The following is a 105,050-nucleotide window of genomic DNA, read 5'->3' as shown; positions in this document are numbered from 1 at the left end:
GAAGCGGGAGAGCTGGACGGCCGGGAGCGGCGCGCCCTGTTGCGCCGCGCCCTGGCCCCCCCGGCCGTGATGGACGGCGCCGTGGCGGGGGGGCGCGGGCGGCGGGGCTGGTGCGTGGCGGGCCCGGCCCCCCCCCGTGGGGGCGGGCGGGCGCCCCGGGGCGTGGTCTCGGTGCCCCTCTCCGAGACCATGCTCTGCGCGGTGGAGCGCCTCATCGACGTGATGGACAAGCCGCTGCACGCCCGGGTGCTGGGGCCCCAGATAGTGCGCGAGATCCTGTTCCACGCCCTGCACGAGGGGGGAGCCCCTGCCCTGCTGGCCATGGCCAGCCGTCACAGCCAGGTGAGCCAGATCGCCCGGGTGCTGCGTATCATGGAGCAGCGCTTTACCGAGAACCTGACGGTGGAGGAGCTGGCCCGGGAGGCGAACATGAGCGTCTCGGCCTTCCACCACCACTTCAAGGCAGCCACCGCCACCTCGCCCCTGCAGTACATCAAGACCCTGCGCCTGCACCGGGCGCGGCTGATGATGCTGCACGACGGCCTCAAGGCCGGGGTGGCGGCGGACAAGGTAGGCTACGAGAGCGGCTCCCAGTTCAGCCGCGAATACAAACGCTTCTTCGGCAACACCCCGAGCGAACACGCGGCACGCTTCCGCTTGGGACAACTGCGTATCGTGGAGGGATGACATGCGCACACTGATCCTGCTCGCCCTGACCCTGCTGGCCACCGCCTGCACCGGCATTCCACCGGGGCACCAGGTGGTCAAGCCCTTCCAGCTCGACCGCTATCTCGGCACCTGGTACGAGGTGGCCCGCCTCGATCACGGCTTCGAGCGCGGCCTGAGCCGGGTCACCGCCAACTACAGCCTGCGGGATGACGGCGGTGTCAGGGTGATCAACCGGGGGCAGGATGAAGAGGGGGAGTGGCGCGAGGCCGAGGGGAGCGCCTACTTCGTGGGCAACAGCGATGAGGGGCGCCTCAAGGTGAGCTTCTTCGGCCCCTTCTACGGCAGCTACAACGTGCTGGCGACGGACTATGACCTCTCCCTGGTGAGCAGCTACAACCTCCAGTACCTCTGGATCCTCTCCCGCACGCCCCATCCGCCCAAGGAGAAGGTAGAGGCCCTGGTCGAGCGGGCCAGGGGGCTCGGCTTTGCCACCGACCAGCTTATCTGGGTCAGCCAGATCCCCTGAGCCGGCAACACAAAAGGGCAGCCCGCGGGCTGCCCTTTCTCTTGGCTGAATGGCGGAAGGATCAGAGTCGGAAGCGGCCTATCTCCTGCTCCAGCCGCTCGGTCAGGGACTTGAGCTCGGCGGCCTGGGCGGCCTCCTCCTTCGCCTGCGCCGCCAGCGTCTGGGAGACGTGGCGGATGTTCTCGGTGTTGCGGCTGATCTCGCCGGTCACCGAGGTCTGCTCCTCGGCGGCCGCCGCTATCTGGGTCGCCATGTCGCTGATGGCACCTATGGCCTCGTTGATCCGCGCCAGGCTCTGGTTGGCGGCCTCCGCATCCTCCACGCTGGTGCCCGCCAGCTGACGGCTGGTCTCCATGCCCCCCACGGCGCGGCGGGTGGTCTGTTGCAGGGCCTCGATCATCTGCTGGATCTCGGCGGTGGAGTCGTGGGTACGGCGCGACAACACCCGCACCTCGTCCGCCACCACGGCGAAGCCACGGCCCTGCTCACCGGCCCGGGCCGCCTCGATGGCGGCGTTGAGCGCCAGCAGGTTGGTCTGCTCGGCAATGCCGCTGATGGTAGCCAGGATGCCGCTGATCTTCTGGGCATGGCCATCCAGCTCGTGAATGGTCTGGCTGGCGTCGGCCACCTCCCCCGCCAGGCCGCTGATGCTGCGCTGGCTCTGGCCGACCTGGGACTGGCCGGCCACGGCCAGTCTGACCGCATCGCCGGAGGTGGTGGCGGCGAACTCGGCATTGCCGGCGATCTCCTGGGTGGCGGAGGCCATCTCGGTCACCGCGGTGGCCACCATGACGATCTCGTCCTGCTGCTCGCGCACCCGCTGGCTGCGCGCCTCTGCCCCCGCCGCCTGGGTCCGCGACTGGGCAGCCAGTTCGATGGTGACGTCCCGCAACCGGCTGACGATGCCGTGCAGCCGGGCCACGAACAGGTTGAAGTTCTGGGCCAGCAGCCCCACCTCATCCTTGCTGTGGGCCGCGATCTGCACGGTGAGATCCCCCTCGCCGTGGGCGATGTCGGCCAGCGCCTTTGACACCCGGCCGAGATCGGCAAAGAGGTAGTTGAACATGGCGATGAGCAGGGCGCTGAACACCAGCAGCAGCACCAGGGTCAGCCCCACCAGCTGCCACAGCAGGCTGGCAAAGGGCGCCTCCAGCACATCCTTGTACATCACCATGGCGAGCAGCCAGTCGGTGCCTGGCACCCCCTGCACCGACAGCAGCACCTCACGCCCCGCTATGGTGGCGACGTGCAGCTCGCCGTCCCGGCTCCAGCCCTCCAGGGTCGCCCCGGTGAGACCGGGGGCCAGCTCGGCCACCTGTTTCAGGGCCAGCTCCTTCTGCGGGTGGCCGACGATGAGGCCGGAGCTGTCCAGCAGCATGGCGTAGCCCTCCCCCTGCACCTTCATGGCCAGCACCTCGTCGATCAGGGCATCCAGGGAGAGATCCGCCCCCGCCACCCCGATCACCTGACCCTGATGACTCACCGGCTCCGCCAGGGTCACCACCATCTGCTGCATGGTCACGCTGACGTAGGGAGGCGTGACGATCAGCTTGCCCGCCTTGCTGGCGCTCTGATACCAGGGGCGCACCCTGGGGTCATAGTTGGCGGTGTTGAGGGAGGGATCGTGGCGGGTCATGGCCCCCTGCGCCGAACCGAAATAGGTGAGGCCGAAGCCGCCGGAGGTGCGGGTCTGCAGCAGGTGCGGCACCAGGGTCGCCTGGGGATTGTCGGCAATGACGGCGGCCAGGGCATCCACCGCGTGCTTGCGATCCGCCATCCAGTTGCCGATGGCCACCGAGTGGGCGTGACCATAGTTGACCGCCTCGCTCTGGATGGCGTCAAGGGTCCGTGTTTTGAGGGTATGGAAGGCGACGATACCGAGCAGGGCAGCCATCAGCAGCACTACCCCCAGGCTGGTCGCGAGCAGCTTGCCGCGCAACGAGAGTGTCATGACTACAAATCCTTGTGGTGACAGGAGGCCAGGAACACCCCCATCTTGGTAGAGACTATCGGCGCCACCAGGGTCTTACTTTAGTGAATCTGTTCGATTTCTCCTTTGTCGGCGACAGACTGTGCTGCGGTTCACGAAACTGGTGGCATGCCTGGCCGCCGGCATGTGCTATCTGTGATAGGTTGGGCACTGTAGTTCCCAAGGAGCCCCTCATACCATGCCCCGAAATATCGAGATCAAAGCCCAGATCACACGGATCGACGCCCTCCTCCCCAAGGCGGCCGCCATCGCCGATCGGGGCCCCATCGAGATTGCGCAGGATGATACTTTCTTTCGCTGCGAGTCAGGCCGACTCAAGCTGCGCACCCTCTCCCACAGTAGCGGTGAGCTCATCTTCTACCGCCGAGCCGATCGGCAGGGGCCCAAGGAGAGCTTCTATCAGGTCACTCCAACGAGCGAGCCGGACAGCCTGCGAGAGACCCTCAGCCTGGCCTGTGGCCAGATAGGTCGGGTGCAGAAGACACGCACCCTGTTTCTGGTCGGCAGAACCCGGATCCATCTCGATCGGGTCGAGGGGCTAGGCCACTTTCTCGAGCTGGAGGTAGTGCTGGAAGATGAGGAACCGCTCGAAGCGGGGATACAGGAGGCCCATGAGATCATGGCGCGTCTCGGGGTGGCGCCATCCCAGTTGATCGAAGGCGCCTATCTTGACCTGCTGGCCCAACAACAGAGCGCGCGGTGAAGCGAAGAGGCAGCCCTTGGGCGGCCTCTTCGCTATGCCTGGCGCGCTCTCTACTTCACCCTGGCAATGGCGGTGTTGACCCTCAGGTTGGTGGCCTCCAGGCTCGGGGTCTGGCCATGGAAGTCGAACGCCAGCTCGACCCCGGGGCGAAACACCAGGCAGTGGGTGGAGCCGCCGAAGTGGAACATGCCAAGCTGATCTCCCTTCTTCACCCTGTCCCCCTCCTTCACCGTGATGTCGCAGCTCGACACCTCTGCCATCCCCACCGGCACCACGCACATCAGGCCTATCCTGGGGTTGTCGGCCTCGATGAAGATCAGCGCCCGGGTCGCCACCGAGGTGAGGAAGGGCTGGGAGTTGTTGGGAGCGCTGGGATCGGCGCCGTCGGCGTCGAGGAAGCCCTCATACTGGTTCTCCAGGTAGTAGGTGCCATTGACCACGCGCACCTTGCGGATGGTGCCGCTCACCGGGCTGTGCCAGCGGTGATAGCTCAGGGCGCTGAGGAAGGCCTGATAGACGGTGCCGCCGTCGAACAGCGGCGCCGTGTCATCGAAGTCGAGCATGTTGTCGAGGGAATAGGGCTGACCCTTTAGCCAGAAGCGATCGCTGCGGCTCACCCCGCTCTTCACCTGCAGCGGGGCCGACTCGCAGGCGCTGACGATGACGCTGTCGTCCTCCGGCGCCGACACCGGCCGCACGCCGGGACGGAAGGTGCGGGTGAAGAAGTCATCCCAGCAGCCGAAGCCATAGTGGGGGTCCGCAGGATTGCACTGGAAGATTTGCTCGAAGCTGGCGGGCGTGGGGTTGGCGCCCTCCCCCAGGGCGGAGCGGGCCACCTGCACCATCTCGGCCTGAGCCAGCTGGCCGAGCCAGGGTACTATCAGAGTCTCCCGATCCAGCCGGCTGACCGGCTCGGTCAGCACATAGCGGGAGGCCGGGCTTTGCAGAAACTGCGCCCAGTAGCCGAGGATCTTCTTGAATTGCTGGTTGATCAAGGTGTTGGCAAAGAACAGATAGCCGGAGCGGGTCGCCATGGGCCAGTCGAGCAGGGCGTTGATGGGGAAGCCGATGAGCCCGGAGGGGGACTGGCTCGGGATATCCTGATAGGCCTCGGGCGCCGTGGTCATGATGCCGTTGAGCAGGATCAGGAAGTCGTCGAAGCTCTTCAGCTCGATCTGCCCGAGTGGCGTCAGGTGCTCATGACGCCAGGCCTCCTTGAACATGGCATCGGCCTGGGCGTGCAGCAGGGGATCCGACCTGACCAGATCCTGCAGCTGGGCGATGGGGGCCACCAGCGGCCGCGGTTGCTGCGCCACATACAGCTGGAGCCGCTTGATCCAGCGTGTGATGTGGGCCTGATCCTGTGGCACCCAGCCACCGGGGCGGGACTTGTTCAGTCGGGTTTCAACGGCCTTGTTCATGACTCATCTCCTCGCATTGTCTTCACGCCCAGAATCCACGGCTTGAGCATCCATGCTGACGAACCGCCACGTGCCCCTCAGGCAGCGCGCGGCGCAGCTCATGTGGTGTAGCACAGGGACGCGGACGGCACGACTGCCAGAAACGACAGGGCAGAAGGCGGCAATAGCGACTAGCGAAGAGCAACTGGGCCAAGCCCTTGAAAGGCAGGGGAAGCCAAGGTGTCAGGAGGAGAAGTGGAGCGGGGTCGCCGCAGAAAACGGGAAAGGCAGAAATGCGAAAGGCCAGCTCAATGAGCTGGCCTTTCTGAAAATGGCAGGGGCGGCAGGACTCGAACCCGCAACCATCGGTTTTGGAGACCGCTGTTCTACCAATTGGAACTACGCCCCTGCAACAAACGAGGCGAATTATACAAAGCCGGGATCAAAGGTAAAGGCTTTTTTTCTCACTTTCGATGCGATCGAACAATTCACGAGCAAATCGCGGCAATTCCCGCAACCAGCCGGGGTAACTTGCTGTATTTGCAGTCCCGCCGGGGTAGGAATGGGGCATAAATGGGGGTAGGGTGAAACCAGCTACAGGGAGGTCGTTCATGCTCAATTACCGCCTGCTTCAACAACTTGCGCCCCTCAACTTCCGGGATGAGCGCAAAACCGAGTCCCTGCCAGACTATCTCGAGCGGGTCTCTCCCCTGGTGCCCTTCATTCCCCAAAATGTGCTGACCCAATGGATTTACCGCCATTGGCGCGGTTTTGAGTCCAACTGGAGCTTTATCGACCTCGCCCGCCACCACTTCGAGTGCGAAGCCTGGGACACGGCCCAGGTCGTGAGCCAGATAGGCTCCCGCCACATGGAGGTGATCGAGCGCTGGGGGGAGATGCTGCGCAGCAACCGCTATGTGCGCCGCTCCTGGCTCGGCGAGGACATGCTGAGCCGGGGCACCTGGTCCGAGCCCATCATAGTGCTCGCCCCCGAGCCCGGTGCCTGCTACCCAGATGGCCAACCCCTGCCGCAGCCATATTGCCTGCTGGAGGGGCACCACAGGCTCGGTTATCTGCGCAGCATGGCCGAAGACGGCCTGCCGCTGCAGCCCGAGCACCAGGTCTGGATTTGTCGACCCGTTCGCGACACTCAAACGTTTTTACCGACAAATCCTGCCTCTGAAATAAATTTTTGACAATTCAAAAACCAGCCATATAATCTGTCCGGTTTTGAAAAAGGTCGGGACAGGACGATGCCGTTTTTGATGAAAAAAGCAGCCTTGCAAACGGGTGGAGCGCACCAGAGCGGCCCCGTTGTTTCCGGTTTCCGACCCACAGATCCCCAGTTGTTTTTAAAAAGAGCCCCTGTTTCAGGGGCTTTTTTTTGTGCCAGAAAAACCTTCATTGATGTCAAAGGGAATGCAGACGATGACCAATCCACTCTATAACAAACACGTCATCTCCATCTCGGACCTGACCCGGTCCGACATGGAACTGGTGGTCGCCACCGCACAGCGGTTGAAGGCCGAACCCGACACCCGCCTGCTGAAAGACAAGCTGGTCGCCAGCTGCTTCTTCGAGGCCTCCACCCGCACCCGTCTCTCCTTCGAGACCGCGGTACAGCGCCTCGGCGGCAACATCATCGGCTTCGCCGACGGCGGCAACACCAGCGCCAAGAAGGGCGAGACCCTGGCCGACTCCATCAAGATCATCGGCTCCTATGCCGATGCCGTGGTGATGCGCCACCCCAAGGAGGGCGCCGCCCGTCTGGCCTCCGAGTTCTCCCGGGTGCCTGTCATCAACGGCGGTGACGGCTCCAACCAGCATCCGACCCAGACCCTGCTCGATCTCTTCTCCATCCACGAGACCCAAGGCAAGCTGGACGGCCTCAACGTGGCCTTCGTCGGTGACCTGAAATACGGCCGCACCGTCCACTCCCTGGCCCAGGCCCTGAGCCTGTTCAACTGCCGCTTCTTCTTCATCTCCCCGGAAGCCCTGGCGATGCCGGACTACCTCTGTGAAGAGCTGGAGGAGAAGGGCATTCAGTTCAGCGTCCACGAGACCATGGAAGAGGTGATGCCGGAGCTCGACATCCTCTACATGACCCGGGTCCAGAAAGAGCGCTTCGACGAGACAGAGTACAAGCACATGGCCGCCAAGTTCGTGCTGGAGCTGGCGACCCTGGAAGGGGCCAAGCCCACCATGAAGATCCTGCATCCCCTGCCCCGGGTCGACGAGATCGAGGTCGCCGTCGACAAGACCCCCCACGCCTACTACTTCCAGCAGGCGGAAAACGGGGTCTATGCACGCCAGGCGCTGCTGGCACTGGTACTGAACGAAACCGTCTAAGGGAAAAGGGGAACATCATGTCCGAGAAGAACCAACTGCAAGTCGAAGCCATCCGTCACGGCTCCGTCATCGACCACGTCCCCGCCGGCCAGGGCATCAAGATCCTCAAGCTGTTCCAGCTGATCGAGACCCAGGAGCGGATCACCGTCGGCTTCAACCTGAAATCCGGCGCCCTGGGAAAGAAGGATCTCATCAAGATAGAAAACACCCGGCTGACCGAGCAGCAGGCCAACCAGCTGGCGCTGTTTGCCCCGACCGCGACCGTCAACATCATCGAAGACTTCGCCGTGGTGAAGAAGCACCAGCTGAAGCTGCCGGAGTTCATCGCCGGGGTGTTCCACTGCCCCAACTCCAACTGCATCTCCCACAACGAGCCGGTGGACAGCTACTTCCGGGTGCGCGAAGTGAAGGGCGCGGTGCGCATGAAGTGCAAATACTGCGAGAAATCCTTCACCCAGGACATCGTCAGCGAACGCTACTGATTTTCCGCCTGAAATTGATATCCATGTGGGCCCTACCGGGCCCATTTTTGACCCCTGTCACATCACTTATTCCCTCTTTGGTTATAATTTGCCATCTCGCAACGGCTAGACATCGCTCATCACCTACCGAAATGCTCGTCATCAGTGTTTTTCGCTATGAAAAACAGGCGTGACAGACTGAGCGCCATAGCCATCTGTCATCGTCAAAGGAAGTCGCCATGGTCAAGACCCTCAGTCGTCCCCCGGAACAGGAGTCCGACCTGGCCCAGCTCGATGCCTGCCGCCAGATCATCGGCCAGCACTGCTACAGCACCCAGGAAGAGATCCGCCGCGAGCTGGCGGAGCGCGGCTTCGCCGACATCAGCCAGTCCACCATCTCCCGCCTGCTGCGCCGCCTCGGCGTCGCCAAGGCCCAGAATGCCAACGGCAAGAAGGTCTACACGCTAGTTGACGAGCAATTGGAACCCGCAGGCAGCACCCGCTCCGTGCACGACATGGTGCGCGCCGTGGTGCACAACCAGCAGATGGTGCTGGTGCACACCACCCCGGGGGCCGCGACCGTGGTGGCCCGTTTGCTGGATCGCCACGCCGATCCCGAGATCCTGGGGGCCGTGGCCGGCAACGATGTGGTGCTGATAGCCCCGCGCCACATCAGCCGCACCCGCCAGGCCCATGCCGCCGTGGTGCGCACCCTGGAGCAGGCGCGCTAAGCCAAGCCCTCATGCAGCAAGGCGACCCCTGGGTCGCCTTTTTGTTGCCTGTCATCCTGACCATAAAAAAACGGGAGCCCGCAGGCTCCCGTTGCATCTTGCTTGTCATCCCTCAGGAGAGCACGGCTCCCAGGCTCAGGCAGACTACGATCAGCACGGTCAGGATACCGAGCAGGGGCGCCACCCACTTCAGCCAGCGCACATAGGGCACCTTGGCGATGGCCAGGCCTCCCATGACCACGGCGGAGGTCGGGGTCACCAGGTTCACCAGACCGGAGGCGGACTGGTAAGCGGTCACCACCAACTCGCGACCCACGTTGGCGAAGTCGGCAAGGGGCGCCATGATCGGCATGGTCAGCACCGCCAGACCGGAGGAGGACGGCACCAGGAAGGAGAGCACCACCTCCAGCACGAACATCACGTTGATGAACACCACTGTGGAGAGGCCGGTCACTATGCCTTCCGCACTGTTCAAGATGGTGTGGGTGATCATGCCGTTGTCCATCACCACTACGATACCGCGGGCGATACCTATGATGAGGGCCACGCCGAGCAGGTCACGGGCACCGTCGATGAAGTTGGAGGTCAGCTCCTCCTCGCTCATGCGGGAGATGAGGCCGACTATGATGGCGGCGGCCAGGAAGACGCCGGAGATCTGCGCCATCCACCAGCCGAGCACGGCCACCCCGTAGATCATCACGGCGAAGGCGGCGACGAAGATACCCAGTACTATCTTGCGAGTCAGAGTGAACTCCAGCATCTGATCGCTCTTGTTGCCGAGGAAGTGGGCACGGTTCTCCTCCCACTTGTCGGCCACCAGGGACTTGCTGGGGTCGTTGCGCACCATCTTGGCGTAACGCATCACGTAGGCCACGCACAGCAGCCAGCCGGCCACCAGCATGGCGACCCGCAGCCAGATGCCATCGGTGAAGGAGATGCCGGCCGCGTTGGCGGCAATCACGGTGGCGAACGGGTTGATGGTGGAGCCGAGCGTCCCTATACCGGCGCCGAGCAGCACGGTCGCGGCGGCGACCACAGGGTCGAAGCGGGCGGCCATCATCACCGGCACCAGCAGGGTGTAGAAGGGCAGCGACTCTTCCGCCATGCCGTAGATGGTGCCCCCTGCGGCGAACAACGCCATCAGGATGGGGATCATCCACTCCTCGCGGCCACGCAGACGGTCGGTGACGCGCTCGATACCGGCATCGATGGCACCTGTCTTGGTCACTATGCCAAGGAAGCCGCCGATGATCAGGATGAAGAGGGAGACGTCGATGGCGCCTGCCTCATAGGTGTCGTGGTTGTAGAGGCCGTCGATGGGTGCCAGCAGCACGTCGACGATTCCCTGGGGATTGGCATCCACCAGCTTGTAGGTGCCTGCCACCGGCACTTCCTTGCCGAGGGCTTCATTCATTACCATGTCGTATTTGCCGGCCGGCACTATCCAGCTCAGGGCGGCCACCAGGGCGATCAGCACAAACAATATGGTGTAGGCTGACGGGAACTTGAATTTGGTCATGGTCCAGCTTCCTTCTGTGGGTGTGGTATCCATGTATCTGCGGGTCGTAGGGTTAGAGGTATTATGCCGCCGTCACATGGTCGAAAAGCCGGGGGTCACCCCCCGGCACCACTACTGCGACTTCAGTCGCCCAGCGTAGCAACCATCACTGCCTTGATGGTGTGCATCCGGTTTTCGGCCTCGTCGAAGACTATGCTGTGCTCGGATTCGAACACGTCCTCGGTCACTTCCAGACCCTTCATGCCATATTTATCGGCCACTTCCTTGCCCATGGTGGTCTCGTCGTTGTGGAACGCCGGCAGGCAGTGCATGAACTTCACATCCGGGTTCTTGGTGGCGTTGATGACGTCCATGTTGACCTGATAGGGGGTCATCAGCTTGACCCGTTGGTCCCAGGCTTCCTTCGCTTCACCCATGGAGACCCAGACGTCGGTATAGAGGAAGTCGGCACCCAGCACGCCCTCCTTCACGTCTTCGGTCAGGTGAATGCGCGCACCTGTCTCTTCGGCGATCTGGCGGCACTTGGCAACCAGCTCCTCTTCCGGCCAGAAGGCCTTGGGGGCAACCAGGCGGATGTCCATGCCCATCTTGGCGGCACCGACCATCAGGGAGTTGCCCATGTTGTTGCGGGCGTCGCCCAGGTAGGCGAACTTGATCTGATCCAGGCGCTTGCCCTTGCCGTGCTCCAGCATGGTCATGAAGTCGGCCAGGATCTGGGTCGGGTGGAATTCGTTGGTCAGACCGTTCCAGACCGGCACGCCGGCATGGGCGCCCAGCTCTTCGACGATCTCCTGACCGAAGCCACGGTATTCGATGCCGTCATACATGCGACCCAGCACACGGGCGGTGTCCTTCATGGACTCCTTGTGACCAATCTGGGAACCGCTTGGGCCTAGGTAGGAGACCTGGGCGCCCTGGTCGAAGGCCGCCACTTCAAAGGCGCAGCGGGTGCGGGTGGAGGTCTTCTCGAAGATCAGGGCAATGTTCTTGCCGGTGAGGTGCTTGCGCTCGTAGCCACCGTATTTGGCTTTTTTCAGGTCGATGGCCAGATCGATCATGTATTGGATTTCGCGCGGGGTGAAGTCCAGCAGTTTCAGGAAGTTACGGTTACGCAGATTAAAAGCCATGATGAGTTCTCTCTATATTTGTGTCAGACCAATTCGGGCAGTGTTGTTAACTACGCAGTGATTCAACGACTCAAGCATTCACGGTATGGGTGGCGACTATATTGGTGCCGGCTTCCCCCTTGAGGATGGCGAGGCCATCTTCCAGGGAACCTATGCCGACCATGCCGCCGGTTGCCTTGACGAATTCGCAGGACGCTTCGACCTTGGGCCCCATGGAGCCTGCGTCGAACTTGACCCCAGCCAGCTCGGCCGGGCTGGTGACCCGCAGCGGGTGCTGGGTCGGCTTGCCCCAATCCAGGTAGACGGCATCGGCATCGGTCAGGATCAGCAGGGCATCGGCCTTGATCTGCTTGGCCAGGTAGGCGGCAGACATGTCCTTGTCGATGACGGCTTCGATGCCGGTCAGGCAGTGGCCATCCCAGGTCACCGGAATGCCGCCACCACCGGTACAGATGATGAGGTGGCCCTGGGCGATCAGGGTTTCGATGGCGTCGCCTTCGACGATGCGCTGGGGCAGCGGGGACGGCACCACACGGCGGAAGAACTTACCGTCTGCCTTGACGCTCCACTGCTTCTCGGCAGCCAGAGCGCGGGCTTCGGCTTCCTCATAGACGGGGCCGATGAACTTGGTCGGATTGGCAAACGCCGGATCCTTGGGATCGACCTGCACCTGGGTCAGCAGCGCGGTGACGTTGCGGCTCGGCATCAGGTTCTTGAGCTCCTGGATCAGCATGTAGCCGATCATGCCCTGGGACTCGGCGCCCAGCACATCCAGGGGATAGGGGGAGACCTTGGTGTAGGCGCTGTTCTGCAGGGCCAGCAGGCCGACTTGCGGGCCGTTGCCGTGCACCAGCACCACGTTGTAATCCTCGGCGATCCGGGCGATGGTCTTGGCGGCGGTCGCTATGTTCTTGCGCTGGATGTCAGCTTCGAGGGGCTCGCCACGACGGAGCAGGGCATTGCCACCCAGGGCGACGACGACAGTTGGTTTTTTCATGAGTGTTACTCTCGAGTCTTGGTGTGTGTGGCGCCAGCCTCTGCCAGCGCCACGCCGTCTTGTCAGATGCCGTCACGTTCCATCGGGCAGCTCATGCAGCGGGCGCCGCCGCGGCCACGTCCCAGCTCTTCACCCGGGATGGGCAGCACTGTGATGCCGGCCTTGTCGTACTTCTCGTTGGTGTAGGTGTTGCGCTCGTAACCCACCACCACGCCGGGGCGTACTGTCAGCACGTTGTTGGCGTCATTCCACTGCTCGCGCTCGGCCTCGAAGCTGTCACCGCCTGTGGTGATGAGCTTGAGCTGATCCACGCCCAGCGCCTTCTCAATGGCGGTGACGAAGTAGCCCTCTTCCTTGATGTTCATGCCGGTGGCGCCGCCCGGGGTCAGGCTCCAGCAGTTCACGTCCTTGCGGATGACCTCCGGATAGACGGAGAAGGTGTCTATGTCCATGTGGGTCATGACGGTGTCCAGGTGCATGCAGCTGCGGTGTTTCGGCAGTTGCATGGCGATGACCTGCTTGGCCTGACCGTGCTTGAACAGGCCGCGGGCCAGGTGCTCCACCCCTTGCGGTGTGGTGCGCTCGGACATGCCGATCAGCACGGCGCCACGGCCGATGACCAGAACGTCGCCCCCTTCGATGGTGGAGTTGTCGTAGTCGCGATCCTCGTCACCGAAGTACTTGATGAAGTCCTGACCGGCAAACTGCGGGTGCCAGCGGTAGATGGCCTTCACATGGTTGGTCTCGCGGCGACGGGCGGCCTTGGCCATGGGGTTGATGGAGACGCCGCCATAGACCCAGCAGGAGGTGTCACGGGTGAAGAGGTGGTTGGGCAGCGGCTCTATGATGAAGTCGGTCGGGGCGTGCATGCCGACCACCATGTTGACGCCGCTGTAGGGCATCTCTGAGTAGGTCAGGCCACCGGAGAGGATGCGGGCCAGCTCGCGGTGCGGCATGTCCGCCAGGAAGCAGCGCACGTCATTGGCCAGGGCGGTGCCGAGGCGATAATCGGAGACCTGATGTTGCAGCAGCCAGGCTTTGGCTTCCGGCACATCCAGGGTTTCGGCCAGCAGGTTGGTCAGCAGGAAGACTTCGACATTCTGATCGCGCAGTACCTGAGCGAATTTGTCGTGCTCCTGACCGGCACGTTCAACGGACAGGACATCGTCGAACAGCAGATCCTGGCAGTTGGAAGGGGTCAGACGCTTCAGACTGAGGTTGGGGCGGTGCAGCATGACGCGGCGCAATTGGCCAACTTCAGAACCTACATAAAATTTGCTCATGATTATATTCCGTCTAGCAGTGGTCCCTGCGAGTGATTGAATAGATTCCTTCTATTCTGGCTCGTGGCTAAGGCGGGATATTCTTTATGTAGGGTATTCAGCTTGTGTTCTATCCTGCCCTTGCCTTTCGTGACAGAGGTTAGGACTAGCAATCACTGCAAACTTAGACATTGATCACATTCACTCGAGACTGAATAAAATCAGGAGTTAATTTATGATGGAGTTTACATAAATGACATTTACCCATTAATGCTGACCGCATTTTTACGCAATAAAGACCGTTTTTATTTCGCCAAGATAGCGTTTTCATTCATGCAAGATATCTACAAATGGATATTAGATATTAAAAATAATCAATAAAATCAAATTCATGGCTTTATATTATTTTTTGTTTGAATTTTATGCGTTCATCCATGCATTTATCCTCATAAATACTCCCTCCCCTCGTCACATAAATAGTCATCTGCATCCCTTCGTCTGAATAATCCATCTCTTGTCCCAGATCATGGCATCGGCGCCAACCCGCACGGACAGCCCTCCGTGCTGTGGTACTCATCGCATCTCCTTTATATGGATATGCATTCTGAGCGCATCCTGGCGATGCTTTTCTCACCAGTGCCATTGCATCCGGGTTTTAAAGTTTTTTCATTAGTTGAATTTATTGCGCCGCCTTGCGCCGCTCCCTGGTTCGCCTTAACTCAGAAAGTGATCAAGATCACGCTATTTTCTATCACCAAGGAGATAACCATGAAGATCAAGTCGCTGTTTCTGCTGGTCGCCCTGGTTCTGCCCATGACACCGGCCCTGGTTCAGGCCCAGGGCGCCCCCGCCATGCCGCTGGTGGTGTGCCATGTTGACCAGGCCCCCCAGATGCTGATCCCCGCCTATCTGTGCCAATGGTATGGCGGTCAGCAGCACCACTGATACTGCCCCCAGGGGGAGGATCCCTCCTCCTGGCTTGTCAACGTCCCACTCCGGCATACCCCTCCCCCTATAGCCAGATCCTGTTAGCCGCTTCCGGCCAGCAACCCCATGCAACCCTCCATGTTCCCCCTCAACCCGACCTGACACAGGCGCCTCCGACCTGGATGCTGTCGGCCCTGGCTCGCCTATCCGCGATCGACTCTGACCCTGGTGACTTTTCTGAACCTCAGTTAAACGGAGTGTGAGACATTCGCCATGGCAGATGTAAGCAAAGCGCCTCAAAAATTCTCGCCATAGTCGGAAGATAGGAGCAAAAAAACCGCACTCAAAAAGCACAAGATATTGATCTTAAAAGAAATAATATCATTATCATTTCTCGAGAAACGAGTTTGGGAAAAACGTTTTTCAACATGCCGTTGTCGTCCCCCGGGAAATCCTTATAGTTACTCCTGCACGGACGCAATGAAGTCGGTCAGGAAGACTGGCTGCCAGGGTTGGGCAAATGGACTCACCACAGGATGTGGTAAAGGACACCTCCCAGGACGGAGAAAGTGCGACGGGAACGGATGACTCGTCAGGCCATGATGGCTAAAGGACACCCCAAAGGATTGGGAAGGGGAAACCTAAAGGAAGAGGTATAGTCAGGGATTGCAGGGAGCAACTTCGTTCAAGGATATGAGCGATAAGACTATCGGGGGCGACGCAAGTCGCCCCCATCTTTTTTGCGCGTTTTTCACGCTTTCCCGGTGCGCTGTCACCCTGACCACGGCGGCCAGGGTGCCCACCACCAGTCCAACCGACCTTATTCCAGCCGGAAGTGCCCCACTATCTCCCGCAGCCTGTCATAGGTGTGCTGCATCGAGGTCGAACTCTCCACCGTCCGCTCGCCATTGCCCTTGAGCTGGGTGATCACCTCGGCGATGGCGCTCATGTTGCGGTTGATCTCTTCGGCGACCGCACTCTGCTGCTCCGCCGCCGTGGCGATATGGCTGATGAGATCGTTGATCTCCACCACTTCCCCCGCCATCAGATCCAGCGACGCATTCACCTTGCTGGTGTTCTCTGCCGCATCCTGACAGCTCTGCCGGGTGTTGCCCATGGCCGCCACCACTGTCTGGGTGCCCCGCTGCAACCGGGTCAGCATGGTCTGGATCTCGGCCGTGCTCTTCTGGGTACGCCCCGCCAGGGAGCGTACCTCGTCGGCCACCACCGCAAACCCGCGCCCCTGCTCACCGGCCCGGGCTGCCTCGATGGCAGCGTTGAGGGCCAGCAGGTTGGTCTGCTCGGCGATGCCACCGATGACCCCCAGGATGGAACCTATCTGCTGCACATCCTGCTGCATGGCGGCGATGGAGTGGGCCGTGGTCTCCACCTCGGTCACCAGGGCGGTCACGCTGGCCATGGCCTGATCCACCACCCGGCGCGACTGGCTCGCGAGCTGCTGGCTCTGGCCGGTGAGCTGGGCCGTGCTGGCGGCACTCTCCGATACCGAGACCGCGGTGCGGCTCATCTCGTTGATGGCGGTGACCACCTGCTCGGTTTCCCGCACATGATCCGCCAGCAGCCCCTGGGCGGAGCCCGTCTGACTGGCCAGCCCCTCGATGCCGCTGTTGAGCTGGCCGCTGGCTTCCCGTACTTCTCCCATCATCTCCTGCAGCCGCTCGATGAAGCGGTTGATGCCCGCCGAGATCTGGCCGAGATCATCCGTGCTGGTCACCGTCAGCCGGCGGGTCAGATCGCCGCTGCCGCGAGAGAGCTCCAGCACCAGATCCCGCAGGGAGAGGATGGGCCTATAGGCCACATTGAGCGCCAGCATCGCCAGCACCATCACCACTATCGCCACGCCGAACAGCGCCATGATGATCTGGCCGTTGAGGGACCGGGTCATGGACCGGATGTAATCGAGGTCCACGTAACCGGTCAGGGTCCACTGACTGCCACGGATATCCAGCTGGTTGGGGCGAGACTCGCTCTCTCCCTGTGGCTTGCTGCTGTAGAGCACCTGGCCCTGACTGTCGCTCAGGGAGAAGTAGCGCCCCTCCCCGCTCACCTTCTCCAGCAGCGCCTTGAACTCGCTCATGTCGAGGTAGTAGAGGTAGGCTGAATCGGCACCGCGCGGCACCAGGATGGAGATGACCGGCTTGCCGTCCAGCTGCTCCAGCGGGCTGACGGTGATCTGGTTGTTGGCGGCGGGGATCAGCTTGCGCAGAGTCTCGACCCTGGCCTTGTCGTCGATGACCCCGTTCACGTCGAATGCCATGTCGCCGATCAGCTTGACGATGTTGTGAAAGCCGGTCTCCTGCAGCGCCTTCTTGACACTGGTCACCCCGAGATTGAGGTTCGCCGCCAGCAGCACTTTCTGGTTGATGTCACCGGCCAGCTTCTCCTTGACCAGGGTGATCTGCTCGTTGATGTTCTGGGTGGCCTGGGTGCGGATGTAGCCGCTGATGAAGTGGTTGACGCTAAACCAGGCGGTACCAATGGTGACCAGGATGGCGAGCAGCAGCAGCACGTTGATCTTGACTTTGAATGCCATGGATTGGATCCCTCCAAAGAGAAAGGGCCGGGATAACCCGGCCCCTCTGCCAATGCTTACTTCTTCTTGGCGTACTTCATGGAGTCCAGGGCTACCGCCAGGATGATGATGCCGCCCTTGATGATGAACTGCCAGTAGGGACTGACACCTATGTAGGTCAAACCATAGTTGATCAGCGTGAAGATAAGCACGCCGGTGATCACACCCGCGACAGTTCCCACACCGCCGGCGAAGGAAACCCCGCCCACCACGCAGGCCGCGATGGCATCGAGTTCATACATGAAGCCGAGGTTGTTGGTGGCGCTGCCGATCCGGCCCGCTTCCAGCATGCCGCCGAAGGCGTAGAAGACGCCAGCCAGGGCATAGATGATCACCAGGTTGACCGCCACGTTGACGCCGGAGACCTTGGCCGCTTCCGGGTTGCCGCCGATGGCGAAGATGTTCTTGCCAAAACGGGTCTTGTTCCACAGCACCCAGACGAAGACGCTGGCGATGGCCGCATAGAAGGTGAGATACGAGAGCTTGAATCCCCCTATCCGGATAAAGCCCTGGGCGAAGCTGGAGAAGCGGGGGTCGAAGCCGGCCACCGGGGAGGCACCTACCGAGTCGAAGTAGAGGGAGTTGATGCCGTAGACGATGATCATGGTGCCCAGGGTAGTGATGAAGGGCGTCACGTTCAGGTAGGCCACGATCAGGCCGTTGACCAGACCGATCAGGGCCCCCACAGCACACACCAGCAGGATCACCGCCGGGATGGGCACTTCACCCAGACTGGGGAACACCTTGTTGACGTTGGTCAGGGCCTGCAACATGGTGGCCGCGATCAGCGCCGCCAGACCGACCTGACGACCGGCCGAGAGATCCGTCCCCTGGGTGATGATGATGCCCGCCACCCCCAGCGCTATGATGACCCGCACCGAGGACTGGGTCAGGATGTTGCTGAGGTTGGTGAGGCTCAGGAAGGATGGCTCCTGGATCACGATAACCATGAGCAGCACCAGTAGCACCAGGTAGATGGCGTTTTCCTTGAGCGCCTGCATCAGATTGAAATTTTTAGCCGACTCCATAAATGTCTTCCTGTCTCTAGAGGTACAGAGATGCCAGGCGCAGTATCTCGCTCTGGTCAGTTTCTTTGGTATTGACGATCCCGGCGACCCGGCCATTGCTCATCACCATGATGCGGTCGGTGATCCCCAGCAGTTCGGGCATTTCGGACGAGATGATGATGATCCCCTTGTCCTTCTTCGCCAGCTCCAGGATGAGCTGGTAGATCTCGAACTTGGCCCCGACGTCTATGCCGCGGGTCGGTTCATCCAGCATCAGGATCTCCGGCTGGGTCAGCAGCCAGCGGCCTATGATCACCTTCTGCTGGTTGCCCCCGGAGAGGGAGCCAATCTGTGTCTGCTGGGTCGGTGTCTTGACTCGCATGGAGTCGATGACCCACTGGGTATCGCTCTTCATCTTGTTGTCGCTGAGCAGCCCCATGGATCCCTTGTAGTTGTCCATGTTGGCGATCAGGGAGTTGAAGGCGATGTCGAGACGGGAGTAGATCCCGGTGGAGCGGCGCTCCTCGGTCACCAGGGCGAAGCCGTTCTGGATCGCCTCATGGGCGTTGCGATTGGCGACCTCCTTGCCGTGCAGCTTGATGATACCGTCGCTGTGATCGCGGATGCCGAACAGGGTCTCGACTATATCGGTGCGCTTGGCCCCCACCAGACCGGCGATACCGAGGATCTCCCCCTTGTGCAGGTTGAAGCTCACGTCCTTGATGGAAGGCTGATTCTTGGCCGTCAGGTGCTCGACTTCGAGGATCACCTCTTTGGGCTGGTTGGTTTTCTCCGGGAAGCGCTGGGTCAACTCGCGACCGACCATCATGCCGATGATCTGATCCATGGTCATGCCCTCGAGCGGCTGGGTCGCCACCCACTGGCCATCCCGCAATATGGTGATCTCGTCACAGAGCTGGAAGATCTCTTCCATCTTGTGGGAGATGTAGACGATGCCGCACCCCTTGTCCTTCAACTTGTTGATGATCTTGAAGAGGTGGTTGACCTCTTTTTCGGTCAGGGAGGAGGTGGGTTCGTCCATGATGACGATCTTGGCGTCATAGGAGAATGCCTTGGCGATCTCGATCATCTGCATCTGGGAGACGGAGAGGGTGCCGACCTTGACCCGCGGGTCTATGTCGATGTCCAGTTCGTCGAAGATGCGCTTGGTGTCGTCATACATCTTGCCGTGGTCGATGAACCACCCCTTGGTGGGGTAGCGACCGAGCCACATGTTGTCCATCACGGTGCGTTGCAGTACCAGGTTCAGCTCCTGGTGCACCATGGAAACGCCATTTTCCAGGGCTTCCTTGGAAGAGGTGAAGTTGATCTCCTCGCCCTTGAAGAAGATCTTGCCCTGATCCTTCTCGTAGATGCCGAACAGGCACTTGAGCAGCGTGGACTTCCCTGCGCCATTCTCGCCCATCAACGCATGCACAGAATGAGGACGGACCCGTAAATTGACATTATCGAGTGCCTTGACGCCAGGAAAGCTCTTACTGACGTCAATCATCTCCAACAGCCATTCTGATTGTTGCCGTGTTGTCATATCAGCCATCACATCTGGTTGAAAAAAGGGCAAGGGGATCTCCCTTGCCCTGAGGGGAGGAATTACTCGAATTGGGACAGGTTGTCTTTGTCTACGCCCACGTAGGCAACGCGCACGACCTTGTTGTCGATCTTCCAGTTGGTGCCTTCACCGGCCGGCTTGCCTTCAGCCAGGTTCTTGGTCAGCTCGAAGGTGGCCTTGGCCTGGTTGGCCGCATCGTTCAGCACTGTACCCGCCATGGCACCGCTCTTGACCATGGCCAGGGCTTCCGGCAGAGCATCGACGCCGAACACCGGGATGGCAGTCTTGCCCTGGGCTTTCAGGGATTCAACAGCGCCCATTGCCATGCCGTCGTTGTTGGCGATGACCACTTCGATCTTGTTGGCGTTGGGGCCGGAGATCCAAGCGTCCATCTTGTCTTTCGCCATGGCGGTATCCCACATACCAGTATCCATGTGCAGCTGTTCTGTCTTGACGCCGCCGTCATTCAGGGTCTTGACGACGTAGGTGGTGCGGGCTTCCGCATCCGGGTGGCCCGGTTCGCCCTTCAGCAGCACGAACTGGATGACGCCATCCTTGTTCAAATCCCACTCGGGGTGTGCCTTCCAGTGCTTGGCGATCAGCTGGCCCTGGATGATGCCTGACTCCTTGGAGTCGGTACCCACGTAGTAGGCCTTGTCATAGCTGGCCAGATCGGCCGCGCTCGGTTCCTTGTTGTAGAACACCACGGGGATCTCGTCCGCACGGGCCTTCTCGATCACGACAGGGGCCGCCGCCGGGTCAACCAGGTTGATGGCCAGCGCCTTCACGCCCTTGGCCAGCAGCACGTCGATCTGGTCGTTCTGCTTGGACTGGTCGTTCTGGGAGTCATTCATCAGCAGCTCCACGCCGGGATTGGCTGCCGCTTCCTTCTCGATGGCCTTGCGCACCACGGCCATGAAGTTGTCGTCATACTTGTAGACGGTGACACCGATACGGGTATCGGCCTGGGCTTGGGCTCCCGCCATCAGTCCCATCAGCAAGGTGGCAACTGTCGTGAGTTTTTTCATTGTTATGCTCCGATCTCTAATATCTGTTTTTGTAGGGAATGCTGTACACCATTTGAACTGGCGCCAGCCTAATGTAATCAGTTTGTTGTATGGCGGTCTGTGATCATGGCAACAAAATGAAAACGTTTACACTCTGTTACATAGAAGCAATATTGTTAAAAATTAAATAGTTATGTAAGTTAAGGCCTCTTTCGAAGCCTCACCATGCAAGACTAGTCCATCTAGCGAAAAATGCAGTTCCAGCTGTAACTTCCAGGCGGCAACCAGAATTCGGGCCGCACGCTCTGGCTCCAGGAGTCATCGCCCCCTACACCCATGTGGAAGCCATCCAGACAGAGGTGCACTCCCCCCCGGGCCACCAGATCGGTCTGATGTCGGGCCTGGGCAAGCTGCTGCTGGTTGTAGCGGCTGACGCTGAAGTGAAACTGGCCCTCGACGGCAATCTCGCCAAGCTGCAGTTCACGGGTATCGCAGCGCAGTCCGTTGTCGGTCGGGAACACATAGGGGGTGTGCAGGGCCGCGAGCGGCAACTGCCAGCGATGGAGGTCGGCGGCAAGCAGCCTGTCCGGGTAGTTCTCGTGGGGACCGCGCCCCAGCCAGCTCACTTCGTCTACCTCGTCGGCCAGCCAGAGCCTGGCGCCGATCCGGGGCAACGACGGCATGTCGGCGGCAACCTCCACCTCGATGCGCAGCGCCATGGCGCCGTCGGCATCAAAGCTGTGATGCCAGCGGGTCAGCAGCCGCAGCGACTCCCCGACGAAGTAACCGTGGGATACGACCAGCGTCCCCCCATCGGGGTTAGCCTCCAGGCCGAGGCAGCGGTGCTGCAGATCATTGAGCCCGGCCTCCTGCCAGCGGGCAATCCAGGCGTTGGGATCCGCGTGATCCGCCTCGCTGGTGCCGATGTCGTTGTCGAGCGGTGCCCGGTAGAAGTGATCGGCGATGGCCTCACGCAGCCGCTCACGGCCCCGTTTCTGCCAGCTGCTGATGCGGCCGCTGGCCTTGTCCAGCCGCCACTCGCTGCCCGCGGCACGCACCAGCCAGTGGTCCGGCTGCTCGCTCAATGGGGCGGGCGCCCGGGTCACCGGCATGGCCAGAGGGGTCGGCAGCATGCATTGCTGGCGAGCCACCTCGTGATCCGCCCCGGCCCAGGCCGTGGCGGTGGGCTGCACTATGGCCAGATCCAGCCAGGCCTGGGAGCCAGCGGCAAAGCCCGGCAGCCGCTCCAGCAGGGTCAGCGTCACGCTGCCTCTGGGCGCCAGCGCGAGCGGGCATTCCCCCTGGCTCAGCACCACACCGTCCTCCAGCAGCTGCCAGCGCAGCACTTCGTTGTCCGTGGGGCGGAACAGGTATTCGCTGGTGATCTCCACCGTCAGCGGCTTCTGGCTTTGCAGTGTCAGCACGAAGGGCTGCTGGGCCCGTTTCGCCTCGAACAGGGCGGGATGCGGCGTGCGATCCGGGAACAGCAGGCCGTTGCAGCAGAACTGGCGATCGTTGGGAGAATCGCCGAAGTCACCGCCATAGGCCCAGAAATGGCGGCCATCGTCGGTCTGCTTGTCGAGCCCCTGATCCACCCAATCCCACACGAAACCGCCCTGCAGGCGCGGATGATCGCGAAACGCCTGCCAGTAGTGGGCGTAGCCCCCCAGGCTGTTGCCCATGGCGTGGGCATATTCACAGAGGATCAGCGGCCGGGTCTCTTCCGGCAGGCCTATCCATTTGGCCAGCGCCCACTTGGGCACCGCCGGGAAGGGTTGATCCTGGTGGGTACGGGCATACATGGGGCAGATGATGTCGGTGGCCGGGGTATCGGCCCCGCCCCCTTCGTACTGGACCGGGCGACTCGGATCCGCCCGTTTGACCCACTGGTACATGGCGTCGTGGGCCGGGCCATAGCCGGACTCGTTGCCCAGCGACCAGATGATGATGCTGGGGTGGTTGAAGTCCCGCGCCACCATGCGGGTGACCCGCTCGAGGAAGGCGCTGCTCCAGGCGGGATCCTGCGCCAGCCGCCCCATGGGGGTCATGCCGTGGGTCTCAAGGTTCGCCTCGTCCACCACGTAGAGGCCGAGCCGGTCACACAACCGGTAGAACTCGGGATGGTTGGGGTAGTGGGAGCAGCGCACCGCGTTGAAGTTGTGCTGCTTCATCAGCCGCAGATCCTGCTCCATGGCGGCCGGGGTCACCACATGGCCCAGGGCGGGATCGTGTTCGTGGCGATTGGCGCCACGGATCAGCAGGGGCTGGCCGTTGACCCTCAGCAGGCCGCCACGGATCTCCACCGCCCGAAAGCCCACATCATAAGCCTCGCTCTCGATGGGCGCGCCCTGCTCATCCAGCAGGGTCAGGGTCAGTCGATAGAGGTGCGGCGTCTCGGCGTTCCACTTGTGCGGCGCCGCTACCTCCAGCCACAGTTCGGCCCTGTCTGTGTAGGCGCCCTTCTCGTCGATGGCACCAGAGCCCAGCGGCTGGCGCCGATCGGCGATCAGGGTCTCACCGAAATAGAGCCTGGCCTCCACCGCCAGCCCTGCGCCCTCATTGACCTGCAGCGCCACCTTGAGACGGGCATCCCGGTAACAGGCGTCCAGCACCGGGGTCAGCCGCACATCCAGCAGCCGGCGCTCGGGTTTGTGCAGCAGGCTGACGGAGCGGAAGATGCCGCTCATGCGCCACATGTCCTGATCCTCCAGATAGGAGCCATCGGACCAGCGCAGCACCAGCACGGCCAGCCGGTTCGGACCTGCCTGCAGGAAGTCGCCGAGATCGAATTCGGCGGGCAGCCTGCTGTCCTGGGAGTAACCGACCCAGCGGCCGTTGCAGAACAGATGGAAGGCGCTGTCCACCCCATCGAAAATGATGCGGGTCTGGCCGCTGGCCAGCCAGTCGACGGGCAGTTCAAACTCGCGGGAATAGCAGCCGGTGGGATTCTCGGCCGGCACCCGGGGCGGATCGCAGGGGAAGGGGTACTTGATGTTGGTATAGATGGGGCGATCAAACCCCTGCAGTTGCCAGTTTCCAGGCACCCTGATGGGAGTCGCACCGGGCAGATCCCCACTCAGCCACGCCTCTGGCACCAGCTCGGGGGCCTTGAAGAAGGAGAAACGCCAGTCGCCATCGAGCAGCATGCGGGACGGCGAAGGGAGCCCGGCACGGGCATCGGCCTCGCTGCGCCAGCTGAACAAGGGGGTATGGGCAGGCAGACGATTCACCGAGGTAATCGCCTGGGTCTGCCAGTCCTGACGGGCCACTATCTCCCTGAGCATTCTTCTCTCTCCCTGCATGAAACAGATAACGCATGCAGTGTAGGGGAGTTTTGCCCGGTGATCGGCGATCTCGCTCACACAGATGTAAACGATTACACTGATTTTGTTAAGTAAAACAGAGTAAAAATCAGATAAATGAAAGTAAAAGGTCACCCCGCCGAACAGGCAGGCTGAAACCGGGCGATCCGGACCGGGGAAGCGGGGAAAAAGAGAGATTCTGGCTTCGAACGGGGCGTTTCAGGGCCCATCATCAGAGCCGCGGCTTGCAGCGGCGCTTCTGCGTCCCACTCCACCGTCATGACGGCGGCAAGGAGGCGCAGCTCTAAGAACCTGACAGGCGCAGCCGAGTGGCGGTTGAGCAGAGAGTTGCTGGCACCATCAGGCGGCTGTTGAACAAAGACATGACCACGCAAAGGCGCCTCTGCGCCCGGCTCCAGCGCCATGACGGCGGCAGGGGACGCAACGCGCAGAGTCCGACGGGCTGTTGATTAGAGACTGGGGCGCTTAGCAGAGGCCTGAAGCCGGTAGACGCGCCTCTGCAGCCTTCACCCCACCGCCATGACGGCGGCGGGAAGATGAAGCGATCAGAGCCTGACGGGCGCGACCGAGTGGCGATTGATCAGGGTCGGGGTGTAGATCCGGCTCTGCACCGTCTCGCTCTCCCCGGCGGCGAGTTGCAACGCCAGCTTGGCGGCCTGGGCGGCCATGAGTTCGATGGGATAGCGCATGGTGGAGAGCTTGGGCCTCAGGTATCTGGCATAGATGATGTCATCGAAGCCCACCACAGAGACCTCTTCCGGCACCTTGAGGCCGTTGTCTGCCAGTACGGAGATGGCCCCTGCCGCCATGGCGTCGTTGTAGGCCACCACGGCCGTGATGGGCAGCCCCTTGGCCAGCAGGTTGAGCATGGCGCGCTCCCCCCCTTCCTCATTGGGCATGCCGCTCTCCACCAGCTCGGGATCGGCGCTCAGGTCCGCCTCGGCCAGGGCATCCTGATAGCCCTGATGGCGCAGCAGGGCATCCTCGATGGCGTGATCCGAACTGAGGAAGGCGATGTGGCGGTGCCCCAGCTCCAGCAGATGGCGGGTCGCGGTGGCGGCCCCCTGCCGGTTGTTGAGGGCGATGCAGCGCCCCCTCAGGCTCGGGATGTCGCGGTTGATCAGCACCATACCGGGGGCCCGCAGGGCGTAGTCGATGAGCTCCTCGTCGCTGAGCGCCTTGCTGTGCACCACCAGCGCCTCGCAGCGCTTGCCGATCAGCAGTTCGATCGCTTCCCGCTCCTGCTGGGCGCGGTGAAAACCATTACCCATCAGCAGGTGCAACCCCTGCTCCACCGCCACTGCGGCGACCCCCTTGACCAGGGCACCGAAGAAGGGATCCGCCACGTCACCGACCACCACACCCATGGTGTCGCAGGTCTGGCTGACCAGGGCCCGGGCGTTGGCGTTGGGGGTGTAGCCCAGCTCGGCCATGGCCTTCTGCACCACCTCGCGGGAGGCGGCACTGGCCTTGGGTGAGTTGTTCATCACCCGTGAAACCGTTGCCACCGATACATTGGCCAAACGGGCGACATCCTTGATGGTGCTCATGCTGTTTTCACTTATTTCACGGTTCGATATGGCGCCATTATACCGGGCAATGTCACTGATAACAGGGGGAAAAGCCATGTCGATGCATTTATAACCACACAAACAAGTGTAATCGTTTCCACAATTTTGTTAACCAGTTCACAGTTTGTCCGCCAGCCCCTCGGCTAGACTCCTGCTCAGGCTTTCCTTGCGTGAGGCACGAACGGTGGAGAAGAGGATGAGAGTACTGGTGACCGGCGGTTGCGGCTATATCGGCAGCCACACCTGCCTGGCCTTGCAGGCGGCAGGCATGGAGCCTGTGGTGGTGGACAACCTCTGCAACAGCAAGGCCGCCGTGCTGACACGGGTTGCCGCCATCAGCGGACAGATGCCCCGCTTCTATCAGGGAGACATTCGTGATCCCGCCCTGCTGGACAGCATCTTCGCCGAGCAGCAGATAGACGCCGTGATCCACTTCGCCGCCCTGAAAGCGGTCGGCGAATCGACCCGGCTCCCCCTCGAATATTATGAGAACAACCTGAGCGGCACCCTGGTGCTGCTGCAGGCGATGAAGCGGGCCGGGGTTCACAACCTGGTGTTCAGCTCCTCGGCCACCGTCTACGGCGACCCGGCCAGCACCCCCATCCGGGAGGACTTCCCCCGCAGCGCCACCAATCCCTATGGCCGATCCAAGTTGATCATCGAAGAGATCCTCGAGGATCTGCAGGCCGCCGAACCCCACTGGAGCATGACGCTGCTGCGCTACTTCAACCCGGTCGGCGCCCACGAGTCCGGCACGCTGGGGGAGGATCCCCAGGGCATGCCCAACAATCTCATGCCCTATATCACTCAGGTGGCCATAGGTCGTCGTGACTGCCTCTCGGTCTTTGGAAACGATTACAACACCGTGGACGGCACAGGGGTGCGCGACTATATCCATGTGATGGATCTCGCCGAGGGGCACGTCAAGGCGCTGCACCACTGCGCGGGGCGAGGCGGCGTCCACCCTTACAACCTGGGCACCGGCCAGGGCCAGAGCGTGTTGCAGATGGTGGCGGCGTTCGAGGCGGCATGCGGCCGCCCCCTGCCCTGTCGCATCGAGCCGAGGCGCCCGGGCGACATCGCCGAATGCTGGGCAGACCCCGCCAAGGCCGAGCGCGAGCTGGGCTGGCACGCCAGCCGGGATCTCGCGGCCATGTGCACCGACAGCTGGCGCTGGCAGCTCGCCAACCCGAACGGTTACGAGGAGTAGGCCTGCCGGCCTGCCCGTTACGATTTTCTCAACACATTGATTGGAGTGATGATGTTCAACCCTGTTGATCACCCCCACCGCCGTTTCAACCCGCTGACCGGCCAGTATGTGCTGGTCTCCCCCCACAGGGCCAAGCGCCCCTGGCAGGGTCAGGTCGAAAAAATAAGCCAGGCACCGAGCCAGTCCCACGATCCGGACTGCTTCCTCTGCGCCGGCAACAAGCGCGTCACCGGCGACCAGAACCCCGACTATCGGGACACCTTCGTCTTCACCAACGACTTCGCCGCCCTGATGCAGGACACCCCGGCCGCCGACGGCGAGCAGGATCCCCTGCTCAAGCTGGAGGCCGCCCGCGGCACCAGCCGGGTCATCTGCTTCTCGCCGGATCACGGCAAGACACTGCCCGAGCTGCCCCTGCCCGCCATAGAGGCGGTGATCCGCACCTGGATGAGCCAGGTCGCCGAGCTGTCGAGCCAGTGGGAATGGGTGCAGGTCTTTGAAAACAAGGGCGCCGTCATGGGCTGCTCCAACCCCCACCCCCATGGCCAGCTGTGGGGCAGCGACTTCCTGCCCAACGAGATAGCCCGCGAAGAGCAGCACCAACGCGACTGGCTGGCCGAGCACGGCCGCCCGCTGCTGCTGGACTACGTGGAGCGCGAGCTGCAAGACAGATCCCGCATCGTGGTGGAGACGGCACACTGGCTGGCAGTGGTGCCCTTCTGGGCGTCCTGGCCATTCGAGACCCTGTTGCTGCCCAAGGCCCATGTGCCCTCAATGCTGGATCTCACCCAGGAGCAGCAAGAGGATCTGGCTGTGGCGCTCAAGGAGCTCACCAGCCGCTACGACAACCTGTTCGAGTGCAGCTTCCCCTACTCCATGGGCTGGCACTTCGCGCCGCCGAACTCGGACTGCCCCGAGGCCTGGCAGTTGCATGCCCACTTCTATCCGCCCCTGCTGCGCTCCGCCACGGTGCGCAAGTTCATGGTGGGCTTCGAGATGCTGGCAGAAACCCAGCGAGACCTGACGCCGGAGCAAGCCGCCGAGCGCCTGCGTTCCCTCTCCCCCGTTCATTACAAAGCCAATGAGGTGACCCCATGACCCCCAGCCAACGCGTCGGCGCCGTGTTTGCCGAGCAGTTTGAGCAACAACCCGACCTGCTGGTGCGCGCCCCCGGTCGCGTCAACCTCATCGGCGAGCACACCGACTACAACGACGGCTTCGTGCTGCCCTGTGCCATCGACTACGAGACCTGCGTCGCCATCGGCCTGCGCAGCGACAACCTGGTGCACGTGGTCGCCGCCGACTACGGCAACCAGCGGGATCTGTTCAGCCTGGACAAGCCCATCACCCATCACCCGGACCAGCGCTGGAGCGACTACATCCGCGGCGTGGTCAAGCATCTGCAGGCCCGTGGCCATGCCCTGCGCGGCCTCAACCTGGTGGTCTCGGGCAACGTGCCCCAGGGCACCGGCCTGTCGTCGTCCGCCTCCCTGGAGGTGGCCATAGGCCAGGCCTTCAAGGAAGCCCTGGGGCTTTCCATCAGCCAGGCCGACATCGCCCTGAACGGCCAGCAGGCGGAGAACCAGTTTGTCGGCTGCAACTGCGGCATCATGGACCAGATGATCTCGGCGAGCGGCGAGGCGGACCACGCCCTGCTGCTGGACTGCCGCTCTCTGGAGACCCGCCTCATCCCCATGCCCACTGATCTGGCGGTGCTCATCATCAACTCCAACGTGCGCCGCGGCCTGGTGGACAGCGAATACAACACCCGCCGCCAGCAGTGCGAGACCGCCGCCCGTCACTACGGGGTCAAGGCGCTGCGCGACCTGGATCTGGCCGCGCTGGAAGCGGGCAAGGCCGGACTGGACGAGGCCTGCTACCGCCGTGCCCGCCACGTGGTGGGGGAAAACGCCCGCACCCTGGCCGCCGCCGACGCCCTGGTGAGCGGCGATCTGGTACGCCTCGGCGAACTGATGGGGCAGTCTCATGCCGCCATGCGGGACGACTTCGAGATCACCGTACCCCCCATCGACGGCCTGGTGGAGATCATCAAGGCCCAGATCGGCAGCGAAGGCGGTGTGCGCATGACCGGCGGCGGCTTTGGCGGCTGCGTGGTGGCCCTGCTGCGCCCGGCGCAGGTGGACGAGGTGATCGCCGTGGTCGAGGCCGAGTATCCGGCCAGGTTTGGCCTCAAGGCGGACTGCTACGTCTGCCGCGCCAGCGCCGGGGCCGGCAGGCTATGACCACATTCAACACAGGCACCATCATCAGGGCAGGCCGCAACGTCTGCTCCAGCAACGACACCGAAGCAGGAGTCATCTGATGCAAGAGTTCCATCTGCAAAACGAGGCTGGCCTTCGGGCCAGCGTGCTCGATTTCGGCGCCACCCTCACCGAACTGGGGCTGACCGTCGACGGCCAGCACCGCAACGTGGTGCTGGCCTGCGAGCCCGCCGACTACGCCAACCAGAGCGCCTATCTCGGCGCCATGGTCGGCCGCTTCGCCAACCGCATCGGCGGCTCCCGGCTGGTGCGGGATGGTCGGGAATGGCTCCTCAGCGCCAACGAGGGCACCACCTGCCTGCACGGGGGCCACGACTCGGTGCACAACCGGGCGTGGCAGCTGGTCGAGCAGGCCGCCGACCGCCTTCGCCTGCGCACCCGACTGGTCGACGGTGAGCAGGGCTTCCCCGGCAATCTGGAGGTCGAGCTGGAGTACCGGCTGGAGCAGCTGGATCTGGTGATAGAGCTGACCGCCACCACGGATGCGCCGACCCCGGTCAACCTCACCAGCCACGCCTACTTCAACCTGGATGGCGGTGACGTGCGCGACCACCTCATCTGCATCGCCGCCGATCGCTACCTGCCGACCGACGAACGTTCGATCCCGTTTGGCAAGGCCGAAGTGGAAGGCCCCTTCGATCTGCGCCAGACCCGCCGCATCGGCGCCGACTGGCAGGACCATCCACAGCTGGTGCGGTGCCGTGGCTACGATCACTGCTTCCTGCTGGACGGGCCGCAGGACGAGCCCGCCGTGACCCTGATCTCGGGTGACCAGCGCCTTTGCCTGGAGATGTACACGGATCAGCCCGGCGTGCAGCTCTACACCGGCAACTGGCTGGCCGGCACCCCGGCCCGTGGCGGCGGCGAGTGGCAGAACTATCAGGGGCTCTGCCTCGAGGCGCAGCAACTGCCGGACAGCCCGAACCGCCCCGAGCTCGGCGATCCCTGGCTGCTGCCCGGTCAGACCTATCGGCATCAGACCCGGTATCGCTTGATCCCGACAGACAAATAGCCCCCCCTCAACAGGCTGCCATCTCCCATAGGCGTTGGCAGCCTGCCGCCAGCTAATATTATTAGTTTGTTCTTTCTCACCAATCATGACCCGCAAGATCAGGGGCTCCCGCCGCGTTATCACCCTCATGCTCTACTTCTGTGGCCTATCACCACGGGCTCTATGCGAGCCGGCGCCTCAAAGCGATAGTGCAACCGGGGAGCTCATTTTGTGACTGACCACCAAATTCTGCCCTTCCTCCTTTGCCATCGCAAAAACCAGCTAATAAAATTAGCTAATCAAGATAAACTTTAGCGAGAGGTTCCGATGGCGGTACAACAATGGACGATCGAGCAGGCCAACGCCTGGTATGACGAGCAGCCCTGGCTGCTGGGCTTCAACTATCTGCCCCGCACAGCGGTCAACTGGACCGAGATGTGGCAGGCCGAGACCTTCGATCCCAACACCATCGATCAGGAGCTGGGCTGGGCCAGTGCGCTGGGCTACAACACCCTGCGCACCAACCTGCCGTTTATCGTCTGGCAGCACGATCGCGACGGCCTGATCGCCCGCATCGAGCAGTTCCTCGGCCTGTGCGCCCAGCACGGCATCCGCGTGATGATGACCCTGATGGATGACTGCGGCTTCTCCGGCGATCACCCCTATCTGGGCAGCCAGAAACCGCCGCGGGACGACGTGCACAACAGCCAGGCGGCGGCGAGCCCCGGCCGCAACGTCGTCATCGACCCGACCCAATGGCGCGATCTGGAGTGTTACATCCGCGATCTGGTGCGTACCTTCGCCAATGACGAACGGATCTTCATCTGGGATCTCTACAATGAGCCGACCAACCGCGGCATCTTCGCGGAAGGCGATGTCGAGGTGCGCTTCGACGAGGCGCTGGAGACCTACGCCCACTATCTGATGGAGCTGGCGTTCGTCTGGGCGCGGGAGGAGAACCCCACCCAGCCGCTCACCGTCGGCGCCTGGCACGCCCCCTACAGCATCGGTCAGGGTGACTCGGAATTTACCCCGGAAAACACCTTCACCCACCCCACCGACCGGCGGGCCATGGAGCTGTCTGACGTCATCAGCTTCCACTCCTATCAGCGCATGGAGGGGTTGAGGATCTCCCTGGAGGTGGTCAGCCAGTATCGCCGCCCGATCTTCTGCACCGAGTGGCTGGCACGCCATGTCGGCAGCGTGGTGGAGCAGCAGTTGCCCCTGTTCAAGGAGCTGAAGATTGGCGCCTATCAGTGGGGCCTGGTGAAAGGCAAGACCCAGACTCACCTGCCCTGGCCCTTCGTCCGCAATATCGACCCCGATTTTCGCCGGGTCTGGTTCCATGATCTGCTGGAAGAGGACGGCACCCCCTACTCCGCCAGCGAGACGGCGCTTATCCGCACATTGACCCGCTCATAACACAAGCAGGACGCCACAGAGGTGGCGCCCTTCGCAACCCATTCATGTAGTAGAGGTTGGCAGATGACAGACCAGAAGATACAAAATAGAGAGCTGGCGGGATATTTCAGCTACGCCGTCGGGCAATGCCTCAGCTTCGGCCTGGTGGGGTCCTTCATCCTCTATTTTTACACCGATATTCTTGGAATATCGCCCGCTGCGGCCGGGGCTATTTTCCTCGTCGCCCGTATTTGGGATGCCATCAACGATCCCCTGATTGCCGGCTACATGGACACGCTGAATTTCAAGCGCGGCAAATTCACTCCCTATATGCTGTTCGTGCCCTTCCTGATCGCGGGCGTCACCTCTCTCAGCTTCATCGGCCTGGATCTGCCGATGACGACCAAGGTGGCCTATGCGGCGGTAACCTATATCGCCTGGGGCATGATCTACACCCTCTCCGATGTGCCGTTCTGGACCATGTCGTCTGTCATGAGTCAGGAGCCGCAAGAGCGCGCCAAGGCCGTGACCGTGGCCATGCTGGGGGTCAACATCGGCATCGGCGGGGCCTCCATCATCTTTCCCAAGCTCACCGAGCTGTTTGCCGCGACCAGCAGCACCAAGGGCTACATGGAAGGCGCCATCTGCCTGATGCTGATCGCCCTGCCGCTGATGGTGATCGGCGCCAGCCAGATGAAGGAGCGCGTCAAACCCAACCCGGATGACAAGATCACCATCCGGGACTCCTTCCGCGTCCTGCGATCCAACAAGCCGCTGGCATATGTGCTGGGATCCTTCTTCTGCAACGTCTTCTTCAATCTGGCAACCGGGCTCTACATCTTCTTCTTCACCTACAACATGGGTGATGCCGGGCTGCTCTCTGTGATGGGGACCATAGGCGTGGTCACCTCCATGGCCTGCATGCTGGTGCCGGTGTTGACCAAGCGCTTCAGGAAGCGCGATCTCTTCCTGATGCTCACCATGCTGGAGATCGCCCTGCGCCTGGGCTTCTACACGACGGGTTACGACAACCTGATGCTGGTGTTCGGCTTCCTCGCCCTGATCCACGCCGCCAACGTCATCACCAACCCGCTGATCTCCGCCATGCTGAGCGAGACCATCGAATATGCCGAGCTCAAGTCCGGCCGCCGCTGCGCCGCCATCGCCTTCTCCGGGCAGACCTTTACCGGCAAACTGGCCTGGGCCATCGCGGGTGGCATCTCCGGCTCCCTGCTGATCTGGCTCGGCTATCAGCCGAACATGGCGCAGACGCAGGCCACCATGGACGGGCTCTTTATCTGCATCTCACTGGTGCCGATAGTGGGCGGCATCATGCGCATCATCATCATGACCCGTTACAACTTTACCGAAGACAAACATGCGAAGGTCCGTCATGCCCTGCTGAAATGGCGCTCCACCAACGTTATTTAACCGGGCGACACAAAGAAGCGGCGAGTCGGATCATCATCTGGCTCGCCCTCCGGTCATCGCCGCCCCCATCGCTATCGAGGAATTTGATTATGCCGCCCCTGTTCTGGCCCGGTGCCATCGCCCTGTCACTCTCCCTGGGTGCCCTGGTGCTGTGGCTGGATGATGCCTATCTCGGCCTCTGCGCCGCCTTCCTCACCACCGGCTCCTTTGCCCTACAAGTTGCCCACATCCTGAAAACCCGGGAGACCAAGGCCATCTCCCTCGGCATGTATCTCGCCTTCAGCTGTGGCGTGCTGCTGTGGCTGGTGTACGGTCTGAAGATTGACGATAGGCCGGTCACCATCGCAAACAGCATCACGCTGGCGCTGGCCAGTACTGTGCTGCTGCTCAAGCTGCGCAACGAACCGCGCATCTGAGGATCCGATGGGGAGAAAACGGGCGCATCTGGTCGCGCCCACCATCCGGAATGTGAGGTTCAAGCCGGCCAGCCGTTTCCCGCCTGTGGACAAGGCGCCTTGACGACTGGCTGTTCCGGGCGCCCTCGGCCGCCAGCGACTGTCCAGCAGGCCTCCAGCGAGACGCCGAGCATCCGGTTGCAGCCGGGCCGATGCCAGATAAACACTGACGCAGACTCAGAAGGGCGATGGCGTGCTTTAAAAGAGAGAAAAATGTCTTTATCTCAATCCCATGCGTGATGCCAATCGCCTGGCATTGACGATTTCATACCAACCCCCCTCTCACGACTCATGCGCCAATCGCTGGCTGGATGTCCGGATAAAGAGCTCCCCCTCCAGCTTCATCAGAGGGGCAATAGGTTTCTCCCCCTGCGCCAGCTGCATCAGTGTCTCTACCGCCAGCTTGCCCATTTCGTCGTAGGGTAGCTCGATGGAGCTCAGCGGAGGGACCATCTCGTTGGCCAGCATCTGATTATCGTGACCAGCCACCAGGATATCTTCCGGAATGCGTAGCCCTGCCTCCGCAATGGCCTGATAACAGCCCTGCGCCATGTAGTCGCTGCAGCAGAAGATACCGTCGGGTACCTGGGGGAGTGCCAGCAACTGCCGCGTCTGCTCATAGGCCTCATGCAAGGACCAGTTAGCGACGCGCACCAGTTGTGGGTCCGGGATCACGTCATGATTGATCAGCGCCTGGCGATACCCCTCCAGCCGCAGGTTGTTGGCCTCCATCCAGGGCTCTCCCTGAATCAGCGCGATCCGCCGGCAGCCCTGCGCCAACAGGTGTGCCGTCATCTTGTATCCCCCGAGCTTGTCGGCAGGCAGGATGGAGGGGCGATCGGGTGAGCCTGATGCCTCCAGATAGCAGTTGAGCAGGACGGTGGGAACCTGGGGAGAAAGCTCCATCTCGGGGAGCTGCCGCGTCATCGAGGAAGCAAAGATCATCCCCATATAGTCTCCCTGATTGATCTCCTGCTCGATCAGCTCGGTGAGATCCCGGCTGTTGCGATAATCGAAGGTCACCAGCATGCGATCGGCCTCCCAGGCGCGCTCATTGCAGGCATTGATCGCATCCAGGAAGGGGTCATAGAGGGTGAGCCCGTTGAACACAAAGGCAATCTTGCGAGGAGCCGGCCCCTTGGGCTGATGCTCCACCCGCTTGTGCTGGTAGCCCAACTCGGACGCCTTCTCGATCACCCGACGCCTCGTCTCTTCGGAGAGCTTCACCGCGGTAGATCCATTGAGCACCAAGGAGACGGTGGATTGGGAGACGCCAGCCGCAGCGGCGATGGCACTCATGGTTATGCGTTTCTTGTTCATCGATATGGCCATTGATTACGGGCTGTCCCTGTCGCCAAGGTAATATTATTAGTTATTTTTTCTCGCCAATCATAACCCAGGGGACAGGGGGGAGCCAGCCAAGTTATCACCCTCACCATGGCGTCGTGCGGCTTGCATCCCTCACTCTATAGGCGCCATGCGGTGAACAGCAACGGCGAAACCAGAGATTAGAATGAGCCCTGATCAGGCTCATTTTGTGACCAGCCACCAAATTTCACTCTTCATCCTTTGCCATCAACAGGATTAGCTAATAAAGATTAGCTAATTAAAAACAAAGATTAGCAATGGGGTGTCTCGATGGCTGTACAACAGTGGTCCACAGACCAGGCCTGGCAATGGTGGAGCAGGCAACCCTGGTTGAGAGGGTTCAATTACTTGCCCAGAACCGCCGTCAACTGGACGGAGATGTGGCAGAGGGACACCTTCGATCTCCCGACCATCAGGCAGGAGCTGGCCTGGGCCAGAGAGGTGGGCTACAACACCCTGCGCACCAACCTGCCCTTCATCGTCTGGCAGGCAGACAGGGAGGGTCTGATCGCCCGCATCGACCATTTTCTCGCGGCCGCGGCCGTAGAAGGGATCGGCGTCATGCTGACCCCCATGGATGATTGTGGTTTCTCCGGCGATCACCCCTACCTTGGCCCACAGAAAGGGCCTGTCGAGCAACTGCACAACAGCCAGGCGGCGGCAAGCCCCGGGCGCAACGTGGTGATGGACGTGAGCCAGTGGCGCGATTTGGAGCGCTACATCAAGGACATCGTCGGCACCTTTGCCAAGGACGATCGCATCCTGGTGTGGGACCTCTACAACGAGCCGACCAATCGCGGCATCTTCCGCGGCCCCGGTCTGTCTGAAGAGTTCGATCCGGCCATGGAGCCCTACAGCCACCATCTGATGGAGCTGGTCTTCGCCTGGGCACGCGAAGCGGATCCCAGCCAACCGCTCACCGTCTGTGCCTGGCATGCCGCCAACCACTTCAGCCCGGATGAGCCCATCTTTGCCCATCCCACCGACATCCGGGCCATGGAGCTGTCAGACGTGATCAGTTTCCATGCCTATCAGCCCCTGGCGCTGCTGGAAAAGAGCCTGGCAATAGTCGCGGCCTATGATCGCCCACTGCTCTGCACCGAATGGCTCGCTCGCCACGCCCAGTCCTTCATGCATGAACAACTGCCCCTCTTCAAGGAAAGGAAAATCGCCTGCTACCAGTGGGGGCTGGTCAAGGGGAAAACCCAGACCCATCTGCCCTGGCCCAATATCCAGCGCGAACTCCCAGAGTATGCGGACACCTGGTTCCACGACCTGCTCGAGGCGGATGGCTCCCCTTATGACGGACGCGAAGTTGCCCTGATCCGGTCCCTGACCGACGAATAAAAAACCCTCCGGGGCGATCCCCCAGGCATCGCCTCACCCTACGCATAGAGGTCAAATGATGAAAAAGATGAAGCTGCTGGCATTGCTGGTCGCGGGCGCGACGCTCTCTCCCGTCACCCTGGCACAGACCACACTGCAATACTGGACCCTGCTCAACGGCGGCGACGGCGCCCGCATGAAACAGCTGGTCGACGGTTTCAACGCCAGCCAGGGCGACTACAGAATAGAGACCACCACCCTGAACTGGGGTGAACCCTTCTACACCAAGCTCAAGACCGCCTCCGCCATGGGCAGCGGTCCGGACATGGCCACCATCCACCTCTCCAAGATCTCCGGTTTCACCCAGACCCAGGGCCTGGAGCCCATCACGGCACAGGCAATGCGGGCCGCCGGCTATGACAGCGGCAAGCTGTTCCCGCTGCTCTGGAAACAATCGAACGTCGATGGCAAGACCTATGCGCTGCCCATCGATACCCATGCCCTGGTGCTCTACTACAACAAGTCCATCGCGGCCAAGGCCGGCCTGCTGGACGAGCAGGGCAAGCTCAAGCCCATCACCTCGCTGGCACAGTTCGACGCGGCGCTCAAGAGCGTCAAAGATCAGGGCGCCATGGGGCTGAGCATGGAAACCTCTCCCATGTCCTATATGCCGTACCGCCTCTGGCTCTCCATGATCACCCAGCAGGGGGGCAAGACCATAGAGAACAACAAGTTCGTCTACGGTGAGGCGGGCCAGAAGGCCATGGAGGCCATGGCCGGGTGGTATGCCGACGGCTACGCCACCAAGGGGCTGGATTACGCCTCTTCCACCACCGAATTCATGACGGGCAAATCCGCCTTCATGCTCAACGGCGTCTGGGAGCTGCCTTCCGTCAACGACGGCATGAAGGGCGGCAGGCTCGGCTTCGAGGTGGGGGTGGCTTCGCTGCCCTCCTTCTTCAACGGCGTGCAGGCGGCCTGGGCCGACTCCCACGCGCTCGCCATCCCGAACAACAAGGGCAAGCCCATCTCGGCCGAGAAGATGAAAGGGGTCGCCCGGTTCGCCACCTACATCAACCGGCACGCCATCACCTGGGCCGAGGGTGGCCATATCCCGGCCTATGAACCGGTAGTGGAGACCAAGGAATTCAAGGAGATGCCGCTGCTCGCCGACTATGTCAGCGACACCGCCAGCCACATCGTCTATGACCCGGACGGCTGGTACAGCGGAGCCGCAGGCCCCCTGCAGGCCACCGCCTCCAAGTACTTCCCTGCCGCCCTGACCGGTCAGCTGCCCACCGAAAAGGCACTGCAGATGTTCGAGCGCGACGCGGGCAAGTTCATGAGCCGCCCGGCCCGTTAATGACCCCGGGGCAGGGGGTCACCCCCTGCCCCCTCCGTTTCCTCCATTCCAGGCTCGATCGCAGACATGGATCATAAAGACACTACCAGACCCCCCACCGGCAGCCTGGGGGCCCTCATGACGCCCTGGCTCATGCTGGCCCCCTTCCTGCTCGCCTTTTTGCTCTTCTTTGTCATTCCGGCCCTGCAAACGTTGCAGTTGAGCTTTACCGACAGCGGGCTGACCGAGACCCACGGCTATGTTGGCCTTGCCAACTATGTGGAACTGCTGCAAGACCCGAGCTTCTGGGATTCGCTGCTGCAAACCGCCTACTTCGCTCTGCTCACCGTGCTCCCCCTGACCGCCCTGGGGCTGGTGATGGCGATGCTGATCAACCGGCTCACCCGCTTCGCCGGCCTGGTGCAGGCCATCTTCTTCATCCCCAATATCTTGCCTATCGCCGTCATGGCGATGATAGGCGGATGGATGCTGCACCCCACCTTTGGGGTGGTCAATCTGATCGCGGGTACCGAGATCGCCTGGTTCAACGACCCGGACTTCGCCATGCCCATGGTCGCGATGGCGACCATCTGGTGGACCGTCGGCTTCAACGTGCTGTTGTTCCTCGCGGCGCTCAAGAACATCCCGCAGGATCTCTACGAGGCGGCACGGCTCGACGGCGCCTCGGAGTGGGGCATCTTCCGTTACATCACCTGGCGCCAGCTGCGCCCCGTGACCGTCATGGTCTTCGGCCTGCAACTGGTGGCCTCCCTGAAGATCTTCGGCCAGACCTACCTGCTGACTGGCGGCGGCCCCTTCGACAGCACCAAGGTCGTTCTGCACTACATGTACGAGACCGGGTTCGTCAACCAGAACGCCGGCTATGCCTCGGCCATCGCCGTGGTCTTCGTGCTGATCGTCTTGCTCATTCTGGTGCTGCAATCCCTGGCTAATAGATTCATCAATCGTCGAGGCTAAGATGAAGAGCAAACTGACATTTACCGCCTTGCTGGCCCTCTCATTGACCGTGCTGCTCTGCCTGTTGTGGGGCGCCCCGCTGCTGTGGGCCATCAGCACTGCGCTGCGCCCGGAGGAGCAGACCGTCGCCGGGCTGCAGTGGTTGCCCGACCCCGTCACCCTCGATGCCTTCATCAAGGTGCTGACCCTGGGGGATCTGCCCATCTTCTTCATGAACAGCGTGTTCACCTCGCTGGCGGTCACAGTGCTGACGCTGTCCGTCACAGTGCTGGCCGCCTACAGCTTCTCCCAGCTCCGCTTTCGGGGGGCAAAGCTGCTGTTCTGGTGCTGCATGTTCGGAATCATCTTCCCGTTCGAGGCCCTGGTGATCCCGCTCTTCCGCCAGATCTACCACCTCGGACTGGCGGATTCACTTGGTGGCGTGATCCTGCCCCAGGTGGTGTCGCCCATGGTGCTGTTCGTGCTCAAACGCTTCTTCGATCAGATCCCCAAGGACTTTCGCGAGGCGGCCATCCTGGATGGCGCACGGGAGTGGCAGGTGCTGCTGCGCGTTTATCTGCCCCTGTCTCGAAACATCATCTATGCCATGGCGATCATCACCTTCATGGGAGCCTGGAACAACTTCCTCTGGCCGTTCCTGGTGGTGAGTTCCACCGAGAACATGACCATCCCCATCGGCCTGACCCAGCTCAACGACACCTACGGGGTGCGCTATGCCCAGAACATGGCCTCGGCCCTGATAGGTGGCCTGCCGGTCGCCATCCTCTACGTCATATTCCAGAAACGAGTCGCATCGGGCTTCCTCGCTGCCACCGGCCTCAAGGGTTGACCATTCACGGGCCCGCCGAGGCGAGCCCTTTGTTTTACGGCCAGCACGGGCCCTCGTGAGAGAACATTCATATGTCCTGCGTATTGCTTAACAACATCAAGAAGACCTATCCCAACGGCAATGCCGTCATCCACGGCGTGGATCTGGAAATAAAGCAGGGGGAATTCGTCGTCTTCGTCGGCCCCTCCGGCTGCGGCAAATCCACCCTGCTGCGCATGATCGCCGGGCTGGAGGCGATCTCCGAAGGGGATCTGCACATCGGCAACAAGCGCGCCAACGATCTGGATGCCGCCAGGCGGGGTGTCGCCATGGTGTTCCAGTCCTATGCGCTCTACCCCCACCTGACGGTGGCCGAGAACATGGGCTTCTCCCTGCTGTTCAACGGCACGCCGAAGGACGAGATCACCACCAAGGTGAACCGGGTGGCGGAGACCCTGCAACTGGCCCACCTGCTGGATCGCAAGCCTGCCGAGCTCTCGGGGGGACAGCGTCAGCGGGTTGCCATCGGTCGCGCCATAGTGCGCGAACCCGACGTCTTCCTGTTCGACGAGCCGCTCTCCAACCTGGATGCGGCCCTGCGCGGACAGATGCGCACCGAGCTGGCGCGCCTGCACCAGAAGCTCGGCACCACCATGATTTACGTGACGCACGATCAGGTGGAGGCGATGACTCTGGGGGACAGGATCGTGGTCTTCAACAAGGGACATATCGAGCAGGTGGGTTCACCGCTGGAGCTCTACCAGCGCCCCGCCACCGAGTTCGTGGCTACCTTCCTCGGCATGCCAAAAATGAACCTGCTGACCTGCAAACTGGCGGGATCAGAGGGAAAACACTGGCAGCTGACACCGGGCAGAGGGATAGCGCTGGCCGTGCCTGAGTCCGCGTTCGACTGCACCGACCAGCACAGCATCAAGCTGGGGATCCGCCCCGAACATCTGCTGGTCGGTGCAGAGGGGGCGTCGGGCGCCCATCTCCAGGGCCGGGTCTCTCTGGTAGAGAACCTCGGCGATTCCGCCATCCTGCACATCAAGTGCGAGGGTCTGGAGCGACTGCTGCTGGCCAAGGTCAACACGGATCGGCGGGTTCCTGCGTGCGACGAGGCCGTCTCCCTCACCGTCGCCCTCGAATACGTCCACCTCTTCGGCGAGCAGGGACAGAGCCTGCGGCGTTGAGTCGAGGGGCGGGCAAGCCTCGCCCCGTCATGGAGCATCAGTCATGTTTCGCATCCTGTTCACTCTGTTCATCCTGGTGGGAACCATCATGCCAGCACAGGCCGGTTCGACGTTTACCAATCCCATCCTGAGTGATGGCGCAGACCCCTGGGTCGTGCGCCATGACGACGGCTTTTACTACTACACCCAGACAACCGGCAACGACATCACCCTATGGCGAACCAGAGATATCGCCGACCTTGAGCATGCCGAGCGTAAGGTGGTCTGGATGCCAGCTCAGGGCGCCGTCAACGGCTCCCACATCTGGGCTCCCGAGCTGCACCGGCTCGACGGCCGCTGGTACATCTATTTCGCCGCATCGGACGGTGATATGACCCGGCAGCGCATGTACGTGCTGCAATCCGAGGGGGACGACCCGTTCGGCAGCTATGCCTTCCCGCAAGATACCGACGCCGGCAAGATCTCCGATGCCAGCGACAAGTGGGCCATCGATGGCACAGTGCTGGAATACGAGGGCCAGCGCTACTTCATCTGGTCGGGCTGGGAGGGGGACGTCAACGAGCAGCAGCGCATCTACATCGCCAGGATGAGCTCCCCCTGGCGACTGGCAGGAGCGCGGGTCGAGATTTCCCGCCCCGAGCTGGCGTGGGAGCGCATCGGCACGCCCCAGGTCAATGAGGCCCCGCAAGTCCTGCTGGGCCCGGAAGGGCGCCTCTTCCTCGTCTACTCCGCCAGCGGCAGCTGGACGGACGATTATTGCCTCGGCCTGCTGACGCTGGAGGGGGAGGATCCGATGAACCCGGCACACTGGCGCAAGCGGCCAGAGCCAGTGTTTAGCAAAAACGAAGGCAAGGAGGTCTACGGTCCCGGCCATAACGGCTTCTTTGCCGATGGCGCGGGACAGCCCTGGCTGATCTATCACGCCGCCAAGTTCAAGGGGGCAGGCTGGAACCGCGAGATACACATGCAGCCCTTCCACTGGGACGAGCAGGGCCTGCCTCTGTTTGGCTCCCCCCTGGGGGCCGGACGCCCACGGACAGCCCCGCACTGATGGAGACCTCGATGTGGGGGCCTCAACGACATGGTGGGAGGAGAGCACCGTGCACTCGCCGCCCGTGAGGGAGGCCAGGATGCTGCCCGCGACAGCGCCATCGCCTGCTCTCTGCTTCGGCCACTTGGATCGGCGAGGCGACCGGCATCACGATGAACTTTCCGGGTCTGGCGCTTCTCTCGCCACTCACTCCACGTCCCTAAGAAGCTTCCTGAGAGGCTTTTCTGTGGTTGCCGGCAGCAACCTGATGCAGGGGAGCGTCATTTGACCCATAAAATTCACCACATCACTCGGCGCGATGTATCGGGTCATATATCGACCTCACCACACAGCAATAATTGTCAATATGGCGGTGATATGGATTAAACATTAATTTGTTTTATTCAGCTTTAATCAAGCAAGCTGAACAGCCTTTATTATTTTCTTAGTTAAGTTCCAGTTCAGCCTAAATACTGGCAAAACACATCATCAAATTAATATGAACTGGAATGAGTCCACTTGAATTAAATAGAGAAAGAATTGTGTGAAGCGCATGGCAAAATAAATTGCTGCTGATGTTCTCGCCTGGTCTGTTTGCTATAGTCAGGCTGACTCCACAAGCATGCCTTTTTGATGCGCTTCTCTGGCAAGGTCAAAATATGCGTGAACAGGTTCCATCTATTTTGGATGTGCCATGAGGGCTGCTCTCCTCATGACAGGCAAGGGTTGAACGCGCCCCAGAACAGCGACGTCAGCTCAGCGCCTGAACGCCACGCTAAGGGTCGAGACACCTGTGATGCTTGTCTGTGACAGGCTGCTCGCCAAGCGAGGGCAGGCAGATGTGCGAGTCGCCCCAATGCTATTTCGAAAAACGGTCAACGGATTTGCCATTATCGCGTCCTCGTTGTTAACCATTGCGATCAATGAAAGCTAGTTGTGAAGACATGCCGCCGGCAATGATGTCCTGACAATGCTCCATTCTTTTATTAAAGGGTGGATAACACGGCTTCCTAAAATAACGGCCACCTGTGGCAGGCTCCCATGCCGTCACGCCGCTATTCCAGTTAATTATATTTGCAAGGCTCAGCACAGAGAAGTGTCGAGTTTCAAATCAGTCAGGGAATTGACTCAGTGGAATGCTGATTGTTTTCGGCGTTACCCAATTCATCATTGTTATAAGGAAGAGATCATGAAAACCAAGTGGCTTCCAGTTGCCGTCGCCGTCGTGTCTGCGCTCTCCGCGCAAGCTGCTGTTTCTGCCGAGGCGGCCGGCTTCGATTATTACGGCTATTTCCGCTCCGGCATGGGAACGGGCGATAGCGGATCCATGCAGGATGCAGTGGGGGGCAGTTTCCAGAAGAACAAGGTCGGCCGTCTGGGCAACGAATTCGATACCTATGCCGAGGTGGGTTTCGGCAAAGAGCTGAAGACCGACGAGACCAAGTCCGTCTATATCCAGACCATGTTCAACATGTACGATGGCGACACCAACAGCAACATGGGCGATTCCAACTTCGGTTGGGAAAACATGAACATGCAGTTGCGCAACTTCATGGGCCTGGGAGAGACCTCCTGGGTCGGTATCCGCCAGTACAAGAAAGGCTTCGTCATCGACTCGAATGATTTCTTCTACTGGAACCAGACCAATCTGGGTGGTGGTATCGAAGACATGAAGCTGGGTCAGGGCAAGCTCTCCGTCGCCGCACTGCACCGTGACATCGCCGGTACCTACAACAACAGCGCCGGTTATCCGATTGAGGAGATGATCGACTCCAATCAGCTGGATCTGCTCTACACCGACCTGCCGTTATGGAACGGCGCCACCCTGGCCATGGGTTACAAGTTCCTGAAGGCCGACGCCACCGCCGAGCAGATCGATGCCGATCTGGGCAACCATGACTACGCCGATGGCCATGCGGTGATGCTGGAGCTGAATCAGTCCCTCCTGGGGACAGGTTGGAACAAGACCACCCTCCAGTACTACGCAGACGGCTCCGCCCTGCAAGGGGTCACCTTTGGTTCTGCCGATACCCTGAGCGGCCGTGTCGAAAGTGGCAACGGCTTCGCCATCCGCAACTACGGCATCATCCCTCTGGCCGCAGACTGGGATCTGAGCCACGCCATCAACTACGCCGAAGCGAACGACATCAAGCAGTGGGATGGCGTCGAGGGTGACGCAAACGCCTTCGCTGTGAGCGCCAAGGTGACCTACCACTGGACCGACATCACCCGCACCTATGTGGAAGCCGGTTACTTCGAGGACGAGAAGACCGAAAACGGTGACGTCGACTCCCGCAGTGGTTCCAAGACCACCATAGCTCAGGCCTTCTCGTTCGGCCGTGGCGAGCCGGAGCTGCGCGTGTTCGCCAGCTACCTCGACAGCGACAACACCGACTGGGATGGCTCCCACGCCTTCGACAACGGCACCGCCGATGACACCTGGACTGTCGGCCTGCAAGCCAACGTATGGTGGTAACCACCCGGCCAGGATCCACTGCCGATCCCCATGCTCCACAGGGATAGGGGCTGATAACCGGCAGGAATTGAGGCGCAAAGGGTTGGCATAGGAATGATGCCAACCCTCTGTTTTATATTGGATTTATAATATAGACCCAGACAGTGGTTGCAACCGTCATTGCCATTGACAACCACGATGGCTTCTGGCGTTGTATGGCGATGCATTCAGACATCACCCCCAGCGTGTTCATACCCACACCAGCAACGGCTTGAGGCCGAAGGTCCTGCACATGAAAGCTGATTCAGGAGTCCCCATGGATGATCACTACCTCGCCGCGCCGGATCGTTACCAGCGCCAGCCCTACCGCCCCGCCGGTCGCCACGGCCTGCACCTGCCCGGCATAGGCCTCGGCCTCTGGCACAACTTCGGCGCCGGGAGCGATCCCGCCAGGGTGAAGGCCATGGTGCATCAGGCCTTCGATCTCGGGATCACCCACTTCGATCTCGCCAACAACTACGGGCCGCCGCCAGGCTCCGCCGAGACCACCTTCGGCGGCGTGCTCAAACGCAGTCTGGCCCCCTACAGAGACGAGCTCATCATCGCTAGCAAGGCGGGTTATGTAATGTGGGACGGTCCCTACGGCGATGGCGGCAGCGCCAAATACCTGTTTGCCAGCCTGCACCAGAGCCTGCGTCGGCTCGGGCTCGACTATGTGGACATTTTCTACCACCACAGGCCGGATCCCCGCACCCCGCTGGAGGAGACCTGTCAGGCGCTGGCGCTCATGGTGCGCCAGGGCAAGGCACTCTATGTCGGCCTCTCCAACTACCCGGCCGAGCTGGCCGCCAGGGCGGCGAGCCGGCTGGCCGAACTCGGCACCCCCTGCCTGGTCAACCAGCTCAAATACTCCCTGTTCCAGCGCGACATCGAGGCCGAGACGCTGCCGGTCTGCCGCGAACAGGGGATGGGGGTGGTCGCCTTCTCGCCACTGGCGGGGGGCCTGCTCAGCGATCGCTACCTGGAAGGGATCCCGGCGGACTCCCGCGCCGCCAGCGCCAGCCCCTTCCTCAAGCCCGACCAGATCACCGCGGACAAGCTGGCCCGCATTCGCGCCCTCCACGCCCTGGCGCAGCAGAGGGGGCAACCCCTGTCACAGCTGGCATTGCAGTGGGTGCTGCGCGATCCCGTGGTGAGCTGCGCCCTGATAGGCGCCAGCAGCCCGCAGCAGATAGTGAGCGCGGTCGATGCCCTGGCCCTGCCGCCACTGGACGAGGCGCTGCAGCAGCAGATCCTGGCGGTGCTGGCATGACGAATTGGCCCCGCCACGGGCCGCTGGCTGGCCGTGGCGGCCATGTCAGAAGGTGACGGGGCGGCAACCACGCCCGGGACAGAACCACTCAAGCCGCAGCGCCCTGGCCCTGCACCATGCGGAAGGGGCCGGCCGCCGGACAAGGGCCGGAAACCGCACAGGAGTCCCCAATATTCTCTGGTTGCCCGCGTGATTTTCCGCCATCATTGGCCGCCCCGACCCTGATCGGGGCTGATTTTATCCGGACCCATCAACCAAGAGATCTGTATCATGACCGAATCCTACGCCCTGTTTGTGGCCTTCGTGCTGGGCATAGTGGAAGGCCTGACCGAGTTTCTGCCCGTTTCCTCCACCGGCCACATGATCATCGTCGGCCACCTGCTCGGTTTCGAAGGCCCCAAGGCCGCCACCTTCGAGGTGGTGATCCAGCTGGGCTCCATCCTGGCGGTGGTCGTCATGTTCTGGCGCCGCCTGTTCGGCCTCATCGGCATCCATTTCGGTCAGAAACCGGCACCTGGGCATGCCACCCTCTCCCTGGTGCACATCATCCTCGGCATGCTGCCCGCCGTGCTCATCGGGCTGGCCATCCACAGCTGGATCAAGGCCCATCTGTTTGGCCCTGAAACCGTTATGTATGCCCTGGTGGCCGGCGGCATACTGCTGATCATCGCCGAGAAGTGCCGCCCCGCCGTCACCGCCGAGACCCTGGACGACATCAGCTACAAGCAGGCGTTCGGCATAGGTCTGTTCCAGTGCCTGGCGCTCTGGCCCGGCTTCTCCCGCTCCGGCGCCACCATCAGCGGCGGCATGCTGATGGGCATCAGCCGCCATGCGGCGGCCGAGTTCTCCTTCATCATGGCGGTACCCATGATGATGGCGGCCAGCGGACTGGACCTCTACAAGAGCCGCGACTTCCTCTCCATGGCCGACCTCCCCATGTTTGCGGTGGGCTTCGTCACCGCCTTCGTGGTCGCCATGATCGCCATCAAGACCTTCCTGGCGCTGATCCGTCGCCTCGACTTCATCCCCTTCGCCATCTACCGCTTCGTGGTGGCCTTCGCCGTCTACCTGGTATTTGTGGCCTGATCCCGAGGGATTGCCTCATGAAAAAGGGACCTTTCGGTCCCTTTTTCTATTGCTGCCCACCTCAGTAGAGGCGGTGGCTGATGCCGTTGAGCAGCCGCGACAGCCCCTTGGTGAAGTGGACGGGGGCGTCCTGCACCGTGTAGCAGAGGCAGCCGTCCGGGGTGTGCGGGCTATGGGCGTGGCTGGCGTCGCGCCAGATGAAGTCCCCCGCCTGATAGCAGGTGTCCCCCTCCTGCATGTTGCCCGCCAGCAGCAGGGTCAGCTCATAGCCCTTGTGGGTATGCTCGGGGATACGACCACCGGCCTCGATATGGAGCAGGCTGGCGCGGGCCCCCATCTCGTCCAGCGGCAGGCTGTGCTGGCGAATGGCGCCCACATGGCGCCACTTGGGCGCATGGTGACGGGCCAGCACCCGTGGCAGCCGGTAGGATTGGCCCGCGACCCGCAACTCGGGCGCCGGCTGCGCGCGCGGCGCTAGCTCGGCCGCCGTCGCCACGGGCTGTTGCAGTATCTCCGCCAGCATGGCGTCGAGCCCGGCCGGCAGCCCCTGGTCCGGTGCGGTCGGCGCCAGCAGCTGGTTCGCCAGCTCGGCCTCAAGGGTCTGTACCCGGGCGGCACACTCGGGACAGAGCTCACAATGGGCAGAGACACCGACGGCCAGCGGCAGGGGCAACTCGTCGGCGGCGAAGGCCCGCAACATGAGTTCGGTCGGATGGGTCTTAATCATGGCCTTGCTCCACTTGCTCTTTCAGTTTCTGTAATGCCAGCCGGAGGCGGGACTTGATGGTCCCGAGCGGGACGCCTAGCCGATCGGCCAGCTCCTGCTGGGAAAACTCCTGCAGATAGATGCCGCGCACCACCTGCTGTTGCGGCTCCGGCAGGGTGGCGAGGTAGTCTGCCATCTGGCGGGTCAGCACGGCGTCCTCCCCGCCGCTCAGGTGCTCCTCTTCCGCCCTGAACTCCAGCAGGGGCCACAGCTCCTCGGCGCAGAGATCCTCCTTGCTGGCGCGACGGCGCCGCAGCATGTCGAAACTCTGGTTGCGCATGACGGTGTAGATCCAGGTGGTCGGCGCCCCCTTCTCGGGGTGATAGAGGCGCGCCTTCTGCCACACCAGCAGCATGGTCTCCTGCACCAGCTCGAGGGCGTTGGCCTCGCTGCCGAGGTGGCGCATCCCATAGCTGCGGATACGCGGCGCGAAGTGGTGGAACAGGGTGGCGAAGGCGACCTTGTCGCCATGCTCGGCCACCCGGATGAGAAGAGACGTCAGATCGCCATCTGGGTTGTCCATGGGGGGCGATGTCCTGCGTGGAGCCGATTGTGGTTGGCCAGTATATGCCATTGCGCCATCCCTTGAGTGTTGCTGTCATCACCATTACGACGGGCGGGGCAAAAGGATCACCGGGGACGGGAATTCAGTGGCTCGCGACCAGCAGACCGCTCAACAGGGAGAGGGCGGGCTGGTTGTCCTTGGCCGCGACCAGCCACTGCTTCTGCTCCACCGGGATGGGCAGCACCTCCAGCCAGCGCTGGGCTACCCAGCTGGCGTCATCCCAGTCGGGCGCGGGGTAGAGGGCCGCATACTCCGGATAGTCGTTGAACACATCCTGCAGCGCCTTGGCCAGGGAGTGCTGGTCGGCCTTGAGCCGGCCGCTCTGCCAGGGGGGCAGCGGCTCCACCTCGCCGACCCGCAGGCCGTCCGGTTCCTGCCACAGATCGACTATCCTGACCCGCTCCACCCCGAGCACTGTGATGCCGAGCAGGCCGTCCGGCAGCAGATCGAAATCGATGATCCGCACCCGGGTGGCGATGGGATACATGTTGCGCAGGGCATCGGGCTGGCGGGGGTCCAGCATGCAGAGCGCAAACTCCCGCTCCCGCACCTCGGCTATCATGCGCTGATACCTGGGCTCGAAGATGCGCAGCGGCATGATGCCGCCGGGCAGCAGGTGGGCGGAGAGTGGAAACAGCACCAGTGTCATGGGAATCGTCCTCTAGCGACTTCCTCTAAGGATACGACCGCCGGACGACACGGGATCATTCAGACCAAATTGGAATAAATAACCCCTTAACAATCAGGGGAAAATAGCCTGGACAAGCCGCTTCGATATGCAGTAGAAATGGATAACCACCACTTATACAAATCAATATTCTGCAATGTGGTGAAAAACGCAGTGAAATATCCGCCACCCCAAGGGGGTCGGGCCATTCCTATAGTTTTCTCGGCCCGATGCGGGTAAAATTCACGCCCTTATCCAGTCAGTCATTTTTCGACGCGCAACCTCGGTGGTCAGTTATGAAAGAGCATATTCATCATCTACTTGAACAAACGGTAGCCAATCTCAAGTCCGCGGGCGTCCTGCCGGCCGACCTGGAAGCCCGGGTGCAAGTAGACCGATGCAAGGAGAAGGCTCACGGCGACCTGGCCACCAACCTGGCCATGCTGCTGGCCAAACCGGCCCGCAAGAACCCCCGTGAGCTGGCCGCTGCCATCATAGAGCACCTGCCCGCCTCCGATCTGATCGCCAAGGTCGAGATCGCCGGCCCCGGCTTCATCAACTTCTTCTTCGACCCGAGCTGGCTGGCCGGTCAGGTAGAAGCCATGGTGACCTCCGCCAACGCCAACGTGAAGCTGCCGGCCCCGCAAACCGTAGTGGTGGACTACTCGGCGCCGAACGTGGCCAAGGAGATGGCGGTGCACCACATCCGCTCCACCGTCCTCGGTGACGTCGCCGCCCGCGCCCTGGAGTTCCTCGGCCACAAGGTGGTGCGTGCCAACCACATCGGCGACTGGGGCACCCAGTTCGGCATGCTGATCGCCTATCTGGAGAAGATGGCCAACGAGCACGCCTCCGACATGGAGCTCAAGGACCTGGAAGCCTTCTACACCCAGGCCAAGCGTCACTACGACGAGGACGAAGCCTTCGCCGAGCGCGCCCGCAACTACGTGGTCAAGCTGCAGGGTGGCGATGAGTACTGCCGCACCATGTGGAAAAAGCTGGTCGACATGACCATGGAACAGAACCAGCGCAACTACGACCGCCTGAACATCTCCCTGTCCAACAAGGACATCATGGGCGAGTCCATGTACAACGACATGCTGCCCCAGATAGTGGCCGACCTGAAGGCCCGCGGTCTGGCGGTCGAGAGCGAAGGGGCGACCGTGGTCTTCCTGGACGAGTTCAAGAACAAGGATGGCGAGCCCATGGGCGTCATCATCCAGAAGAGCGATGGCGGCTTTCTCTACACCACCACCGACATCGCCTGTGCCAAGTATCGTTACGAAACCCTGGGCGCCGACCGTGTCATGTACTTCATCGACTCCCGTCAGCACCAGCACCTGATGCAGGCCTGGACCATCACCCGCAAGGCGGGCTATGTGCCGGAGTCCGTGCCCCTCGAGCACCACGCCTTCGGCATGATGCTGGGCAAGGACGGCCGTCCCTACAAGACCCGTTCCGGCGGCACCGTCAAGCTGGTTGACCTGCTCAATGAAGCCGAAGAGCGCGCGAGTGCCCTGCTGGAGAGCCGCAACAGCGATCTCTCTGCCGAAGAGAAGGCCAAGGTGGTGCACGCCATCGCCATGGGCGCGGTCAAGTATGCGGATCTCTCCAAGAACCGAACCACAGACTACATCTTCGACTGGGACATGATGCTGTCGTTTGAAGGCAACACTGCCCCTTACCTGCAGTACGCCTACACCCGCATCCAGTCCATCTTCCGCAAGGCGAACATCGATGCCGAGGCCCTGACCGGCCACGTGACCCTGAACGAAGAGGCCGAAGAGGTGCTGGCCCAGAAGCTGATCCAGTTCTCCGACGCGGTCAACGGCGTGGCGGACAAGGGCATGCCGCACCTGCTGTGCACCTATCTGTACGAGCTGTCCGGCAACTTCATGACCTTCTACGAAGCCTGCCCGATCAATAAGGACGGCGTGGACGAAGCGACCCGCAACAGTCGCCTGCTGCTGTGTGCCGCCACCGCCAAGGTGCTCAAGCTGGGCCTGGGCGTGCTGGGCATCCACACCCTGGAGCGCATGTAATAGATGGCGACCCGGGATTACGTCGGCAACAGCCCGAGACGACGGGCCGGTGGTCGTAACATCAAGAAAGCGGCACCTCGCCGCTTTCCTGTTATCCCGGCACTGCTGGCCGGGGCCCTGGTCGTCGGCTTTGGCGCCTTCCTCTACCTGATCAACGGCAAGGGGGCGGATGCCCCCACCATCGAAGAACAGGTGAAGGCCAACAAACCCAAGGCACAGGGTCATACCCTGCCCCAGGAGAAGTGGAGCTACATCGAGCGGCTGGAGAACAAGCAGGTGGACATCATAGAGCCGCCGCCCCAGCCGGGGGTGCTGCCGCCACCGCCTGCCGAGACTCTCACCCTGCAACCCGAGAAGCTGCCGCAGCCGGTACCGACCGAGATCCCCCAGCCCGGGACCCCTCTCGGCCAGGTGAAGCCCTTCCAGCCGCAGCCGGTGCAACCGACCAAGCCGGCCACCGGCGCCCCGGTCGCCAGCGCGCAGGAGCAGGTGATCAACCAGAAGGCCGAGCGTGAGCGGATGGAGCGGGAGATCCGTGCCGAACTGGAGCGGGAGCGTGCCGAGGCCGCCAGGGCCAAGGCGGCGACCCAGACGGCGGCAGCCGACGGCGGTCGTTACATGATGCAGTGCGCCGCCCTGCGCTCGCAGGATTCTGCAGAGTCGCTCAAGGCGCGCATCGCCTTCGGTGCCGGCCTCTCCTCCAGCCTGCAGGTGGTCAATGGCGCCAATGGCACCGTCTACAAGGTGATGGTGGGCCCCTTCAGCGGCAAGGCGGCGGTCGATGCGGCCAACCGCAAGCTACAAGGCTCAGGCATCAGCGGCTGCATCCCCAAGAAAGGCTAGCCACACAGCCAATCAAGAAGGGCCGGGGGACAACCCCGGCCCTTCTCCTTTCGACTCCCCTCTCCCTCGCCGACACGGCCTCCCCTTTTTTCCCGACAACAGGCAGGCTTGAAAAGCCGGTTTGCCATCCCCATCTTTCTTGCCATGCACAGTCCGGCCGTCATTCGGCTCAAGCGAGGTAAGTAAAGTGACTACCATAGTTTCCGTCCGCCGCAACGGCCAGGTCGTGATCGGCGGTGATGGCCAGGTCTCCCTCGGCAACACCGTCATGAAGGGCAACGCCCGCAAGGTTCATCGTCTTTACAACGGCAAGGTGCTGGCAGGTTTCGCCGGCGGCACCGCCGACGCCTTCACCCTGCTCGAGCGCTTCGAAGCCAAACTGCAGGCCCATCAGGGCAACCTGGAGCGCGCCGCCGTGGCGCTGGCCAAGGACTGGCGCACCGATCGCGCCCTGCGCCGCCTCGAGGCCCTGCTGGCCGTGGCCGACGAGCACAAGTCCTTCATCATCACCGGCAACGGTGACGTGGTGCAGCCTGAGCATGATCTGATCGCCATCGGCTCGGGTGGCAACTTCGCCCAGTCCGCCGCCATCGCCCTGCTGGAAAACACCGATCTGGATGCCAGGACCATAGTCGAGAAGTCCCTCAAGATTGCGGGCGACATCTGCGTCTTCACCAACGGTAACCACACCATCGAAGTGCTGGACTACAGCGCCAAGTAAGGGTGCCCGTCAGCCAACTCATTCTCCAAGGGGTGGGCCCTGCCCGCCCCGGATACAGGAACTCCATCATGTCCGAGATGACCCCGAGAGAAATCGTCCACGAGCTGGACCGTCACATCATCGGTCAGGCCGATGCCAAGCGCGCGGTGGCCGTGGCCCTGCGCAACCGCTGGCGCCGGATGCAGCTCAGCGAAGAGATGCGCCATGAAGTGACCCCGAAAAACATCCTGATGATAGGCCCGACCGGGGTCGGTAAGACCGAGATCGCCCGTCGTCTGGCCAAGCTCGCCAATGCCCCCTTCATCAAGGTGGAAGCGACCAAGTTCACCGAAGTGGGCTATGTTGGCAAGGAAGTGGACAGCATCATCCGCGATCTCACCGATGTCGCCATCAAGCTGGTGCGCGAGACCGAGATGGAGAAGATGAAATACCGCGCCGAGGAAGCCGCCGAGGAGCGCATCCTCGACGCCCTGCTGCCGAACCCGCGCAACAGCTGGGGCGAGGAGGAGAAGGCCGACAACTCCAACACCCGCCAGATCTTCCGCAAGAAACTGCGGGAAGGTCAGCTGGATGACAAGGAGATCGAGCTGGATCTCGCCGCCACTCCCATGGGCGTCGACATCATGACCCCGCCGGGCATGGAAGAGATGGCCAACCAGCTGCAGGGGCTGTTCCAGAACCTGGGCCAGCAGCAGAAGAAGAAGCGCAAGATCAAGGTCAAGGAGGCCATGAAGGCGCTGATCGAAGAGGAGGCGGCCCGCCTGGTCAACCCGGAAGAGCTGAAGCAGAAGGCCATTGCCGCGGTCGAGAACAACGGCATCGTCTTCCTCGACGAGATCGACAAGATCTGCAAGCGCGGCGAGAGCTCGGGCCCCGATGTCTCCCGTGAAGGGGTGCAGCGCGATCTGCTGCCCCTGGTCGAGGGTTGCACCGTCAACACCAAGCACGGCATGGTCAAGACAGACCACATCCTGTTCGTCGCCTCCGGCGCCTTCCAGGTGGCCCGTCCATCGGATCTCATCCCCGAGCTGCAGGGTCGTTTGCCGATCCGGGTCGAGCTGACCGCCCTCACCACCCATGACTTCGAGCGGATCCTGACCGAGCCGAACGCCTCCCTGACCGATCAGTACCAGGCGCTGATGGCCACCGAAGGGGTCAAGATCGAGTTCACCCAGGACGGCATCCGCCGTCTGGCCGAGGCGGCCTGGCAGGTCAACGAGCGCACCGAGAACATAGGTGCCCGCCGTCTGCACACGGTGATGGAGCGGCTGATGGAAGATATCTCCTACGACGCCTCCGAGAAGTCCGGCGAGACCTTCGTCATCGACACCGACTACGTCAACGCCCACCTGGGTGCCCTGATCGAGGACGAGGATCTGAGCCGCTATATTCTGTAAGCTCGCCCCTCCCGATAAAAAAACGCCTCCCTTCGCGGAGGCGTTTTTTATGCGTCACGCTCAGGCCCTGACCGGCAGCGCCTCCCGGCGGCGACCCACCAGCCAGAGCGCCAGGCCAATCAGCAAGGCGCTCAGGGCGAAGAGGGCCCGGGTGCCGAACACCAGCTCGCTGGCCAGGGTCAGGCCCTGCTCCCCCACCAGGGCGGCGAACAGGCCGCCGAGCCCGGCCACCCCGGTCAGCTGACCCAGATTGCGCGACAGGGTCAGCAGACCGGCCACGGCGCCCCGGGTCTGCTCACTCGCCCCACCCACCACGGCACTGTTGTTGGCGGTCTGGAACAGGGCATAACCGGCGGTCAGCAGCAGTATGGGCAGCAGATAGCCGAGCGGGCCGAACTGCCCCGCCGCCCCGGCCAGGGCAAGGGCCGCTGTCCCCATGACTGCCAGCCCCAGCCGGACCACCTGCCGTGCCCCCAGCCTGTCCACCAGCCAGCCGGCGGGCATGCCCGTCAGGGCCGCCAGCAGGGGCCCGCCCGATATCATCAGGCCGACAGTCCCGAGACTGAGGTCGAAGACCCCCCTCAGGTAGAAGGGGCCTATGAGCAGGGTCAGCACCATGACGCTGGCCACCAGGGCGCTGGCGACAAGGCCGTTGCGCAGCCCCGGGGCCCCCAGCAACGCCAGCGGCAGCAGGGGCACAGGGGCGTTGCGCTCGCGGCGAACGAACGAGGCCGTGACCAGCAGGGCCCCCGCCCCCCACCAGAGGGCCAGGGCGCCCCCCAGGGTCAGCGCCAGGCCGTAGCAGAGCAGGGCCGCCACCAGCAGTGACAGGCTAACGAGGTTCACCCCCTCTTCATGTGGCGAGCAGCCGTCCCGGGGCAGACCGAGCCGGGCACAGCCCAGTGCCAGCAGGCTGAGGGGCACCAGCAGCAGGAAGGGGGCCTGCCAGCCAAAGCCGGCCGTCAGCAGGCCGCCAAAGGAGGGGCCGAGCGCCGTGCCGCAGGCCGACAGGGTACCGAGCAGCCCCATGCCCCAGCCCCGCCGCGCCGGCGGCACCAGCTGGCCCACCATGGCCAGTGCCAGGGAGAGCATGCAGGCCGCAGCGATCCCCTGCAGGGCACGGGCCGCGCTCAGCCAGCCTATGGTCGGTGCCAGGGCGCACAGCAACGAGGCCAGCGCAAAGAGCCCCAGCCCCAGGAGCAGCAGGCGACGCCGACCGAACCTGTCCCCCAGTCGGCCGGCCACCACAGTCAGGCAGGTGATCCCCAGCAGATAGGCCACCAGCACCCACTGCAGACTGGCAAAGGGCACAGCAAAGGCCTGCCCCAGGGCAGGCAGCACCATGTTGGCCAGGCTCCCCCCCAGCATGGGCAGCAGGGTGGCGAGGCCGAGCGCCAGCAGGCCGAGGCGGCGAGCGGCAGGGATCGGGAGCGACTTGTATTGTGACATGGCACTTTCTCCGGCAGAGGATGATGCCCACAAGGCTAGCGGGAGGCATGATCAGGCGGAAGACGCACGACTTGCAGCTTATAGCTGCACCAGACGCCATATGAAGAGAGAGGTTCTCGCGTATGATGAAGCCAACCGGCCGTCATGGGTCATCACCCGGGATCCCCGGCTCGGCGAGGGCAATGCCATGAATACCCCCGACTTCAATCTGCTGCTGACCTTGGATGCCCTGCTGGACGAGGGCAGCGTGGCCGGTGCCGCCAGACGACTCTCCTTGAGCCCCTCCGCCATGAGCCGCGCCCTGGCCAGGCTGCGCGAGACCACGGGCGACCCCCTGCTGGTGCGGGCGGGCCGGGGTCTGGTGCCCACGCCGCGGGCCCTGGCCCTGCGCGCTCAGGTCAGCCAGCTGGTGCAGGATGCGCACGCCGTGCTGCGCCCCCAGCAGGAGATAGATCCGGCCCGGCTGGTGCGCACCTTTCGCCTGAGATCCAGCGACGGCTTAGTGGAGGCGGTCGGCCCTGCCCTGCTGGCCCGGCTCGCCGCCGAGGCCCCCGGGGTCAGGCTGCACTTCCTGGCCAAACCCGACAAGGGGAGCGGCCCCCTGCGCAGCGGCGAGCTGGATTTCGAAACCGGCGTCATAGGCGCAGAGACGGCGCCCGAGCTGCGCACCCAGGCGCTGTTTCAGGACAGCTTCGTCGCCGTGGTTCGTCCGGGCCACCCCCTGTGCGAGGGCCCCCTGACCGCCACCCGCTATGCCGCCGCCCGCCACATACTGGTGTCGCGGCGCGGGCTGGAGCAGGGCCCCATAGACGAGGCCCTGGCGCGCCTCGGGCTGACACGCACGGCGGCGACCCTGGTCCCCGGCTTTGCCACTGCCCTGGCCCTGGTGCGGGGTAGCGACCTGGTGGCAACCGTGCCCGAGCGGCACTGCGCCGCCCTGCACGCCGATCTGGTGACCCTGCCCTTGCCCTTCCCGCTGGCAGGGATCAGGGTTGCCCTGATCTGGCACCCCAGCCAGGACGCCGACCCGGCTCACCGCTGGCTGCGCGCCCTCATCCGCGAGACCTGCGCCCAGGCTCCCTATGGAGGGGACGCCAGGGAGAGCTGATCGCCCCCGGCGGCAGACAAGTCCACCTGCGGGCCGCCCGGGAAGCAGGGCGTGGCCGTACGGGAGTCCGAGGCTTCTGGTCCGCTGCACCCACCCTTTCCCTCCTTCACGCAGCGCCGCAAGGCCCCGCTCACCCTTGTTCAAAAAAAGATCGACCCGCCCCTTCCCTCGGGTTTATACGAGCGTATAATTCAGTTCAAAATCTATGCGGCAGGAGCCTTGCTGAATGCACCCCACTCGTCAAAAACTGCTCGATACCGGCCTTGCCATCGCGACCGACAAGGGGTTGCGCGGCCTCACGGTACGCGAGCTGGCGGCGGCGGCCGAGGTCAATCTCGGCACCTTCGTCTACCACTTCGGCAACCGCGACAGCTATATCGACGAGCTGGTGGAGCTCTGGTACGCCCCCCTCTATGACGAGCTCAAGGCGGTGGCGGCCAAAGGCTCCTACCCCTCCGCCATCGCCATGTTCGAAGCGACCATGGAGGCACTGATCGCCCTGGTGGCGCGCCAGCGCAGCTTCATCAACCACCTGTTTGGCGATGCCCTGGCTGGCGAGCGCGCGGCCCAGCGCTTTCTGCTGAGCCTGCCGCGCCGCCACCCCCTGCTGCTGCTCGAGCAGGTTCAGAAGGCGCAGGCGGAGGGATCCCTGGTGGCAGGCAACCCGCTGCAGCTGATGATCTTCATCATGGGTTCGGTGGGTCTGCCCCTGGTGATCGCCGGCGGCGGTCGCCAGCTCGGCTGGTTGCCCCCGGAGGCCTCCCCCTTTCTGTCCCAGATAGACAACCCTGAGGCCGCCCGGCAACGCCTGGTATGGGCCCTGCGCGGCCTGCGCGGCACCGAAGGAGATCCCGCATGAAACAACGCATCGCCATCCTGGCCGTGCTGCTGACCCTGCTCAGTGGCTACCTCGGGTGGCAGGGCCGCCCCGAAGGAGATCCCGCATGAAACAACGCATCGTTATCCTGGCCCTGCTGCTAACCGTTATCGGCGGTTATCTCTGGTGGCAGGGCCGCCCGGCCGACGGTTCCATCCTCTACGGCAACGTCGACATCCGCGATGTGAACCTGGCGTTCAGGGTCGGGGGCAGGGTCAGCGAGGTGCTGGTGGATGAGGGGGACAGCGTGACAGCGGGTCAGCCGCTGGCCCGTCTCGATCCCGTGCCCCTCGCCCACGAGCGCGACAGCGCTTGCGCCAATCTGGCCGCCCTCACTGCAGCCAATGCCTTGATCCACAAGGGATATCGCAGCGAAGAGCGCGATCGGGCACGGGCCGAGCTGGCCGCCGCCGAGGCGGCCGCACTCGAGGCAGAGCAGCAGTGGCGTCGCCAGAGCGCGCTGGCGGCGACCGGCGCCATCTCCCGCGGCCAGCTCGACAGCGCCCGCTCCCAGCGGGATCAGACCCAGGCCCAGGTGCGCGCCACCCGCGAGCAGCTCGGCCAGCTCGAGACCGGCTACCGTCCGGAGGAGATAGCCCAGTCCGATGCCCAGCTGCAAGGGGCCAAAGCGGCGCTGGCCAGTGCCGAGCTGGCGCTCGCCGACGCCGAGCTGACCGCCCCGAGCGACGGCATCCTCCTCACCCGCGCCATCGAGATCGGCAGCATGGTGCAGCCGGGGGCCACCGCCTTCAACCTCTCACTGACCGCCCCGGTCTGGGTGCGCGCCTATGTGGAGGAGCCCTGGCTCGGCCACTTCCCGAGCGGCGCCAAAGTGACTCTCACCACAGACTCGCGGCCGGACAAGCCCTATCAGGGGGTGGTGGGCTTTGTCTCCCCCACCGCCGAGTTCACCCCCAAATCCGTGGAGACGCCGGATCTTCGCACTCACCTGGTCTACCGGCTGCGCATAGTCGTGCAGGATCCTGACTCTGCCCTGCGCCAGGGGATGCCGGTCACCGTCAGGCTGCAGCCATGAATGCCGCCATCCAGCTCGCCGGGCTCACCAAGCGCTTCGGCGATCGGGTCGCCCTCAACGCCATCTCGGCCACCATTCCGAGCGGCGGCATCACGGGCCTGGTGGGCCCCGACGGCGCAGGCAAGAGCACCCTGCTGCGCCTGCTGGCCGGTCTGCTGGTGCCGGAGGCCGGGGAAATCCGGGTGCTCGGGCTGGATCCGGTGCGCGAGGGGGATGCCCTGCGTCAGCGCCTCGGCTACATGCCCCAGCAGTTCGGGCTCTACGAGGATCTCAGTGTGCAGGAGAACCTCAGCCTCTACGCCGACTTGCGCGGGGTGCTGGAGCCGGAACGCACCCCCACCTTCGAGCGGCTGCTCGCCTTCACCGATCTCGCCCGCTTCACCGCAAGGCCGGCGGGCAAGCTCTCTGGCGGGATGAAGCAGAAGCTGGGGCTGGCCTGCGCCCTGCTCGGCACCCCCGACGTGCTGCTGCTGGACGAGCCCGGGGTCGGGGTCGATCCCATCTCCCGCCGCGCCCTCTGGCAGATGGTGCGGGAGCTCGCCCAGGGAGGCATGACTGTGCTCTGGAGCACCGCCTACCTCGATGAGGCCGAGCTGTGCGATCACGTGCTGCTGATGGCGGACGGCGAGGTGCGCACCAGCGGCACCCCGGCGACACTCATGGGCGCCATGGCGAGCCGCTGCTGGCTGCTGGAAGCGGGAGAGCTGGACGGCCGGGAGCGGCGCGCCCTGTTGCGCCGCGCCCTGGCCCACCCGGCCGTGATGGACGGCGCCGTGGCGGGGGAGCGGGTGCGCCTGCTGCTGCACCCGGGCATGACGCCCCCGCCGCTGGCAGAGCTGCAACTGACCAACGGCACCTTTCAACCGGCCCAACCCCGGCTCGAAGATGCCTTTATCGATCTGCTTGGCGGCGGCCCCGGAGGGGAATCCAGCCTGGCGCAGCTGATGCGCGAGGCCAGCCTGCCCGAGGGGGTCTCCCCGGAGGCAGTGATCGAGGCGCGCCGCCTCACCAAGCGCTTCGGCGACTTCACCGCCACCGACGACGTCAGCTTCGCGGTGCGCCGGGGGGAGATCTTCGGCCTGCTCGGCCCCAACGGGGCAGGCAAGTCCACCACCTTCAAGATGGAGTGCGGCCTGCTGCGCCCGAGCAGCGGGCAGGCGCTGGTGACCGGCATCGATCTGGCCCGCAGCCCCTCGGCGGCGCGTCAGCACCTCGGCTACATGGCCCAGAAGTTCTCCCTCTACAAGCAGCTCACCGTGGCCCAGAACCTGTCGTTCTTCGCCGGCATCTACGGCCTGTTCGGTCGCCAGCAGCAGACGCGCATCGACGCCATGGTGGAGGCGTTCGCCCTCGCCCCCTGGCTCGGCCAGCAGACGGAATCCCTGCCGCTTGGCCTGCGCCAGCGCCTATCGCTGGCCTGCGCCCTGCTCCACGAGCCGCCGCTGCTGTTTCTCGACGAGCCCACTTCAGGGGTCGATCCCGTCACCCGGCGGGAATTCTGGTCCCACATCAATGCCCTGGCCGATCACGGCGTCACCGTGCTGGTCACCACCCACTTCATGGACGAGGCGGAGTATTGCGATCGCATCGCCCTCATCTACCGCGGTCGCCTGCTGGCCCTGGGTACCCCGGACGAGCTCAAGGGGCTGGCCGCCAAGGACGCAGCAACTTCTTTGCCCACCTCTTCATTGCCAACAATGGAAGAGGCCTTTATCACCCTGGTCGAGCAGGCCAGCGAGGAGGACGCATGAGCATCAACCGCCGCCGACTGCTGGCCCTGTGCCGCAAGGAGTCCCTGCAAATCGTCCGTGACCCCAGCAGCATCCTCATCGCCTTCATCATGCCCGTGGTGCTGCTGGTGGTGATGGGCTACGCCATCAACCTGGACGTGGACCACCTGCGGCTCGGCATCTGGCGCACCGATAGCGGCGCCCCTGCGGTGCGGCTGGAGCAGGCCCTTCGCGGCTCCACGGCGCTGGAAATCCACGGCGGCCCGAGCAAGGCGGCGCTGCTCGCCAGTCTGGAGCGCGGCGAGATCCGCGGCCTGCTGGTGATCGATGACGGCTTCTCCGCCGCCCTGGCCGGTCAGGGGGATGGCACGCCGAAAGCCCTGCTGCTCACCGACGGCTCCGAACCCAACACGGCGAACTTCGTCACCAACTACGTGCAGGGGATCTGGCAGGGGTGGCTCGCCAGGGAGGGATTCTCCCTGCCGCTGGCGGTGGAGAGCCGCGCCTGGTTCAACCCGGCGCTGGTGAGCCGCAACTTCCTGGTGCCGGGCTCCATCGCCGTGGTGATGACCATCATAGGCGCCCTGCTCACCTCCCTGGTGGTGGCCCGGGAGTGGGAGCGCGGTACCATGGAGGCGCTGCTCGCCACCCCGGTGACCAAGACAGAACTGCTGCTCTCCAAGCTGCTGCCCTACTACGGGCTCGGCATCGCCGCCATGCTCATCTGCCTGCTCTTCTCGGTGGCCGTGATGGGGGTGCCCTGGCGCGGCTCGCTGATCTCCCTGTTCGTGCTCACCACCCTGTTTCTCGGCAGCGCCCTCGGGCTCGGGCTCTTTCTCTCCACAGTGATGCGCAGCCAGTTCAACGCCGCCCAGGCCGCGCTGACGGCGGCCTTCCTGCCGGCCATGATGCTCTCGGGCTTCGTGTTCGAAATCGCCAGCATGCCGCCCCTGCTGCGGGCCATCACCCACCTGATCCCGGCCCGCTACTTCGCGAGCTCGTTGCAGACCCTCTACCAGGCGGGCAACGTGCTCTCCATCCTGCTGGTCAACGGCGTCTGCCTGCTGCTGCTGGCCGCCTTCTGGCTGGCCCTCACCGCCCGCAAGACGCGGCGCACCCTGGAGTAAACATGCTGATCCGACTCTGGTGGCTGATCCGAAAAGAGTTGCAGGCCCTGATGGGCAATACCCAGGGGCGCTTCCTGCTCATCATGCCGGTGCTGCTGCAAACCGCCCTCTTCCCCTTCGCCGCCACCCTGGAGGTGACCGGCAACACGCTCGCCATCTACGACCAGGATGGGGGGACGCAGAGCCGGGAGCTCATCGAGCGCCTCACCCACATGCCCGCCTTCACCACAGTGGTGCCGGTGGCGGGCGAGGCGGGGATGACCAGTGCCCTCACCGGGCAGCAGGCGCTGATCGGCCTCATCATCCCGCAGGATTTCTCCCGCCGACTGGCGCGTGGCGAACCGGCCAAGGTGCAGCTCATCATCGACGGGCGCCGCTCCAACGGGGGCCAGGTGGCGGCGGGCTACATCAATCAGGTGATCGCCCGCTGGCAGAGCGAGGGCAAGGGGCTGCCTACGCTCACGGTGCGCCACCTCTACAACCCCAACATCGAGTTTCGCTGGCACGTACTCCCCTCCCTGGTGGCCATCATCACCACCATAGGCTGCCTCATCGTCACCGCGCTCTCGGTGGCGCGGGAGCGGGAAGAGGGCACCTTCGATCAGTTGCTGGTCTCTCCCCTCACCCCGGGCTGGATCATGGCGGGCAAGGCGGTACCCGGCATTCTGGTGGCGGTGGGCCAGGGCGCCATAGTCGCGCTGGCGGCCCGCTTCCTCTATCAGGTGCCGTTTGGCGGCAGCACCACGCTGCTGATGGCGGGCATGGTCTGCTACGGCCTGGCGCTGGCGGGGATAGGGCTCTTCGTCTCGTCCCTCTGTTCGACCCAGCAGCAGGCGTTTCTCGGGGTCTTCTCCTTCATGGTGCCGGCGGTGATCCTCTCGGGCTATGTCTCCCCCATCGAGAACATGCCGCTGTTGTTCCAGTGGCTGGCGGCCGTGGATCCCCTCAGCCACTTCATCCTGCTGCTCAAGGGGGTCTTCCTCAAGGATCTCGGCTGGTCGGCGGCCTGGCCCCTGCTCTGGCCCCTGCTCGCCATCGCCGGAGCCACCCTCTCCCTCGCGCTGGCCATGTTCCGCCGCCATATCGCCTGATGACCCGGCCCCTGCCAGGGGTCGGCCTCTTGCCCGCCATGCCGGCACTCAACCGGGGCCGCGCCGGGTACGGAAACCGTCAACTGGTATACCCATTTATGTATAAGTTTGAATTTCCTCGAATTACCCCTGAGGAGATATATAAATAGACACTTGATTTGCATCAATCGACCGCCCCCGCCGACTCGGTAGCCTAGCCTCAGAATGATGTTTTATTACTCCAAACTTGAGGCAACTATGAGCAAAGTCAGACTGGTCGTTGTGGGCAACGGCATGGTGGGGCACCGCTTCATCGAAGAGCTGATCGAGCGGGCCGATCCGGGCCGCTACGAGATCACCGTCTTCGGTGCAGAACCCCGTCCCGCCTACGATCGTGTCCATCTATCCTCCTACTTCTCCCACCACACCAGCGAAGATCTCTCCCTCGTCAAACCCGGCTTCTACGACAAACACGGCATCCGGTTGCTGCTCGGCGAAGCGGTGAAAAAAATCGACAGGGCCAACCGCGAGGTGCACTCCAACAAGGGCACTGTGGTCGGGTACGACAAGCTGGTGCTGGCCACCGGCTCCTACCCCTGGGTGCCGCCCATCCAGGGCAGTCAGCACCACGAATGCTTCGTTTATCGCACCATAGAGGATCTGAAAGCCATCCGCAGCGCCGCCAGGAGCGGCAAGAGCGGGGTGGTGATCGGGGGCGGCCTGCTTGGCCTCGAAGCGGCCGGTGCCCTCAAGGCGCTGGGACTCGAGACCCACGTGGTGGAGTTTGCTCCTGTGCTGATGGCCGAGCAGCTCGACGGTCAGGGCGGCCAGCTGCTGCGCCGCAAGATCGAGTCCATGGGCGTGCAGGTACACACCAGCAAGAGCACCAGCGAGATCCTGATGCACGGCGGCCGCGACGCCCAGCACCGCCTCGCCTTCGCCGATGGCAGCCAGCTGGAAGTGGATGTGGTGGTCTTCTCCACCGGCATCCGCCCGCAGGACACCCTGGGCCGTTATTGCGAACTGGCCATAGCCCCGCGTGGCGGCGTGGCTGTCGACGATCACTGCCTCACCTCAGACCCGGACATCTACGCCATCGGCGAGTGCGCCGCCTGGCAGGGCCGCTTCTTCGGGCTGGTGGCGCCCGGCTACAAGATGGCCCAGATCACCGTCGACCATCTGCTCGGCGGCGACAGCCGCTTCGAAGGGGCGGACATGAGTGCCAAGCTCAAGCTGCTCGGCGTCTCCGTCGGCTCCATCGGTGATGCCCATGGCCGCACCCCGGGCAGCCACAGCTATGTCTTTCAGGATGACCAGGCTGGCGTCTACAAGAAGATAGTGGTGAACGAAGACAACAGCCGATTGCTCGGCGCCGTGCTGGTGGGTGACGTGGAAGATTACGGCAACCTGCTGCAGATGATGCTCAACGCCCTGCCGCTGCCGAGCCACCCGGACACCTTGATCCTGCCTGCCTACGCCGGTGCCAAGCCGACCCTGGGGGTGGATGCCCTGCCCGCCAGCGCCCAGATCTGCTCCTGCTTCGACGTCTCCAAGGGGGACATAGCCCAGGCGGTGGCCGAGGGTCACACCACCCTCGCCGCCATCAAGCAGCACACCAAGGCCGGTACCGGCTGTGGCGGCTGCGTGCCGCTCATCAGCCAGGTGCTCAACGCCGAGCTGGTGAAGCAGGGCATCGAGGTCAACAACCATCTCTGCGCCCACTTCCCCCACTCCCGCCAGGAGCTGTTCCACCTGGTCAAGGTGGAGGGGATCAAGAGCTTCGACGAGCTGCTGGCCAAACACGGTCAGGGCCATGGCTGCGAGGTGTGCAAACCGACCGTCGGCTCCATCCTCGCCTCCTGCTGGAACGACTATGTGCTGAGCCCGCTCAATACCCAGCTGCAGGACACCAACGACATCTTTCTCGGCAACATGCAAAAGGACGGCAGCTACTCCGTCATCCCGCGCATGGCCGGCGGTGAAGTGACGCCGGAAGGGCTGCTGGCGGTGGCCGAAGTAGCCCGCGACTACAAGCTCTACACCAAGATCACCGGCGCCCAGCGCATCGGTCTGTTCGGGGCTCAGAAGGATGACCTGCCCGCCATCTGGCGCAAACTGCTGGCGGCGGGCTTCGAGACCGGTCAGGCCTACGCCAAGGCGCTGCGCATGGCCAAGACCTGCGTCGGCAGCACCTGGTGCCGCTTCGGCGTGCAGGACAGCGTCGGCCTCGGGGTCTTCCTCGAGAACCGCTACAAGGGCATTCGCACCCCGCACAAGATGAAGTTCGGCGTCTCCGGCTGTACCCGCGAATGTGCGGAAGCCCAGGGCAAGGACGTCGGCATCATCGCCACCGACGCGGGCTGGAACCTCTATGTGGGCGGCAACGGCGGCATGAAGCCGCGTCACGCCGACCTGCTGGCTTCTGACCTCGACCGCGAAACCCTCATCAAGCTGATCGACCGCTTTATGATGTTCTACGTCACCAGCGCCGACAAACTGCAGCGCACCTCGGTCTGGCTCGGCAATCTGGAAGGGGGCGTCGACTACCTGCGCGAGGTGATAGTCCACGACAAGCTGGGGCTGGCCGACACCCTGGAACGCGACATCCAGACCCTCATCGACAGCTACGAGTGCGAATGGTCGCGCACCCTCAACGAAGAGGAAGCGCTCAAGCGTTTCAGCCACTTCATCAACAGCGACAAGCGCGACCCGGACGTTCAGTTCGTCGCCGAGCGCGACCAGCACAGGCCCGCCACCCCGGCCGAGCGCATCCCCGTCTATCAGATCGAAGTGGAGGCAAAGTGATGAAATTAGCCTGTCAACTCAACGACATACTCCCTGGCACCGGCGTCTGTGCTCTGATCGAGGGGCGTCAGATCGCCCTGTTCCGCCCGAGCGCGGCGGCCGAGGTGTTCGCCATCGACAACCGGGATCCCTTCTTCGCCGCCAACGTGCTGTCGCGTGGCATCGTAGGTGAACACGAGGGTGAGCTCTGGGTCGCCAGCCCGCTCAAGAAGCAGCACTTCCGCCTGCGCGACGGCCACTGCCTCGAGAACGCCGCCATGTCGGTGCAAAGCTATCCCGCTGAGGTGCGCGACCAGCAAGTCTGGGTCGCCGTCTAACACCATGCATATCAAGGGCTGCCCGCGGGCGGCCCTCTTGAAGGAAACAAAGATGTATACCGACACCATCAACAAGTGCGCCGCCAACGCGGCCCGCATCAATCGCTTCGAGCGCAGCGACAAGCTCGGCTTCTGGCTCAGCTCCGCCATGGCGGGGGCCTATGTGGGCCTTGGCATCATCCTGATCTTCACCCTCGGCAACCTGGTGGATCCCAGCGTGCGTCCGCTGGTGATGGGGGCCACCTTCGGCATAGCCCTGACCCTGGTGATCATCGCCGGCTCCGAGCTGTTTACCGGCCACACCATGTTCCTCACCTTCGGGGTGAAGAGCGGCAAGATCACCATGGCCGACCTGCTGCGCATCCTGCCCCAGACCTGGGCCGGCAACCTGCTCGGCTCCATAGCAGTGGCGCTGATCTACTCCTACGGCGGCAGCCTGCTGCCGGACGCGGGCAGCCTGGCCCACAAGGTGGCGCTGGCCAAGACCCAGGCACCGGCCCTGACCCTGTTCATGAAGGGCGTGCTGTGCAACTGGTTGGTCTGCCTCGCCATCTGGATGGCGCTGCGCACCGAGGGTGCCGCCAGGTTCATCGCCATCTGGTGGTGCCTGCTGGCCTTCATCGCCTCCGGCTACGAGCACTCGGTCGCCAACATGACCCTGTTCGCCCTCTCCTGGTTTGGTGCCCACTCCGAGGCCTACACCCTGGGCGGCATCGGCCACAACCTGCTGTGGGTGACGCTCGGCAACACAGTCTCCGGCGCCCTCTTCATGGGCCTCGGCTACTGGTATGCCACCCCCAAGGCGGAGCGCCCGGTCGCGGTGAGCGACGCCACCGCCAGCCAGCGCAAAGCAGCCTAATCAGGAGGCCCCATGGACTACTTGCCCATCTTTTGCCGACTCGACAACAAACCCGTGCTGCTGGTCGGCGGCGGCGAGGTAGCGGAGCGCAAGGCGCGCCTGCTGCTGGATGCCGGTGCCCAGCTCACAGTAGTCGCGCCCGAGCTCGACCCCGAGCTGGCGGAACTGGCTGCCAACGGGAGCATCGAGTGGCTGGCCGGCGAATTCGCGCCGGCGCAACTGGCGGGCAAGTGGCTGGTGGTGGCCGCCACCGATCGGCGCGAGGTGAACGCCCTGGTCTACCAGAGCGCGAACCAGGCCCGGATCTTTGCCAACGTGGTGGATGACCCGACACGCTCCAGCTTCATCATGCCGTCGATCATCGACCGCTCGCCGCTGATGGTGGCCATCTCCTCCGGCGGCAAGGCGCCGGTGCTGGCCCGGCTGCTGCGGGAAAAACTGGAAGCCCTGCTGCCCCAGCATCTGGGCGCCGTCGCGGCCTTCGCCGGCAGCCTGCGGGAGCGGGTCAAGGCCCGCTTCGCCACCATGGGAGAGCGGCGCCGCTTCTGGGAGCGGCTGCTCGGGGCGGATCGGCTCGGGCAGGCGCTGGCGCGGGGGGATGGCGCCTCGGCCAATCAGCTGGCCGACAACCTGTTTGCCGAGGAGAGCAAGGCTCACGGCGAAGTGGTGCTGGTCGGTGCCGGCCCCGGCGATCCGGGCCTGCTCACCCTGCACGCCCTGCGTCAGATGCAGCAGGCGGACGTGGTGGTCTATGACCGCCTGGTCTCGGACGAGGTGATGGCGCTGGTGCGCCGGGATGCCAGGCGCATCTTCGTCGGCAAGCAGGCGGGCAACCACTGCGTGCCCCAGGAGGGGATCAACCAGCTCTTGCTGGAGGAGGCGAAGAAGGGGCAGCGGGTGGTGCGGCTGAAGGGGGGCGACCCCTTCATCTTCGGCCGTGGCGGCGAGGAGCTGGAGACGCTGGTGGGCAGCGGCATCGGCTTCCAGGTGGTGCCGGGGATCACCGCGGCCAGTGGCTGCGCCGCCTACGCCGGTATTCCCCTGACCCACCGCGATCACGCCCAGAGCGTGCGCTTCGTCACCGCCCACGGCAAGGGGGGCGCCCGGGATCTCGACTGGCCGCTGCTGGCAAGAGACAAGCAGACCCTGGTGTTCTATATGGGGCTCTCATCCTGCGCTACCATCCGCGAGCAACTGCTGGCCCACGGCAAGGGGGGCGACACCCCGGTGGCGCTGATCGAGCGCGGCACCCAACCTAGCCAGCGGGTCATCCGTGGCACCCTGAATGAGCTGCCCGCGCTGGCGGTGGGGGTCGAGAGTCCGGCTCTTATCATGGTGGGATCCGTGGTGACCCTGGCGGACAAGCTCGCCTGGTTCGGGCAAGGATGTGCCGCAGACGCGGCCCTGGCTTCGGCCTGATATCGCTTCATATGCCAACGCCACCTCAGGGTGGCGTTTCTTTTCCTGCATTTACTGTCATAACCTCTTGTTTTGAATTTGGTATCCTATGGAGCAAGGCCATCCGGCCAACCGAATTCAGGAATCTTGCTGCATGTCTCTCCCCCCCAAGAACAGCGCCAAACAGCGTGAACACGACAGAGCCCGCATCCTCACCCTGCTGCTGGCCGACGATGCCCTCACCGACAGCCTGCTCGATCCCCAAGGGGTGCAGGACGCCGAGCTGCGGGATCAGACCAGCGAGCTGACGCGCCTGGTCAACAGCCTGCCGGCCGCCGACGTCGCCGATGCCCTGGAGTCCCTGCCGCCGGACGAGCGCCACGTGCTCTGGCAGCAGGTGGATCCGGAGCGCCACGGCCAGATCCTGGTGGAGGCGTCGGAGACGGTGTGGGACAGCCTGATCAGCGGCATGAGCGACAAGGAGTTGCTGCATGCCCTGCGTACCCTCGACATCGACGACCAGATCTATCTGGGCCAGTACCTGCCTCGCAACCTGATGGGCCGGTTGCTCACCTCCATGGCCCCCGACCAGCGCGACCGGGTACGGGAGGTGATCCGCTACGGCAAGCACACCGTCGGCGCCATGATGGACTTCGAGCTGATCACGGTACGGGCCGACATAAGCCTGGCGACTGTGCAGCGCTATCTGCGCCAGCTCGGCAAGATCCCCGCCAACACCGACAAGCTGTTCGTCACCGACAGGCGCAACCGGCTGCAGGGGGAGCTGCCGCTCACCACAGTGCTGCTGCACAGACCCGAGACCCTGGTGGCCGAGGTGATGGAGAAGGATCCGATCACCTTCGATCCGGAAGACAACGACGAGGCGGCCGCCCGTACCTTCGAGCGGGACGATCTCGTCTCCGCCGCCGTGGTGGATGGCAAGGGCAAGCTGATGGGGAGGCTCACCGTCGCCGAAGTGGTGGACCTGGTCTATGAGGAGAGCGACACCGATCTGCGCCGCATGGGGGGGATCAGCGAGGAAGAAGACGTGTTCGCCCCTGTCACCAAGGCGGTCAAGACCCGCTGGGCCTGGCTCGCCCTCAACCTCTGTACCGCCTTTGTGGCCTCCCGGGTCATAGGCCTGTTCGAGCACAGCATCTCGCAGCTGGTGGCGCTGGCGGCCCTGATGCCCATAGTCGCAGGGATTGGCGGCAACACGGGCAACCAGACCATCACCATGATAGTGCGGGCCCTGGCGCTGCAGCACATCCAGCCGGGCAACGTCTCCTTCCTGCTGTGGCGGGAGCTGGGCGTGGCGCTGATCAACGGCCTGGTGTGGGGCGGCACCATGGGGGTCGCGACCTACTTCCTCTATCAGGATGCTGCCCTGGGCGCCGTGATGACCCTCGCCATGGTGCTGAACCTGCTGGTGGCGGCCCTGATGGGGGTCATCATCCCCATGACCATGAGTCGGCTGGGGCGGGATCCGGCGGTGGGGGCCAGCGTGATGATCACCGCCATCACCGACACCGGCGGCTTCTTCATCTTCCTCGGTCTCGCGACCCTGTTCCTGCTCTAGCCCCAGATGGCAGCCACCAGGGTGTCCGGCACCCTGGTGGCCTCAGACCCCGCCAGCCCCGGATGGCAGGCCCTTGTCCCGCACAGGAATCCGGGGGCGTCGCCGCGACAAAAACGGGGATTCCCGCCTCTGGGCAAGGAATAGTCGTTGAAATGCCAACCCCACTCCTTATACTGGATCCACCTGTTTCCAGCGGTGGATCTGACACAATGGAATACAACACTTCAGAACTGTGCGACATCTATCAGGACATGGTGGATGTACTCGAACCCATGCTCTGCTCCTTCGGCGGCCGTGCCTCTTTCGGCGGCGTCATCACCACGGTCAAATGCTTCGAATCGAACGGTCTCATCCGTGAAGTCGTCAAAGAGAACGGCGTCGGTCGCGTGCTGCTGATCGACGGCGGCGGCTCCATGCGCCGGGCCCTGATCGACAGCGAGATCGCCACCACGGCGGCGGAAAACGAGTGGGAAGGCATCGTCTGCTACGGCTGCGTGCGCGAGGTCGACATCCTGGAAGATCTCGACATCGGCATCCAGGCCCTGGCCGCCATCCCGGTCGGTGCCGACCACAAGGATGTGGGAGAGACGGATCTGCCAGTCAACTTCGGCGGTGTCACCTTCCTGCCGGACGATCACCTCTACGCCGACACCACAGGGGTGATCCTCTCCCCCGATGCGCTCGACATCGAATAAGCCGACACAGACTGAAGATGGGAGCCTTGGCTCCCATTTTTTATGGCTGCAACTTGCTGAAAAACAGACAAAAAAAGAGGGCCAGTAAACAACTGGCCCCTTAACTGGAAGCAATGTGAGCAATGTCGTGCCTTCACAAGAAGTCCATCACGTTGGAACAAATGAAGTCTTTCCCGGAAAACAAGGTAACAATAATCATTCTCATTTAACTGTGCAAGCCTTATTTGTAAAATGTGCAAAAAAAATGACCACCGCGCGGGTGGTCATTCTCGTCAGGCTTGTCGTGTGGCCGTTTGCAGACTGGCCAGGCCGGCCTCCCCCACCAGCTTGCGGCTGAGGTAGCGCAGCAGCACGCCGTAGAGTGGCACGAACAATCCCAGGCTTATCAGCAGCTTGAACACGTAATCCACGGTCGCGATCTCGACCCAGTGCTCGGCCATGAAGGGATCCGTGCTGCGCCAGAAGGCGATGCTGAAGAAGGCGATGGTATCCACCAGGTTGCCGAACAGGGTCGAGGCGGCCGGTGCCACCCACCAGGCCCTGAGCAGCCTCAGGCGGTTGAACACCACCACGTCCATGAACTGGCCCACTAGGTAGGCCATAAAGCTGGCTAACGCAATCCGGGCAACAAAGAGGTTGAACTCCGCCAGGTTGCCCATGCCCTGATAACTGCCTTCGAAGAAGAGCACGGAGAGCACATAGGAAACGGCCAGGGCCGGCAGCATCACGGTCTGGATGATCTTGCGGGCCAGTCCGGCGCCGAAGATCCGCACCGTCAGATCGGTGGCCAGGAAGATGAACGGGAAGCTGAAGGCACCCCAGGTGGTGTGGAAGCCAAAGATGGTGATCGGCAGCTGCACCAGGTAGTTGCTGCTGGCGATGATCAGGATGTGGAACAACGAGAGACGCACCAGCGCCGTCTGGTGCTGAGCAAGGGTCAGATTCATGTTGTGACCTTTTTGGTTAATGGGGTTAGGGAACCCATACCGCCACCATGGCGATAATTGAGGGGCGAGATTATACGCCCCGACGCGGATAGTTCAATCCTTATGCTATGAGGTGGCTGAGTGCTGACGGCCGAGCCAGAGCACCACCTCCCTGTAGTCCGGGTGCGTCGCCTCCAGCCAGCAGCCGCTGTGCTGCTCATACTCCAGCCGCAACCGGCTGCCTTCGAACTCCAGCAGCCAGCTGTGGCGATCCGCGCCCCACTCCCGCTCGAGTGCCGCCAGTTCCCACTCCTGCAGCAAGGCCTCGGCAAGAGCCGGGAAGTTGTCCCAGTCAAGGCCCGGGCAGGCCAGCAACACCACCCCGGCCTCCCGATCCATCTGCATGACACGCCAGTTCATCTGTTGTTCCTCAACTGCTGCAAGAGAGCTCGCCACCGCAATACCACTGGGGCACCGGGGTCGCCAGATCCTCGTATTCCGGCTGCTCGTCATAGGGGCGCTGCAGGGCGGCAAACAGCCGCTCGAACGGCGCCATGTTCCCCGTCTCGGCGGCGTCTATCACCTGCTGGGCCAGGGCATTGCGCAGCACGTACTTGGGATTGACGGCATCCATCCGCACCTTGCGCGCCGCATCCTGGCTCCCTTCACGGACCAGCCGGGCCCGATAGGTTTCGAGCCACTCCTGCCAGGCGGCCGGGTCCGGCAACAGCGCCAGCAGGGAGGCGGGCCACTCCCCCTGGGTGGTCAGCTCACCCAGGCGACGCAGGAAGAGGTGATAGTCCACCCGATGTGCCGCCAGCGACTGGAACAGCTGGCGGAACAGGGCAGGATCTTCATCCTCCCAGGTCTCCAGGCCAAGCCGGGCGCGCATCAGTTCGGAGTAGTGCAGCATCAGCTGATGCTCGTACTGGGCCAGGGCCGCCGCCAGCGCATCCCCATCGATGTGGCCAGCCAGCGCCTGGGCCAGCTTCTGCAGGTTCCAGTAACCCACCGCCGGCTGCTGATCCAGGGCGTAGCGGCCACCCGGATCCGAGTGGTTGCAGACAAAGTCCGGCACATAGGCGTCGATGAAACCGTAGGGGCCGTAATCCAGGGTCAGCCCGAGCAGGGACATGTTGTCTGTGTTCATCACCCCGTGACAGAAGCCCGCCGCCTGCCACTTGGCGATGAGGCGCGCGGTGCGCCGCACCACCTCGGCGAACAGCTCGGCACCGCTTTCCAGTTCGGGGAAGTGGTGACGCAGCAGATAATCGATGAGAGCCGGTATCTTCTCCCCCTGGCCGCTCCAGGCGAAGTACTCGAAGTGACCGAAGCGCAGGTGACTGGGCGCTGTGCGCAGCACTGTCGCCCCGCTCTCGACCTGCTCCCGGTAGACGGGTTCGTCACTGCCCACCAGCACCAGGGCCCGGGTGGTCGGAATGCCGAGGGCATGGAGCGCCTCTGAGGCGAGGTATTCGCGGATGCTGGAGCGCAGCACGGCGCGGCCGTCGCCGAAGCGGGAAAACGGCGTCTTGCCCGCCCCCTTCAGGTGCAGATCCCAGCGCTGGCCATCCGGCGCCTGCTGCTCCCCCAGCAGCAGGGCGCGGCCATCCCCCAGGCGCGGGCTGTAACCGCCAAACTGATGCCCCGCATAGACCTGGGCCACCGGCTGCATGCCCGGCAACGGCTGCCCCAGTCCGCAGCAGGCGAGCCAGTCTGCCTCGCTCACCTCACCGAGCCCCAGCGCCCCAAGCAGTGCACGGTTCAGATGCAGCAACCTGGGGGCATGCAACGGCTGGGGGACCACGGGCTCGCAGGCCCAGGGCAGTTCGGTGGCGAAAGTGTTGATCAACTTCATGGTGATGGGGGTTGTCCCTGCGTATGCTCGTGTCACTCTTTATACCGCCGTCTGCCCGCACAGGCTAACAGGCGATCGCGCTATTTCATTTCACGGAGAAAACAATGCAAAAATGGATATATGCCCTGCCCCTGCTGGCACTGGCCTGGGGACATCAGGTCAAGGCCGCCGACATCGAAGCGGGCAAGGCCAAGGCGACTGTCTGCGCCGCCTGTCATGGGGTGGATGGCAAGGCGAGTGTCCCCGTCTATCCCCATCTGGCCGGACAGAACTCTGCCTATCTGCTGAAACAGATGAAAGCCTTCAAGGAGGGCAGCCGCACCGAGCCCCTGATGGCACCCTTCATGGCGATGCTGACCGAGGCGGATATGGAGAACCTGGCGGCCTATTACGCCAGCCTGAAATAACCGGCCTTACCCAGGCAACCCGGCCCTTTCTTGCAAAGAGGACCTTCCTTTACAGAGAGAGGCGTAAAAGTGCCCCTCCATTCTCGAGGGGAAGGCTGGGGTCACTTCCTAGCGGCGGCAATACTCGATGATAAGGTCCATAAAGGCTTCACCGAAGCGCTCCAGCTTGCGGTGGCCTACACCGTTGATGGCCAGCATCTCGTCCTCGGTCATCGGCATCGCCGCTGACCCCAACTCCACCAGGGTCGACCCTAGCGGCGGCAATACTCGATGATAAGGTCCATAAAGGCCTCGCCGAAGCGCTCCAGCTTGCGGTGACCGACACCATTGATGGCCAGCATCTCGTCCTCGGTCATCGGCATCAGCTGGGCCATCTCCACCAGGGTGGCGTCGTTGAACACCACGTAGGGCGGCACCTCTTCATCCTCGGCGATCTGCTTGCGCAGGCCGCGCAGCTCCTTGAACAGCCGCTTGTCGTAGTTGGCATTGTCGAGCAGGCCGCTGCGCTTCTCCTTGCGGCTGGAGATGGGCTGCAGCCGCGGCACCGCCAGGGCCAGCGTCGTCTCGCCACGCAGCACGGGGCGGGCCGCCTCGGTCAGCTGCAGCACCAGGTTGCGGGTGATGTTCTGGGTCAGCAGCCCCTTGTGGATCAGCTGGCGGATCACGCTCATCCAGTATTCGTGGCTCTGATCCTTGCCGATGCCGTAGGTCGACAGCTTGTCGTGACCGTGATCCTTGATGCGCTGGTTGAGCGAGCCCCTGAGCACTTCCACCACATAACCCACCCCGAAGGCCTGCCCCACCCGCCAGACGCAGGAGAGCGCCTTCTGGGCATCTTCGGTGCCGTCATAGCTCTTGGGGGGATCCAGGCAGATGTCGCAGTTGCCGCACGGCTTGTCGTTGTACTCGCCAAAATAGTTGAGCAGCACCTGACGGCGGCAGGTCTGCGCCTCGGCGAAGGCCGCCATCACGTTGAGCTTGTACTGCTCCACCTGCAACTGCTGGGGATTCTCTATGTTGTCGAGCAGGCGCCGCACCCGGCCTATGTCGGCGGGATCGTAGAGCAGCAGCGCCTCGGCGGGGGTACCGTCACGACCGGCACGGCCGGTCTCCTGATAGTAGGATTCGATGTTCTTCGGAATGTCGTAGTGCACCACGAAGCGCACGTTGGGCTTGTCGATCCCCATGCCGAACGCCACCGTCGCCACCACTATCTCGACGTCGTCCTTGAGGAAGGCATCCTGGGTGCGCAGCCGCTGATCCAGCGGCAGGCCCGCATGATAGGGCGCCGCCTTGCAGCCATGGCGGGAGAGCCGCTCAGCGACCTCTTCCACCCGGTTGCGACTGGAGCAGTAGACGATACCGCAGTTGCCCTTCTGGCTCTGCACGTAGCGCAGCAACTGTTCCGCTCCCTTGAACTTCTCCACCAGGCTGTAGCGGATGTTGGGCCTGTCGAAGCTGGCGGTGTGGATAAAGGGATCCTGCAGTTCGAGGCGATGCAGCATGTCGCTGCGGGTCGCCTCGTCGGCGGTGGCGGTGAGCGCCACCACGGGCACCTGGGGGAACCACTGCTTGAGCCGCCCCAGCGCCGCGTATTCGGGGCGAAAATCGTGGCCCCACTGGGAGACGCAGTGGGCCTCGTCGATGGCGAACAGCCCGAGGGGCAGCTCTGCCAATCGATCCAGAAACTCGTGCTGCAGCAGCCGTTCGGGGGAGACATAGACCAGCTTGATCTCGCCGCGGCGCATGGCGGCAAAGTTCTGGATCATCTCCTCCCGGCTCAGGGCCGAGTTGATGTAGACGGCCGCCACACCGTTGGCGCGCAGGCTGTCGACCTGATCCTTCATCAGCGAGATAAGGGGGGAGACCACCACCCCGAGACCGGGCCGCAGCAGGGCCGGGATCTGGTAGCAGAGCGACTTGCCGCCACCGGTGGGCTTGAGCACCAGGGCATCGCGCCCCGCCACTATCTGTTCGATGATCTCGAGCTGGCCCGGCCGAAATTGCTGGTAGCCGAAGACCGCCTGCAGCAGGGCAAGGGGGGTATCGGGCAAGGTGTCGGCAATGGCGGTCATGGGCTCTCCTTTGGGGTCGCCATTCTAAAGCAGCCGCCGCCCACAATAAACCTGCCATTGCGACTGTTAAGGAAGTGTTGCAGACTGGCTGGAGTTTTTACTCGGCTTTGATGACAGGGATCGGTATCAGAGAATGAAACAGATGTTGAAGAAGATGGCGCTCAGTGGCATTGCCAACCTGTTCGCCGAGAAGATGCCGTTCAACAAGCTCATCGGCATGCAGGTGACCCACTATGACTTCGAGAAGGTGGAGCTGCGCATCAAGATGGATGACAAGCTGATCGGCAACCCCTTTCACAACATACTGCACGGCGGCGTCACCGCCAGCCTGCTGGACGTGGCGGGCGGCATGATAGTCGCCGCCTCCTGCATCGACGAGCTGGAGGACTTCTCCCCCAGCTACCTCAAGGAGCGCTTCTCCCGCCTCGGCACCATAGACCTAAGGGTCGACTACCTGCGGCCCGGTCGCGGCAACGAGTTCATCGCCACCGCCCACATCATTCGGGCAGGCAGCAAGGTCGCCGTCGCCCGTATGGAACTGCACAACGAAGAGGGGACTCATATCGCCTTTGGTACCGGCACCTACCTGGTCGGCTAATGGCCTTTATTGCATAAAAAGTGCGCTTCTAAGCTGATTTTAATCATTAGAATAGTTACCCCCGCCACCGGTCAGGGTCCATACTGAAAGTCGGGATTGTGTGCAGAGGGAGGATTGCAGACGATGAGCGCGATGCTGGCTACCCAACCATCCAGAGCCTTGTTGACACAGCTCGAGTCCATGCGCGAAGAAGTGCAGACGCCAGAGTGCCGTCACTGGTTGGAACAGGAGCTGGAGGGGTATTCTCTCTGTTCACCCCTGCCTTGGTATCGCATCATTGCCTGTCGGCAACGCGGTCACTTCCTGAATCTGAAGACGGGGAAATATCTGACTTGCCATATCGGCAGCCAAACGCTAAGCCAACGCGACCTGGCCCAAGTTCAGTTCATCTATGCCCGTGAACCCGCCGCCCACTATTTACTGCGTCATGATTCCCATATCGAGCCCTGGCCAGAACAGCTGCTGGAAGCGTATCGAGAGCAGTTGATCCCCGGCCATCTCTGCCTGCAGGCCTGGCACGAGCCCGTGTCTTCTCTGCGGTCACAACTGATGGAGGGAATAGCACATTTCATCAGCGAGTACCCCAAGCATGCGGCTCTGCAAACTCAGCACGGCTTCAAGGCATTGCGGCATCAACACTGGCATATCTGATCATGCGCCCGGGGCGCAAGGAGGGCACCATCGACAAGACCCACAACGAGATTGCCACAATCTAGAGTGCCGGAGTCAGGATCAGACTCCACCTGTGGGGCCACCGAGCGGTGGCCCTTTTAATGGGCGACATTCAGCACCGGACCATCTCCCCTGCATACCGACCATGCGTCTGCCAATCACGGCCAAGGCAAATAGCCCAATGCGAAGGACAGCTCATTGAACCCCATGGTATGCACCCAAGCGGAGCTGCATGGTGAGCCACGGGAAGACGGCTCTTTGAGAGCTTGCTCGATCTGCGCCTCGATGGCCTAGGGGTCTATGAACTGACGGCCTGTACTGCTGCATTGCTTCCATTGCCTCCGCAACATGTGCCATGGCACCAAGGCATCAGCCATGGCAATCAACTGCCTGGCCCTGAGCTGGCATGCAAGCTTGACGCTCACCTCATCGGGGTGCACCTATGGGCGATGCCCCTTCCGTCTGACCAGGCCCACTCTCGATAGCAAGTCCCATAACGCCCGACATACCAACACCATGTTCCTGCTGCTCCGCGTCATCGCGTCCTGTCTTTGGCATCGGGCATGAGCAGTGCGGTCACACCGGTTGTGCCACAAGCACAGGCGCCAATGGCCTTCGCTGAGGAGCGCAGACAGAGAAGAGGGGCCCGCTTGTGCGGGCCCCTCGGTTGAGCGCAACGATGCTACGCCGTTACGGTCCAGTGCACAGATAGTTGTTGTTGTACTGGTCCAGCGTCGTGGCGAGGTTGTTCGCCTCGGTCGCGAATTGGCCCTTCTTCGGATAATCCCCCATCCCGGTGAAGTTCACCGCGTAGCTGGGTGGCGGTCCATCAAGAATGGCTTGGCCCGCAACCATAGCCGTGACGGCATTCGGACACTGACCCGCCCCGGCTTGTACGTTCAACTTCGCAGCCAGCAGTTGCGCCGCCATGTTGAACGCCGGATCACTCGACTTCTGCTTGCCGCTCCCGACATCCTGCTTGCTCAGGATGCGTACGGCCTCCTGGCAGGTATCCACGAACAGCTTACCGATATAGACACCGCCACCGGCAAAGGAGGCCAGCGTCTGATCAAGCACGGGTTCCTGTTTGCCATTGGATTTGGCGCAGGACGCCCAGTTCCGCCAGAAACCTATGGTCAATGCACGGCCGCCTGGGGGCGGTGTGTTGTCGATATTGAACACCTTTGTCTCGCCCGGACCCACCTCGAAGTTGCCACAGAGAATACTGTTGTCGACATTCGGGTTGATGACGACGCCATCCGGTGGCATGAACGCATTCGGAACAAAGTTTCCGAAGTTGCTGAGCCACCCCGGACCCACGATCTCGCAGATCTGATAGGTCTGGCCCGGGATGAGCTCCTGCGTAAATGCCAGGATGCCGCCGTTCCCGGCATTGGCCGACATCGACTCCAGAGTCTCGCCGACGGAGAAGGTGGTAGCCCCCTGCCGCAGCACGAAGGTGAACGAATAGCTGCCCAAGTCGGGAAGTCCGTTCATGGTCTTGAGAACCTGTGCCCTGCCGCGTTCACGGTTAAGGAACGAACAGGAGAAGACCTTGCCTGCATCTTCCGGATAGTCGACCACAAAGTCGCAGACCTTGTCCTGGATCGGCGAGTCCGGATTGGCCGAAATCAGATCCCAACCCGTCTTGGTCGTCTCCACCACGGTATAGGTACCCTCGGCGGTGAGGAGCAGATCGAGGCCAGCGCTCTGGAACTTGCTATAGCCCGCACCCGCACCGACGTCTTGCGTACTCAACAGCCCACCGCCCGGACCATACAACTTGAAGGTCCAGTAATAGTCGTCATCCGAGTTTTCGAGTGCCGGCTCCGTGGTCTTCTGCACCTGCGCCTTGGCAGGCTCGTCTGTCGGTTCGTTCAGGAAGTCGACGGTTGCCGCACAATGGGTCGCGATGCCGTCTTCGAGCTGGAGATCCACCGTCCTCGGGTTCGGATACTCGGCTGGATCGCGCGGGTCAGCCAGACCGACAGGGACGCCAATGTCGCTGCCTGCGGCAAAGAACACGCTGCTCACCTCTTCGACATAATAGGTGTCGGGAACCAGGCCCCACGCCGTGACGGATTGCGTCGTCACGCCTCCTCCCGTGAAGGTAATGACCTTGGTCTTGCTGAACGACTCGTCATTGGCACGGGTAATGTGGAATGTTATCTCGAGTTTCTCACCCGCATCCAGGAAGTTGGGAATGCTCTTCTGGATCGTGAGCTTGGCCTTGGCCGAGGAAGCGATCGGGATCTGCAGCTCGTTGGTGCTGGCCGCAAATCCGTCCGAGGCGGTCAGGTAGGCGGTGTCTCTCAACATGCCCGTCGTGACGCGCTTGGGATCGTCGAGATAAACCATCTTCTCAAAGGTGATGGAACCACTGTCTGTCTGGCCAGTCGTCTGCCACCCTACCTCGCCGTCCGTCTGCGTGTCCGCCAGGTAGCCATCCAGGAAGTCGCCGAACGACGGCACCCCGACCGCATACATCAGACCCACTCCGTCGATCTCCTCCACGTCCTTGATGGTCGTCGACGCATTCGTGACCTCGCCCTGCTGGATCTGGGCGTTCGCGACCGCCGTCGTGGTGCCCGGAACCGGGATGCCGGTTGCCTTATCCGTATAGGTCCCTGACACCTCGTTGTGCAGCCAGTCACCGACCTTGCCCGCCGTCGCTGCGTCGAATTCGACCGTGAATTCGGCGACCATGCCATTGAAGCCGGCAGCGAGGTCGAATGGACCCTCGTTATAGGTGTCGAGCAGGGTACCGGTGTTGTCCGATCCCTTGTACAACTTGTCGGTCAACTCGACGGTGATCGTACGCGCGGCTGGATTCTTCGCATTCAACACTATGTTGACCGCAACCTTGCCACCGATGACTTCCGCCTTGGTCCAGGTGACAGTGATCTGGACGGGAAGGGAGGTCGGCGCATCGCTGCGGCAGACGTTGCCAAAGTCCAGCGAATCTTCGGTCCCCTTGGAGATATTCCAGGTCTGCTCTGCGCCCTGGTGGGCCGTCATCGTCTTGGAAATCTCCTGCGGCTCTATCTCCTTCACCGGGATGGAGACGTCGCGTGCACCAGCCCCTCCGGTGTCGAGATCCTCGGCCAGGAGATTGGCGTGCAGCGATGACCCCGGAAACAGGTGCGACCCCAGGGCCAACCGGCCGTAGTAGTCATAGACACAGGTGGTATTTTTCGCCTGTGTGACCGTGATCAGCCGGTAAATCGAGACGTCGGTTCCGCCAATGCCGGGATCCAATTCCGTTTGCGGCGTCGACTGGGCTGCCGCACAGGACGCACTCGACTTGCCCACATTCAGCACCGGGACCGAAATAATGTCATATCCGGGTTTGCCTGCATCCTCGTTGTCCAGTACCACGCCAAGGGTGTACATCTGGCTGGCAGGGGCGGAGTTGCCGGCCTGCAGCGTGATGCGATAAGGAACGAGGTCGAGTTCGTTCCACGTCTTGCCTAGGTTACCAGTGGTGTAGTCCGCGTCGGGGCAGATAAAGGGACCGCCATCGGGGAAGGTGAAGTTCGCGTCTTTGCGACACCCCTCCAAGGTAGTCTGCACCCCAACGGGATCGGCGGCCTGCGCCGGCGGCGTGCCGAGCAGCCCGAGCGTGAGCAGGGCTCCCAGCGTCGTCTTCCATCGTTTGCTGACGAACATGTCGATGTCTCCTTGACGTTGTCCTTGTGTGGCCGGGTAGCATCGTTCGACACGAGCACCCACGACCGCCGGTCGTCATGACGAGAGCGATAGAGCAAGTCGTGTGCCAGTGAATGTGAGGTGCAAAAACAAGGGGTTACGGAGATCTGCCGCCGGACGTGTCACAGGCATGAAACACATGGCACCGAACGATCCGTCGGGACGGGCCACAAGTCGTTGATAACTGGACCAAACGAACATGGTGCATGATGTATCGCGATTGATACTCGCGGTGCCGGTGCCTGACGCACCCTGCCCCGTCGAGCGACCACGGCAGGGGTGCCCGCGACTTGAAAGTGGTCTGTCAATGAGCGTCTGGTGCTGGCGAAAGCGGTGAAAGCAGCGTGACTGGCTCAAGGGGGTTGAACGGGATGCGCATGGCCATCCCGAGGAATATGCCCTTGCATGAGGGGTAATGCGCCGAGCGAACAAGGACAATGACGAGGATATTCAGAGGAGAGCTCCTACAGCATGGAGGCAGTCCAAAATGCGAAAAGGCCGCTCGATGAGCGGCCTTTTCTAATGTGGTCGGTGTGAGAGGATTCGAACCTCCGACCCCTTCGTCCCGAACGAAGTGCGCTACCAAGCTGCGCTACACACCGATGTCTGCGGGGCGAGAATTTACCGAAAGCCCCGACATGACACAAGCCTTTTTTTGCATCTGCCGTAAAAAAAGGGCTTTACGCTCAATAATCCAGCGTTTCATGGCGATACGGAGCGCCGGGCTCGTCCAGGTGCTCAGTTACGCCTTTGGCGGCAGCTGAAACTCGGCAGGTCCCAGCAGACGCCGACTCCAATCGGCAACGACCCCGTGCTCCAGCCAGTGGGCCGCATGCTGGCGCCAGTTGGGAGAGAGCGCCGGATTGTCCAGCAGCAGTTGCAGATCCCCTTCGTGGCGGGCCTGGTTGAACAGGATGTCGGCGGTGCGCTTCACCGTCAGCTCGGGATAGGGCCTGTCCATCAGCAGCAGTTCATCCACCGGGGCCACGCGCCCCTCCTCCAGCACCCGCAGCAACCAGCCGCAGCGGCCGCTGAGCTGCATCACCTGGGAGAGGTGCGGGTAGCCAAAGCGTTGATTGAGCTTGAAGCAGGGGGATCTCGGCTGGCTGATCTGGATCAGGGCGGCGCCGAGGCGATAGACATCGCCGATGCAGGCCTGCGCCTCTGTCAATCCGAGGCCGGAGAGGTTTTCGCCAAAGGCCGCCGGCTGCCAGGAGGCTCGGGGGGCAGGCAGACCCAGCGCGGTTTGCCAGCTCTTCCACCAGGGGTAGTGATCCGCAGGGTAGTAGTGCAGGGCGCGATCCGGGCCGCCGTGATGGCGCTTGTCGCTCTGCTCATCGCCCTCCAGGCCCGAGAAGCCGCACCACAGGGGATGCCCTGCCTCATGCTTGTCGATGGCACTGACGAGTCCGGGGGCGAGTTCGGCATTCATCTCGGCGCTCTGGCCGATAAAGAGGGAGATCCGCATTCCATTCTCCTGACGGATGAGAGAATGCGGATCTTAGGGGCTGTTGAGCCGTCGGCGCAAGCCGTGTTACTGCGTCAACAGCCCCGGGGTCAGGCGACGGCCTGCATCTGGGTGGTCATGGCAATCTCGGCGCGGCGGCGTTTCTCCGCCCTCGCCATCAGGTACCAGCTGCCGAAGGTGAACAGCGACACCGACAGCAGGATCAGGCTCGCCACCGCGTTGATCTCGGGTTTCACCCCGAGGCGCACCGCCGAGAACACCTCCATCGGCAAAGTAGTGGAACCCGGACCCGAGACGAAGCTCGCCAGCACCAGATCATCCAGCGACAGGGCGAACGACATCATGCCGCCCGCCGCCAGCGACGGGGCTATCATCGGGATGGTGATGAGGAAGAACACCTTCCACGGCTTGGCGCCCAGATCCATGGCCGCCTCCTCGATGGAGAGATCCAGCTCCCGCAACCGCGCCGACACCACGATCGCCACATAGGCGGTACAGAAGGTGGTGTGCGCAATCCAGATGGTCAACATGCCCCGCTCGGCGGGCCAGCCCACCAGCTGGGCCATGGCCACGAACAGCAGCAGCAGCGACAGACCCGTGATCACCTCTGGCATCACCAGGGGCGCCGTCACCATGCCGCCGAACAGGGTGCGGCCACGGAAGTGCGGGATCCGGGTCAGCACGAAGGCCGCCACTGTCCCCAGCGCCACCGCGGCGATGGCGGTGTAGAAGGCGATCTCCAGGGAGCGGAACACGGAGCCAATCAACTGTTTGTTGTCGAGCAGACCGAAGTACCACTTGAGGGACCAGCCCCCCCACACAGTCACCAGCTTGGAGGCGTTGAAGGAGTAGATGACCATGATGATCATGGGCAGGTAGATGAACAGCAGCCCCAGCCAGAGCATCAGCTTGGCAAAACCAAAGCGCCTCATACTTTCCCCTCCAGCTCTTTGGCCTGGTTGCGGTTGAACAGGATGATCGGAATGATCAGCACCGCCAGCATCACCACCGCCAGGGCGGACGCCACCGGCCAGTCACGGTTGTTGAAGAACTCCTGCCACAGCACCTTGCCGATCATCAGGGTCTCGGGGCCGCCCAGCATCTCGGGGATGACGAACTCGCCCACCACGGGAATGAAGACCAGCATGCAACCGGCGATGATGCCGTTCTTGGAGAGCGGCACAGTGATCTGCCAGAACCGGGTCAGGTTGCGGGCGCCGAGATCGGAGGCCGCCTCCAGCAGGCTCTGATCGTGCTTGACCAGGTTGGCGTAGAGCGGCAGCACCATGAACGGCAGGTAGGAGTAAACGATGCCGATGTAGACAGCCAGGTTGGTGTTGAGGATCTGCAAGGGCTCGTCTATCACCCCTATCCCCAGCAAGACGCTGTTGAGCAGGCCGTTGTTGCTGAGGATGCCCATCCAGGCGTAGACCCGGATCAGGATGGCGGTCCAGGTCGGCATCATGATGAGCAGCAGCAGAACGGTCTGGGTCTCCTTGTTGGCCCGCGCGATGGAGTAGGCCATGGGATAGCCGATCAGCAGGCAGAGCAGGGTACTGATGAAGGCCATCTTGAGGGAGCCCAGATAGGCCGCGATATAGAGCTCATCCTCCTGCAGCAGCAGGTAGTTGCCCATGTTGAGCAGTATGGTGAGCTGATTGTCGGCCCAGCTCATCACGTCGGTGTAGGGCGGGATCGCCACATCCGCTTCGGCGAAGCTGATCTTCACCACTATGACGAAGGGCAGCAGGAAGAACAGGAACAGCCAGAAGAAGGGGATGCCGATCACCAGCTGGCGTCCCCCCATCTGCTTGAGTCGTCTCAATGCCTTCATGATTGCAGCACCACGCCGCTGTCATCTTCCCAGTAGAGGAACACCTGGTCATCCCAGGTTGGCCGCTTGCCGTGGCGTTCGGCATTGGCGATGAAAGCCTGAACGATTTTGCCCGAGGGCAGCTGGATGTGATAAACCGAGTGACCGCCCAGATAGGCGATGTCATAGACCTCACCCTTGGTCCAGTTGAAGTCCGGATGCTCGATCTCCTCCGGCTTGTGCAGGCTCATCAGCAATTTTTCCGGCCGCAGGGCGTAGGTCACCTTCTTGTTCTCGGCGCGGGAGCTGATGCCGTGGCCCACGTAGATGGGCTGCTCCAGATCTGCGCAGGCGATGGTGGCGTGGTCCTGCTCATCTTCCACCAGCAGGCCGTCGAACAGGTTGACGTTGCCGATGAACTCGCACACCAGCCGGCTGGCCGGGGTTTCGTAGATGTCCATCGGGCTGCCGATCTGCTCGATGCAGCCGAGGTGCATGATGGCGATCCGCTCCGCCATGGTCATGGCCTCTTCCTGATCGTGGGTCACCATGACGCAGGTTACGCCGACTCGCTCGATGATCTCCACCAGCTCCAGCTGCATCTTGGAGCGTAGCTTCTTGTCCAGCGCCCCCATGGGCTCATCGAGCAGCAGCAGCTTGGGGCGCTTGGCCAGCGACCGGGCCAGGGCGACCCGCTGGCGCTGACCGCCGGAGAGCTGGTGCGGCTTGCGACGGGCATACTGGGTCATCTGCACCAGCTTGAGCATCTCCTCCACCCGGGCGTCGACCTCTGCCTTGGGCAGGCCATCCTGCTTGAGGCCGAAGGCGATGTTCTGCGCCACCGTCATGTGGGGAAACAGGGCGTAGGACTGGAACATCATGTTGATGGGACGTTCATAGGGCGGCATGTCGGTAATGTCGACCCCATCCAGGAACAGCCGCCCCTCGGTGGGGCGCTCGAACCCGGCCAGCATCCGCAGCAAGGTGGACTTGCCGGAACCTGAACCACCCAGCAGGGCGAAGATCTCGCCCTTGTGGATGTTGAGAGACACGTTATCGACCGCCAGCGTTTCGTCGAACTGCTTGCTTACCCTGTCTATTTTGACCAGCACTTCTTTACGCTGCTGGCTGCCCTCGAGGGCTTTCTTGTAGGCACTGGAGGCTATCGCCATTACCAAACTCCCAAAGGTGATACCGGCCGGGGCCGATCCATCAATACAATCTGGCGCCCCGGGATGGGCGCCAAGGTTAGGTTCCGGACTTGATCTTGGTCCAACTCCGGGTGATCAGGCGCTGCACCGAGCGGGGATGTGCTTCCTGCACATACAGACGCTCCAGCACCGCCTGGGGGGGATAGACTGACTCGTCATCGCGCACGGCCTTGTCCATGAACTCTCCCGCCTTGAGGTTCGGGTTCGCGTAGCCCACGTAGTCGCTCACCTTGGCGATGACTTCAGGTTCGAGAATGTAGTTGATCAGGGCGTGAGCCTCTTTGACGTTGGTGGCATCGGAGGGGATCGCCATCATGTCGAACCACAGATTGCCCCCCTCCTTGGGGATGCTGTAGGCAATCTTGATCCCCTTGCCCGCCTCGTCGGCCCGGGCCGCCGCCTGCAGTATGTCACCGGAGAACCCCGCCGCCACACAGATGTCGCCATTGGCGAGATCCCCTATGTACTTGGAGGAGTGGAAGTAGGTCACATAGGGACGCACCTTGAGCAGTTGCTCTTCGGCACGCTTGAGATCCGCAGGATCGTGGCTGTTGGGATTGAGGCCGAGGTAGTTCAGGGCAGCCGGGATCATCTCGTCCGCCGAGTCGAGGAAGGCCACCCCGCAATGGGAGAGCTTCTTCATGTTTTCCGGCTCGAAGATGGTCGCCCAGGAGTCAATCTTGTCGACCCCCAGCACGGCCTTCACCTTCTCGACGTTGTAACCGATGCCGTTGGTGCCCCACAGATAGGGCACGGCGTACTGATGGCCCGGATCCACCTTGTCGAGCTGCTTGAGCAGCAGGGGATCCAGGTTGCTCAGGTTGGGCAGCAGGGCGGGATCCAGCTTCTGGAAGGCCCCCGCCTTGATCTGCTTGGCCAGGAAATTGTTGGAAGGCACGACCAGATCGTAACCGGTGCGTCCGGTCAGCAGCTTGCCCTCCAGCGTCTCGTTGGAGTCAAACACGTCGTAGACGGTCTTGATCCCGGTCTTCTGCTGAAAGTCACTGAGGGTGGTCTCGCCGATATAATCGGACCAGTTGTAAAAATGAACCACAGGGGCTGCCTGGGTCAGATTTGCAAACCCCAGGGTCAGGGCCAGCGTTGCCATCTTGGTCATGTGCACGTATCAGTCCTCGTTTGTGTGATTTTGCCAGTCGCGCATCCATACGCGCCGTCCAACCTGTCGGGTGGTCACCACCCTCCCGGCCGAACTGCGGACCGGGAGGGGTACTCGTCACTTACTTACCTGATTTGATCTTGGTCCAGCTGCGGGTCATCAGACGCTGCACCTTGGCCGGCAGATCCGGGAAGGTGTAGATCTTCTTGAGGGTGTCCGCCGTCGGGTAGATGCCCGGATCGTTGCGGATCGCCTCGTCCACCAGCGGAGTCGCCGCCTTGTTGCCGTTCGGGAACTGCACCACGTTGGTGATGTTCGCGATCACTTCCGGCTTCATCAGGTAGTTGATGAAGGTGTGGGCTGCCTCGACGTTCTTGGCGTCCGCCGGGATGGCGATCATGTCGAAGAAGCTGCCGGCCCCCTCTTTCGGAATGGTGTAAGTCAGGCTGACACCGTTCTTGGCTTCGGCGGCACGTGCCTTGGACTGCTGCAGGTCACCTGAGTAACCCACTGCCACGCACAGGTTGCCGTTGGCCAGATCCGAAATGTACTTGGAGGAGTGGAAGTAGGCGGTATAGGGGCGGATGGAGAGGAACAGCTCCTCTGCCTTCTTCAACTCGTCCGGCTTCTGGCTATCCGGCTTGAAGCCCAGGTATTGCAGGGCGGCCGGCAGCATTTCGGTCGGCGAGTCGAGGAAGGAGACACCGCACTCCTTCAACTTGGCCATGTTCTCCGGCTTGAACACCAGATCCCAGGAGTTGACCGGCGCATCGGCACCCAGCACGGCCTTCACCTTCTCGGCGTTGTAGGCGTAGCCAATGGTGCCCCACAGGTAAGGGATGGAGTACTGGTTGCCCGGATCGCTCGGTTCGAGCGCCTTGAGCAGATCGACATCCATGTTCTGCCAGTTGGAGAGTTTGGACTTGTCCAGCTTCTGGAAGACGCCTGCCTTGATCTGCTTGGCCAGGAAGGGGTTGGACGGGACGACGATGTCATAACCCGAACTGCCCGCCAGCAACTTGGCTTCCAGCACCTCGTTGCTGTCGAACACGTCGTACACCACCTTGATGCCCGTCTCCTTCTGGAAGTTTTCCAGCGTATCCGGCGCTATGTAGTCGCTCCAGTTGTAGACGTGCAGCACCTTCTCGTCGGCCATCGCCCCGGTACTCATCATGACCAGCGCCACGGAAGCAGCCATCATTCCCTTTTTAAAAGACATAGTCCTTGTCTCCTAAGCAAATTGTATGCGTAAGCCAATCTGCCCGGTTTCAGCCTATTCCTGCAGCTTTGCAGCCGTCAGATCCAGACTGAGCCTGGCCAGTTTGACCAATTCATCCACCTGTTCCTCGGTGATCACCAAGGGGGGCGATATGATCATGGTATCGCCGACAGCCCTCATCACCAAGCCATTGTTAAAACAGAACTCCCGACAGGTCATCCCGGCGTGCAGTTCGGCCGGGAAACGACGTTTCGTCTGTTTGTCCTGGACTATTTCCAACGCGGCGACCAGGCCTTTACCCCGGGTTTCTCCCACCAGCGGGTGATCGGCGAGCTCGCTCCAGCGGCGCTGCAAATAGGGTCCGATACTATCATGAACGCGCTTAACTATGCTCTCACTTTGCATAAGCTGGATGTTGGCGATGGCCACGGCGCAGGCCACCGGATGACCGGAATAGGTGAAGCCGTGGTTGAACTCGCCCCCCTCCTCCACCAGCACCCTGGCGACCCTGTCCCCCACCATCACGGCCCCCATCGGCAAGTAGCCCGAGGTGATGCCCTTGGCCAGACACATGAGGTCAGGCTTGATGCCGAACCCTTCGCTGGCAAACCAGTGACCGGTGCGGCCGAAACCGCAGATCACCTCGTCGGCGATGAGCAGGATGCCGTACTTGTCACAGATGCGCTGGATCTCGGGCCAGTAGCTGTCGGGCGGAATGATGACGCCGCCAGCCCCCTGGATAGGCTCGCCGATGAAGGCCGCCACCTTGTCCACCCCCAGTTCCAGGATCTTCTCTTCCAGCTGGCGGGCACGGGCCAGGCCGAACTCGTGGGCGCTCATGCCCTCCCCCTCGCCGAAGTGATAGGGCTGATCGATGTGAACTATGCCGGGAATGGGCAGGCCACCCTGGGCGTGCATGCCCTTCATGCCCCCCAGACTGGCGCCCGCCACCGTGGAGCCGTGGTAGGCGTTGTGACGGCTGATGATCACCTGCTTGTCAGGCTGCCCCTTGCTGGCCCAGTAGTGACGCACCATGCGCAGCACTGTGTCGTTGCACTCCGAGCCCGAGCCGGTGAAGAAGACGTGATTGAGATGGGGGGGCGTGATCTCGGCCAGCAGGGTCGCCAGTTCGGCGGCGGGGGGATGGCTGGTCTGGAAGAAGAGGTTGTAATAGGGCAGTTGCTGCATCTGTCTGGTGGCGGCATCCACCAGCTCCTGGCGGCCATAACCCAGGTTGACGCACCACAGGCCCGCCATCCCGTCCAGGATGCGGCGCCCGTCGGAGTCTTCCAGATAGACCCCCTCGGCCTTGGTGATGATGCGGCTGCCCTTCTTGTTCAGGGCCTGAAAGTCGGTAAAGGGATGCAGGTGGTGGCTGGCATCCAGTTGCTGCCACTCGCGGGTGGTCTGCTTCATTGCTTGCTCCTCGGTTCCTTCGATGTAAGCGATGTTTATTCGTCAATGTCGAGGGCGGCTGGCACTCTCCCGGTCACTGCTACTCACGGGCGGAATGCTGCGTTGCCTGCTCCTCGGTTCCTTCGATGTAAGCGATTTAAGCGATCGTCGTGCCGTCATCCATGGGCTGGCCCACGGGCACGGTGCGGCCGCGAGCGGGCGCCATCGGCCGCCCCTCACGAGCCAGTGCCATCTTGCTTTGAGAGTGACGGGAGAGGCCTGCGCCCCTCCCGGGACGGGTCAGACGTTCAGCAGCAGGAATTCCCGTTCCCAGCGGCTGATCACCCCGAAGTAGGTCTCGTACTCCTTGCGCTTGACCGCGACGAAGGCGCGGATGAAGCGCTCCCCCAGCATGTCCTTGATGGGCTCGCACTGCTCCAGATGGCTGAGCGACTCCTCCAGGGAACGGGGCAGGCTGTAGGGCAGGTCATAGGCACTCGCCTTCATCTCCTGCATGGGCTCCAGCTTCTCCAGCATGCCGAGGTAGCCACAGGCCAGGGTGGCGGCCAGCGCCAGATAGGGGTTGGCGTCGGCACCGGCGAAGCGGTTCTCGACCCGGCGCGCGCTCGGCTCGGAGAAGGGCACCCGCAGGCCGCAGGTGCGATTTTCCACGCCCCACTGCACGTTGCGCGGCGCGCTCTCGCCGAAGGTGAGGCGGCGGTAGGAGTTGACGTTCGGCGCCAGCAGGGCGGTCACCGCCGGGGTGTACTTCTGCAGACCGGCGATGAAGTGCATGAACTGCTCGGAGTTGCCCCCTTCGCTGGTGCCAAACAGGTTGCGCCCCTCGGCGTCTTCCAGGCTCTGGTGGATGTGCATGGCGGAGCCCGGCTCATCGCTCATGGGCTTGGCCATGAAGGTGGCATAGATGCCGTGACGATGGGCCGCTTCCCGCATGGTGCGCTTGAACAGGAACACCTGGTCGGCGAGATCGATGGCGTCACCGTGCAGGAAGTTGATCTCCATCTGGGCGGCGCCGGACTCGTGGATCAGGGTGTCCACCTCCAGCTCCTGCGCCTCGCAGTAGTCGTACATGTCCTCGAAGATGGGATCGAATTCGTTGACCGCATCTATGCTGAACGACTGGCGCGCCGTCTCGGGGCGGCCGTTGCGGCCCACCGGTGGCACCAGCGGATAGTCGGGGTCTTCGTTGCGCTTGACCAGATAGAATTCGAGCTCGGGGGCCACCACCGGCTTCCAGCCCTGCTTCTCGTAAAATGACAGGACCCGGCGCAGCACGGAGCGCGGCGCTATGTCGATCAGCTTGCCATTGATGTCGAAACAGTCGTGAATCACCTGAGCCGTGGGCTCCAGTGCCCAGGGCACGAAACGAATGGTGTTGGGATCGGGATAGAGCTGCATGTCCCGCTCCAGCGGGTCGATCATGCTGTCGTCATCCGGGTACTCGCCGGTCACCGTCTGGGTGAAGATGACCTCGGGCAGCCGCATGCCCCCTTCGCGCAGAAACTTGTTGGCTGGAATGATCTTGCCTCGGGCATTGCCGGTGAAATCCGGGAACAGGCACTCCACTTCCGTGATGCGATTGCTCTCCATCCAGCCCTTGATACTGTCCATGTTAAACCCCGACTCTACGGTTGTCATTGGCAAGGGTGTCTAATATAAGGAACACCCTTGTTAAGAAAATGTAATCGACATCACCATAAAAGCCCGTGATAAAGGCCTTTGTCAAGCAGTGGTGTTTAAAAAACTATAAACAACGGCCGATATAATGACCACTGCGGCACCAAATACTAAACACTCTGTGCCACGATCAGCCCACTGCAAGCCCGATGCCAAGGCTGGACAGAACCTGCTCGATACTCAGTCAGCCCCTGTCGGAGCGGGCTAATTTCTTTGCAAGGGCGCACAATCCTTATCCAATTCTCTTTGCATACCTGCATTTTTTTGGTACAAGGCCCGCCCTGATTTGCACTCTCCTGCATGGATTTGGTGCAAATCGGACTACAGGGGCTTGGTCTGCGGGCCGACAGCCCCCATAAATGGGAAAAATTGGGAAACTGACTGGTAGCAAACCCTATGTGTGATTTCATGACTGAAGACCAACTGGCCTTTTACAAGGGTCAGATCGAGCGACAAATCCTCGAGCTCGAAGAGCGTCTCAACTCCCAAGCCAGCCAGGCCATCGCCACCGATACCAACGAGATGGCCGATGAAATTGATCGTGCCAGCATCGAGGAGGCCCGCCGTCTGGAGCTGAACCGCATCGAGCACGACAAGCTGCATCTGCGCAAGCTGAAAGGGGCGTTGAAACGCATCAATGAAGGAGACTTTGGCTACTGCGAATCCTGCGGTGACGAGATCTCCCTCAAGCGGCTGCAGGCTCGTCCTGAGTCCCGCTTCTGCGTCGAGTGCCAGAGCACCAAGGAATTCAACGACACCCACGTGTTCCGCCGCGTCGCCTGATGCGCCAGTGAACCGTCACCCCCTTGTCGCACCGGGCCGCAGGCAAGGCAGTGCGCAGGCACCGGCGTCCGTATAGACAGACGAGCATGCCGGGCTGCACATGAACCTTGTTTGCGGCTTCACAGCAAGAGCGTGACAACTTCTGTTAGACTCCGGGCAAGTCCCGGACTCTACAGGAGATCAGAGCGTGAAATGGCTCATCAAGCTGTGTTTGTGCCTGCCGCTGCTGGCACAGGCGCAGACTCTCACCGTCAAGGTCCCCAGCCGACCGATCAATGACCTCGACAGCGAATACCAGCTCAAGCTGCTGGAGCTGGCACTCGACCGTGCCGGGCAGCCCTACAAGCTGGAACGGGTCGACCTCAATCTCAATCAGTTCACCCTGCAGCAGGAGCTGCGCAAGGGCAAAACCATCAATGTGTTCTGGATGGGTACCTCCAGCGCCCTCGAATCCGCCCTGATCCCCGTCCCCATTCCGCTGTTCCGCGGTCTGGAAGGGCTGCGGCTGTCGTTCATTCACGGCGATGCCCAGGAGAAGTTCAACCAGGTCAACACCCTGGCGGATCTCAAGCAGCTGAAGGCGGCCCAGGGGGTCGGCTGGGCCGACAACAAGATCCTGGAGCAGGCGGGCATAGCGACCTACGCGGGGCGCTACAGCAACCTGTTCCGTCTCATCAACGACGGCGACAAGCTCGACTTCTTTCCCCGTGGTCTGGTGGAGATCTTCGCGGAACGCCGTGAGCTGGCGGCCCAGTACCCCAATCTCGCCATAGAGCAGCACCTGCTGATCCGCTACCCCTTCGCCGAGTTCTTCTTCGTCAGCCCAGAGTCTCCCAAGCTGGCCAAGGCGATCCAGACAGGACTGGAGCGGGCCTATGTCGACGGCAGCTTCATGAAGTTCTTCCACGAGAATCCCAGGGTGCGCGAGGCCCTGGCCAGCGCGAACCTGGAGCAGCGAGTCACCATCTCCCTGCCCAACCCGGACATGACCCCCTTGCTCAGGAGCATTCCAGCCCAATATTGGGATTATCCCCCCAGACAAGGGCAATAACGCCGGGATTCCGGGGCCCTATTTGTTGGGACTATCCCCCACAGGCAGGGGCAGGGGCAGGGGCAGTAGTCCCTGACCGCAGGCTCGCAGGGAATAAGCGGGCCGGTTTCAACCGCAGCACCATGGAGGTGCCATGAAACGACTCGACGACTGGTTCAGCGACTACGGCCAGAGCCACCAGCACCCGGTCAATGTGGCCATCCACAAGGTGGCGGTGCCCGGCATCTACCTCTGTACCCTGGCCCTGCTCTGGTGCCTGCCGGCAGGCCCGCTGCCGCCGTCCCTCAACTGGGCGGCGCTGGTTGCCATTCCGGTGCTGGCCTTCTACCTGCAGCTGTCGTTTGCCCTGTTCGTGGGAATGGCGATCCTGACCGCGCTGGGACTGGCCTTCTGCCACAGCTGGCAAGGACCCTTGCTGTGGCCCGCCCTGTGCGGCTTCGCACTGCTCTGGGTAGCCCAGTTCGCCGGCCACCGGATAGAGGGAAAGCGCCCCTCCTTCCTCGCCGACCTGCAATTTCTGCTGGTAGGCCCCGCCTGGGTGCTGGCCAGTCTCTATCGTCGCTTGGGCATCCCCTACCGAGGGAAGCCAAAGGAGAAACCATGACACACCCTTCCCCCCTCACCCGCGCCCTGCCTCTGCTGCTGGGCATGCTGTTTGCCGGTCCGGCGCTGGCCGACAAGGCCGACCCCGTCGGCGAGGTGAGCACCGCCTTCAAGCTGGTCGGCCCCAATCACAAGATCCTGGTGGAGGCGTTCGACGACCCGAAAATCGCCGGCGTCGCCTGCTATCTGGCACGCCCCAAGACAGGGGGCGTCAAGGGTGGCCTCGGGCTGGCGGAAGATCCCTCCCACGCCTCACTGTCGTGCCACCAGATAGGCCCCATCACCCTGCCCGCCAAGCTCAAAGCCGGGGAAGAGGTGTTCGACGTCAGCACCTCGCTAGTGTTCAAGGAGCAGAAGGTGGTGCGTTTTTACGACGAGAAGCGCAATGCCCTTGTCTATCTGACTTACAGCACCAAGTTGGTGGATGGTTCGTACAAGAGTGCAGTGAGCGCCGTTCCCATCATGCCTTGGGGCTGAATCCCCACCATTTATCCCGTGATGACGGTCACTATTTGTTGTAATTTAACCACATCATTATCTGCGGAGAGCGCCCCATGAGAGTCGCCGTTTTCAGTACCAAGAGCTACGACAAGGAACACTTCAATCAGGCCAACAGCCAGTACGGCTTCGAGCTGGAGTTCTTCGACGTGCGGCTGGAGGCCAAGACAGCCCGCCTCGCCCATCACTTCCCCGTGGTCTGCCTGTTCGTCAACGATGACGCCGACCGGGAGGTGCTGACCGAGCTGGCCGCCAATGGCACCAAGGTCATCGCCCTGCGCTGCGCCGGTTACAACAACGTGGATCTGGTGGCCGCCAAGGAGCTGGGTCTGAAAGTGGTGCGGGTGCCCGCCTACTCCCCTGAGGCCGTCGCCGAGCACGCGGTGGGCCTGATGATGACCCTCAACCGCCGCATCCATAAGGCCTACCAGCGTACCCGCGACGCCAACTTCTCCCTGGAGGGGCTGGTCGGCTTCAACATGCATGGCCGTACCGCCGGCATCATAGGCACCGGCAAGATCGGCATCGCCACCCTGCGCATCCTCAAGGGCTTCGGCATGCGCCTGCTGGTGAGCGACCCCTACCCGAACCAGGCGGCCATCGATCTGGGGGCCGAGTACGTGGACATCGACACCCTGCTGCGCCAGTCCGATGTCATCAGCCTGCACTGCCCCCTGTTCAAGGAGAACTACCACCTGCTGAACAAGGAGGCCTTCGCCAAGATGAAGGACGGGGTGATGATCATCAACACCAGCCGGGGCGGCCTGCTCGACTCCAACGCCGCCATCGAGGCCCTCAAGACCTCCCGCATCGGCGCCCTGGGGCTGGACGTCTACGAGGAGGAGGAAGATCTCTTCTTCGAGGACAAGTCCAACGAGGTGATCACCGATGACGTCTTCCGCCGCCTCTCAGCCTGCCACAACGTGCTGTTCACCGGTCACCAGGCCTTCCTGACCCGGGAGGCGCTGCACGCCATCGCCGACACCACCCTCGGCAACATCCAGGCCATCGAGAGCCAGGGCCGCAGCGACAACGAGGTGGAGTGACCCCCCCCCCCGCAGCGATGAAGGACAGAGGGCGCCACGCCCTCTGTCTCCTGTGCCGACAGGCGCCCCGCTCCTCCTGTTGCCCGCCGCGAGCGCAATAACCATGGCGCCGGGTTGTGAGACTCGGCGCCTTCGGGTAGGCTACCAGCCCTTTTTTGTACAGGAGTCTGGCAAGCATGATCATCGGATTTGCTCACTGTACCTCCGACTGTGCGTCGGGTTGTAAGACCCGGCACCTTCGGGTAGGCCAGTCCTCCTCTCTTACTCTGGAGTCTGGCACCCATGTTTATCGGATTTGATTACGGTACCTCCAACTGTGCCGTCGCCGTGATGGAACAGGGCAGCCCCAGGCTGCTGACCCTCTCCGGTTCCCACTACCTCCCCTCCACCCTGCACGCCCCGCACCGGGACGCCATCGCCGGCCTGCTGGCCGAATGGCTGGCCAGCACCCAGCAGGCGGAATACCTCAAGCTGCGTGGCCCCGTGGTCACCCGCGCCCAGATGGTTCGCCGCCAGATGCGCGAAGAGGGGCTCATCGACGAGCTGAGCTTCGGCGGTGCTGCGCTGGAACGCTATCTGGAAGAGCCGGACGACGGCTATTACATCAAGTCGCCGAAATCCTTCCTCGGGGCCTACGGCCTCAAGGCCCCCCAGATCGCCCTGTTTGAAGATATCGTCTGCGCCATGATGCTCCACGTTCGCCAGCAGGCGGAACAGCAACTGGGGGCCCCGATCCGCCAGGCGGTGATCGGCCGTCCGGTCAACTTCCAGGGTCTGGCAGGGGAAGAGAGCAACAGCCAAGCCATCGCCATCCTGACCGAGGCGGCACGTCTGGCCGGTTTCGAGCGGGTGGAGTTTCTCTACGAGCCGGTGGCCGCCGGCTTCGAGTTCGAGGCGCGACTCACCGAAGATGCCGTGGTGCTGGTGGTGGACATAGGCGGCGGCACCACGGACTGCTCCATGCTGCGCATGGGCCCGAGCCACCGCGACCGGCTGGATCGCAGCGGCGATCTGCTCGGCCACAGCGGCCAGCGCATCGGCGGCAACGACTTCGACATCCGCCTGACGGTGGAGGGCATGATGCCGCTGCTTGGCATGCACGAGACCCTCAAGACCGGCAAGCCGCTGCCCCACCCGCTGTTCTGGGACGCGGCCGCCATCAACGACGTCAGCGCCCAGAGCCGCTTCTACAGCCTGGATACCGCCCGCCAGCTGCAGGATCTGCAGCTCGACAGCCAGCCCGGCAGCAAGCTCTCACGGCTCGCCAGCCTGCGGGCCCACAAGCTGAGCCACCAGCTGGTGTGGCGCGCCGAGCAGGGCAAGATCGCCCTCTCCGACCACGAGCTCAATCACCAGACCCTGAACGAGCTGGAGAAGGGGCTGGAGGCGGAACTCACCCGCCCTCAGCTGGCCAGTGCCTCGGCCCCCCTGCTGGAGAAGATCGGCGAGCTGATGGACGAGGCGATCGCCGCCGCCGGCGTGGCGCCGGACCGGATCTTCGTCACCGGTGGCAGCGCCCGCTCCCCCCTCATCAAGGCCTTCATTCGCCAGAAGCTGCCCGCAGTGCCTCTGGAGGGTGGAGATGACTTCGGCTCCGTGGCCTCGGGGCTCGCCCGTTACGCCGAGCGGCTGTTCGCCGGCTGATCCCCGACACGCCAAAGGCTGCCCACAGCATCCCCTCTGGAGAGAGGGGATGACTTCGGTTCCGTGGCCTCGGGGCTCGCCCGTTACGCCGAGCGGTTGTTCGCCGGCTGATCCCCGACACGCCAAAGGCTGCCCACAGCATCCCCTCTGGAAGGAGGGGGTGACTTCGGCTCCGTCGTCTCGGGGCTCGTCCGTCATGCCGAGCGGTTGTTCGCCGATGCATAAGCCGTTTCACCGATAGACAAGCAAAAGGGGTCAGATGGTGACCCCTTTTGCGTGCAATCCGACTCGCCCGGGGCGGGTGTTGCCATTTGCCGACACCCCCTCTTCCCCCGGGGCGACAGAAGCGGTCGGGCACCTCCCCCCTCGCCCTGCCGCCCAGGCCCGGGGACGGGTATGCTTGTCATACCCACCACCGGAGCCCCTTCAATGCCCAGATTTCTGCTACTGCTGCTCGCCCTGCTCCTGCTCAGTGCCTGCAGCAGTACTCCCCGCTTCGCCTCGCAAGATCTGCAGCACCACCACTGGGTGCTCGACAAGCTGGATGGCCAGGCCATCCCCAGCTCCCGCGTCAATCCCCCCGACATCGAGATAGGGGAGCACTTCACCGTCAACGGCATCGCCGGGTGCAACCGCTACTTCGGCCAGGGCCATCTCGAGGATGACAGGCTCTGGGTCACCAGCCTCGGCAGCACGGCCATGGCCTGCCCGCCCAGGCTCGATCAGATCGAGCAGGCGGTGCTCGCCACCCTGATGGAGGGCGCGACCCTGAGCGGCACGCCACAGACCCTGATCCTGACCGGAAAACGGCACCGTTTGGAATACAGACTGCGAGACTGGGTGTACTAGGGCTCACAAAACCACTCGCCGACAGGAACAACTGGCCCAGCTGTGGCACAATATGAGGCACTGTTCGCAATGGAGGCTGCCTCAGCCATGTCGATGGATCGCCTGTTTGGCAAGATCAAACAACTCCCCACAATCCCGCAGCTGCTGCACGAGCTGATGCAGAGTTTCAACGATGAGAATGCCCGCATCGACGAGATCGCGGCCAAGATCGCCATGGACCAGGTGATCAGCGTCAAGGTGCTGCGGATGGCCAACTCCGCCGCCCTGCGCCGGGGCAACGAGGTGACCTCCATCGAGCAGGCGGTGATCCGCCTCGGCTTCAACCGCTTGCGCTCCGTGGTGGTCGCCTCCGGCATCATCAGCAGCTTCAAGGCCCCCCCTGGCTTTGACAAGCACCGCTTCTGGACACAGACCTTCCAGGTCGCCACCATAGCCCGCACCCTGGCCCAGCAGACCAGGGCGGTGGATCCGGAGAGCGCCTTCACCTGCGCCCTCATTCACAACATCGGCGAGCTGCTGATCCAGAGCACCTTGCCGGAGGAGGCCGGGCTCATCAACCTGGCCATCGAGAAGGGGAGCAGCCGGGTCGAGGCCCAGCGGGAGATGCTGGGGTACGACTATGCCCAGCTCGGCGCCGAGCTGGCGAAACGCTGGAATCTGTCGGCCTCCTTCGTCGATGCCATCGCCCAGCAGCTGGATCCCCTCTCCCACGAGCCCGTCAGCAAGGAGGCGGTGCTGATCCGGCTCTCCGTCTTCGTCTCCTTCGCCTGGCACGCCGGAGTACCGGCCCAGACCATCATAGCGCGCTTCCCCAAGCCGCTGGCCGACCAGCTCGGGCTGGATCCCGCCACCCTGGCGGATCAGCTGGAGCAACTCCACGAGCAGGGCAATGCCCTCGCCGACCTCCTGACCCAGTAGCCTCTGGCCACCCTCTGATGCAGTAGATACCATGACCCATCCCTTCCTGTTTCATCCCCAGGTGGCACCCTGGTTCAAAGAGAGTGCCGATACCCTGTTGCTCACCCTGTTCAGCGAGCTGGACGCCCCCATCCGCGAGGTGTGGCTGCGTCACGAGCCGGACAACGAGGAGTACCTGGTGGCCATGCGCCCGGTCTCGACCCGGGACAGGCTGCAGGTCTGGCAGGTCGAGCTGCCGCTGGCCAGGGGGCAGGAGATCCACCTCTACTGCTTCAAGTGCCTCACCGACCAGGAGCAGTGGTGGCTGCACGGGGCGGGCGTCAGCGCCGCCATGCCGCCGCGGGAGCAGCATTTCCGCTTCAACAGCCATCACCAGCCGCCGGCCTGGGTACAGGATCAGGTGTTCTACCAGATCTTCCCCGACCGCTTCTGCAATGGCGATCCGTCCCTCAGCGTCAAGCATCACGAGTACGAGTACCGCGGCAAGGCGGTCATCAGCAAGGCCTGGGGGGAACCGGTCAGTCGCCACGAGGAGGGCCACGGCGCCTGCGAGTTCTATGGCGGGGATCTGGCGGGGATAGACGCCAAGCTGCACTACCTGCAATCCCTCGGGGTGACGGCGCTCTACCTCAACCCCATCTTCGATTCGCCGAGCAACCACAAGTACGACACCCAGGACTACTTCAAGGTGGATGCCCACCTCGGCACCAATGCCCAGTTTGCCGAGCTGACCCGCAACCTGCATCAGCGCGGCATGAAGATCATCCTGGACGCCGTGGTCAACCACACCTCCACCGACCACCCCTGGTTCTGCCCGCCGCTGGGGGCCCAGAGCAACCCGGACTCCCCCTGGCGCAGCTTCTACACCTTCGATCAGGAAGGGGATTATGTCAGCTGGAAGGGCATTCGCAGCCTGCCCAAGCTGGACTTCTCCAGCGAGCAGGTGCAAGACGCCGTGTATCGGGCAGACAACGCCATTCTGCGCTACTGGATGCGGGCCCCCTACCAGATCGATGGCTGGCGCTTCGACGTCATCCACATGCTGGGGGAACGGGGCTCGGCCATGGGCAACAGCGGCCATGTGCGCGCCATTCGCGGCGCCGTGAAGCAGGAGAACCCGGACGCCTACGTGCTCGGCGAACACTTCTTCGAGGCGAGCCAGTGGCTGCAGGGGGATCAGGAGGACGGCGCCATGAACTACTACGGCTTCGCCCACCCCATACGCGCCTTCCTGGCGGGACAGGACATCGCCTATCACCCCATCCGGATCAGCGCCGAGGAGCTGGACAGGTGGCTCAAGCTGGCCCGGGCCCATATCCCCTTCAAGAACCAGCTGGCCCAGTTCAACCTGCTGGACAGCCACGACACAGCCCGCTTCCTGCACCTGCTGGGGGAGGACAAGCAGCGGATGCGGCTCGCCGCCACCCTGCTCATCACCTATATCGGCGTGCCCTCCATCTACTACGGCGACGAGGTGGGGCTCTCCGGCGGCAACGATCCGGACTGCCGTCGCTGCTTCCCCTGGGACACCACAGACTGGGATCATGTGCTGCACGATCACTACCGCCGCCTGATCCAGCTGCGCCGCCAGCGTCCGGCCCTGCGCCGGGGGGACATCCAGACCCTCTACGCCGGCCCTCACAGCTATGTGTTCGCCCGCACCCTGCAAAGCGATCAGGTGGTGGTGGCCTGCAACCGCCACCCCACGGAGCCGCGCACCATCAGCCTGCCCCTGTGGCAGACCGCCAGCCCCGCCAGCCGCTTCACCGACGCCTTCAACGGCGACAAGTTCGAGGTGGTGCAAGGGGAGGTACAGCTCACCATACCGGCCAACTCGGCCAGGGTGCTGCTGTCGAGCTGACAACAAAAACCGGAGCCCAAGGCTCCGGTTTTTCTTCATGTTGCTTCGGCAAACCCCGGCAACTTCAGTAGTTGATGCTGACGTAGGGGACTTCCGGCACCTCCCAGGCCTGCTTGAGGTAGACGGTCAGCACGAAGAAGAAGTTGGCCAGCAGGTTGGCGAAGCGATAGAGGATGGGGTCGAAGCGCACGCCGCTCTCTTCGAGGCGCACCAGCAGGCGCACCACCTTCTTGCTGCCGCAGCGGCACAGGTGCAGGGTGGGAATGGGCTGGGGCCCCTGGGGCAGCACGAAACCGGTCACCCGGCCGCGGCTCGCCTCGTTGTAGTGATCGTAACGCCCCTTCAGCCAGTCCAGATCCTCCTCGAAGATCCCGAGCCTGCCGCGCACCGAGCCGTTGAGGTTGTAGATGAGTCGCTGCAGCGCCGCGAGATCCGCCAGCACGGGCCGGGTATCCTCATCCGGCACCAGATGAGAGAGCACGGCCCCCACCTGGCAGCAGAGCTCGTCGGTGGCGATCTCGTAGTCGCACTGGAACTGGGTCTCGAAGATGAAGGGGTAGCAGAGCTCGCGCTTGTCTCTTGGCTTCTTGGGGTTCATGGCATCGTCTGGCTGGAGAAAAGGGCAGTTTGCCAGCCCGGGCCCGGGCTGGCAAACGCCGCATCAGAGAGGTGACGAACCGGGATCAGGTGGTCGCCATCTGCTGGCCGAGCAGCCTCATGGCCTCCAGCATCCGCTGGTTGAAGCCCATGAAACCGGCGCCCTGGGCCCCCTCGCTCTGGCCTCGCGCCGCCAGCACCGCAGGGGCCAAGGCCTGCTGCTGGGCAGGGGGCAACAGGGCATCGGCCTGCTGCTGCAGCTGGCTCAGCTTCGGCAGGTAGTCCGCCAGGGGCTTGAGCCCCTCCTGCAGCGAATGGGCCCCCTGATAGGTCTGGCTCAAACGGGCCGACTGCTTGAGCTTGAGGGAGTAGGCGGCCAGCTGGCTGTCGTCCAGTTGCAGCCCATCCAGCCTGTCGGCCAGGGTCTTGCCCTCCCCGCTGCCGAAGAACTGGCCGGCCAGCTCGTCCAGCCCCTTGACCAGCTTGCCGATGGCCTCCATCTCGCCACTGTCGAGATCCCCCTCCAGGGAGAAGTCGAAGCTCTGGCTCGACTTGAGGCTGAACTGGCTGCCGCTCCCGTCGTTACGGGACTTGAACTGCCAGCTGTCGCTGAACCTCAGCATCACCTTGTCCCCGTCCCGGGTCTCGATCTCGAGGAAGGCCTGCTGCCGGCTGGCCATCTTGGCCGCCCCGAGATCCGTGGTCGAGACCTCGCCGAAGAACTCTTGTTCGAAGGACTCCAGCCCCTCCTGGATCAGCTTGTAGCTCTGATCCATGCCGGTCTTGATGTCCTCGTTGTCCGCCCAGTCCCCGAGCTGCTTTCTGGCGTCGCCAAAGCCCATCTCCACGCCCTTGCGGGCCTGCTCCATCATCTTGGCCAGATCCTCATCCGACTTGCCGTCGGCACGGGCCGCCCCCAGCCGCCCGGTGACGAACTGCAGCACGTTGTCCGCCACCGTCTCGTAATCGAACAGGGTCTCCGGGGTGATCGCCTCTGGCGGATCCAGCTTGAACTCCTGACTCCTGGGGGCCTGATAGTGCTGGCCGTTGATCTCCAGCGCGAATTGCAGCGCCTGCTGGATCAGCACCTGGGCCCACTTCGGGGGCTTGTTCAGGGAGACCTCATCCCCCTTGTCCGCCGTTTTCGACTCTGCCTGTTGAGGCGATTTGGGAGCAATGCCCACTCCCTTGGGTTGGGCTGCGCCCATGCCATCGATCTGCATCATCACTCTCCCGCCATACTGGTGGATCGGTTATCGGCCCGACTGACCACTTCTTGACCACAAAAAACTTGGACAATCCGCGACGGCCTTTTAAAATCCCCACCCTTTGGTTGGCTGCGGCCTTCCCCCGGTTTCTGCCCGGCCCTGCCGGTGTGCATCTGAGGTATCTATGACCCAATCCCAGCGGACCCCCGCCGACTACCAGGCCCAGCTCGACGAGAAGCGCGATCGCCTCACCGAGCTGTTCGCCGACTTCAATCCGCCCGCGCTTGAGGTCCATGCCTCCCCCGCCGAGCACTACCGGATGCGCGCCGAGTTCCGCATCTGGCACGAGGGGGATGACCTCTTCCACTGCATGTATGCCCAGGCCACCAAGGAGATCATCCGGGTCGACAGCTTCCCCACCGCCAGCCTGCTCATCAACCGGCTGATGCCGGTGCTGCTGGCAGGACTGCGCCCGCACCCTGTGCTGCGCCGCAAGCTGTTCCAGATAGACTACCTCTCCACCCAGTCCGGCCAGCTCTGCGTCAGCCTGCTCTACCATCGCAAGCTGGAGGCGGAGTGGCAGCAGGCCGCAGCGGCACTGCAAGCCGATCTGCGGGCCCAGGGGTTCGATCTGCAACTGATTGGCCGCGCCCACAAGCAGAAGATCTGCCTGGGGGAGGAGTTCGTCATCGAGCGGCTCAAGGTGCAGGGGCGCGAGCTGGTCTACAAGCAGGTGGAGAACAGCTTCACCCAGCCCAACGCCGCCATCAACGAGCAGATGCTGGGCTGGGCGCTGGATGTGACCCGCGGCAGCGAGGGTGACCTGCTGGAGCTCTACTGCGGCAACGGCAACTTCTCCATCGCCCTGGCCCAGAACTTCCGCAAGGTGCTGGCCACCGAGATCGCCAAGCCGAGCGTGGACTCCGCCCAGTACAACATCGCCGCCAACGGCGTCGACAACCTGATCATACTGCGCATGTCGGCGGAGGAGTTCACCATGGCGATGCGCGGCGAGCGGGAGTTCAACCGCCTCAAGGGGGTCGATCTGGGCGCCTACCAGTGCAACACCATCTTCGTCGACCCGCCCCGGGCCGGTCTCGACGACGCCACAGTCCGGCTGGTGCAGGAGTACGACAACATCCTCTACATCTCCTGCAACCCCGAGACCCTGCAGGCCAACATGGCGGTCCTCGGCGAGACCCACGAGATCGCACGCTTCGCCCTGTTCGACCAGTTCCCATGGACCCACCATATGGAAGCCGGGGTCTATCTCAAGCGCAAAGCGAGCTGATGCCGCCGGGGAGACCGCTTCGCCCTGTACGAGCCACTTCCCCCTGGACCCACCATATGGAAGCCGGGGTCTATCTCAAACGCAAAGCGAGCTGATGCCGCCGGGGAGACCGCTTCGCCCTGTCCGAGCCACTTCCCCCTGGACCCACCATATGGAAGCCGGGGTCTACCTGAAGCGCAAGGCGGGCTGATGCCGCAGGGGAGACACCGATCCCCGCTCGACAGGCAGAATCACAACAGGGCCCGCGGGCCCTGTTGTGATTAGTTATCCCGATGCAGAGCGCTGGCGCAGCCGTTATGCTGGCGACACGCGCATTCGCGCCATCGCCGGGGGCCACGCCATCATGCCACGCGTTCTGTTTGTTGAAGATGATCCCGACATAGGCCAGCTCATCAGCAGCTGGCTCGGCCGCCACGACATCGAAGTGCTGCTGGAAACCCGGGGGGATCTGGCACTCGCCAGGGTGGAGGCCGAACAGCCCGATCTGGTGCTGCTCGACATCATGCTGCCCGGGCAGGACGGCCTCTCCCTGTGCCGGGATCTGCGCCCGCGCTTTGCCGGCCCCATCGTCATGCTCACCTCGCTGGACAGCGACATGAACCAGATCCTCAGCCTGGAGCTGGGTGCCAACGACTACATCCTCAAGACCACGCCGCCCCCGGTGCTGCTGGCCCGGCTGCGGGTCCAGTTCCGCCAGCAGGGGCAGGCGCCGCAACCGGCCGCCCTCAGCGTGCCCCCCCAGCGCCTGCAATTCGGCCGCCTGCGGATCGACGGCCCGGGCCGGGACGTGCGCCTCGACGGCAACAGCGTCCCCCTCTCCACCGCCGATTTCGACCTCCTGTGGGAGCTGGCCTGCCACGCCGGCCAGATCCTGGGGCGGGAGGCGCTGTTTCGCAGCCTGCGGGGCCGCGACTACGACGGCCAGGACCGCAGCATGGATGTGGCCATCTCCCGCCTGCGCCGCCGGCTGGGGGATGACAGCAACAACCCGACCCGGATCAAGACGGTGCGCCAGAAGGGTTATCTGCTGGTGCCCCAGGCCTGGGAATGAGCTGGTGCCTCACACCCCTGCACACCAGAAGCCCGGGGATGACGGCAACAATCCGACCCGGAGCAAGACGGTGCGCCAGAAGGATTATCTTCTGGTCTGCTGGTACCCCAGGCTTGGGAATGAGCTGGTGCCTCACACCCCTGCACACCAGAAGCCCGGGGATGACGGCAACAACCCGACCCGGATCAAGACGTTGCGCCAGAAGGATTATCTTCTGGTCTGCTGGTGCCCCAGGCTTGGGAATGAGTTGTTACCGAATGACCTTGATGCTCTTCGCTCCCTTCTCCCCTTGCGGGAGAAGGGTTGGGGATGAGGGGACAACAAAACAACGCCAAGACGCAATCCAGGCAAGAGGAGAGCCTCCATGCGACGCCTGTTTATCCAGTTCTACCTGCTGCTGATCGGCTGCTTCGGCCTCGCCATCCTGCTCATCGGCCTGGTCTATCAGGTCAGTGCCGAACGGGCGGGAGACCGCTATCTGGAGCACATGATGCAGGGCTCCCTGGGGCTGCTCACCGGCGAGCTGGCCCGGCTGCCCCCCGCGCGCTGGCCCGCCCGCATGGGGGAGCAGAGCCACCAGCTCAACCTGCCGCTGCAACTCGGCGCCCTCGCCAACCAGCCCCTGGCCAGGGAGGATCAGGCCTTCCTCGAGGCGGGCAACATCGTCATCGTCGAGGAGGATGACACCTTCCAGCAGCGCATCCCGGGCACCGATCAGGTGCTGATCGTCGGCCCTGTCCCCTATCTCTCCTACCTGCACGAGCTGCACTGGGTGGACGTGGGCCTGCTGTTGCTCATCGGCCTCTCCCTCGGCCTGCCCATTCTGCTCTGGCTGCGCCCCCACTGGCACGGCCTGCAACGGCTGGAGCAGACGGCCCGCCGGGTCGGTGACGGGGATCTCTCCTGCCGCACCGGCCTGCCCCCCGGCAGCAGCCTGGGCCGGGTCGGTCGCACCTTCGATCAGATGGCCGAGCAGTTGCAGGCCATGCTGGCCAGCCGCAAGCAGCTGACCGACGCCATCGCCCACGAGCTGCGCACCCCCCTGGTGCGGCTGCGCTACCGGCTCGCCATGCTGGCCGAGCCTCCCTCGCCCGAGGAGCAGCAGGGGCTGGAGCGGGATCTCGGCGCCCTGGACGCCCTCATCGAGGAGATGCTCACCTACGCCAGGCTGGATCGCCCAGAGCTGCCGCTGCAGTGCAGCGATCTCGAGCTGGGCAGTTGGGCCGGGGAGCGACTCCCGGACTGGCAGGCGCTGCGCCCGGACAGACGACTCGCCCTCCAGCTGCCCGCCCATCCCCTGCCCTGGCGCGGCGACATCCGCCTGCTGGACAGGGCGCTGGAGAATCTCATCGGCAACGCCCTGCGCCACGCCACCAGCCGGGTGAGCCTCGCCATGAGTCGGCAGCAGGATCACTATCTGCTGGAGGTGGCCGACGACGGCCCCGGCATAGATCCGGCGCTGGCGCCCCAGATCTTCGAGCCCTTCGTGCGGCTGGATCAGAGCCGGGACAGGCGCACCGGCGGCACCGGCTTGGGTCTCGCCATAGTGCGCAGCATAGCGCGTCACCACGGCGGCGAGGTGCAGTTGCTGCCCGCCGAGACGGGAGCCCGCTTCTGCCTCAGGCTGCCCGTACATTTGGATACAAACCGTCACCAGTCCCTCACTGAAGTGCAGGCCCTGCAGCCCTAGGATGACGTCATGGAGAGCCGCTCCATGTCATCAAACCGAACGAGGAACTGGAATATGAAAAAGCTGATCCCCCTGAGCCTGGCTGCTGTCTTCGCCCTGACCTCCGGCTTCACCATGGCTGCCACCCCGACCAAGGCTGCCGCGCCCCACGCGACCCAGACCAAGGTGGTGAAAAAGCATCACAAGGCGACCCATGCCGCACCGGCCGTGAAAGTGGCCCCCAAGACCAAGTAACAGGCGCACAAGCTCCCAATGAAAAGGGGCCCCATCATGGGGCCCCTTTTGTCGTGCTCAGGCGGCTCAATCTTGCATGTAATTTGCCGGCAGCGCTACGCGTGCCACGC

The 105,050-nt window shown here is 62.9% G+C and carries 90 protein-coding genes and 2 tRNA genes (1 of these 92 running past the window's edge); 56 read left to right on the top strand and 36 right to left on the bottom strand.

Features of this window, described 5'->3' with window-relative positions; all coding sequences use genetic code 11:
• A partial coding sequence (locus tag AAHB08_RS10700; protein WP_342058908.1) for a helix-turn-helix transcriptional regulator occupies window positions 1-687 on the top strand: 687 nt, incomplete at its 5' end.
• Between the two features lies 1 nt (window position 688).
• Complete coding sequence (locus AAHB08_RS10695) at window positions 689-1,195, top strand: lipocalin family protein (protein WP_342058907.1); 507 nt, start codon at window positions 689-691, stop codon at window positions 1,193-1,195.
• A gap of 61 nt (window positions 1,196-1,256) precedes the next feature.
• Here AAHB08_RS10695 and AAHB08_RS10690 read toward each other — a convergent pair whose 3' ends face one another.
• On the bottom strand, window positions 1,257-3,146 hold the full coding sequence (locus AAHB08_RS10690; protein ID WP_265435035.1) for a methyl-accepting chemotaxis protein: 1,890 nt from the start codon (window positions 3,144-3,146) through the stop codon (window positions 1,257-1,259).
• Window positions 3,147-3,363: 217 nt separating this feature from the next.
• Here AAHB08_RS10690 and AAHB08_RS10685 point away from each other — a divergent pair, with 217 nt between their 5' ends.
• Complete coding sequence (locus AAHB08_RS10685; protein ID WP_265435036.1) at window positions 3,364-3,888, top strand: class IV adenylate cyclase; 525 nt, start codon at window positions 3,364-3,366, stop codon at window positions 3,886-3,888.
• 50 nt (window positions 3,889-3,938) lie between these two features.
• Here the strand turns inward: AAHB08_RS10685 and AAHB08_RS10680 are convergent, their stop codons facing one another.
• Window positions 3,939-5,309, bottom strand: a complete 1,371-nt coding sequence (locus tag AAHB08_RS10680; protein ID WP_342058906.1) for a phosphatidylserine decarboxylase family protein — start codon at window positions 5,307-5,309, stop codon at window positions 3,939-3,941.
• Between the two features lie 311 nt (window positions 5,310-5,620).
• Window positions 5,621-5,697: transfer RNA gene (locus AAHB08_RS10675), tRNA-Trp, on the bottom strand.
• Between the two features lie 202 nt (window positions 5,698-5,899).
• Between AAHB08_RS10675 and AAHB08_RS10670 the strand changes: the two genes are divergently transcribed.
• The 4 genes from AAHB08_RS10670 (at window position 5,900) to AAHB08_RS10655 (ending at window position 8,829) form a co-directional block, all read left to right on the top strand.
• Entirely contained in the window at window positions 5,900-6,484 is a 585-nt protein-coding gene (locus AAHB08_RS10670) for a hypothetical protein (protein WP_342058905.1), read from the top strand.
• A gap of 232 nt (window positions 6,485-6,716) precedes the next feature.
• Window positions 6,717-7,637, top strand: a complete 921-nt coding sequence (pyrB, locus tag AAHB08_RS10665; RefSeq protein ID WP_005324450.1) for an aspartate carbamoyltransferase — start codon at window positions 6,717-6,719, stop codon at window positions 7,635-7,637.
• A gap of 17 nt (window positions 7,638-7,654) precedes the next feature.
• The gene (pyrI, locus tag AAHB08_RS10660) at window positions 7,655-8,119 is read left to right on the top strand and encodes an aspartate carbamoyltransferase regulatory subunit (protein WP_005324452.1); all 465 of its coding nucleotides are present in this window, start codon (window positions 7,655-7,657) and stop codon (window positions 8,117-8,119) included.
• A gap of 218 nt (window positions 8,120-8,337) precedes the next feature.
• A complete protein-coding gene (locus AAHB08_RS10655; protein ID WP_025328663.1) occupies window positions 8,338-8,829 on the top strand; it encodes an arginine repressor in 492 nt (163 codons plus the stop codon).
• A gap of 112 nt (window positions 8,830-8,941) precedes the next feature.
• On the opposite strand, the gene AAHB08_RS10650 is transcribed toward AAHB08_RS10655, so the two are convergent.
• The 4 genes from AAHB08_RS10650 to arcA form a co-directional block, all read right to left on the bottom strand.
• Window positions 8,942-10,348, bottom strand: a complete 1,407-nt coding sequence (locus AAHB08_RS10650) for a YfcC family protein (RefSeq protein WP_139437958.1) — start codon at window positions 10,346-10,348, stop codon at window positions 8,942-8,944.
• A 122-nt stretch (window positions 10,349-10,470) separates the two neighbouring features.
• On the bottom strand, window positions 10,471-11,475 hold the full coding sequence (gene argF / locus AAHB08_RS10645; RefSeq protein WP_202047623.1) for an ornithine carbamoyltransferase: 1,005 nt from the start codon (window positions 11,473-11,475) through the stop codon (window positions 10,471-10,473).
• A gap of 70 nt (window positions 11,476-11,545) precedes the next feature.
• Entirely contained in the window at window positions 11,546-12,472 is a 927-nt protein-coding gene (arcC, locus tag AAHB08_RS10640) for a carbamate kinase (protein WP_043128648.1), read from the bottom strand.
• Between the two features lie 62 nt (window positions 12,473-12,534).
• On the bottom strand, window positions 12,535-13,755 hold the full coding sequence (gene arcA, locus AAHB08_RS10635) for an arginine deiminase (RefSeq protein WP_025328667.1): 1,221 nt from the start codon (window positions 13,753-13,755) through the stop codon (window positions 12,535-12,537).
• A 747-nt stretch (window positions 13,756-14,502) separates the two neighbouring features.
• Between arcA and AAHB08_RS10630 the strand changes: the two genes are divergently transcribed.
• Window positions 14,503-14,679, top strand: coding sequence for a hypothetical protein (locus tag AAHB08_RS10630; RefSeq protein ID WP_139437965.1), 177 nt, complete (start codon window positions 14,503-14,505; stop codon window positions 14,677-14,679).
• Between the two features lie 802 nt (window positions 14,680-15,481).
• On the opposite strand, the gene AAHB08_RS10625 is transcribed toward AAHB08_RS10630, so the two are convergent.
• The 6 genes from AAHB08_RS10625 to AAHB08_RS10600 all read right to left on the bottom strand — a co-directional run bounded on the left by AAHB08_RS10625 (window position 15,482) and on the right by AAHB08_RS10600 (window position 25,711).
• Entirely contained in the window at window positions 15,482-17,215 is a 1,734-nt protein-coding gene (locus AAHB08_RS10625; RefSeq protein WP_342058904.1) for a methyl-accepting chemotaxis protein, read from the bottom strand.
• A gap of 56 nt (window positions 17,216-17,271) precedes the next feature.
• Window positions 17,272-18,282 carry a galactose/methyl galactoside ABC transporter permease MglC gene (gene mglC / locus AAHB08_RS10620; RefSeq protein ID WP_041206572.1) on the bottom strand — a complete coding sequence of 337 codons (1,011 nt, stop codon included), beginning with the start codon at window positions 18,280-18,282 and terminating at the stop codon, window positions 17,272-17,274.
• Window positions 18,283-18,298: 16 nt separating this feature from the next.
• Complete coding sequence (gene mglA / locus AAHB08_RS10615) at window positions 18,299-19,819, bottom strand: galactose/methyl galactoside ABC transporter ATP-binding protein MglA (RefSeq protein ID WP_342058903.1); 1,521 nt, start codon at window positions 19,817-19,819, stop codon at window positions 18,299-18,301.
• Window positions 19,820-19,872: 53 nt separating this feature from the next.
• Window positions 19,873-20,859: a galactose/glucose ABC transporter substrate-binding protein MglB gene (gene mglB, locus AAHB08_RS10610; protein ID WP_025328672.1), complete on the bottom strand. Its 987-nt coding sequence runs from the start codon at window positions 20,857-20,859 to the stop codon at window positions 19,873-19,875.
• 221 nt (window positions 20,860-21,080) lie between these two features.
• On the bottom strand, window positions 21,081-24,122 hold the full coding sequence (locus tag AAHB08_RS10605; RefSeq protein ID WP_342058902.1) for a beta-galactosidase: 3,042 nt from the start codon (window positions 24,120-24,122) through the stop codon (window positions 21,081-21,083).
• A 584-nt stretch (window positions 24,123-24,706) separates the two neighbouring features.
• The gene (locus AAHB08_RS10600; RefSeq protein ID WP_319917404.1) at window positions 24,707-25,711 is read right to left on the bottom strand and encodes a substrate-binding domain-containing protein; all 1,005 of its coding nucleotides are present in this window, start codon (window positions 25,709-25,711) and stop codon (window positions 24,707-24,709) included.
• Window positions 25,712-25,928: 217 nt separating this feature from the next.
• Between AAHB08_RS10600 and galE the strand changes: the two genes are divergently transcribed.
• From galE to AAHB08_RS10565, 7 genes are all read left to right on the top strand, one after another.
• The gene (gene galE / locus AAHB08_RS10595) at window positions 25,929-26,942 is read left to right on the top strand and encodes a UDP-glucose 4-epimerase GalE (protein ID WP_342058901.1); all 1,014 of its coding nucleotides are present in this window, start codon (window positions 25,929-25,931) and stop codon (window positions 26,940-26,942) included.
• Between the two features lie 51 nt (window positions 26,943-26,993).
• Complete coding sequence (locus AAHB08_RS10590; RefSeq protein ID WP_342058900.1) at window positions 26,994-28,040, top strand: UDP-glucose--hexose-1-phosphate uridylyltransferase; 1,047 nt, start codon at window positions 26,994-26,996, stop codon at window positions 28,038-28,040.
• Complete coding sequence (gene galK / locus AAHB08_RS10585) at window positions 28,037-29,185, top strand: galactokinase (protein WP_342058899.1); 1,149 nt, start codon at window positions 28,037-28,039, stop codon at window positions 29,183-29,185. Before AAHB08_RS10590 ends, galK begins: the two co-directional genes overlap by 4 nt.
• A gap of 79 nt (window positions 29,186-29,264) precedes the next feature.
• Window positions 29,265-30,236, top strand: coding sequence for an aldose epimerase family protein (locus AAHB08_RS10580; RefSeq protein WP_342058898.1), 972 nt, complete (start codon window positions 29,265-29,267; stop codon window positions 30,234-30,236).
• Window positions 30,237-30,542: 306 nt separating this feature from the next.
• Window positions 30,543-31,637: a cellulase family glycosylhydrolase gene (locus AAHB08_RS10575; RefSeq protein ID WP_342058897.1), complete on the top strand. Its 1,095-nt coding sequence runs from the start codon at window positions 30,543-30,545 to the stop codon at window positions 31,635-31,637.
• A gap of 63 nt (window positions 31,638-31,700) precedes the next feature.
• The gene (locus AAHB08_RS10570; RefSeq protein WP_342058896.1) at window positions 31,701-33,047 is read left to right on the top strand and encodes an MFS transporter; all 1,347 of its coding nucleotides are present in this window, start codon (window positions 31,701-31,703) and stop codon (window positions 33,045-33,047) included.
• Window positions 33,048-33,136: 89 nt separating this feature from the next.
• Entirely contained in the window at window positions 33,137-33,463 is a 327-nt protein-coding gene (locus AAHB08_RS10565) for a SemiSWEET family sugar transporter (RefSeq protein ID WP_342058895.1), read from the top strand.
• A gap of 321 nt (window positions 33,464-33,784) precedes the next feature.
• Here AAHB08_RS10565 and AAHB08_RS10560 read toward each other — a convergent pair whose 3' ends face one another.
• Window positions 33,785-34,822 carry a LacI family DNA-binding transcriptional regulator gene (locus tag AAHB08_RS10560; RefSeq protein ID WP_342058894.1) on the bottom strand — a complete coding sequence of 346 codons (1,038 nt, stop codon included), beginning with the start codon at window positions 34,820-34,822 and terminating at the stop codon, window positions 33,785-33,787.
• A 426-nt stretch (window positions 34,823-35,248) separates the two neighbouring features.
• On the opposite strand from AAHB08_RS10560, the gene AAHB08_RS10555 reads away from it, so the two are divergent.
• From AAHB08_RS10555 to bacA, 9 genes are all read left to right on the top strand, one after another.
• Window positions 35,249-36,217: a cellulase family glycosylhydrolase gene (locus AAHB08_RS10555; RefSeq protein WP_342058893.1), complete on the top strand. Its 969-nt coding sequence runs from the start codon at window positions 35,249-35,251 to the stop codon at window positions 36,215-36,217.
• Between the two features lie 58 nt (window positions 36,218-36,275).
• Window positions 36,276-37,559 carry an extracellular solute-binding protein gene (locus AAHB08_RS10550; RefSeq protein WP_342058892.1) on the top strand — a complete coding sequence of 428 codons (1,284 nt, stop codon included), beginning with the start codon at window positions 36,276-36,278 and terminating at the stop codon, window positions 37,557-37,559.
• Between the two features lie 66 nt (window positions 37,560-37,625).
• Window positions 37,626-38,516 carry a carbohydrate ABC transporter permease gene (locus AAHB08_RS10545; RefSeq protein ID WP_342058891.1) on the top strand — a complete coding sequence of 297 codons (891 nt, stop codon included), beginning with the start codon at window positions 37,626-37,628 and terminating at the stop codon, window positions 38,514-38,516.
• 1 nt (window position 38,517) lies between these two features.
• Window positions 38,518-39,345, top strand: a complete 828-nt coding sequence (locus AAHB08_RS10540; RefSeq protein ID WP_342058890.1) for a carbohydrate ABC transporter permease — start codon at window positions 38,518-38,520, stop codon at window positions 39,343-39,345.
• A 71-nt stretch (window positions 39,346-39,416) separates the two neighbouring features.
• Complete coding sequence (locus AAHB08_RS10535; protein ID WP_342058889.1) at window positions 39,417-40,517, top strand: ABC transporter ATP-binding protein; 1,101 nt, start codon at window positions 39,417-39,419, stop codon at window positions 40,515-40,517.
• Window positions 40,518-40,560: 43 nt separating this feature from the next.
• Complete coding sequence (locus AAHB08_RS10530) at window positions 40,561-41,568, top strand: glycoside hydrolase family 43 protein (RefSeq protein WP_342058888.1); 1,008 nt, start codon at window positions 40,561-40,563, stop codon at window positions 41,566-41,568.
• Between the two features lie 1,168 nt (window positions 41,569-42,736).
• On the top strand, window positions 42,737-44,023 hold the full coding sequence (locus AAHB08_RS10525) for a carbohydrate porin (RefSeq protein ID WP_342058887.1): 1,287 nt from the start codon (window positions 42,737-42,739) through the stop codon (window positions 44,021-44,023).
• A gap of 295 nt (window positions 44,024-44,318) precedes the next feature.
• Entirely contained in the window at window positions 44,319-45,314 is a 996-nt protein-coding gene (locus AAHB08_RS10520) for an aldo/keto reductase (RefSeq protein ID WP_342058886.1), read from the top strand.
• A gap of 270 nt (window positions 45,315-45,584) precedes the next feature.
• A complete protein-coding gene (gene bacA / locus AAHB08_RS10515) occupies window positions 45,585-46,400 on the top strand; it encodes an undecaprenyl-diphosphate phosphatase (protein ID WP_247627545.1) in 816 nt (271 codons plus the stop codon).
• A 61-nt stretch (window positions 46,401-46,461) separates the two neighbouring features.
• Here bacA and AAHB08_RS10510 read toward each other — a convergent pair whose 3' ends face one another.
• From AAHB08_RS10510 to AAHB08_RS10500, 3 genes are all read right to left on the bottom strand, one after another.
• Window positions 46,462-47,127 carry a ChrR family anti-sigma-E factor gene (locus AAHB08_RS10510; protein WP_342058885.1) on the bottom strand — a complete coding sequence of 222 codons (666 nt, stop codon included), beginning with the start codon at window positions 47,125-47,127 and terminating at the stop codon, window positions 46,462-46,464.
• On the bottom strand, window positions 47,120-47,689 hold the full coding sequence (locus AAHB08_RS10505) for a sigma-70 family RNA polymerase sigma factor (RefSeq protein ID WP_025328693.1): 570 nt from the start codon (window positions 47,687-47,689) through the stop codon (window positions 47,120-47,122). Before AAHB08_RS10505 ends, AAHB08_RS10510 begins: the two co-directional genes overlap by 8 nt.
• Window positions 47,690-47,813: 124 nt before the next feature.
• Complete coding sequence (locus AAHB08_RS10500) at window positions 47,814-48,380, bottom strand: LON peptidase substrate-binding domain-containing protein (RefSeq protein WP_342058884.1); 567 nt, start codon at window positions 48,378-48,380, stop codon at window positions 47,814-47,816.
• Window positions 48,381-48,694: 314 nt separating this feature from the next.
• Here AAHB08_RS10500 and argS point away from each other — a divergent pair, with 314 nt between their 5' ends.
• The 4 genes from argS to hslU all read left to right on the top strand — a co-directional run bounded on the left by argS (window position 48,695) and on the right by hslU (window position 53,401).
• Window positions 48,695-50,440 (top strand): arginine--tRNA ligase, encoded by a 1,746-nt coding sequence (gene argS, locus AAHB08_RS10495; RefSeq protein ID WP_342058883.1) that lies wholly within the window; start codon window positions 48,695-48,697, stop codon window positions 50,438-50,440.
• 3 nt (window positions 50,441-50,443) lie between these two features.
• A complete protein-coding gene (locus AAHB08_RS10490) occupies window positions 50,444-51,283 on the top strand; it encodes an SPOR domain-containing protein (RefSeq protein WP_139437992.1) in 840 nt (279 codons plus the stop codon).
• A gap of 187 nt (window positions 51,284-51,470) precedes the next feature.
• On the top strand, window positions 51,471-52,004 hold the full coding sequence (gene hslV / locus AAHB08_RS10485) for an ATP-dependent protease subunit HslV (protein ID WP_025328697.1): 534 nt from the start codon (window positions 51,471-51,473) through the stop codon (window positions 52,002-52,004).
• Window positions 52,005-52,072: 68 nt separating this feature from the next.
• The gene (gene hslU, locus AAHB08_RS10480; protein ID WP_005328414.1) at window positions 52,073-53,401 is read left to right on the top strand and encodes an HslU--HslV peptidase ATPase subunit; all 1,329 of its coding nucleotides are present in this window, start codon (window positions 52,073-52,075) and stop codon (window positions 53,399-53,401) included.
• Between the two features lie 60 nt (window positions 53,402-53,461).
• Here hslU and AAHB08_RS10475 read toward each other — a convergent pair whose 3' ends face one another.
• The gene (locus AAHB08_RS10475; RefSeq protein WP_342058882.1) at window positions 53,462-54,850 is read right to left on the bottom strand and encodes an MFS transporter; all 1,389 of its coding nucleotides are present in this window, start codon (window positions 54,848-54,850) and stop codon (window positions 53,462-53,464) included.
• Between the two features lie 187 nt (window positions 54,851-55,037).
• On the opposite strand from AAHB08_RS10475, the gene AAHB08_RS10470 reads away from it, so the two are divergent.
• The 12 genes from AAHB08_RS10470 (at window position 55,038) to rraA (ending at window position 69,451) form a co-directional block, all read left to right on the top strand.
• On the top strand, window positions 55,038-55,958 hold the full coding sequence (locus AAHB08_RS10470; protein ID WP_342058911.1) for a LysR family transcriptional regulator: 921 nt from the start codon (window positions 55,038-55,040) through the stop codon (window positions 55,956-55,958).
• A gap of 226 nt (window positions 55,959-56,184) precedes the next feature.
• The gene (locus tag AAHB08_RS10465; RefSeq protein WP_342058881.1) at window positions 56,185-56,817 is read left to right on the top strand and encodes a TetR/AcrR family transcriptional regulator; all 633 of its coding nucleotides are present in this window, start codon (window positions 56,185-56,187) and stop codon (window positions 56,815-56,817) included.
• An 85-nt stretch (window positions 56,818-56,902) separates the two neighbouring features.
• Window positions 56,903-57,871 carry a secretion protein HlyD gene (gene hlyD, locus AAHB08_RS10460; protein WP_342058880.1) on the top strand — a complete coding sequence of 323 codons (969 nt, stop codon included), beginning with the start codon at window positions 56,903-56,905 and terminating at the stop codon, window positions 57,869-57,871.
• Window positions 57,868-59,622 (top strand): ATP-binding cassette domain-containing protein, encoded by a 1,755-nt coding sequence (locus AAHB08_RS10455; RefSeq protein ID WP_342058879.1) that lies wholly within the window; start codon window positions 57,868-57,870, stop codon window positions 59,620-59,622. The genes hlyD and AAHB08_RS10455 overlap by 4 nt, the downstream gene beginning before the upstream one ends.
• The gene (locus AAHB08_RS10450) at window positions 59,619-60,728 is read left to right on the top strand and encodes an ABC transporter permease (RefSeq protein WP_202047642.1); all 1,110 of its coding nucleotides are present in this window, start codon (window positions 59,619-59,621) and stop codon (window positions 60,726-60,728) included. The genes AAHB08_RS10455 and AAHB08_RS10450 overlap by 4 nt, the downstream gene beginning before the upstream one ends.
• Before the next feature lie 2 nt (window positions 60,729-60,730).
• On the top strand, window positions 60,731-61,819 hold the full coding sequence (locus AAHB08_RS10445; RefSeq protein ID WP_342058878.1) for an ABC transporter permease: 1,089 nt from the start codon (window positions 60,731-60,733) through the stop codon (window positions 61,817-61,819).
• A gap of 237 nt (window positions 61,820-62,056) precedes the next feature.
• Window positions 62,057-64,603 (top strand): nitrite reductase large subunit NirB, encoded by a 2,547-nt coding sequence (gene nirB / locus AAHB08_RS10440; protein ID WP_202047644.1) that lies wholly within the window; start codon window positions 62,057-62,059, stop codon window positions 64,601-64,603.
• Window positions 64,603-64,920, top strand: a complete 318-nt coding sequence (nirD, locus tag AAHB08_RS10435; protein WP_202047645.1) for a nitrite reductase small subunit NirD — start codon at window positions 64,603-64,605, stop codon at window positions 64,918-64,920. Before nirB ends, nirD begins: the two co-directional genes overlap by 1 nt.
• Window positions 64,921-64,972: 52 nt before the next feature.
• Window positions 64,973-65,779: a nitrite transporter NirC gene (gene nirC, locus AAHB08_RS10430; RefSeq protein WP_342058877.1), complete on the top strand. Its 807-nt coding sequence runs from the start codon at window positions 64,973-64,975 to the stop codon at window positions 65,777-65,779.
• 12 nt (window positions 65,780-65,791) lie between these two features.
• Window positions 65,792-67,198, top strand: a complete 1,407-nt coding sequence (gene cysG, locus AAHB08_RS10425; RefSeq protein ID WP_342058876.1) for a siroheme synthase CysG — start codon at window positions 65,792-65,794, stop codon at window positions 67,196-67,198.
• 133 nt (window positions 67,199-67,331) lie between these two features.
• Window positions 67,332-68,756 (top strand): magnesium transporter, encoded by a 1,425-nt coding sequence (gene mgtE / locus AAHB08_RS10420; protein WP_342058875.1) that lies wholly within the window; start codon window positions 67,332-67,334, stop codon window positions 68,754-68,756.
• Between the two features lie 209 nt (window positions 68,757-68,965).
• Entirely contained in the window at window positions 68,966-69,451 is a 486-nt protein-coding gene (gene rraA / locus AAHB08_RS10415; protein ID WP_005328442.1) for a ribonuclease E activity regulator RraA, read from the top strand.
• Window positions 69,452-69,723: 272 nt separating this feature from the next.
• Here the strand turns inward: rraA and AAHB08_RS10410 are convergent, their stop codons facing one another.
• From AAHB08_RS10410 to AAHB08_RS10400, 3 genes are all read right to left on the bottom strand, one after another.
• The gene (locus tag AAHB08_RS10410; RefSeq protein ID WP_342058874.1) at window positions 69,724-70,398 is read right to left on the bottom strand and encodes a 7-cyano-7-deazaguanine/7-aminomethyl-7-deazaguanine transporter; all 675 of its coding nucleotides are present in this window, start codon (window positions 70,396-70,398) and stop codon (window positions 69,724-69,726) included.
• A 105-nt stretch (window positions 70,399-70,503) separates the two neighbouring features.
• Window positions 70,504-70,797 carry a DUF3630 family protein gene (locus AAHB08_RS10405; protein ID WP_342058873.1) on the bottom strand — a complete coding sequence of 98 codons (294 nt, stop codon included), beginning with the start codon at window positions 70,795-70,797 and terminating at the stop codon, window positions 70,504-70,506.
• 10 nt (window positions 70,798-70,807) lie between these two features.
• Window positions 70,808-72,235 (bottom strand): protein adenylyltransferase SelO, encoded by a 1,428-nt coding sequence (locus AAHB08_RS10400; protein WP_342058872.1) that lies wholly within the window; start codon window positions 72,233-72,235, stop codon window positions 70,808-70,810.
• Window positions 72,236-72,339: 104 nt separating this feature from the next.
• Here AAHB08_RS10400 and AAHB08_RS10395 point away from each other — a divergent pair, with 104 nt between their 5' ends.
• Window positions 72,340-72,642: a c-type cytochrome gene (locus AAHB08_RS10395; RefSeq protein WP_171272867.1), complete on the top strand. Its 303-nt coding sequence runs from the start codon at window positions 72,340-72,342 to the stop codon at window positions 72,640-72,642.
• Between the two features lie 108 nt (window positions 72,643-72,750).
• Here the strand turns inward: AAHB08_RS10395 and AAHB08_RS10390 are convergent, their stop codons facing one another.
• Both AAHB08_RS10390 and recQ read right to left on the bottom strand, forming a co-directional pair.
• Entirely contained in the window at window positions 72,751-72,882 is a 132-nt protein-coding gene (locus AAHB08_RS10390; protein ID WP_265435060.1) for an HRDC domain-containing protein, read from the bottom strand.
• 11 nt (window positions 72,883-72,893) lie between these two features.
• A complete protein-coding gene (gene recQ / locus AAHB08_RS10385) occupies window positions 72,894-74,717 on the bottom strand; it encodes an ATP-dependent DNA helicase RecQ (protein ID WP_342058871.1) in 1,824 nt (607 codons plus the stop codon).
• A gap of 133 nt (window positions 74,718-74,850) precedes the next feature.
• On the opposite strand from recQ, the gene AAHB08_RS10380 reads away from it, so the two are divergent.
• On the top strand, window positions 74,851-75,315 hold the full coding sequence (locus AAHB08_RS10380) for a thioesterase family protein (protein ID WP_162519265.1): 465 nt from the start codon (window positions 74,851-74,853) through the stop codon (window positions 75,313-75,315).
• A 123-nt stretch (window positions 75,316-75,438) separates the two neighbouring features.
• Window positions 75,439-75,966: an AbiTii domain-containing protein gene (locus AAHB08_RS10375; protein WP_139438026.1), complete on the top strand. Its 528-nt coding sequence runs from the start codon at window positions 75,439-75,441 to the stop codon at window positions 75,964-75,966.
• Window positions 75,967-76,677: 711 nt separating this feature from the next.
• Here AAHB08_RS10375 and AAHB08_RS10370 read toward each other — a convergent pair.
• The 10 genes from AAHB08_RS10370 to AAHB08_RS10325 all read right to left on the bottom strand — a co-directional run bounded on the left by AAHB08_RS10370 (window position 76,678) and on the right by AAHB08_RS10325 (window position 89,550).
• The gene (locus AAHB08_RS10370; protein ID WP_342058870.1) at window positions 76,678-79,656 is read right to left on the bottom strand and encodes a hypothetical protein; all 2,979 of its coding nucleotides are present in this window, start codon (window positions 79,654-79,656) and stop codon (window positions 76,678-76,680) included.
• Window positions 79,657-80,220: 564 nt separating this feature from the next.
• A tRNA-Pro gene (locus tag AAHB08_RS10365) sits at window positions 80,221-80,297 on the bottom strand.
• A 140-nt stretch (window positions 80,298-80,437) separates the two neighbouring features.
• Entirely contained in the window at window positions 80,438-81,163 is a 726-nt protein-coding gene (locus AAHB08_RS10360; protein ID WP_265435062.1) for an MOSC domain-containing protein, read from the bottom strand.
• An 89-nt stretch (window positions 81,164-81,252) separates the two neighbouring features.
• Entirely contained in the window at window positions 81,253-82,095 is an 843-nt protein-coding gene (locus tag AAHB08_RS10355; protein WP_025328719.1) for an ABC transporter permease subunit, read from the bottom strand.
• Complete coding sequence (locus AAHB08_RS10350) at window positions 82,092-82,997, bottom strand: ABC transporter permease subunit (protein ID WP_139438030.1); 906 nt, start codon at window positions 82,995-82,997, stop codon at window positions 82,092-82,094. The genes AAHB08_RS10355 and AAHB08_RS10350 overlap by 4 nt, the downstream gene beginning before the upstream one ends.
• The gene (gene potA / locus AAHB08_RS10345; RefSeq protein ID WP_005328474.1) at window positions 82,994-84,148 is read right to left on the bottom strand and encodes a polyamine ABC transporter ATP-binding protein; all 1,155 of its coding nucleotides are present in this window, start codon (window positions 84,146-84,148) and stop codon (window positions 82,994-82,996) included. Before potA ends, AAHB08_RS10350 begins: the two co-directional genes overlap by 4 nt.
• A gap of 76 nt (window positions 84,149-84,224) precedes the next feature.
• Window positions 84,225-85,304 carry a polyamine ABC transporter substrate-binding protein gene (locus tag AAHB08_RS10340; protein ID WP_282101263.1) on the bottom strand — a complete coding sequence of 360 codons (1,080 nt, stop codon included), beginning with the start codon at window positions 85,302-85,304 and terminating at the stop codon, window positions 84,225-84,227.
• A gap of 121 nt (window positions 85,305-85,425) precedes the next feature.
• A complete protein-coding gene (locus tag AAHB08_RS10335; protein WP_139438034.1) occupies window positions 85,426-86,523 on the bottom strand; it encodes an extracellular solute-binding protein in 1,098 nt (365 codons plus the stop codon).
• A 54-nt stretch (window positions 86,524-86,577) separates the two neighbouring features.
• The gene (locus tag AAHB08_RS10330; protein ID WP_163157590.1) at window positions 86,578-87,939 is read right to left on the bottom strand and encodes an aspartate aminotransferase family protein; all 1,362 of its coding nucleotides are present in this window, start codon (window positions 87,937-87,939) and stop codon (window positions 86,578-86,580) included.
• A gap of 279 nt (window positions 87,940-88,218) precedes the next feature.
• Window positions 88,219-89,550, bottom strand: a complete 1,332-nt coding sequence (locus AAHB08_RS10325; RefSeq protein ID WP_106885487.1) for a glutamine synthetase family protein — start codon at window positions 89,548-89,550, stop codon at window positions 88,219-88,221.
• Between the two features lie 462 nt (window positions 89,551-90,012).
• On the opposite strand from AAHB08_RS10325, the gene AAHB08_RS10320 reads away from it, so the two are divergent.
• The 9 genes from AAHB08_RS10320 to malZ all read left to right on the top strand — a co-directional run bounded on the left by AAHB08_RS10320 (window position 90,013) and on the right by malZ (window position 98,869).
• Window positions 90,013-90,399 carry a TraR/DksA family transcriptional regulator gene (locus AAHB08_RS10320; protein ID WP_005328486.1) on the top strand — a complete coding sequence of 129 codons (387 nt, stop codon included), beginning with the start codon at window positions 90,013-90,015 and terminating at the stop codon, window positions 90,397-90,399.
• A gap of 187 nt (window positions 90,400-90,586) precedes the next feature.
• The gene (locus AAHB08_RS10315; RefSeq protein ID WP_342058869.1) at window positions 90,587-91,450 is read left to right on the top strand and encodes a hypothetical protein; all 864 of its coding nucleotides are present in this window, start codon (window positions 90,587-90,589) and stop codon (window positions 91,448-91,450) included.
• A gap of 133 nt (window positions 91,451-91,583) precedes the next feature.
• Entirely contained in the window at window positions 91,584-92,054 is a 471-nt protein-coding gene (locus tag AAHB08_RS10310; protein WP_342058868.1) for an Mpo1 family 2-hydroxy fatty acid dioxygenase, read from the top strand.
• Entirely contained in the window at window positions 92,051-92,530 is a 480-nt protein-coding gene (locus AAHB08_RS10305) for a CreA family protein (RefSeq protein WP_342058867.1), read from the top strand. The genes AAHB08_RS10310 and AAHB08_RS10305 overlap by 4 nt, the downstream gene beginning before the upstream one ends.
• A gap of 77 nt (window positions 92,531-92,607) precedes the next feature.
• Window positions 92,608-93,597, top strand: coding sequence for a 2-hydroxyacid dehydrogenase (locus AAHB08_RS10300; protein ID WP_202047661.1), 990 nt, complete (start codon window positions 92,608-92,610; stop codon window positions 93,595-93,597).
• A 282-nt stretch (window positions 93,598-93,879) separates the two neighbouring features.
• Window positions 93,880-95,241: a molecular chaperone gene (yegD, locus tag AAHB08_RS10295; protein ID WP_342058866.1), complete on the top strand. Its 1,362-nt coding sequence runs from the start codon at window positions 93,880-93,882 to the stop codon at window positions 95,239-95,241.
• A gap of 429 nt (window positions 95,242-95,670) precedes the next feature.
• Window positions 95,671-96,090 (top strand): META domain-containing protein, encoded by a 420-nt coding sequence (locus AAHB08_RS10290; RefSeq protein WP_025328730.1) that lies wholly within the window; start codon window positions 95,671-95,673, stop codon window positions 96,088-96,090.
• A 69-nt stretch (window positions 96,091-96,159) separates the two neighbouring features.
• A complete protein-coding gene (locus AAHB08_RS10285) occupies window positions 96,160-97,008 on the top strand; it encodes an HDOD domain-containing protein (RefSeq protein ID WP_319917376.1) in 849 nt (282 codons plus the stop codon).
• A 31-nt stretch (window positions 97,009-97,039) separates the two neighbouring features.
• Complete coding sequence (gene malZ, locus AAHB08_RS10280; protein WP_342058865.1) at window positions 97,040-98,869, top strand: maltodextrin glucosidase; 1,830 nt, start codon at window positions 97,040-97,042, stop codon at window positions 98,867-98,869.
• 64 nt (window positions 98,870-98,933) lie between these two features.
• Here malZ and AAHB08_RS10275 read toward each other — a convergent pair whose 3' ends face one another.
• Together AAHB08_RS10275 and AAHB08_RS10270 are read right to left on the bottom strand one after the other, a co-directional pair.
• Entirely contained in the window at window positions 98,934-99,467 is a 534-nt protein-coding gene (locus tag AAHB08_RS10275; RefSeq protein WP_202047671.1) for an ATP--cob(I)alamin adenosyltransferase, read from the bottom strand.
• Window positions 99,468-99,552: 85 nt separating this feature from the next.
• Window positions 99,553-100,689, bottom strand: coding sequence for a DUF5610 domain-containing protein (locus AAHB08_RS10270; protein WP_342058910.1), 1,137 nt, complete (start codon window positions 100,687-100,689; stop codon window positions 99,553-99,555).
• A 169-nt stretch (window positions 100,690-100,858) separates the two neighbouring features.
• On the opposite strand from AAHB08_RS10270, the gene trmA reads away from it, so the two are divergent.
• The 4 genes from trmA to AAHB08_RS10250 all read left to right on the top strand — a co-directional run bounded on the left by trmA (window position 100,859) and on the right by AAHB08_RS10250 (window position 104,940).
• A complete protein-coding gene (gene trmA, locus AAHB08_RS10265; RefSeq protein ID WP_342058864.1) occupies window positions 100,859-101,965 on the top strand; it encodes a tRNA (uridine(54)-C5)-methyltransferase TrmA in 1,107 nt (368 codons plus the stop codon).
• Between the two features lie 343 nt (window positions 101,966-102,308).
• Window positions 102,309-103,016, top strand: coding sequence for a two-component system response regulator RstA (rstA, locus tag AAHB08_RS10260; RefSeq protein ID WP_342058909.1), 708 nt, complete (start codon window positions 102,309-102,311; stop codon window positions 103,014-103,016).
• Window positions 103,017-103,380: 364 nt separating this feature from the next.
• Complete coding sequence (gene rstB, locus AAHB08_RS10255; protein ID WP_342058863.1) at window positions 103,381-104,706, top strand: two-component system sensor histidine kinase RstB; 1,326 nt, start codon at window positions 103,381-103,383, stop codon at window positions 104,704-104,706.
• 54 nt (window positions 104,707-104,760) lie between these two features.
• On the top strand, window positions 104,761-104,940 hold the full coding sequence (locus tag AAHB08_RS10250; protein ID WP_042649209.1) for a hypothetical protein: 180 nt from the start codon (window positions 104,761-104,763) through the stop codon (window positions 104,938-104,940).
• 66 nt (window positions 104,941-105,006) lie between these two features.
• On the opposite strand, the gene AAHB08_RS10245 is transcribed toward AAHB08_RS10250, so the two are convergent.
• Window positions 105,007-105,050, bottom strand: the end of a protein-coding gene (locus AAHB08_RS10245) for a malic enzyme-like NAD(P)-binding protein (RefSeq protein WP_342058862.1). 1,213 nt of this gene lie beyond the right edge of the window; 44 of the gene's 1,257 nt are visible here — the last part of the coding sequence; its start codon lies beyond the right edge, outside the window — the gene reads right to left on this strand; it ends in the stop codon at window positions 105,007-105,009.

Source organism: Aeromonas sp. OTU364, assembly GCF_038440395.1.
Classification (GTDB): domain Bacteria; phylum Pseudomonadota; class Gammaproteobacteria; order Enterobacterales; family Aeromonadaceae; genus Aeromonas.
This window is presented reverse-complemented; position numbering and strand designations above follow the sequence as displayed.

Bases quoted from the DNA above. Each gene is read 5' to 3' on its own strand.
- AAHB08_RS10695 (WP_342058907.1), top strand. From the start codon at position 689: ATGCGCACACTGATCCTGCTCGCCCTGACCCTGCTGGCCACCGCCTGC.
- AAHB08_RS10690 (WP_265435035.1), bottom strand. From the start codon at position 3,146: ATGACACTCTCGTTGCGCGGCAAGCTGCTCGCGACCAGCCTGGGGGTA.
- AAHB08_RS10685 (WP_265435036.1), top strand. From the start codon at position 3,364: ATGCCCCGAAATATCGAGATCAAAGCCCAGATCACACGGATCGACGCC.
- AAHB08_RS10680 (WP_342058906.1), bottom strand. From the start codon at position 5,309: ATGAACAAGGCCGTTGAAACCCGACTGAACAAGTCCCGCCCCGGTGGC.
- AAHB08_RS10670 (WP_342058905.1), top strand. From the start codon at position 5,900: ATGCTCAATTACCGCCTGCTTCAACAACTTGCGCCCCTCAACTTCCGG.
- pyrB (WP_005324450.1), top strand. From the start codon at position 6,717: ATGACCAATCCACTCTATAACAAACACGTCATCTCCATCTCGGACCTG.
- pyrI (WP_005324452.1), top strand. From the start codon at position 7,655: ATGTCCGAGAAGAACCAACTGCAAGTCGAAGCCATCCGTCACGGCTCC.
- AAHB08_RS10655 (WP_025328663.1), top strand. From the start codon at position 8,338: ATGGTCAAGACCCTCAGTCGTCCCCCGGAACAGGAGTCCGACCTGGCC.
- AAHB08_RS10650 (WP_139437958.1), bottom strand. From the start codon at position 10,348: ATGACCAAATTCAAGTTCCCGTCAGCCTACACCATATTGTTTGTGCTG.
- argF (WP_202047623.1), bottom strand. From the start codon at position 11,475: ATGGCTTTTAATCTGCGTAACCGTAACTTCCTGAAACTGCTGGACTTC.
- arcC (WP_043128648.1), bottom strand. From the start codon at position 12,472: ATGAAAAAACCAACTGTCGTCGTCGCCCTGGGTGGCAATGCCCTGCTC.
- arcA (WP_025328667.1), bottom strand. From the start codon at position 13,755: ATGAGCAAATTTTATGTAGGTTCTGAAGTTGGCCAATTGCGCCGCGTC.
- AAHB08_RS10630 (WP_139437965.1), top strand. From the start codon at position 14,503: ATGAAGATCAAGTCGCTGTTTCTGCTGGTCGCCCTGGTTCTGCCCATG.
- AAHB08_RS10625 (WP_342058904.1), bottom strand. From the start codon at position 17,215: ATGGCATTCAAAGTCAAGATCAACGTGCTGCTGCTGCTCGCCATCCTG.
- mglC (WP_041206572.1), bottom strand. From the start codon at position 18,282: ATGGAGTCGGCTAAAAATTTCAATCTGATGCAGGCGCTCAAGGAAAAC.
- mglA (WP_342058903.1), bottom strand. From the start codon at position 19,819: ATGGCTGATATGACAACACGGCAACAATCAGAATGGCTGTTGGAGATG.
- mglB (WP_025328672.1), bottom strand. From the start codon at position 20,859: ATGAAAAAACTCACGACAGTTGCCACCTTGCTGATGGGACTGATGGCG.
- AAHB08_RS10605 (WP_342058902.1), bottom strand. From the start codon at position 24,122: ATGCTCAGGGAGATAGTGGCCCGTCAGGACTGGCAGACCCAGGCGATT.
- AAHB08_RS10600 (WP_319917404.1), bottom strand. From the start codon at position 25,711: ATGAGCACCATCAAGGATGTCGCCCGTTTGGCCAATGTATCGGTGGCA.
- galE (WP_342058901.1), top strand. From the start codon at position 25,929: ATGAGAGTACTGGTGACCGGCGGTTGCGGCTATATCGGCAGCCACACC.
- AAHB08_RS10590 (WP_342058900.1), top strand. From the start codon at position 26,994: ATGTTCAACCCTGTTGATCACCCCCACCGCCGTTTCAACCCGCTGACC.
- galK (WP_342058899.1), top strand. From the start codon at position 28,037: ATGACCCCCAGCCAACGCGTCGGCGCCGTGTTTGCCGAGCAGTTTGAG.
- AAHB08_RS10580 (WP_342058898.1), top strand. From the start codon at position 29,265: ATGCAAGAGTTCCATCTGCAAAACGAGGCTGGCCTTCGGGCCAGCGTG.
- AAHB08_RS10575 (WP_342058897.1), top strand. From the start codon at position 30,543: ATGGCGGTACAACAATGGACGATCGAGCAGGCCAACGCCTGGTATGAC.
- AAHB08_RS10570 (WP_342058896.1), top strand. From the start codon at position 31,701: ATGACAGACCAGAAGATACAAAATAGAGAGCTGGCGGGATATTTCAGC.
- AAHB08_RS10565 (WP_342058895.1), top strand. From the start codon at position 33,137: ATGCCGCCCCTGTTCTGGCCCGGTGCCATCGCCCTGTCACTCTCCCTG.
- AAHB08_RS10560 (WP_342058894.1), bottom strand. From the start codon at position 34,822: ATGAACAAGAAACGCATAACCATGAGTGCCATCGCCGCTGCGGCTGGC.
- AAHB08_RS10555 (WP_342058893.1), top strand. From the start codon at position 35,249: ATGTGGCAGAGGGACACCTTCGATCTCCCGACCATCAGGCAGGAGCTG.
- AAHB08_RS10550 (WP_342058892.1), top strand. From the start codon at position 36,276: ATGAAAAAGATGAAGCTGCTGGCATTGCTGGTCGCGGGCGCGACGCTC.
- AAHB08_RS10545 (WP_342058891.1), top strand. From the start codon at position 37,626: ATGGATCATAAAGACACTACCAGACCCCCCACCGGCAGCCTGGGGGCC.
- AAHB08_RS10540 (WP_342058890.1), top strand. From the start codon at position 38,518: ATGAAGAGCAAACTGACATTTACCGCCTTGCTGGCCCTCTCATTGACC.
- AAHB08_RS10535 (WP_342058889.1), top strand. From the start codon at position 39,417: ATGTCCTGCGTATTGCTTAACAACATCAAGAAGACCTATCCCAACGGC.
- AAHB08_RS10530 (WP_342058888.1), top strand. From the start codon at position 40,561: ATGTTTCGCATCCTGTTCACTCTGTTCATCCTGGTGGGAACCATCATG.
- AAHB08_RS10525 (WP_342058887.1), top strand. From the start codon at position 42,737: ATGAAAACCAAGTGGCTTCCAGTTGCCGTCGCCGTCGTGTCTGCGCTC.
- AAHB08_RS10520 (WP_342058886.1), top strand. From the start codon at position 44,319: ATGGATGATCACTACCTCGCCGCGCCGGATCGTTACCAGCGCCAGCCC.
- bacA (WP_247627545.1), top strand. From the start codon at position 45,585: ATGACCGAATCCTACGCCCTGTTTGTGGCCTTCGTGCTGGGCATAGTG.
- AAHB08_RS10510 (WP_342058885.1), bottom strand. From the start codon at position 47,127: ATGATTAAGACCCATCCGACCGAACTCATGTTGCGGGCCTTCGCCGCC.
- AAHB08_RS10505 (WP_025328693.1), bottom strand. From the start codon at position 47,689: ATGGACAACCCAGATGGCGATCTGACGTCTCTTCTCATCCGGGTGGCC.
- AAHB08_RS10500 (WP_342058884.1), bottom strand. From the start codon at position 48,380: ATGACACTGGTGCTGTTTCCACTCTCCGCCCACCTGCTGCCCGGCGGC.
- argS (WP_342058883.1), top strand. From the start codon at position 48,695: ATGAAAGAGCATATTCATCATCTACTTGAACAAACGGTAGCCAATCTC.
- AAHB08_RS10490 (WP_139437992.1), top strand. From the start codon at position 50,444: ATGGCGACCCGGGATTACGTCGGCAACAGCCCGAGACGACGGGCCGGT.
- hslU (WP_005328414.1), top strand. From the start codon at position 52,073: ATGTCCGAGATGACCCCGAGAGAAATCGTCCACGAGCTGGACCGTCAC.
- AAHB08_RS10475 (WP_342058882.1), bottom strand. From the start codon at position 54,850: ATGTCACAATACAAGTCGCTCCCGATCCCTGCCGCTCGCCGCCTCGGC.
- AAHB08_RS10470 (WP_342058911.1), top strand. From the start codon at position 55,038: ATGAATACCCCCGACTTCAATCTGCTGCTGACCTTGGATGCCCTGCTG.
- AAHB08_RS10465 (WP_342058881.1), top strand. From the start codon at position 56,185: ATGCACCCCACTCGTCAAAAACTGCTCGATACCGGCCTTGCCATCGCG.
- hlyD (WP_342058880.1), top strand. From the start codon at position 56,903: ATGAAACAACGCATCGTTATCCTGGCCCTGCTGCTAACCGTTATCGGC.
- AAHB08_RS10455 (WP_342058879.1), top strand. From the start codon at position 57,868: ATGAATGCCGCCATCCAGCTCGCCGGGCTCACCAAGCGCTTCGGCGAT.
- AAHB08_RS10450 (WP_202047642.1), top strand. From the start codon at position 59,619: ATGAGCATCAACCGCCGCCGACTGCTGGCCCTGTGCCGCAAGGAGTCC.
- AAHB08_RS10445 (WP_342058878.1), top strand. From the start codon at position 60,731: ATGCTGATCCGACTCTGGTGGCTGATCCGAAAAGAGTTGCAGGCCCTG.
- nirB (WP_202047644.1), top strand. From the start codon at position 62,057: ATGAGCAAAGTCAGACTGGTCGTTGTGGGCAACGGCATGGTGGGGCAC.
- nirD (WP_202047645.1), top strand. From the start codon at position 64,603: ATGAAATTAGCCTGTCAACTCAACGACATACTCCCTGGCACCGGCGTC.
- nirC (WP_342058877.1), top strand. From the start codon at position 64,973: ATGTATACCGACACCATCAACAAGTGCGCCGCCAACGCGGCCCGCATC.
- cysG (WP_342058876.1), top strand. From the start codon at position 65,792: ATGGACTACTTGCCCATCTTTTGCCGACTCGACAACAAACCCGTGCTG.
- mgtE (WP_342058875.1), top strand. From the start codon at position 67,332: ATGTCTCTCCCCCCCAAGAACAGCGCCAAACAGCGTGAACACGACAGA.
- rraA (WP_005328442.1), top strand. From the start codon at position 68,966: ATGGAATACAACACTTCAGAACTGTGCGACATCTATCAGGACATGGTG.
- AAHB08_RS10410 (WP_342058874.1), bottom strand. From the start codon at position 70,398: ATGAATCTGACCCTTGCTCAGCACCAGACGGCGCTGGTGCGTCTCTCG.
- AAHB08_RS10405 (WP_342058873.1), bottom strand. From the start codon at position 70,797: ATGAACTGGCGTGTCATGCAGATGGATCGGGAGGCCGGGGTGGTGTTG.
- AAHB08_RS10400 (WP_342058872.1), bottom strand. From the start codon at position 72,235: ATGAAGTTGATCAACACTTTCGCCACCGAACTGCCCTGGGCCTGCGAG.
- AAHB08_RS10395 (WP_171272867.1), top strand. From the start codon at position 72,340: ATGCAAAAATGGATATATGCCCTGCCCCTGCTGGCACTGGCCTGGGGA.
- recQ (WP_342058871.1), bottom strand. From the start codon at position 74,717: ATGACCGCCATTGCCGACACCTTGCCCGATACCCCCCTTGCCCTGCTG.
- AAHB08_RS10380 (WP_162519265.1), top strand. From the start codon at position 74,851: ATGAAACAGATGTTGAAGAAGATGGCGCTCAGTGGCATTGCCAACCTG.
- AAHB08_RS10375 (WP_139438026.1), top strand. From the start codon at position 75,439: ATGAGCGCGATGCTGGCTACCCAACCATCCAGAGCCTTGTTGACACAG.
- AAHB08_RS10370 (WP_342058870.1), bottom strand. From the start codon at position 79,656: ATGTTCGTCAGCAAACGATGGAAGACGACGCTGGGAGCCCTGCTCACG.
- AAHB08_RS10360 (WP_265435062.1), bottom strand. From the start codon at position 81,163: ATGCGGATCTCCCTCTTTATCGGCCAGAGCGCCGAGATGAATGCCGAA.
- AAHB08_RS10355 (WP_025328719.1), bottom strand. From the start codon at position 82,095: ATGAGGCGCTTTGGTTTTGCCAAGCTGATGCTCTGGCTGGGGCTGCTG.
- AAHB08_RS10350 (WP_139438030.1), bottom strand. From the start codon at position 82,997: ATGAAGGCATTGAGACGACTCAAGCAGATGGGGGGACGCCAGCTGGTG.
- potA (WP_005328474.1), bottom strand. From the start codon at position 84,148: ATGGCGATAGCCTCCAGTGCCTACAAGAAAGCCCTCGAGGGCAGCCAG.
- AAHB08_RS10340 (WP_282101263.1), bottom strand. From the start codon at position 85,304: ATGACCAAGATGGCAACGCTGGCCCTGACCCTGGGGTTTGCAAATCTG.
- AAHB08_RS10335 (WP_139438034.1), bottom strand. From the start codon at position 86,523: ATGTCTTTTAAAAAGGGAATGATGGCTGCTTCCGTGGCGCTGGTCATG.
- AAHB08_RS10330 (WP_163157590.1), bottom strand. From the start codon at position 87,939: ATGAAGCAGACCACCCGCGAGTGGCAGCAACTGGATGCCAGCCACCAC.
- AAHB08_RS10325 (WP_106885487.1), bottom strand. From the start codon at position 89,550: ATGGACAGTATCAAGGGCTGGATGGAGAGCAATCGCATCACGGAAGTG.
- AAHB08_RS10320 (WP_005328486.1), top strand. From the start codon at position 90,013: ATGTGTGATTTCATGACTGAAGACCAACTGGCCTTTTACAAGGGTCAG.
- AAHB08_RS10310 (WP_342058868.1), top strand. From the start codon at position 91,584: ATGAAACGACTCGACGACTGGTTCAGCGACTACGGCCAGAGCCACCAG.
- AAHB08_RS10305 (WP_342058867.1), top strand. From the start codon at position 92,051: ATGACACACCCTTCCCCCCTCACCCGCGCCCTGCCTCTGCTGCTGGGC.
- AAHB08_RS10300 (WP_202047661.1), top strand. From the start codon at position 92,608: ATGAGAGTCGCCGTTTTCAGTACCAAGAGCTACGACAAGGAACACTTC.
- yegD (WP_342058866.1), top strand. From the start codon at position 93,880: ATGTTTATCGGATTTGATTACGGTACCTCCAACTGTGCCGTCGCCGTG.
- AAHB08_RS10290 (WP_025328730.1), top strand. From the start codon at position 95,671: ATGCCCAGATTTCTGCTACTGCTGCTCGCCCTGCTCCTGCTCAGTGCC.
- AAHB08_RS10285 (WP_319917376.1), top strand. From the start codon at position 96,160: ATGGAGGCTGCCTCAGCCATGTCGATGGATCGCCTGTTTGGCAAGATC.
- malZ (WP_342058865.1), top strand. From the start codon at position 97,040: ATGACCCATCCCTTCCTGTTTCATCCCCAGGTGGCACCCTGGTTCAAA.
- AAHB08_RS10275 (WP_202047671.1), bottom strand. From the start codon at position 99,467: ATGAACCCCAAGAAGCCAAGAGACAAGCGCGAGCTCTGCTACCCCTTC.
- AAHB08_RS10270 (WP_342058910.1), bottom strand. From the start codon at position 100,689: ATGCAGATCGATGGCATGGGCGCAGCCCAACCCAAGGGAGTGGGCATT.
- trmA (WP_342058864.1), top strand. From the start codon at position 100,859: ATGACCCAATCCCAGCGGACCCCCGCCGACTACCAGGCCCAGCTCGAC.
- rstA (WP_342058909.1), top strand. From the start codon at position 102,309: ATGCCACGCGTTCTGTTTGTTGAAGATGATCCCGACATAGGCCAGCTC.
- rstB (WP_342058863.1), top strand. From the start codon at position 103,381: ATGCGACGCCTGTTTATCCAGTTCTACCTGCTGCTGATCGGCTGCTTC.
- AAHB08_RS10250 (WP_042649209.1), top strand. From the start codon at position 104,761: ATGAAAAAGCTGATCCCCCTGAGCCTGGCTGCTGTCTTCGCCCTGACC.